Source organism: Pseudomonas chlororaphis (genome assembly GCF_001921865.1).
Lineage (GTDB): Bacteria > Pseudomonadota > Gammaproteobacteria > Pseudomonadales > Pseudomonadaceae > Aquipseudomonas > Aquipseudomonas chlororaphis_D.
On sequence record NZ_MSCT01000005.1, the window covers coordinates 461985 to 546704 of the forward strand.

Annotated in this window: 74 protein-coding genes (1 of these 74 cut by a window edge); 46 read left to right on the forward strand and 28 right to left on the reverse strand. The window is 63.4% G+C overall.

The window, feature by feature from the left end; genetic code table 11:
• Positions 1 to 509, forward strand: the 3' portion of a protein-coding gene (locus BTN82_RS05005; RefSeq protein ID WP_075118052.1) for a GNAT family N-acetyltransferase. Its footprint begins 25 nt before the window's first position; the window shows 509 of its 534 coding nt (coding positions 26-534); its start codon lies beyond the left edge, outside the window; it ends in the stop codon at positions 507 to 509.
• A gap of 101 nt (positions 510 to 610) precedes the next feature.
• On the opposite strand, the gene BTN82_RS05010 is transcribed toward BTN82_RS05005, so the two are convergent.
• Entirely contained in the window at positions 611 to 1258 is a 648-nt protein-coding gene (locus BTN82_RS05010) for a glutathione binding-like protein (protein ID WP_075118053.1), read from the reverse strand.
• Positions 1259 to 1377: 119 nt separating this feature from the next.
• On the opposite strand from BTN82_RS05010, the gene BTN82_RS05015 reads away from it, so the two are divergent.
• Positions 1378 to 2229, forward strand: coding sequence for a LysR family transcriptional regulator (locus BTN82_RS05015; protein WP_075118054.1), 852 nt, complete (start codon positions 1378 to 1380; stop codon positions 2227 to 2229).
• A gap of 77 nt (positions 2230 to 2306) precedes the next feature.
• Here the strand turns inward: BTN82_RS05015 and BTN82_RS05020 are convergent, their stop codons facing one another.
• From BTN82_RS05020 to BTN82_RS05055, 8 genes are all read right to left on the reverse strand, one after another.
• A complete protein-coding gene (locus BTN82_RS05020; protein WP_075118055.1) occupies positions 2307 to 3791 on the reverse strand; it encodes an APC family permease in 1485 nt (494 codons plus the stop codon).
• Between the two features lie 192 nt (positions 3792 to 3983).
• Positions 3984 to 5408, reverse strand: coding sequence for a gamma-aminobutyraldehyde dehydrogenase (locus tag BTN82_RS05025; protein ID WP_075118056.1), 1425 nt, complete (start codon positions 5406 to 5408; stop codon positions 3984 to 3986).
• A 135-nt stretch (positions 5409 to 5543) separates the two neighbouring features.
• The gene (locus BTN82_RS05030) at positions 5544 to 6371 is read right to left on the reverse strand and encodes an ABC transporter permease (RefSeq protein ID WP_075118057.1); all 828 of its coding nucleotides are present in this window, start codon (positions 6369 to 6371) and stop codon (positions 5544 to 5546) included.
• On the reverse strand, positions 6361 to 7308 hold the full coding sequence (locus BTN82_RS05035) for an ABC transporter permease (RefSeq protein ID WP_075118058.1): 948 nt from the start codon (positions 7306 to 7308) through the stop codon (positions 6361 to 6363). Before BTN82_RS05035 ends, BTN82_RS05030 begins: the two co-directional genes overlap by 11 nt.
• Position 7309: 1 nt before the next feature.
• The gene (locus tag BTN82_RS05040; RefSeq protein WP_075118059.1) at positions 7310 to 8347 is read right to left on the reverse strand and encodes an ABC transporter ATP-binding protein; all 1038 of its coding nucleotides are present in this window, start codon (positions 8345 to 8347) and stop codon (positions 7310 to 7312) included.
• A 151-nt stretch (positions 8348 to 8498) separates the two neighbouring features.
• Entirely contained in the window at positions 8499 to 9650 is a 1152-nt protein-coding gene (ydcS, locus tag BTN82_RS05045) for a putative ABC transporter substrate-binding protein YdcS (RefSeq protein WP_075118060.1), read from the reverse strand.
• 92 nt (positions 9651 to 9742) lie between these two features.
• Positions 9743 to 11233, reverse strand: coding sequence for a gamma-aminobutyraldehyde dehydrogenase (locus tag BTN82_RS05050; RefSeq protein WP_075118061.1), 1491 nt, complete (start codon positions 11231 to 11233; stop codon positions 9743 to 9745).
• A gap of 104 nt (positions 11234 to 11337) precedes the next feature.
• Positions 11338 to 12252: a LysR family transcriptional regulator gene (locus BTN82_RS05055; protein ID WP_075118062.1), complete on the reverse strand. Its 915-nt coding sequence runs from the start codon at positions 12250 to 12252 to the stop codon at positions 11338 to 11340.
• 189 nt (positions 12253 to 12441) lie between these two features.
• Between BTN82_RS05055 and BTN82_RS05060 the strand changes: the two genes are divergently transcribed.
• The 15 genes from BTN82_RS05060 to BTN82_RS05130 all read left to right on the forward strand — a co-directional run bounded on the left by BTN82_RS05060 (position 12442) and on the right by BTN82_RS05130 (position 28742).
• Positions 12442 to 13167, forward strand: a complete 726-nt coding sequence (locus BTN82_RS05060) for a tellurite resistance TerB family protein (protein ID WP_075118063.1) — start codon at positions 12442 to 12444, stop codon at positions 13165 to 13167.
• A gap of 231 nt (positions 13168 to 13398) precedes the next feature.
• Positions 13399 to 15021 (forward strand): methyl-accepting chemotaxis protein, encoded by a 1623-nt coding sequence (locus BTN82_RS05065; protein WP_075118064.1) that lies wholly within the window; start codon positions 13399 to 13401, stop codon positions 15019 to 15021.
• Positions 15021 to 15557, forward strand: coding sequence for a chemotaxis protein CheW (locus BTN82_RS05070; RefSeq protein ID WP_075118065.1), 537 nt, complete (start codon positions 15021 to 15023; stop codon positions 15555 to 15557). Before BTN82_RS05065 ends, BTN82_RS05070 begins: the two co-directional genes overlap by 1 nt.
• Positions 15554 to 16837, forward strand: coding sequence for a CheR family methyltransferase (locus tag BTN82_RS05075; RefSeq protein WP_075118066.1), 1284 nt, complete (start codon positions 15554 to 15556; stop codon positions 16835 to 16837). The genes BTN82_RS05070 and BTN82_RS05075 overlap by 4 nt, the downstream gene beginning before the upstream one ends.
• Complete coding sequence (locus BTN82_RS05080; protein WP_075118067.1) at positions 16834 to 17517, forward strand: chemotaxis protein CheW; 684 nt, start codon at positions 16834 to 16836, stop codon at positions 17515 to 17517. Before BTN82_RS05075 ends, BTN82_RS05080 begins: the two co-directional genes overlap by 4 nt.
• Positions 17514 to 19841 carry a hybrid sensor histidine kinase/response regulator gene (locus tag BTN82_RS05085; RefSeq protein WP_075118068.1) on the forward strand — a complete coding sequence of 776 codons (2328 nt, stop codon included), beginning with the start codon at positions 17514 to 17516 and terminating at the stop codon, positions 19839 to 19841. The genes BTN82_RS05080 and BTN82_RS05085 overlap by 4 nt, the downstream gene beginning before the upstream one ends.
• A complete protein-coding gene (locus tag BTN82_RS05090) occupies positions 19838 to 20851 on the forward strand; it encodes a chemotaxis response regulator protein-glutamate methylesterase (protein WP_075118069.1) in 1014 nt (337 codons plus the stop codon). The genes BTN82_RS05085 and BTN82_RS05090 overlap by 4 nt, the downstream gene beginning before the upstream one ends.
• A gap of 48 nt (positions 20852 to 20899) precedes the next feature.
• Entirely contained in the window at positions 20900 to 21901 is a 1002-nt protein-coding gene (locus BTN82_RS05095) for a diguanylate cyclase domain-containing protein (RefSeq protein WP_075118070.1), read from the forward strand.
• A 108-nt stretch (positions 21902 to 22009) separates the two neighbouring features.
• A protein-coding gene (prfB, locus tag BTN82_RS05100; RefSeq protein WP_148169458.1) for a peptide chain release factor 2 occupies positions 22010 to 23105 on the forward strand; the annotation gives its coding sequence in 2 pieces (ribosomal slippage) (positions 22010 to 22081 and positions 22083 to 23105; 1095 coding nt in all).
• 110 nt (positions 23106 to 23215) lie between these two features.
• Positions 23216 to 24715 carry a lysine--tRNA ligase gene (lysS, locus tag BTN82_RS05105; protein ID WP_075118071.1) on the forward strand — a complete coding sequence of 500 codons (1500 nt, stop codon included), beginning with the start codon at positions 23216 to 23218 and terminating at the stop codon, positions 24713 to 24715.
• Between the two features lie 101 nt (positions 24716 to 24816).
• Positions 24817 to 25533, forward strand: a complete 717-nt coding sequence (locus BTN82_RS05110) for a TetR/AcrR family transcriptional regulator (protein ID WP_075118072.1) — start codon at positions 24817 to 24819, stop codon at positions 25531 to 25533.
• Between the two features lie 59 nt (positions 25534 to 25592).
• Positions 25593 to 26138, forward strand: a complete 546-nt coding sequence (locus BTN82_RS05115) for a hypothetical protein (RefSeq protein ID WP_075118073.1) — start codon at positions 25593 to 25595, stop codon at positions 26136 to 26138.
• A 32-nt stretch (positions 26139 to 26170) separates the two neighbouring features.
• A complete protein-coding gene (locus BTN82_RS05120) occupies positions 26171 to 27448 on the forward strand; it encodes a flavohemoglobin expression-modulating QEGLA motif protein (protein ID WP_075118074.1) in 1278 nt (425 codons plus the stop codon).
• 53 nt (positions 27449 to 27501) lie between these two features.
• Positions 27502 to 28419 carry an alpha/beta hydrolase gene (locus BTN82_RS05125; protein WP_075118075.1) on the forward strand — a complete coding sequence of 306 codons (918 nt, stop codon included), beginning with the start codon at positions 27502 to 27504 and terminating at the stop codon, positions 28417 to 28419.
• Positions 28416 to 28742, forward strand: a complete 327-nt coding sequence (locus tag BTN82_RS05130) for a hypothetical protein (protein WP_075118076.1) — start codon at positions 28416 to 28418, stop codon at positions 28740 to 28742. The genes BTN82_RS05125 and BTN82_RS05130 overlap by 4 nt, the downstream gene beginning before the upstream one ends.
• Positions 28743 to 28813: 71 nt before the next feature.
• Here BTN82_RS05130 and BTN82_RS05135 read toward each other — a convergent pair whose 3' ends face one another.
• The 3 genes from BTN82_RS05135 to BTN82_RS05145 form a co-directional block, all read right to left on the reverse strand.
• Positions 28814 to 29602 carry an OmpA family protein gene (locus tag BTN82_RS05135; protein ID WP_075118077.1) on the reverse strand — a complete coding sequence of 263 codons (789 nt, stop codon included), beginning with the start codon at positions 29600 to 29602 and terminating at the stop codon, positions 28814 to 28816.
• 54 nt (positions 29603 to 29656) lie between these two features.
• Entirely contained in the window at positions 29657 to 30070 is a 414-nt protein-coding gene (locus BTN82_RS05140; RefSeq protein ID WP_009047182.1) for a DUF4398 domain-containing protein, read from the reverse strand.
• A 284-nt stretch (positions 30071 to 30354) separates the two neighbouring features.
• Positions 30355 to 30699 carry a pilin assembly protein gene (locus BTN82_RS05145; protein WP_075118078.1) on the reverse strand — a complete coding sequence of 115 codons (345 nt, stop codon included), beginning with the start codon at positions 30697 to 30699 and terminating at the stop codon, positions 30355 to 30357.
• Positions 30700 to 30963: 264 nt separating this feature from the next.
• On the opposite strand from BTN82_RS05145, the gene ppc reads away from it, so the two are divergent.
• The 6 genes from ppc to BTN82_RS05175 all read left to right on the forward strand — a co-directional run bounded on the left by ppc (position 30964) and on the right by BTN82_RS05175 (position 37511).
• Positions 30964 to 33594: a phosphoenolpyruvate carboxylase gene (gene ppc / locus BTN82_RS05150; protein ID WP_075118079.1), complete on the forward strand. Its 2631-nt coding sequence runs from the start codon at positions 30964 to 30966 to the stop codon at positions 33592 to 33594.
• Between the two features lie 289 nt (positions 33595 to 33883).
• On the forward strand, positions 33884 to 34531 hold the full coding sequence (gene adk, locus BTN82_RS05155) for an adenylate kinase (RefSeq protein ID WP_075118080.1): 648 nt from the start codon (positions 33884 to 33886) through the stop codon (positions 34529 to 34531).
• A 98-nt stretch (positions 34532 to 34629) separates the two neighbouring features.
• Positions 34630 to 35304, forward strand: a complete 675-nt coding sequence (gene tsaB, locus BTN82_RS05160; protein ID WP_075118081.1) for a tRNA (adenosine(37)-N6)-threonylcarbamoyltransferase complex dimerization subunit type 1 TsaB — start codon at positions 34630 to 34632, stop codon at positions 35302 to 35304.
• A 184-nt stretch (positions 35305 to 35488) separates the two neighbouring features.
• The gene (locus tag BTN82_RS05165) at positions 35489 to 35791 is read left to right on the forward strand and encodes a hypothetical protein (protein ID WP_075118082.1); all 303 of its coding nucleotides are present in this window, start codon (positions 35489 to 35491) and stop codon (positions 35789 to 35791) included.
• Positions 35791 to 36651: a DUF72 domain-containing protein gene (locus tag BTN82_RS05170; RefSeq protein ID WP_075118083.1), complete on the forward strand. Its 861-nt coding sequence runs from the start codon at positions 35791 to 35793 to the stop codon at positions 36649 to 36651. Before BTN82_RS05165 ends, BTN82_RS05170 begins: the two co-directional genes overlap by 1 nt.
• Before the next feature lie 32 nt (positions 36652 to 36683).
• Positions 36684 to 37511, forward strand: a complete 828-nt coding sequence (locus BTN82_RS05175; RefSeq protein WP_075118084.1) for an oxaloacetate decarboxylase — start codon at positions 36684 to 36686, stop codon at positions 37509 to 37511.
• Positions 37512 to 37540: 29 nt separating this feature from the next.
• Here BTN82_RS05175 and BTN82_RS05180 read toward each other — a convergent pair whose 3' ends face one another.
• On the reverse strand, positions 37541 to 38161 hold the full coding sequence (locus BTN82_RS05180) for an energy transducer TonB (RefSeq protein ID WP_075118085.1): 621 nt from the start codon (positions 38159 to 38161) through the stop codon (positions 37541 to 37543).
• A 94-nt stretch (positions 38162 to 38255) separates the two neighbouring features.
• Between BTN82_RS05180 and BTN82_RS05185 the strand changes: the two genes are divergently transcribed.
• The gene (locus tag BTN82_RS05185; protein ID WP_075118086.1) at positions 38256 to 39038 is read left to right on the forward strand and encodes a class I SAM-dependent methyltransferase; all 783 of its coding nucleotides are present in this window, start codon (positions 38256 to 38258) and stop codon (positions 39036 to 39038) included.
• A 72-nt stretch (positions 39039 to 39110) separates the two neighbouring features.
• Here BTN82_RS05185 and BTN82_RS05190 read toward each other — a convergent pair whose 3' ends face one another.
• A complete protein-coding gene (locus BTN82_RS05190; protein WP_075118087.1) occupies positions 39111 to 39746 on the reverse strand; it encodes a TetR/AcrR family transcriptional regulator in 636 nt (211 codons plus the stop codon).
• A 93-nt stretch (positions 39747 to 39839) separates the two neighbouring features.
• On the opposite strand from BTN82_RS05190, the gene BTN82_RS05195 reads away from it, so the two are divergent.
• On the forward strand, positions 39840 to 40940 hold the full coding sequence (locus BTN82_RS05195; protein ID WP_075118088.1) for an efflux RND transporter periplasmic adaptor subunit: 1101 nt from the start codon (positions 39840 to 39842) through the stop codon (positions 40938 to 40940).
• Positions 40941 to 40946: 6 nt separating this feature from the next.
• Positions 40947 to 44012 carry an efflux RND transporter permease subunit gene (locus BTN82_RS05200; protein WP_075118089.1) on the forward strand — a complete coding sequence of 1022 codons (3066 nt, stop codon included), beginning with the start codon at positions 40947 to 40949 and terminating at the stop codon, positions 44010 to 44012.
• A gap of 91 nt (positions 44013 to 44103) precedes the next feature.
• On the opposite strand, the gene BTN82_RS05205 is transcribed toward BTN82_RS05200, so the two are convergent.
• Genes BTN82_RS05205 through plsB form a run of 3 tightly spaced genes read right to left on the reverse strand, consistent with a single transcriptional unit; the run spans position 44104 to position 47776 of the window.
• Positions 44104 to 44793, reverse strand: coding sequence for a DUF4197 domain-containing protein (locus BTN82_RS05205; RefSeq protein WP_075118090.1), 690 nt, complete (start codon positions 44791 to 44793; stop codon positions 44104 to 44106).
• A gap of 27 nt (positions 44794 to 44820) precedes the next feature.
• Positions 44821 to 45219 carry a YbaY family lipoprotein gene (locus tag BTN82_RS05210; protein WP_075118091.1) on the reverse strand — a complete coding sequence of 133 codons (399 nt, stop codon included), beginning with the start codon at positions 45217 to 45219 and terminating at the stop codon, positions 44821 to 44823.
• Between the two features lie 52 nt (positions 45220 to 45271).
• Positions 45272 to 47776 (reverse strand): glycerol-3-phosphate 1-O-acyltransferase PlsB, encoded by a 2505-nt coding sequence (plsB, locus tag BTN82_RS05215; protein ID WP_075118092.1) that lies wholly within the window; start codon positions 47774 to 47776, stop codon positions 45272 to 45274.
• A gap of 244 nt (positions 47777 to 48020) precedes the next feature.
• Here plsB and BTN82_RS05220 point away from each other — a divergent pair, with 244 nt between their 5' ends.
• Positions 48021 to 48230 carry a cold-shock protein gene (locus BTN82_RS05220; RefSeq protein ID WP_007927922.1) on the forward strand — a complete coding sequence of 70 codons (210 nt, stop codon included), beginning with the start codon at positions 48021 to 48023 and terminating at the stop codon, positions 48228 to 48230.
• A 101-nt stretch (positions 48231 to 48331) separates the two neighbouring features.
• Here BTN82_RS05220 and BTN82_RS05225 read toward each other — a convergent pair whose 3' ends face one another.
• The 4 genes from BTN82_RS05225 to BTN82_RS05245 all read right to left on the reverse strand — a co-directional run bounded on the left by BTN82_RS05225 (position 48332) and on the right by BTN82_RS05245 (position 53584).
• Entirely contained in the window at positions 48332 to 48709 is a 378-nt protein-coding gene (locus BTN82_RS05225) for a hypothetical protein (RefSeq protein ID WP_075118093.1), read from the reverse strand.
• Between the two features lie 83 nt (positions 48710 to 48792).
• Positions 48793 to 49602, reverse strand: a complete 810-nt coding sequence (locus BTN82_RS05230) for a putative RNA methyltransferase (RefSeq protein WP_075118094.1) — start codon at positions 49600 to 49602, stop codon at positions 48793 to 48795.
• Positions 49602 to 50753, reverse strand: coding sequence for a succinyl-diaminopimelate desuccinylase (gene dapE / locus BTN82_RS05235; RefSeq protein ID WP_075118095.1), 1152 nt, complete (start codon positions 50751 to 50753; stop codon positions 49602 to 49604). Before dapE ends, BTN82_RS05230 begins: the two co-directional genes overlap by 1 nt.
• Positions 50754 to 50989: 236 nt before the next feature.
• On the reverse strand, positions 50990 to 53584 hold the full coding sequence (locus BTN82_RS05245; protein WP_075118097.1) for a glycosyltransferase: 2595 nt from the start codon (positions 53582 to 53584) through the stop codon (positions 50990 to 50992).
• Positions 53585 to 53848: 264 nt separating this feature from the next.
• Here BTN82_RS05245 and tcdA point away from each other — a divergent pair, with 264 nt between their 5' ends.
• Positions 53849 to 54664 carry a tRNA cyclic N6-threonylcarbamoyladenosine(37) synthase TcdA gene (gene tcdA / locus BTN82_RS05250; RefSeq protein ID WP_075118130.1) on the forward strand — a complete coding sequence of 272 codons (816 nt, stop codon included), beginning with the start codon at positions 53849 to 53851 and terminating at the stop codon, positions 54662 to 54664.
• A 121-nt stretch (positions 54665 to 54785) separates the two neighbouring features.
• On the opposite strand, the gene BTN82_RS05255 is transcribed toward tcdA, so the two are convergent.
• The 4 genes from BTN82_RS05255 to BTN82_RS05270 all read right to left on the reverse strand — a co-directional run bounded on the left by BTN82_RS05255 (position 54786) and on the right by BTN82_RS05270 (position 57987).
• Entirely contained in the window at positions 54786 to 55190 is a 405-nt protein-coding gene (locus tag BTN82_RS05255) for a SufE family protein (RefSeq protein ID WP_075118098.1), read from the reverse strand.
• A complete protein-coding gene (locus tag BTN82_RS05260; protein ID WP_075118099.1) occupies positions 55187 to 56392 on the reverse strand; it encodes an aminotransferase class V-fold PLP-dependent enzyme in 1206 nt (401 codons plus the stop codon). The genes BTN82_RS05255 and BTN82_RS05260 overlap by 4 nt, the downstream gene beginning before the upstream one ends.
• A gap of 217 nt (positions 56393 to 56609) precedes the next feature.
• Positions 56610 to 57644, reverse strand: a complete 1035-nt coding sequence (dapD, locus tag BTN82_RS05265) for a 2,3,4,5-tetrahydropyridine-2,6-dicarboxylate N-succinyltransferase (RefSeq protein ID WP_075118100.1) — start codon at positions 57642 to 57644, stop codon at positions 56610 to 56612.
• A 34-nt stretch (positions 57645 to 57678) separates the two neighbouring features.
• Positions 57679 to 57987 (reverse strand): arsenate reductase, encoded by a 309-nt coding sequence (locus BTN82_RS05270; RefSeq protein WP_230011666.1) that lies wholly within the window; start codon positions 57985 to 57987, stop codon positions 57679 to 57681.
• Between the two features lie 279 nt (positions 57988 to 58266).
• Between BTN82_RS05270 and BTN82_RS05275 the strand changes: the two genes are divergently transcribed.
• Positions 58267 to 59913, forward strand: a complete 1647-nt coding sequence (locus tag BTN82_RS05275; RefSeq protein ID WP_075118101.1) for a Na+/H+ antiporter — start codon at positions 58267 to 58269, stop codon at positions 59911 to 59913.
• Between the two features lie 108 nt (positions 59914 to 60021).
• Here the strand turns inward: BTN82_RS05275 and dapC are convergent, their stop codons facing one another.
• The 3 genes from dapC to map are packed head-to-tail and all read right to left on the reverse strand — an operon-like array spanning position 60022 to position 64788.
• The gene (dapC, locus tag BTN82_RS05280; RefSeq protein WP_075118102.1) at positions 60022 to 61221 is read right to left on the reverse strand and encodes a succinyldiaminopimelate transaminase; all 1200 of its coding nucleotides are present in this window, start codon (positions 61219 to 61221) and stop codon (positions 60022 to 60024) included.
• A gap of 40 nt (positions 61222 to 61261) precedes the next feature.
• Positions 61262 to 63958, reverse strand: a complete 2697-nt coding sequence (locus BTN82_RS05285) for a [protein-PII] uridylyltransferase (protein WP_075118103.1) — start codon at positions 63956 to 63958, stop codon at positions 61262 to 61264.
• Positions 63959 to 64005: 47 nt separating this feature from the next.
• On the reverse strand, positions 64006 to 64788 hold the full coding sequence (gene map / locus BTN82_RS05290) for a type I methionyl aminopeptidase (protein ID WP_075118104.1): 783 nt from the start codon (positions 64786 to 64788) through the stop codon (positions 64006 to 64008).
• Between the two features lie 409 nt (positions 64789 to 65197).
• On the opposite strand from map, the gene rpsB reads away from it, so the two are divergent.
• From rpsB to BTN82_RS05375, 17 genes are all read left to right on the forward strand, one after another.
• Complete coding sequence (gene rpsB / locus BTN82_RS05295; RefSeq protein ID WP_075118105.1) at positions 65198 to 65938, forward strand: 30S ribosomal protein S2; 741 nt, start codon at positions 65198 to 65200, stop codon at positions 65936 to 65938.
• 204 nt (positions 65939 to 66142) lie between these two features.
• Positions 66143 to 67009, forward strand: a complete 867-nt coding sequence (tsf, locus tag BTN82_RS05300) for a translation elongation factor Ts (RefSeq protein ID WP_075118106.1) — start codon at positions 66143 to 66145, stop codon at positions 67007 to 67009.
• Positions 67010 to 67215: 206 nt separating this feature from the next.
• Positions 67216 to 67959, forward strand: a complete 744-nt coding sequence (gene pyrH / locus BTN82_RS05305) for a UMP kinase (protein WP_011059526.1) — start codon at positions 67216 to 67218, stop codon at positions 67957 to 67959.
• Complete coding sequence (gene frr, locus BTN82_RS05310; protein ID WP_075118107.1) at positions 67956 to 68513, forward strand: ribosome recycling factor; 558 nt, start codon at positions 67956 to 67958, stop codon at positions 68511 to 68513. Before pyrH ends, frr begins: the two co-directional genes overlap by 4 nt.
• A 14-nt stretch (positions 68514 to 68527) precedes the next feature.
• Positions 68528 to 69283, forward strand: a complete 756-nt coding sequence (uppS, locus tag BTN82_RS05315) for a polyprenyl diphosphate synthase (protein ID WP_075118108.1) — start codon at positions 68528 to 68530, stop codon at positions 69281 to 69283.
• Entirely contained in the window at positions 69283 to 70089 is an 807-nt protein-coding gene (locus BTN82_RS05320; protein ID WP_075118109.1) for a phosphatidate cytidylyltransferase, read from the forward strand. The genes uppS and BTN82_RS05320 overlap by 1 nt, the downstream gene beginning before the upstream one ends.
• Complete coding sequence (gene ispC, locus BTN82_RS05325; RefSeq protein ID WP_075118110.1) at positions 70086 to 71276, forward strand: 1-deoxy-D-xylulose-5-phosphate reductoisomerase; 1191 nt, start codon at positions 70086 to 70088, stop codon at positions 71274 to 71276. Before BTN82_RS05320 ends, ispC begins: the two co-directional genes overlap by 4 nt.
• 53 nt (positions 71277 to 71329) lie before the next feature.
• Entirely contained in the window at positions 71330 to 72682 is a 1353-nt protein-coding gene (gene rseP / locus BTN82_RS05330) for a sigma E protease regulator RseP (protein ID WP_075118111.1), read from the forward strand.
• Between the two features lie 74 nt (positions 72683 to 72756).
• Positions 72757 to 75144 carry an outer membrane protein assembly factor BamA gene (bamA, locus tag BTN82_RS05335; RefSeq protein ID WP_075118112.1) on the forward strand — a complete coding sequence of 796 codons (2388 nt, stop codon included), beginning with the start codon at positions 72757 to 72759 and terminating at the stop codon, positions 75142 to 75144.
• Between the two features lie 45 nt (positions 75145 to 75189).
• Complete coding sequence (locus BTN82_RS05340) at positions 75190 to 75693, forward strand: OmpH family outer membrane protein (protein ID WP_007924063.1); 504 nt, start codon at positions 75190 to 75192, stop codon at positions 75691 to 75693.
• 3 nt (positions 75694 to 75696) lie between these two features.
• Positions 75697 to 76752, forward strand: a complete 1056-nt coding sequence (lpxD, locus tag BTN82_RS05345; protein WP_075118113.1) for a UDP-3-O-(3-hydroxymyristoyl)glucosamine N-acyltransferase — start codon at positions 75697 to 75699, stop codon at positions 76750 to 76752.
• Positions 76753 to 76861: 109 nt separating this feature from the next.
• Positions 76862 to 77302: a 3-hydroxyacyl-ACP dehydratase FabZ gene (fabZ, locus tag BTN82_RS05350; protein WP_007924058.1), complete on the forward strand. Its 441-nt coding sequence runs from the start codon at positions 76862 to 76864 to the stop codon at positions 77300 to 77302.
• Complete coding sequence (gene lpxA, locus BTN82_RS05355) at positions 77299 to 78075, forward strand: acyl-ACP--UDP-N-acetylglucosamine O-acyltransferase (RefSeq protein ID WP_075118114.1); 777 nt, start codon at positions 77299 to 77301, stop codon at positions 78073 to 78075. Before fabZ ends, lpxA begins: the two co-directional genes overlap by 4 nt.
• 2 nt (positions 78076 to 78077) lie before the next feature.
• On the forward strand, positions 78078 to 79208 hold the full coding sequence (gene lpxB / locus BTN82_RS05360) for a lipid-A-disaccharide synthase (protein WP_075118115.1): 1131 nt from the start codon (positions 78078 to 78080) through the stop codon (positions 79206 to 79208).
• Positions 79209 to 79219: 11 nt separating this feature from the next.
• Complete coding sequence (gene rnhB, locus BTN82_RS05365) at positions 79220 to 79852, forward strand: ribonuclease HII (protein WP_186828356.1); 633 nt, start codon at positions 79220 to 79222, stop codon at positions 79850 to 79852.
• A 69-nt stretch (positions 79853 to 79921) separates the two neighbouring features.
• Positions 79922 to 83443: a DNA polymerase III subunit alpha gene (gene dnaE / locus BTN82_RS05370; RefSeq protein ID WP_075118116.1), complete on the forward strand. Its 3522-nt coding sequence runs from the start codon at positions 79922 to 79924 to the stop codon at positions 83441 to 83443.
• 139 nt (positions 83444 to 83582) lie between these two features.
• Positions 83583 to 84530, forward strand: coding sequence for an acetyl-CoA carboxylase carboxyltransferase subunit alpha (locus BTN82_RS05375; protein WP_075118117.1), 948 nt, complete (start codon positions 83583 to 83585; stop codon positions 84528 to 84530).
• Positions 84531 to 84720: the final 190 nt, after the last annotated feature.

The window sequence follows — 84720 nt, forward strand, 5'->3', positions numbered from 1 at the left end:
AAAGCGACATCCCGCAGCTCAAGCTCATCGACCGCGCCGAAGTGATCCACGAGTTCTACCGCCTGCAGGACGGGCACTTGTCGCGTTACCCCCAACATGAGGTGGTGACCGGCTGGCCCGCCGGCGAAGCCGAGCATGACGCCTTGATCCTGCAACAGTGTTACCGGCGTGGCGGCTGGCTGTACGGGGTGTTCGACGAGGAACGGCCGGTGGCCGCCGCGGTGCTCGACTGCCGGGTTATCCACAACGCCGGCCTGGCGTTGCGCCAATTGAAGTTTTTGCATGTCGGCCAGGCGTATCGCGGGCGCGGCCTGGGCCAGCGGCTGTTCGGCCTTGCCGTGGAACAGGCGCGGCGCATGGGCGGGGAGGGGCTTTATGTTTCGGCCACGCCCTCGCGCAATACCGTGGATTTCTACCGTGGCCTGGGCTGCGAGCTGTTGCAGGCCCCCGATCCGGCGCTGTACCGCCTGGAGCCCGAGGATATCCATCTATACCTCAGGCTGCCCTGAGCGCTCAGCGGGTTTTGCGCCAGGATGCCCAGCGAGGCGAACCCGCGCAGGGCATCTGAAGGGCAAGGCCGATCGATTGGCGAGCCTCGCCCACCAAGGCATTAGTCAACAGGCCGTAGAGAATGTGGCGGTCCCTCGGTTTCAAGCACGTGCCGGATGGCGGGGTGTGCCGCGAGGTGGGTGAAGTACCGACTCAAGTGGCGCCAGTGCCCGAGGTCGATGGCCAGGCGTTGCGCCCAGGTCAGCAGGGTGAACAGATAAGCGTCGAGCGCCGAAAAGCCCTCGCCCAGCATATGCTCCCGGCCGTCCAGGTGGCGATCGATGAACCCCAGTCGCGGACTCACGCGTTCCCGGGTCTGTTGTTGGCCGGCCTCGGTGCGGGCCAGGAAGTTGGCGCCGACCCCGCCGTGACGTTCCGGGGTGATGAAGTTTTTCTGCACCTCCATGCCCAGGAAACTCAGCCATTGCAGCGCCTGGTAACGCGCGAAGCTGCCGACGACCGGCAGCAGCCTCTGTTCAGGCACCGCGTCGGCGATGTATTGCAGGATGACGCTGCACTCGGTCAGTCGCTGGCCGTTCTCCAATTGCAGCACCGGCACGTAGGACTTGGGATTGATCAGGTTGAAGTCGCCGCCTGCCCAGCGTTTGTGCGTGAGGTCGACCTTTTCCAGGGCAAACCCGAGCCCGCTGACCTGAAGCAGAATGTGCGGGGCGAGCGAACTGGCCCCAGGGGCATAGAACAGAATCATCGAGGTGTCTCTCCTTCTGCGGTCGCAGGCCAAGGGGGCCGCGCTCGAGGCCAGGATAGGGCGGTGCTCTCTTGGAAAAAACGCGTGCTTGCGCACGCCAAGGTTGCGAATATGCACCTATGACCGATTGGCAGGATTTACATCACTTTATCGTCGTTGCCCGGCTGGGTTCCCTGACCGCCGCCGCGAAAGCGTTGCGTGTCGACCACGCAACGGTGGGGCGGCGGGTGTCCAGCCTGGAGGCGAGCCTGGGGCTCAAGTTGCTCGAGCGCTTGCCGCGTGCGTCGCGTTTGACCGAAGCCGGCGCGGTGCTGGCGGCCATCGCCCAGCCGATGGAGCGGCTGGTCGACGAGGTCGAGCGTCATGCCCGAGGCAGCGTGGGGCTGTCCGGCACCGTCAGCGTCAGTACCCTGGCGTTGTTGGCCAGCGGGTTGCTGGTGCCCAGCCTGGCGACCCTGCGTGCAACCTGTCCGGATTTGAAAATCGTGCTGGATACGACTTCCAGCGTGGCGTCGCTGGAACGCGGCGAGGCGGACATCGCCCTCGGCTACGTACGCCCCGATGAAGCGGGGCGCATCGTGCGTCGGGTCGGACAGGTCCGCTTCGGCTTCTATGCCAGCCCGGCCTATGCGGCGCTGGCGCCGGCCGACTGGACATTCATCGGCTTTGCCGAGTCCCTGGAACATATTCCGCAGCAGCGCTGGCTGCAGGAATTCGCCGCCCAGCGCCCATTCATCCTGCGTAGCAATGACGTCAACGCCCAGCAAGCCGCTGCGCGGGCCGCCGTTGGGGTCGCGTTGTTGCCGTGTTTCATTGCCAACCCCGATCCAGGCTTGGTCCGGGTAGCCCCGCTGCGGGCGGGCGATGCGCGTGAGCTATGGCTTTCGGTGCATGCCGATGTCCGTCGTTCAGCGGCCGTGCGCCGGGTGATGGACCATCTGATCGAAGTGTTGGCGAGCCGCCTGGAGTAGGCCGGACTGATCAGCGACACGCCCTGCGAGTCTTGCCATGCAACCGATGGCAACTGTTACTGGCAGGGCGTGGGCGCTTAGCGGCCGATTGTCCAGGCATCCCCCGCTGGCGCGGTGCCGCGGTCGTAGGGTTTGCCGAGCCACATATAGAGCAGGCCCAGGCCGATGACGATGGCGGTGCTCAGGACCATGGCGTAGTTGTTGTACCAGGCTGCGTCCGGGGTGCGTGGCCAGGCCATGTTGACGATGGCGCCGACGCCGTAGACCAGGGCGCCGAGGTTCACCGGCCAGCCCCAGGCGCCGAGGTGGAATTTGCCGCTGGGTTTCCAGCCCTTGCCCCGGGCGTAGAGCGCGGCCAGCACGATCATCTGGAAGGCCAGGTAGATGCCGATGGCCGCGAAGCTGACGATGGTCGCCACCGCGTCCTGGAGGAAGAAGCCGAGGGCGATGATCAGCGCCGGCAACACGCCGGAGACGAACAGCGCCGCTACCGGCACCTGGGTATTGGGCGAAATGCGCTTGAGCAGTGCGCTGCCGATGAGCATTTCGTCCCGGGCGTAGGAGTACAGCAGGCGGCTGGCGGCGGCCTGCAGGCTGATCACGCAGGAGATGAAGGAAATCATCACCACGGCCATGACCATTTTCGAGCCGACGCTGCCGAAGGCGTTATTGAGGATGGTGCCGACCGGGTCCTTGTCGCGGCCGTCGAGCACCGCCTGCATGTCCGGCACGGCGAGGATCAGCGCCAGGCAGGCGAACATCGCGGCGATACCGCCGATGTAAATGGTCATGCGCATGGCCAGCGGAATCCGCTGGCTCGGATTCGGGGTTTCCTCGGCGACGTCGCCGCAGGCCTCGAAGCCGTAGTAGAGGAACATCCCGGCCAGGGACGCGGTCAGGAAGGCCGGCAGGTAGGAGCCGTCGACGCTGATGCCGAAGGTGTCGAACAGCACGCCGATGGACTGGTGTCGCTCGAAGAGCAGCAGGTACACGCCGACGATCACCGCGCCCACCAGCTCGCAGAGAAAGCCGAACATGGCGATGCGCGCCAGGGTCTTGGTGCCGCTGAGGTTGACCAGGGTGGCGAACAGCGTCAGGGCCAGGGCAATGACGATATTGGTGTCGTTGCTTGGCTCGAAGCCCAGCATCGCCGCCAGGTACGGGCCGGCGCCGACTGCGACGGCGGCGATGGTCACGCACAAGGCGATGGAGTAGATCCAGCCGACCATCCACGCCCAGCGTTTGCCCACCAGGCGCCGGGCCCAGGGATAGACGCCGCCGGAGATCGGGAACTGCGACACCACTTCGCCAAAGATCAGGCATACCAGCAACTGGCCGCAACCGACCAGCAGATAAGCCCAGAACATCGGCGGGCCGCCGGCGGCCAGGCACAGCCCGAACAGGGTGTAGACGCCGACCACGGGGGATAGGTAGGTGAAGCCCAGGGCGAAGTTTTCCCACAGGCTCATGCTGCGGTTGAAGTTCGAGGTGTAACCCAGTTTGCGGAGCTGCTCGGCATCGCTGTCGGCGGTGTCAGTGGAGAGATCGGGTGCTGCGCTCATGGTGGTGTGCTCCGGAAAATCGGCAGATTTCGGATGGCCGAAACCGTGACGGGGCCATGGCGGCCCAGCCCGGATCGGTGGTTATTGTTGTGGGGTCTTGCGTGAAGCCTGGTGCCGCCTTTCGCGAGCCCTCTCGCTCCTACAGGTTCTGCGCAATTCTGTAGGAGCGGCCGGGGCTCGCGATGCTCGAGGTCAGTGCTTGAACATCACATGCCGCACGACGGTGTAGTCCTCCAGCCCGTACATGGACATGTCCTTGCCGTAGCCGGAGAGCTTCTGCCCGCCGTGGGGCATTTCGCTGACCAGCATGAAGTGCGTGTTGACCCAGGTGCAGCCGTATTGCAGGCGCGCCGCGAGGCGATGGGCGCGGCCGACGTCGGCGGTCCAGACCGAGGACGCCAGGCCGTAGTCCGAGTCGTTGGCCCAGCCCAGGACCTGGGCTTCGTCGCTGAAGCGGGTGACCGAGACCACCGGCCCGAACACTTCGCGCCGGACGATCTCGTCGTCCTGCTGGGCGTCGGCCAGCACCGTCGGCTCGAAGAAGAAACCGTTGCCGTCCACCGTCTTGCCGCCCGTGACCAGGCGGATGTGCGGCTGGGCGACGGCGCGTTCGACGAAGCCGGCCACGCGGTCGCGGTGCTGGGCGCTGATCAGCGGGCCCAGTTCGGTGTCCGGGTCGCCTTGCAGGCCGTACTTGATGCTGGCGACCGCCGCGCCGAGCTTCTCGACGAACCGCTCGTAGACACCGGCCTGGGCATAGATGCGGCAGGCGGCAGTGCAGTCCTGGCCGGCGTTGTAGAAGCCGAAGGTGCGGATGCCTGCCACGGCGGCGTCGATATCGGCGTCGTCGAAGATGATCACCGGCGCCTTGCCGCCCAGTTCCATGTGCATGCGTTTGACGCTGTCGGCGGTGCTGGAAATGATGTTCGCGCCAGTGGCGATGGAGCCGGTGAGCGACACCATGCGTACTTTCGGGTGGGTCACCAGCGGCTGGCCGACGGTGGCGCCGCGGCCGAACACCAGGTTGAGCACCCCGGCGGGGAAGATCGGCGCCGCCAGCTCGGCCAGGCGCAGGGCGGTCAGCGGGGTCTGCTCCGACGGCTTGAGCACCACGGTGTTGCCGGCGGCCAGGGCCGGGGCGATTTTCCAGGCGACCATCATCAACGGGTAGTTCCACGGCGCGATGGAGGCGATCACGCCCACCGGGTCGCGGCGGATCATCGACGTGTGGCCCGGCAGGTATTCGCCGCCGGCCGAACCGTTGAGGCAGCGGCTGGCGCCGGCGAAGAAACGGAACACGTCGGCGATCGCCGGGATCTCGTCGTTCAGCGCCGCGCTCAGCGGCTTGCCGCAGTTGTCCGATTCCAGCCTGGCCAGCTCTTCGCCGTGGGCCTCGATGGCGTCGGCCAGCTTGAGCAGCAACAGCGAGCGGTCTTTCGGCACGGTGTGCGACCAGCTGTCGAAGGCGGCGTCGGCGGCGCGTACCGCGGCATCGACCTGGGCTTCGCTGGCTTCGTTGATTTCCACCAGCACCCGGCCCAGCGCCGGGTTGAATACCGGCTGGGACGGGCCTTCGCCGGCGACCAGTTGGCCGTTGATCAAGAGTCTGGTTTGCATGGTTGTTCTCCTGAAATACCTATCGGATGGGCTGATACCTGTAGCCGCTGCCCCAGGCTGCGTTCGGCTGCGAAGCAGACGCGCCCTTGGGCTGGCCCTCATCGCGAGCACGCTCGCTGCTACAGGGTCTTGGGTTTACTTACCGCCGCTGCCCGCCACGCTTTCGCCGCCGCGGGTCAGGTAATAGGCGCCGAGGATCGGCAGCATGGTCACCAGCATCACCAGCATGGCGACGACGTTGGTCACCGGCACGTCCCGTGGGCGGCTCAACTGGTTGAGCAGCCACAGCGGCAGGGTGCGTTCATGGCCGGCGGTGAAGGTGGTGACGATGATTTCGTCGAACGACAGGGCGAACGCCAGCATGCCGCCGGCCAGCAACGCCGAGCCGAGGTTCGGCAGGATGATGTAGCGGAAGGTCTGCCAGCCGTCGGCGCCCAGGTCCATCGAGGCCTCGATCAGGCTGTGGGAGGTGCGGCGCAGGCGGGCGATCACGTTGTTGTAGACGATCACCACGCAGAAGGTGGCGTGGCCGACGACGATGGTGAACATCCCCGGTTCGATCCCCAGGCTCTTGAAGGTCGCCAGCAGGGCGATGCCGGTGATGATCCCCGGCAGGGCGATGGGCAGGATCAGCATCAGCGAAATGCCTTGCTTGCCGAAGAACTCCCGCCGGTACAGCGCCGCCGAGGCCAGGGTCCCGAGGACCATGGCGATCAGGGTGGCGATGGCGGCGATCTGCAGCGACAGCTTGATGGCTTCCAGTACGTCGGGGCGGGCGAAGGCCACGCTGAACCACTTCAGGGTGAAGCCCAGGGGCGGAAAGCTGAAGGCCGCGTCCTCGGTGTTGAAGGCGTAGAGGAAGATGATCAGGATCGGGAAGTGCAGGAACACCAGCCCGCCCCAGGCCGCGATACGCAGGCCCAGGGAGGCGCGTTCTCCATGCGGTTGCGAGTCAGAGCGCATCGAAGGCCCCCAGGCGTTTGACGATGGACAGATAAACGGCGATCAGCACGATCGGCACCAGGGTGAAGGCCGCGGCCATCGGCATGTTGCCGATGGCCCCTTGCTGGGCGTAGACCATGCCGCCGACGAAGTAACCGGGCGGCCCCACCAGCTGCGGCACGATGAAGTCGCCCAGGGTCAGGGAGAAGGTGAAGATCGAGCCCGCGGCGATGCCCGGTACCGACAGCGGCAGGATCACCTGCATGAAGGTCTGGCGCGGCGTGGCGCCGAGGTCCGCCGAGGCGTGCAGCAAGGAGGGCGGCAGGCGCTCCAGGGACGCCTGGATCGGCAGGATCATGAACGGCAGCCAGATGTAGACGAACACCAGGAAACGCCCCAGGTGCGAGGTCGACAGGGTGCTGCCGCCGACCCCGGGAATCCCCAGGATCACTTGCAGCAACGGCTCCAGCCCCAGGTGCTGGACGAACCACTGGGCGACGCCGCCCTTGGCCAGCAGCAGGGTCCAGGCGTAGGCCTTGACGATGTAGCTGGCCCACATCGGCAGCATCACCGCGATATAGAAGAACGCCTTGGTCTTGCCGCTGGTGTAGCGCGCCATGTAGTAGGCGATGGGGAAGGCGACCATGGCGCTGGCGAGCGACACGACGATGGCCATGCTCAGGGTGCGCAGGATGATGTCGAAGTTCGACGGCTGGAACAGCGCGGTGAAGTTGGCCAGGGTCAGCTCCGGGGTGACCGCCATGGTGAAGTCGTCGAAGGTGTAGAACCCTTGCCAGAGCAGGGTCAGCAAGGACCCCAGGTAAATCGCGCCGAACCAGATCAGCGGCGGCACCAGCAGCAGCGACAGGTACAGGTTCGGCCGCCGGTACAGCAGGTTGGAAAAGCGCCGCAGCGGCGAGCCGCCGGTGTTGGAAGAACTGATCGCCAGGGTGTTCATCTCACACCCCGCTCGCCGCGGTGTCGCTCAGCGCGACCATCGCCTCGCGGGCCCAGCGGGCGTTGAGGCGTTGCCCCGGCTGGTGCTGGACGCCGCTGTCCAGCCATTGGTTGTTGGCCTGGCTGATGCTCAGGGTCTGGCCGTTGTCCAGGCGCAGCTCGTAGCGGGTGGCGCTGCCCTGGTACTGGATATCGTGCAGCAGGCCGCTGACTTCGATCTCGTGGCTGGGCAGCGGACCTTCGGCGAAACGCACGTGTTCCGGGCGGATCGAGAACGCCAGGGGGCTGCCGCTCAGTCGTTCGGCCAGCTCGCCGCGGATCACGTTGGAGGTGCCGACGAACTCGGCGACGAAGGTGGTGGCCGGCTTCATGTACAGGTTGCGCGGGCTGTCGACCTGCTCGATGCGGCCCTTGTTGAACACCGCCACGCGGTCGGACATCGACAGCGCCTCGGTCTGGTCGTGGGTGACGAAAATGAAGGTGATACCGAGCTGGCGTTGCAGCTTCTTCAACTCGCCCTGCATCTGTTCGCGCAGCTTCAGGTCCAGCGCGCCCAGGGGCTCGTCGAGCAGCAATACCCGCGGCCGGTTGACCAGCGCCCGGGCCAGGGCCACGCGTTGGCGCTGGCCGCCGGACAACTGCGCCGGCTTGCGTTCGCCATAACCGCCCAGGGCCACCATGGCCAGGGCCTCTTCGGCGCGCTCGAAGCGCTCGGCCTTGGCGACGCCTTTGACTTTCAGGCCGTAGGCCACGTTGTCGCGCACGTTCATGTGGGGAAACAGCGCGTAGTCCTGGAACACGGTATTGACGTCGCGCTGGTAGGGCGGCAGGCCCGCGGCCTCGGCCCCGTGGATGCGGATCGAGCCGGCGCTGGGCTGTTCGAAACCGGCGATCAGGCGCAGGCAGGTGGTCTTGCCCGAGCCGGAAGGGCCGAGCATGGAAAAGAACTCGCCGTCCTGGATATCGATGGACACCCGGTCAACGGCCTTCACCTCGCCGAACTGCCGGGAAACGTTGGTGAACTGGACTGCAAGCGTCATGGTGCGGTGCTCCGGGAAAGCGCGGGATCAGGTGGGGTGGCGAAGGTTGTGTAGCCGCTGCCGAAGGCTGCGATCGCCCCGCAGGGGCGCAGGATCTTGAGATCGCTGAAGGCCTTCGGCCTTATCGCAGCCTGCGGCAGCGGCTACAGGCTTATCTACCTCCCATGATCGCGATGTAGTCCTGGGTCCAGCGGCTATAGGGCACGAACTTGCCTCCCTCGGCCTGCGGGGTTTTCCAGAAGGCGATCTTGTCGAACTGGTCGAAACCGTTGGTCTTGCAGCCTTCGGCGCCTAGAAGCTGGCTTTCCTTGCAGGCCGCCGGTACCGCCGGCAGCGAGCCGAACCAGGCGGCGACGTCGCCCTGGACCTTGGGCTTGAGCGACCAGTCCATCCACTTGTAGGCGCAGTTGGGGTGCTTGGCTTCGGCATGCAGCATGGTGGTGTCGGCCCAGCCGGTGGCGCCTTCCTTGGGAATGGTCGAGGCAATCGGCTGTTTCTCGGCGATCAGGCCGTTGACCTGATACGGCCAGGAGCTGGCGGCCGCCACGCCTTCGTTCTTGAAGTCGCTCATCTGCACCGTCGCGTCGTGCCAGTAGCGGTGGATCAGCGGCTGCTGGGCGCGCAGCAGGTCGAGCACCGCCTTGTACTGGGCTTCGGTCAGTTCGTAGGGGTTCTGGATAGCCAGCTCCGGTTGGGTCGCCTTGAGGTACAGCGCCGCGTCGGCGATGTAGATCGGCCCGTCGTAGGCTTGTACGCGGCCCTTGTTGGGCTTGCCGTCCGGCAGGTTCTGCGCGGTGAACAGCACGCTCCAGCTGGTCGGTGGCTGCTTGAACACGTTGGTGTTGTACATCAGCACGTTCGGGCCCCACTGGTAGGGCGTGCCGTAGGTCTGCTTGCCGACCACGTACCAGGGCGCGTCCTTGAGGCGCGGGTCGATGCCGCTCCAGTTGGGGATCAGCGCGGTATTGATCGGCTGTACGCGCTTGCCGACGATCAGACGCAGGGAGGCGTCGCCGGACGCGGTGACCAGGTCGTAGCCGCCCTTGGCCATCAGGCTGACCATCTCGTCGGAGGTGGCCGCGGTCTTGACGTTGACCTTGCACCCGGTTTCCTGCTCGAAGCCGGTCACCCAGTCGTAATTCTTGTCGCTCTCGCCCCGTTCGATGTAGCCGGGCCAGGCCACGATATCCAGCTGGCCTTCGCCGGCACCGACGGCCTTGAGCGGTTCGGCGGCCTGGAGGCTGGCGCTGGCCAGCAGGGCGGTGGTGATTGCACTGAGCAATGCGGTCTTGTGCGCGAACATGGGCAAACCCTCTTCTTCAAATTATGGTCGGGGCAGTGGTGAACGAACGAGGTACCGCGCGCCCCTGAGGGCTTGTTATCAGCTTAGTGCCGTTATTCCAGGTCATTGCCGTGACGCGCCATGATGTGTCGCACCACGCTGTAGTCCTGCAGCGAATCGCTGGACAGGTCCTTGCCGTAGCCGGAGCGTTTCAGGCCGCCGTGGGGCATTTCGCTGGCCAGCATGAAATGGCTGTTGATCCAGGTGCAGCCGTATTGCAGGCGCGCCGCCACCTGCATGGCCTTGTCCAGATTCTGGGTCCAGACCGACGACGCCAGGCCGTATTCCGAGTCGTTGGCCCAGTCCACCGCTTGAGCCAGTTCGTCGAAGCGGGTGACGGTGACCACCGGCCCGAACACTTCGCGCTGGACGATTTCATCCGATTGCCGGCAGCCGGCCAGCAGGGTCGGCTGGTAATAGAAGCCGGGCCCCGAATGCACGGCCGCGCCGGTCACCCGTTCGATATGCGGCTGGCTCAGGGCGCGCTCGACGAAGCTGGACACCCGGTCGCGCTGGCGGGTGCTGATCAGCGGGCCGATCTCGTTGTCGGTATCGCGCTTGCCGGCAAAGCGCAGGCTGGCGACGGCGCTGCCGAGCTCGGCGACCAGCCGGTCGTGAATCCCGGCCTGGGCATAGACGCGGCACGCGGCGGTGCAATCCTGGCCGGCGTTGTAGTAGCCATAGTTGCGCACCCCCTCGACCACGGCCTCTAGATCGGCGTCGTCGCAGACGATCACTGGTGCCTTGCCGCCCAGTTCCAGGTGCGTGCGTTTCAGGGTTTTCGAGGCGGCCTGGAGAATTTTCTGCCCGGTGACGATATCGCCGGTCAGCGACACCATGCGCACCTTGGGATGGCTCACCAGGTGGCTGCCCACCCCTTCGCCACCGCCGCAGACAATGTTCAGCACGCCGCGCGGCAGCAGTTCGGCCAGGGTTGGCGCCAGGGCCAGGATCGACAGTGGGGTGTGTTCGGACGGCTTGAACACCAGGGTGTTGCCGGCGGCCAGGGCCGGGGCGATTTTCCAGGCGGCCATCATGATCGGGTAGTTCCAGGGCGCGATGGACGCCACCACGCCGATCGGGTCGCGGCGCACCATGCTGGTGTAGCCCGGCAGGTACTCGCCGGCGAGCTGGCCGGTCTGGCAGCGCACGGCGCCGGCAAAGAAGCGGAATACGTCGACGGTGGCGCCCAGGTCGTCCTGGCGCGCCAGGTGCAGCGGCTTGCCGCAGTTCAGCGATTCCAGGCGGGCCAGGTGGTCGGCCTGCCGTTCGATCGCCTCGGCAATCGCCAGGAGAATGTTCGAGCGCTGCTGGGGCGTGGTTCGCGACCAGCCGGCAAAGGCACGGTGAGCGGCAAGAATCGCGCTTTCCACCTGTTCGCCGCTGGCTTCGGCGATCTGGGTCAGGACCTCGCCGGTGGCCGGGTTGAGGATCGGCTCGACCAAACCCTGGCCGGCGACCAGTTCGCCGTCGATCAACAACGCGGTGGACAACGGAGTCTGCGCGCCAGCCATATTCCGAGTTCTCTTTTCTTGTGTGGCCATGGGGTCCTCCCGTGACGGAGGCCCGGCCTGCTCTGGACGGATGGGCAGAGACTAGTGGCAGGGCCTGCACTCGACAAATTCTAAATACTGAATGTGGCGTTCGATTAAATAGATGGCTTGCGCCCGCCATGGGGCTGCTCGCGGGCCACGGTGAGGAAGGGGTCCACCAGCGCCGGTCGGGCCGTGCCGCGGCGCCAGGCCAGGCCGACATCGAGGGTCTGGCTGAGGTCGGCGATGGGCCGGGCCTCGATGATGTCGCCTTCCAGCGACCAGGGGCGGTAGGTCATGTCCGGCTGGATCGACACCCCGAGCCCGGCGGCCACCAGGCTACGTACCGCTTCGGTGGAGGCAGTGCGCAAGGTGATGCGCGGTTGCAGGCCGGCGCCGGACCACAGGCGTTGGGCGTTGCGGTCCATTTCGTCGACGTTGAGCTGGATCAGCGGTTCGCGGGCGACATCCACCAGGTTGATGCTGTCGTGCTCCAGCAGCGGGTGCTGGGCCGGCAGCCACAGGCGGTGGGGGGAGTGAGTCAGGACTTCGGTCTGCAGGGCGTGGCGGTCTTCGAGGTTGGAGAGGATCAGCACCCCGATGTCGATTTCGCCGCTGACCAGCAGGTGCTCGATGTAGGGCCGCTCGTCCTCCATCACGCGGATCTCCACATTGGGGCAGGCGCGTTGGAAGCGTGTGAGCAGGTCGGCCAGGTAATAACCGGAGACCAGGCTGGTCACGCCGATGACCAATTGTCCGGCGACCTGGTCGGCGCTCTGTTGCAGGCTGCGCTTGGCGTTGTCCACCGTGGCCAGGATCAGGTGCGCCTGACGCAGGAACTGATGGCCCTGGTGGGTCAGGGTCATGCCCTTGGCATGGCGGTTGAACAGGCTGACGCCGATTTCCTGTTCGAGCTGCTGGATCGCCAGGGTCAGGGTCGACTGGGAAATGAACACGGCCTGGGCCGCGGCCGAGATCGAGCCGGTCTCGGCCACGGCGATGAAGTGTCGGATCTGGCGCAAGGTCATCATGGGTAATCACCGGGCAGGCGTTTTTTCGATTTTTTCGAGTGTATATCTTTTTAATCGAAGGGCTGTCCGGGCGCGAGAGCATGCCGGGGAAGCAACATCTGGAAGCACACTGAGGCCCAGCGGCGCGGCACTTCGATCTAGGCTGGTGGCCTTAATCGATTCGCTCAACTCAAGTTGCTGGAGGTTTGGATGAACACCCGTGGATTGCTCGATCAATTGCTCAAGTCCGGCCAGGATCTGTTGCAGAACAAGGCCGGGGCGCAGCAGAACAAGGCATCCGGCGTCGAAAAGGGCGCCTTGGGCGGGTTGCTTGGCGGTGGCTCGGGCGGCCTGGGCAGCCTGTTGTCCGGGGCCGGCGGCGGGGCGCTCGCCGCCGGGGCCATGGGCTTGCTGCTGGGCAACAAGAAAGCCCGCCAGTTCGGCGGCAAGGCCCTGACGTACGGCGGCCTGGCGGCGCTGGGCGTGATCGCCTACAAGGCCTACGGCAACTGGCAGGCCCAGCAGGCCGGTGCGCCCAAGGTCGAGCCGCAGACCCTCGACCGCCTGCCGGCGCCGCAGGTGGAGCAGCACAGCCAGGCGATTCTCAAGGCGCTGGTGGCCGCGGCCAAGGCCGACGGCCATATCGACGAGCGCGAGCGTGCCCTGATCGAAGGCGAGTTCGCCCGCCTGGACAACGACCAGGAATTGCAGCGCTGGCTGCATGCCGAACTCAACAAGCCGCTGGACCCGGCGGATGTGGCGCGGGCCGCCGGCACCCCGGAAATGGCCGCGGAAATGTACGTCGCCAGCGTGATGCTGGTGGACGAGGAAAACTTCATGGAGAAGGCTTACCTGGATGAACTGGCCCGCCAGCTCAAGCTGGAGCCGGGGTTGAAGCTGGAGCTGGAAAAACAGATTCGCCAGGCCAATCTTTGATGCGCCGCGGGCGCGCGGTGGAGAAAGTCCTGCGCGCCCTTTGCGATGGCTGAAATACCATCTGCTTCTGCCGAATCATCACTGGCGGCGCTCGGCTCATCTGACGGAAAGTAGCCCTCCAGAGCGGCTCTTCTCTTCGCTCTGAGTGAGACGTGGTGCGCAACACGCTGATTAATGATGGCACGCCCTCGGCTATACTCCCCACCATTTGAATGGCCCCGAGGACTGACTGTGAAGAACTGGACGTTGCGCCAACGCATTTTGGCGAGCTTTGCGGTGATTATCGCCATCATGCTGCTGATGGTCATAGCCTCGTACTCCCGCCTGTTGAAGATCGAGGCGGGTGAAGAGCGCATGCGTTCCGACGCCATTCCCGGGAGCTATTTCAGTTCCATGATTCGCGGTGCGTGGGTCGATAGTTACCTGCATACCCAGGAACTTATCGGCTTGAAGGAAGGCCAGGGGATCACCGCCAAGGACGAGGCGGACTTCAAGGGTTTCGAGCAGCGTCTGCAGCAATACCTGGCCAGCTATAAAGACACCATCACCACCCGGCAAGACCAGAGCGAATTCGAGGCCTTCGAGAAGTTGCACGAGCAATTCCTCAAGGTCCAGGCCGCCGTGCTCGACCTGCATGTGCGCAACAAGGAAGACGAGGCGGTGCGCTTGTTCAATGAACAACTGACACCTGCCTGGGTAACCGGGCGGATGAAGCTCAACGACATCATCGACGAAAACAAGGGCGTGGCCGACTCGGCGGCGGCGCAGATCGACGCTGCCGTGGCCGCCGCCAAGATCAGCATGGGCGTTTCCCTGCTGGTGGCTGTGCTGGTGGCCGGCCTGTGCGGCCTGTTGCTGATGCGCGCGATCATGTCGCCGATGAACCGTATCGTGCAGATCCTCGAGGTGATGCGTACGGGCGACCTGACCGGTCGCCTGAACCTGGAGCGCAAGGACGAATTCGGCGCCGTGGAAACCGGCTTCAACGACATGATGACCGAGCTCAACTCCCTGGTTTCCCAGGCGCAGCGTTCCTCGGTCCAGGTCACCACCTCGGTCACCGAGATTGCCGCCACCTCCAAGCAGCAACAGGCCACGGCCACCGAGACCGCGGCCACCACCACCGAAATCGGTGCGACTTCCCGGGAGATCGCCGCCACTTCCAAGGATCTGGTCCGCACCATGACCGAAGTCTCCAGCGCGGCCGACCAGGCCTCAGTGCTGGCCGGTTCCGGCCAGCAGGGCCTGGCGCGGATGGAAGACACCATGCATTCGGTGATGGGCGCCGCCGACCTGGTCAACGCCAAGCTGGCGATCCTCAACGAGAAGGCCGGCAACATCAATCAGGTGGTGGTGACCATCGTCAAGGTCGCCGACCAGACCAACCTGCTGTCGCTCAACGCCGCGATCGAAGCCGAGAAAGCCGGCGAATACGGTCGCGGGTTCGCCGTGGTCGCCACCGAAGTGCGGCGCCTGGCGGACCAGACCGCGGTCGCCACGTACGACATCGAGCAGATGGTGCGCGAGATCCAGTCGGCGGTATCGGCCGGGGTCATGGGCATGGACAAGTTCTCCGAAGAAGTGCGCCGCGGCATGGCCGAGGTGCAGCAGGTCGGCGAGCAGCTGTCGCAGATCATCCATCAGGTCCAGGCGCTGGCGCCGCGGGTGTTGATGGTCAACGAAGGCATGCAGGCCCAGGCCACCGGCGCCGAGCAGATCAACCATGCCCTGGTGCAGTTGGGCGATGCCAGCAGCCAGACCGTCGAGTCGCTGCGCCAGGCCAGTTTCGCCATCGATGAACTGAGCCAGGTGGCGGTGGGGCTGCGCAGCGGCGTCTCGCGTTTCAAAGTCTGATGAACGAGCTCGCAGCCAAACGCGGCGCGGCGACGGCGACGAAAGACGCGCTGTTCCTGGTGTTCCGCATCGGCACCGAACGTTATGCCTTGCAGGCCGTCGAGGTGGCCGAGGTATTGCCGCGCCTGCAACTCAAGCCGATTCCCCGGGCGCCGAGCTGGGTCGCCGGGATCTTCGCCCATCGCGGCGCGGTGGTGCCGGTGCTCGACCTGAGCGCCCTGACCTTTGGCGAACCGGCCCAGGAGCGCACCAGCACACGGCTGGTGCTGGTGCATTACCGCCAGCCGGCCGAACACCCTGCGCGGTTGCTGGGGCTGATCCTCGAACAGGCCACCGATACCCTGCGGTGCAACCCGCAGGCCTTCAAGGCTTACGGTCTGGATAACCGCAATGCGCCCTACCTGGGCCCGGTCTACGAAGATGCCCAGGGACTGCTGCAGTGGGTGCGGGTCGATGATCTGCTGGATGCCGAGGTCCGTGCGCTGCTGTTTCCCTCGCCGCCGCTCGAGCCTTCGTCGCTCGGGGAGTCGTCATGAGCAGCGACCAGCGATTTTTCGATTTCCTCAAGGAGCGCATCGGCCTGGACGTGGCCTCGGTGGGCCCGGCGATCATCGAGCGCGCGGTGCGCCAGCGCAGCATTGCCCAGAAGGCGCTCAGCGCCGACCACTACTGGCAGACCCTGCAAGGTTCGCGGGACGAGCAGCAGGCCCTGATCGAGGCGGTGATCGTTCCGGAAACCTGGTTTTTCCGCTACCCGGAGTCGTTCGCGACCCTGGCCCGGCTGGCGCTTTCGCGGCTTGCCGAACTCAAGGGCATGCGCGCGCTGCGTATCCTCAGCCTGCCGTGTTCCACCGGCGAGGAGCCGTACTCCATTGCCATGGCCCTGCTCGATGCCGGGCTGGCGCCTCATCAGTTCAAGGTCGAGGGCTTCGATGTCAGCCCACTGTCGGTCGAGCGGGCCAGGCACGCGGTGTACGGCAAGAACTCCTTTCGTGGCCAGCACACCGATTTTCGCGAGCGGCATTTCACCGCCGAAGACGAGCGCTACAGCCTCGGCGAGCGGGTGCGCGAACAGGTCCGGTTGCAGGTCGGCAACCTCCTGGACCCGGCCCTGCTGGCCAATGAACCACCCTACGATTTTGTCTTCTGTCGCAACCTGCTGATCTATTTCGACCAGCCGACCCAGCGCCAGGTGTTCGAGGTGCTCAAGCGCCTGACGCATGTGGACGGCGTGCTGTTCATCGGCCCGGCCGAAGGCAGCCTGCTGGGGCGCCTGGGCATGCGTTCGATCGGCGTGCCCCAGTCTTTCGCGTTCAGCCGGCATACCGAACCCGAGCCGGTACCGATGCCGGCCTTCGTCCCCAGTCCGTTGCCGGTGCGCCAGCCGGTGCGCAGCATTACGCCGCCTCCGCGCAGCCGGCCGTTTGCCAGCGCCTTGTCGAGCCCGGAAGCGAGCCCTAGCCCCGCGCCGGCCCAGCCGGCCAGCGATGCCGCGACCTTGTTGGCAAGCATCGCGGCGCTGGCCAACGAAGGCAAAAGCGCTGAGGCCCGGGCGGCCTGCGAGCATTACCTGCAGACCCATGAACCGGTGGCGCAGGTGTTCTATTGGCTGGGACTGCTCAGCGACGTGGCTGGCAGTGCCCTGGAAGCCCAGGGGTTCTATCGCAAGGCCCTGTACCTGGATCCGCAGCACGCCGAGGCGCTGGCGCACCTGGGGGCCTTGCTGGCGTCCCAGGGCGACGCTGCTGGCGCCCGCCGATTGCAGGAGCGTGCGGCCCGCAGCGGACGCGCAGCAGACAGTGAGCGTAAATCATGAGCGGTTCTGTTTCGTTGAACGTGACCCACGAGGATGCGCAAGCCATCGACGATTGCTGGAACCGTATCGGTATCCACGGCGACAAGAGTTGCCCGTTGCTGGTCGAGCATGTGCATTGCCGCAACTGCTCGGTGTATTCCGCTGCGGCCACCCGCCTGCTCGACCGTTATGCGTTGCAGCAAGAGCACCATGAGCAAGCGGTGGCCGAGGTCGACACGGATGTTGCCACCCGTTCGCTGTTGATGTTTCGCCTGGGTGAAGAGTGGCTGGGCATCGCCACCCGCTGCCTGGTGGAAGTGGCGCCGTTGCAGGCGATCCATTCCTTGCCGCACCAGCGCTCGCGGGCCCTGCTGGGCGTGGCGAATGTGCGCGGCGCGCTGGTGGCGTGCCTGTCGCTGGTGGAACTGCTGGGGCTGGACACCTCTGGCGCGGCGGCTTCGGGGACGCGGGTCATGCCGCGCATGCTGATCATCGCCGCCCAGGGCGGCCCGGTGGTGGTGCCGGTGGACGAGGTGGAGGGTATCCACGGCATCGACGAGCGGACCCTGCACGCCGCCACGGTTTCCGGCCAGCAGGCCAGCGCCAAGTACACCCGTGGCGTCCTGCAGTGGCGGGGTCGCAGCCTGCGTTGGCTGGACGAAGAACAGCTGTTGTCCGCCGTGACCCGGAGCCTGACATGACCCCCGATCAAATGCGCGACGCATCGCTGCTGGAGCTTTTCAGCCTGGAGGCCGAAGCCCAGACCCAAGTGCTCAGTGCCGGCCTGCTGGCGCTGGAGCGCGACCCGACCCTGGCCGACCAGCTGGAAGCCTGCATGCGCGCCGCCCACTCGCTCAAGGGTGCGGCGCGGATCGTCGGGGTCGACGCCGGCGTCAGCGTCGCCCACGTGATGGAAGATTGCCTGGTCAGTGCCCAGGAAGGGCGATTGCTGCTGCGTCCCGAGCATATCGATGCGCTGTTGCAAGGTACTGACTTTCTGATGCGTATCGCCACGCCGGGCAATACGGTGGGCCAGCACGACATCGACGCCTACGTGGCGCTCATGGAGCAGTTGAGCAACGGTACGGGCGTGGCGCCGGATATTGCCTTGCCCAGGATCGAGCCGGACCTGCCGCCGATGGTCGAGCCGCAGTTGGAGGCGGCGCCGCTCGAGCCGGTTGGCGACGTGCAGCCCTCGTCGTTCGAGATGCCGCAGGAATTGCCGCTGGAGGCGCCGACGGCGGCTCTGGCCCGGGGCAAGAAGCTGGCCGAAGGCGGCGAGCGGGTCCTGCGGGTCACGGCCGAGCGTTTGAACAGCCTGCTCGACTTGTCGAGCAAGTCGCTGGTGGAGACCCAGCGCCTGAAACCCTACCTGGCCACTTTGCAGCGCCTTAAGCGCATGCAGAGCAACGGCCTGCGTGCCCTGGAAAACCTCAACGCCCATCTCAAGGAACAGGTATTAGGCCTGGAAGCCCTGGAAGCCCTGGAAGACGCGCGGCGCCTGTTGGCGGAATCCCAGCAGTTGCTGACCGAGAAAACCGCCGAGCTCGACGAGTTCGGCTGGCAGGCCAGCCAGCGCGCCCAGGTGCTCTACGACACTGCGCTGGCTTGTCGCATGCGGCCGTTCGCCGATGTGCTGGTGGGCCAGGTACGGATGGTCCGCGACCTGGGCCGCAGCTTGGGCAAGCAGGTGCGCCTGGAGGTCGAGGGCGAGAAGACCCAGGTCGATCGCGACGTGCTGGAAAAGCTCGAAGCGCCGCTGACCCACCTGTTGCGCAATGCCGTCGACCATGGCATCGAAATGCCCGAGCAGCGGCTGTTGGCGGGCAAGCCGGCCGAGGGCCTGATCCGCCTGCGGGCGTCGCACCAGGCCGGTTTGCTGGTGCTGGAACTGATCGACGATGGCAACGGCGTCGACCTGGAGCGGGTGCGCCAGAGCATCGTCGAGCGTCAGTTGTCTCCGGCCGAGACCGCTGCCCAGTTGAGCGAGGAAGAATTGCTGACGTTCCTGTTCCTGCCGGGCTTCAGCCTGCGGGACAAGGTGACCGAGGTGTCCGGGCGCGGAGTCGGCCTGGACGCGGTGCAGCACATGGTGCGCCAGCTGCGCGGCGCGGTGCAGTTGGAGCAGGTGGCGGGGCGTGGCAGCCGTTTCCACCTGGAAGTGCCCTTGACCCTGTCGGTGGTGCGCAGCCTGGTGGTGGAAGTCGGTGAGGAGGCCTATGCCTTCCCGCTGGCGCATATTGAACGCATGTGCGACCTGGAGCCCGACGACATCGTCCAGCTCGAAGGTCGCCAGCACTTCTGGCACGAGGGCCGGCATGTCGGCCTGGTTGCGGCCAGCCAGTTATTGAACCGCCCGGCGGCGCAGAGCAATGACTCGACGCTCAAGGTCGTGGTGATTCGCGAGCGCGATACGGTCTATGGCGTGGCGGTCGAGCGCTTTATCGGCGAGCGGACCCTGGTGGTGCTGCCGCTGGACGATCGCCTGGGCAAGGTCCAGGACATTTCCGCCGGGGCCTTGCTCGACGATGGCTCGGTGGTGCTGATCGTCGATGTCGAGGACATGCTGCGTTCGGTGGACAAGCTGCTCAATACCGGCCGCCTGGAGCGCATCGCGCGCCGCGACCGCCAGCAGGCCGAAACCGTGCGCAAGCGCATCCTGGTGGTCGACGACTCGCTGACGGTACGCGAGTTGCAACGCAAGCTTTTACTCAACCGTGGTTATGACGTAGCGGTCGCCGTCGATGGCATGGATGGCTGGAACGCTCTGCGTTCGGAAGACTTCGACCTGCTGATCACCGATATCGATATGCCCCGAATGGATGGGATTGAATTGGTTACACTTCTGCGTCGTGACAGTCGCCTGCAGTCGTTGCCGGTGATGGTAGTTTCCTACAAGGATCGCGAAGAGGACCGGCGCCGTGGACTGGATGCCGGAGCCGACTATTATCTAGCCAAAGCCAGTTTCCATGATGACGCCCTGCTGGATGCGGTGGTGGAGCTGATTGGGGGAGCGCGGGCATGAAAATCGCGATCGTCAATGACATGCCCATGGCTGTGGAAGCCCTGCGCAGGGCGCTGGCCTTCGAGCCCACGCATGAAGTGGTGTGGGTCGCGACCAATGGCGCCGAGGCGGTCGAGTACTGCGCGCAGTTGACGCCCGACCTGATCCTGATGGACCTGATCATGCCGGTGATGGACGGCGTCGAGGCGACTCGCAGGATCATGGCGGAAACCCCCTGCGCCATTGTGATCGTCACGGTGGACCGCCAGCAGAACGTGCATCGGGTATTCGAAGCGATGGGACATGGCGCGCTGGATGTGGTCGATACACCGGCCCTGGGGGCCGGCAATGCGCAGGAAGCGGCGGCGCCCCTGCTGCGCAAGATTCTCAATATCGGCTGGCTGATCGGCCAGCAGCGTGGCAACCGGGTGCGTTCGGTGCCGGTGCCGTTACGCACCATGGCGCAACGCCAGGGCCTGGTGGCGATCGGTTCGTCCGCCGGTGGGCCGGCGGCGCTGGAGGTGCTGCTCAAAGGCTTGCCGGCGCAGTTCCCAGCCGCCATCGTGCTGGTGCAGCACGTCGACCAAGTGTTCGCCGCGGGCATGGCCGAATGGCTCAGCAGTGCCTCCGGGCTGAAGGTGCGCCTGGCCCGCGAAGGCGAGCCGCCGCAGAGCGGGACGGTGCTGCTGGCTGGGACCAACCACCATATCCGTCTCTTGAAGAACGGCACCCTGGCGTACACCGCCGAGCCGGTAAACGAGATCTATCGGCCGTCGATCGATGTATTTTTTGAAAGCGTCGCCAGCTACTGGAATGGCGACGCGGTTGGCGTACTGCTGACCGGTATGGGGCGCGACGGCGCCCAGGGCCTGAAACTGATGCGCGATCAAGGTTATCTGACCATCGCCCAGGACCAGAATAGTAGTGCGGTGTATGGCATGCCCAAGGCGGCCGCTGCCATCAATGCCGCTGTAGAGATTCGCCCACTGGACAAGATCGCTCCACGATTGCTGGAGATATTTGCCAAATGACCGACAAACGCAGCTGTCCTGGCCAGGTAGCAACTCAGGTGACAACCCATGAATGATTTACAGCTCGACGATTTCAAGACCGATGAAAATGCTGCGATGGTGCTACTGGTCGACGACCAGGCAATGATCGGCGAGGCTGTGCGGCGTGGGTTGGCGAATGAAGAAAACATCGACTTCCATTTTTGCGCCGACCCTCACCAGGCCATTGCCCAGGCGATCCGCATCAAGCCGACGGTGATCCTACAAGACCTGGTGATGCCGGGGCTGGACGGGTTGACGCTGGTGCGTGAGTACCGCAACCACCCGGCGACCCAGAACATCCCGATCATCGTGCTTTCGACCAAGGAAGACCCGCTGATCAAGAGCGCGGCCTTTGCCGCCGGGGCCAACGACTATCTGGTCAAGCTACCGGACAACATCGAGCTGGTGGCGCGTATCCGCTACCACTCGCGTTCCTATATGACCCTGTTGCAGCGGGATGCGGCCTACCGCGCGCTACGCGTCAGCCAGCAGCAATTGCTCGACACCAACCTGGTGCTGCAACGCCTGATGAACTCCGATGGCCTGACCGGATTGTCCAACCGCCGGCACTTCGACGAGTACCTGGAGCTGGAGTGGCGCCGGGCAATGCGCGACCAGACCCAGCTGTCGCTGTTGATGATCGATGTCGACTACTTCAAGTCGTACAACGACAACTTCGGCCACCTGGAGGGCGATGAAGCCTTGCGCAAGGTGGCGACGGCGATCCGCGATGCCAGCAGCCGACCGTCGGACTTGCCAGCACGGTATGGCGGGGAGGAGTTCGCCCTGGTATTACCGAACACCTCGCCTGGCGGCGCGCGGCTGGTGGCCGAGAAACTGCGCCAGACCGTCGCCGCGCTGAAAATCCCGCACATTGCGCCGACCGAAGACGCCAGCCTGACCATCAGCATCGGTCTCTCGACCATGACGCCGCAGCCGAGCACCAGCTACCGGCAATTGATCTCGGCGGCCGACAAGGGCCTGTATCTGGCCAAGCACAATGGCCGCAACCAGGTGGGAATAGAGTGAAAAAAACCGCTGTCGCAGGGGCCTAAAGCCGCCAGGCGGGCTGCCGCGCCAGCGTGATTACGTTATACTCGCCGGCTTTCAAAAGTTCGCCAACGAGTGCTGCCTGCCATGGAAATCAACCCGATCCTTAACACTATCAAGGACCTGTCCGAGCGCTCCGAAACTATTCGGGGGTATCTTTGACTACGATCAAAAGCATGAGCGTCTGACTGAAGTCAATCGCGAGCTTGAAGATCCGAACGTCTGGAACAAACCCGAATACGCCCAGGAACTGGGCCGCGAGCGGTCTGCGCTGGCGCAGATCGTCGAGACCCTGGACGAGCTGTCCGGTGGCCTGGCCGATTGCCGCGACCTGCTGGAGATGGCCGTCGAAGAAAACGACGAAGGCGCGGTAGGCGACGTGGTCGCCGAGCTGGCCCGTCTCGACGAGGCCCTGGCCAAGCTGGAATTCCGTCGCATGTTCAGCGGCGAGATGGACATGAACAACGCTTACCTGGACATCCAGGCCGGCTCCGGCGGCACCGAAGCCCAGGACTGGGCCAACATCCTGCTGCGCATGTACCTGCGCTGGGCCAGCAAGCGCGGCTTCGACGCCACCATCATGGAACTGTCCGAAGGCGAGGTCGCCGGCATCAAGGGCGCCACCGTGCACATCAAGGGCGAGTACGCCTTTGGCTGGCTGCGTACCGAGATCGGCGTGCACCGCCTGGTGCGCAAGAGCCCGTTCGACTCCGGCGCCCGTCGCCACACCTCGTTCTCCGCGGTATTCGTTTCGCCGGAAATCGACGACAAGGTGGAAATCGAAATCAACCCGGCAGACTTGCGGATCGACACCTATCGTTCCTCGGGTGCCGGCGGTCAGCACGTAAACACCACCGACTCGGCCGTACGTATCACCCACGTACCGACCAACACTGTGGTCAGCTGCCAGAACGAACGTTCCCAGCACGCCAACAAGGACACCGCCATGAAAATGCTGCGGGCCAAGTTGTACGAGCAGGAGATGCAGAAACGCAACGCTGCTTCCCAGGCGCTGGAAGACACCAAGTCCGACATCGGCTGGGGTCACCAGATCCGTTCGTACGTGCTCGATGCTTCGCGGATCAAGGATCTGCGTACCAACATCGAACGCAGCGACTGTGACAAGGTGCTCGACGGCGATATCGACGAATACCTGGTGGCCAGCCTGAAGTCCGGGCTCTAAGCCGCGACACCCATGCCGCGGGCGCGGCGCGCTTCTGTAGGAGCGAGGCTGGCCCGCGATCCCCGGCCCAAGGCCGGGGGCAACGAACCTGTGATGGAAATTTTAAAGACATGAGCGACCTACAACTCGACCAGGCCCTGCAACAGGAAGAAAACACCCTGATCGCCCTGCGCAAGGAAAAGCTTGCCGCCGAGCGCGCCAAGGGCAATGCCTTCCCCAACGACTTCCGCCGCGACAACTACTGCAATGACCTGCAGAAGCAGTACGCGGACAAGACCAAGGAAGAGCTGGCCGAGGCTGCAATCCCGGTCAAGGTTGCCGGTCGCATCATGCTCAACCGTGGTTCGTTCATGGTGATCCAGGACATGACCGGGCGCATCCAGGTCTACGTCAACCGCAAGACCCTGTCCGAAGAAACCCTGGCCGCGGTGAAAACCTGGGACATGGGCGACATCATCGCCGCGGAAGGTACCCTGGCCCGTTCCGGCAAGGGCGACCTGTACGTCGAGATGACCCAGGTGCGCCTGCTGACCAAGTCGCTGCGCCCGCTGCCGGACAAGCACCACGGCCTGACCGACACCGAGCAGCGCTATCGCCAGCGCTATGTCGACCTGATCGTCAACGAAGACGTGCGCCAGACTTTCCGCGTGCGTTCGCAAGTCATCGCCCACATCCGCAGCTTCCTGATGCAACGCGACTTCCTGGAAGTGGAAACGCCGATGCTGCAGACCATTCCCGGCGGCGCGGCGGCCAAACCGTTCGAGACTCACCACAACGCCCTGGACATGGAAATGTTCCTGCGCATCGCGCCGGAGCTGTACCTCAAGCGCCTGGTGGTCGGTGGTTTCGAGAAAGTCTTCGAAATCAACCGCAACTTCCGGAACGAAGGCGTTTCGACCCGCCACAACCCTGAATTCACCATGTTGGAGTTCTACCAGGCCTACGCCGACTACGAAGACAACATGGACCTGACCGAAGAACTGTTCCGCGAGCTGGCGCAGTTGGTCCTGGGCAGCACCGACGTGCCGTACGGCGACAAGGTGTTCCACTTCGGCGAGCCGTTCGCCCGCCTGTCAGTGTTCGACTCGATCCTCAAGTACAACCCCGAGCTGACTGCCGATGATCTGAACGACATCGATAAGGCCCGCGCCATCGCCAAGAAGGCCGGGGCCAAAGTGCTCGGTTTCGAAGGCCTGGGCAAACTGCAGGTGATGATTTTCGAGGAACTGGTCGAGCACAAGCTGGAACAGCCGCACTTCATTACCCAGTACCCGTTCGAGGTGTCGCCGCTGGCCCGTCGCAACGACGAGAACCCTAACGTGACCGACCGTTTCGAGCTGTTCATCGGCGGCCGCGAAATCGCCAACGCCTACTCCGAGTTGAATGACGCGGAAGACCAGGCCGAGCGTTTCATGGCCCAGGTGGCCGACAAGGACGCCGGTGACGACGAAGCCATGCATTACGATGCCGACTTCGTTCGCGCCCTGGAGTACGGCATGCCGCCGACGGCTGGCGAAGGTATCGGTATCGACCGTCTGGTGATGCTGCTGACCAACTCCCCGTCGATCCGCGACGTGATCCTGTTCCCGCACATGCGGCCGCAAGCGTAACGCTGTTGAACAAGAAGCCGCCGCTAACAGGCGGCTTTTTATTGTCTGTGTGGCACTGACGTACTGCTTTTTTCATTTTTTATGTGAGAGGAATACCTGTCGTGAACCGTGCAATTGCTCAAGAAGGTGCAGCTGGCATCGCCACTGCGGTCGCTGAAAGTGTTCAGTACCAGGGCCGCAAGGCCAGCCGACAGGGCAGTGAGCAACGTCGCCAGGATATTCTCGACGCGGCCATGCGTATTGTCGTGCGCGACGGCGTGCGTGCCGTGCGCCATCGTGCGGTAGCCGCCGAGGCCGGGGTGCCGCTGTCGGCCACCACCTACTACTTCAAGGATATCGATGACCTGCTCACCGATACCTTCGCCCAATACGTGGAGCGCAGCGCCGCTTTCATGGCCAAGCTCTGGGCCAACAACGAAGGCCTGCTGCGGGAAATGGTCGCCTATGGCGACGGCAGCCCGGACTCCCGCGCGCAACTGGCCGATGACATCGCCCGCCTGACCGCCGACTACGTGCAACGGCAATTGCATAACCGCCGCGAGCACCTGATGGCTGAACAGGCGTTTCGCCAGGAAGCCCTGCTCAATCCGCGCCTGGCGCTGCTGGTGCGTTCCCACCAGCAGATCTTGCTGCACGGCACTTGCCAGTTTTTCCAGGTCCTGGGTTCGCGCGAGCCGCAACAGGATGCCAAAGTGTTGACGGCTATAATCGGACGGATGGAATATCAGGGCCTGCTCAACGGCGCAGAGCCCCAGGCCGAGGAAGACATGCTGGGAATCCTCACCCGGTACATGCACCTGGTACTGGATTCGGTGTGATGCGGTCCCTGTAGCAGGCCGGTGTGGCCTGCCATCGATTGGCGCGAAGGGAGTGTCGAATGAAAGCCTGGCGTGTCGTGATCGCCTTGTCGTTCCTGCTGCTCAGCGGTTGCCTGGTGTCCTTCAAGGACCCTTTGCCGGCCGATCAGGCGGCGCCCGCGGCGTTGCTGGGCAAATGGACCAGCAAGGATGCCTGGGGCGAACCGTTGACCTTGCAGTTGAGCCGTATCGGCGACAACCGCTACAAGGCCGTCACGTCCGCCAAGGGCAAACCGCAGCAGCACGACACCTACGAGTTCACCGTGTCCCGTCATGGCAGCCGCTGGTACCTCTCGGCGGCGGTGCCGCAGGCGCTTGGCGGGCACTTCACCATCGCCGGTTTCGAGTTGACCGACAAGCACGAACTGGTGCTCTACCAGCTCGATCTCGAGCAGATCAATCAGGCCCGCGGACAGAACGTCCTGCAGGGCCAGCTGTTCGATACCAAGGACGGCGAAGGCGTGCTGATCGACAGCCCGCTGCCACAGGTCTTTGCCTATCTGGACGATCCCGCCAACTCCGACGTGTTCGTCGAGGCGGCGCGCTTCCAGCGCTCAGGCAAGTAAACGCGGTACAGACGTTTTAACAGGAGTTTGGGGTGGACGATTACCAGCAGACGATACGCACCTTGTCCGATCGCATTGTGCTGGCGCAAACGCCGATCCGGGTACTGGATGCGGTGAAGTGGGATGAGAACATCCGCAAAGGTTTCCTCAAGGCCAAGGGCAAGGAAATGCCGGCGGTGGACCGTGCTTACTATGCCGGCCGGCCGCTGTCTTTCGACTCCAGCGCGGTGAAGCTGGAGTTCCAGAACATCGAGCGCGACATCACCCGGCAACTGGGCCAGTTCAATCCGGTCGGGCAGATCATGCGCCGCATGTGCAAGGAATACCGCATGGTGGTGCGGATGCTCGAGGCTCGGGGCACCGAGGATTTCGGGCTGATTTCCCAGGAACTCTACGGCGCCGCCTCCGACGCTTTCCATGCCGGCGACCCGACCCTGGCCGACCTCGGTCTGATGCTTTCCGATTACCTGAACAACATCGACGGCCGCGGCGACCTCAAGGACGAACCCAAGACCCTGAGCGCCAAGGACGCCGTCAACCTGCTGCAAAGCCGGCTGAACAAGGTCTTCGGCGAAGCCGAGGAAACCATCCGGGTCTTCGAGTCCGACGGTATCGTCGCCGACGCTGCGGCCGGCGCCGACTACATCAAGATCCGCGCCGACGCGCTGTTCAACGATCGCGATGTGCGCGCCCTGGAAGTCCACGAGGGCCTGGTGCACGTGGGCACCACGCTGAACGGCCTGAACCAGCCGATCTGCACCTTCCTGTCCAAGGGCCCGCCCTCGTCGACCGTGACCCAGGAAGGCCTGGCGATCCTGATGGAAATCATCACCTTCGCCTCCTACCCGAGCCGCCTGCGCAAACTGACCAACCGCACCCGCGCCATTCACATGGTGGAGGAGGGCGCGGATTTCCTGCAGGTGTTCGAGTTCTTCCGCGAGCAGGGTTTCGAAATGGCTGAAAGCTACGGCAACGCCAGCCGGGTGTTCCGCGGTTCGGTGCCGACCGGCCTGCCATTCACCAAAGACTTGTCCTACCTCAAGGGCTTCATCATGGTTTACAACTACATTCAGTTGGCCGTGCGCAAGGGCAAGCTCGAACAGGTGCCGTTGCTGTTCTGCGGCAAGACCACCCTGGAAGACATGCGTACCCTGCGCCAGCTGGTGGACGAAGGCCTGGTGGTGCCGCCCAAGTACCTGCCCGACCAGTTCCGCGACATGAATGCGCTGTCGGCCTGGATGTGTTTCTCCAACTTCCTCAACCACCTGAGCCTGGACCGGATCGAGGCGGATTACTCGAACATCCTGTAATCACCTCCATAAATGGGGTCGTTTTTTCACCCTCTGCATAAGGCTTCGAACGGATGAGACTCCTCGGCATTGCCTGCCTGCTACTGACCCTGAGCGGTTGCAGCTCGCTGCTGTTCTATCCGGAGCGCGGCTTGCCGTTCACCCCGGACAAGGCCGGGCTCGACTATCGCGACGTTACCTTGAGCGCCGCCGACGGCACCCGCTTGCACGCCTGGTGGCTGCCGGCGAAGGCCGGGGTGGCGGTCAAGGGCACGGTGCTGCACCTGCACGGCAACGGCGGCAACCTGTCGGGGCATCTGGGTGGTAGTTGGTGGTTGCCGGAGCAGGGCTACCAGGTGCTGCTGGTGGATTACCGCGGTTACGGGGTGTCACAGGGCGAACCGAGCCTGCCGGCGATCTACCAGGATCTCGACGCGGCGTTCCAGTGGCTGGACCGCGCGCCCGAGGTCCAGGGCAAGCCGCTGATCGTCCTCGGCCAGAGCCTGGGTGGTGCCCTGGCCATCCACTATCTGGTGGAGCAGCATCCGGAGCGCCAGCGCCAGCTCAAGGCCATTGTCTTCGACGGAGTGCCGGCCAGTTACCGCGACGTGGGCCGTTTCGCCCTGAGCACGTCCTGGCTGACCTGGCCGTTCCAGGTGCCGCTGTCCTGGCTGGTGCCGGACGGCGACAGTGCGATCAACGCCATGGCGCGCCTCGACGGCGTGCCCAAGCTGATCTACCACAGCATCGACGATTCGCTCGTGCCGCTTTCCAACGGCATCCGCCTGTATCAAGCTGCGCCGCCGCCCAGGGTCCTGCAATTGACCCGCGGCGGGCATGTGCAGACCTTCGCCGACCCGGTCTGGCGCCAGGTCATGCTGCGTTATCTTGACGACCCACAGCATTTCAACGGATTGCGCCGCCTGGGCGAAATCCCGAATTACCCCGCACCCTCGAACCCAGAGATTGAACCTCCAGAGAGTCCGCAATGAGTGAAGAACGTAACGCCATCCCCCTGATCCTCACCGGTATCGGCAGCATCATCGGCACCGTGGCGTGCCTGTGGTACTACGGCTACCTGCATTTCGCCAAGCCGGAAGATGCGTTGTTGCTCAGCGACTTCACCATGCTCAAGACCGTGCCCGGCGAAGACTACAAGGTCTCGCTGGAGCCGGCGGCGCAAGTGGCGCAGTGCGTCGATGGCGTGCTGGTGCTGTTCGACACCGAGCAGAAAGGGCTGACTGGCGTGTTGGTCAACAACAAGAAGCGCGCCGTGCGCTGCATGGGCCAGGAAACCCCGCAGCTGGAGCAGTGACCCACGGCGATCCGCCGGCCGGATAAAAAAAGCCCCGCCGATAATGGCGGGGCTTTTTTATTGCGCCGGGCTTAGTTGGCGCTGATCGCCGAACGTGGCGCGACCGGCTGGTTGTCGTTAGAAATGGTGACTTCCACGCGACGGTTCATGGCGCGACCGGACACGCTGCCGTTGTCGGCAACCGGGTATTCCTTGCCGTAGCCCTGGGCGACGATGCGGGCCGGATCGACCCCCATCTTGATCAGGGCGACTTGCACCGACGTGGCGCGACGCTCCGACAGCGACTGGTTATAGGCCGCGGCGCCGGTGCTGTCGGTGTAGCCCTCGACTATCACCTTGCGATCGGGGTTGTCGCGCAGGAACTGCGCCAGCTTGTTGATGTTGACCAGGCCGCTGGATTTCAGGTCGGCCTTGTTGGTGGCGAACAGCACATCGCCGAAGGTCACCAGCGTGCCGCGGTCGGTCTGCTTGGCGTTGAGGCTCGATTGCAGTTGCTTGATCTGCGCGTCGCGAGCGTCGAGGAGCGCCTTGGCGCGCTGGTCGCCGGCGTCCTTGAGCTGGGTTTCGGCGGTGCGCAGGGCAATGGTCTGCTTGGCCACTTCAATCCGCTGGTTGGTCAGGTAGGCCAGCTGGTCGACCTTTTTCTCGTTGTCCTTGTTCAGGTAGGCCTTGTCGGCCTTGTCCAGCCATTCGCTGGCGTCCTTGGTTTCCAGCGCCGCCACCTTGGTGGCTTGCGGGTTGGCCTGCAGCGCGGAGAAGTTGGTCCGGGCATTTTCCAGGTTCGCGTTCGGCGGGGTGGAGCATGCCGCCAGCGCCACGCTCATGGCCAACAGGGCAGGGATCATCAGTTGTTTACGCATAATGGTTTCGTCCTTTCAATCGATTGCGGATACGTGGGAATCGGCGCCAGCGGCTCATTGCACGCTGCGCATGCCTTCCTGACGTAGTTCCTGGACCCCTTTCTGAGAGTCTTTCAGGGCCTGCTCGGCCTTGGCGGCCTGGGCCTTGCGCTCGGCGACGCGGGCGTCCCATTCGGCCTGTTCGGCCAGGCGCCGGGCTTCGTCGTAGTTCTTGTCGTGCATGGCCAGTTCGGCTTGCTTGAGTTTGTCCTGCGCCGATTTCATCTCCACGGCGGCGAACTCGGTACCGCCGGCACTGACTGCGCTGTTGACCGCAGATTGCGTCACCGCGTATTGCTCGCTTGGCGGATTGCCGGCGCAGCCGGCCAGCACCAGGCTGCTACCGAGTGCCAACGCGGCCAGTTTCAGCCCGCGCAGAGGGGTGGACGAGGATTTGGCAGTGCTGATCTTCATGGTCTTCAACTCCATTGGATAACTCCTGAAAACATCAAAATCCATCCTGGTTCCGCTGCCGTAACGCTGAGTGACGACAGTGTGGAGAACGCTGAATTGAAACGGCCGTTCCAGTGATGGTTACTGGCTGTGACCTGAAGCTTTTTTGAATAGTTCAGAAAAGATGGCCTATCGCCCGATCATTTTTCGACTGTGCGGCGAAGGCTCTAAACCGGGAACTTTCGCCGCGCGCAGGGGTATTCCCGACCCATTTCGGAGTCGGGAATAACGGTTTTATCGACGCTGGCGGCGGGAGTGGATCAGTGTTTCTGCTCGTCTGCCTGAGCCGAAAGATCGTGCAGATAACGCCGCGAAAGGGCGAGGAAACGCGGGGTAGGGCCGATGTCTTCGTAGAGCGGGTCGCCTTCTTCGTCGGTGGCGACCACATGCTGGCCCTGGATGTAAGGGAAGCTGGTCTCGAGTTCTTCCAGGGCGGCCCCGATCAGTTCGCCGAGCAGTTCTTCGGCATGGCGCTTGGGGTACATCTCGGCAATCGCCGCCAGGCGCGCGGCGGCTTCGACATCCAGATGAATCGTGTAGCCGGTCTTGGTCAGGCGACCCTTGGCGTTTTCTTCCCAGTGTTGCGCGAGCTCACGGATTTTCATGGCGACCTCAATGAACACCTGCTCGTGGCAGGGCGTGGTGAGTGACCGGCGCGTGCCGGCGCTAAGCCGTTGTGCGGCTTACCCTTGAGACTAGCTCCATCGCCCGGGGTTTACAGGCGCTTCGTCGTGCCTCGAGCCGTCCAGGAAAAGCCCGCGGCGCTCTGGCCTGACGCTTGCCGCGAACACCGCGCTTGCTAAGCGTTGGGCGCTGGCGGCACTCTTGGGGCTTGCTGGAAGCCCTCGAGTCCGCTGGAGAACAGGTAGATGACCGATATTGATGCGCGCTTGCGCGAAGATGTTCACCTGCTGGGTGAGCTGTTGGGCAACACCATTCGTGAACAGTATGGCGAGGGTTTCCTCGACAAGATCGAACAGATCCGCAAGGGCGCCAAGGCCGATCGGCGCGGCTCGCTGGATGCCGAACTGAGCGCCAGCCTCAACCAGCTCAGCGAGGACGAACTGCTGCCGGTGGCGCGGGCGTTCAACCAGTTCCTCAACCTGGCCAACATCGCCGAGCAATACCAGCTGATCCATCGTCGCGAGGCGTCGCAGCCGGCGCCGTTCGAGTCGCGGGTGCTGCCGGAACTGCTGGCGCGCCTGCGGGCCGAAGGCCATGGCGCCGAAGCCTTGGCCCGGCAGCTGGGGCGGTTGGAGATCGAGCTGGTACTGACCGCGCACCCCACGGAAGTCGCGCGCCGCACGCTGATCCAGAAATACGACGCCATCGCCGCGCAACTGGCCGCCCAGGACCATCGCGACCTGACCCCGGCCGAGCGCGCGCAGATCCACGCACGCTTGCAGCGCCTGATCGCCGAAGCCTGGCACACCGAAGAGATCCGTCGCACCCGTCCGACGCCGGTGGACGAAGCCAAGTGGGGCTTCGCGGTGATCGAACACTCGCTGTGGCAAGCCATTCCCAACTACCTGCGCAAGGCCGACCAGGCGTTGCATGCGGCCACCGGCATGCATTTGCCCCTGGAGGCGGCGCCGATCCGCTTCGCTTCGTGGATGGGCGGCGACCGCGACGGCAACCCTAATGTCACTGCGGCCGTGACCCGCGAGGTGCTGTTGCTGGCGCGCTGGATGGCGGCCGACCTGTACCTGCGCGACGTCGATCAGCTGGCGGCCGATCTGTCCATGCAACAGGCCAGCGCCGCGCTGCGGGAATTGGCGGGCGACAGCGCCGAGCCCTATCGCGCGGTCCTCAAGCAACTGCGCGAACGCTTGCGCGCTACCCGCAACTGGGCCCAGGCCTCCTTGAATGGCACCTTGCCGGCGCCGGCGCTGGTGTTGCAGAACAACCGCGAGCTGCTGGAACCGCTGGAACTCTGCTATCAGTCCCTGCACGAGTGCGGCATGGGCGTGATCGCCGATGGCCCGCTGCTCGACTGCCTGCGCCGCGCGGTGACCTTCGGCTTGTTCCTGGTGCGTCTGGACGTGCGTCAGGACTCCACGCGGCATACCGCGGCCATGACCGAAATCACCGACTACCTGGGCCTGGGCCGTTATGGCGACTGGAGCGAGAAAGAGCGCATCGACTTCCTGATGCGCGAACTGGGCAGCCGCCGTCCGCTGCTGCCGGGCCATTTCAAACCGTCGGCCGATACCGCCGAAGTCCTGGCGACCTGCCGGGAAGTCGCCGCGGCCCCGGCGGCTTCGCTGGGTTCCTATGTGATCTCCATGGCCGGTGCGGCTTCCGATGTGCTGGCCGTGCAGCTGCTGCTCAAGGAAGCGGGCGTACTGCGGCCGATGCGTGTGGTGCCGCTGTTCGAGACCCTCGCCGACCTGGACAACGCCGGCCCGGTGATCGAGCAATTGCTGCTCCTGCCGGGGTATCGCTCGCGCTTGCAGGGCCCGCAGGAAGTGATGATCGGCTATTCCGACTCGGCCAAGGATGCCGGCACCACCGCCGCCGCCTGGGCCCAGTACCGGGCCCAGGAACGGCTGGTGGAGATCTGCCGCGAGCAGCAGGTCGAGCTGCTGTTGTTCCACGGTCGCGGCGGTACCGTGGGGCGCGGCGGCGGTCCGGCCCATGCGGCGATCCTGTCGCAGCCGCCAGGGTCGGTGGCGGGGCGCTTCCGTACCACCGAGCAAGGGGAAATGATTCGATTCAAATTCGGCCTGCCGGACATCGCCGAGCAGAACCTCAACCTCTATCTGGCCGCGGTGCTGGAAGCCACCCTGTTGCCGCCGCCCCTGCCGCAGCCGGCCTGGCGCGACCTGATGGACGAGTTGGCCGACGACGGGGTGAAGGCTTATCGCGCGGTGGTGCGGGAGAATCCGCAGTTCGTCGAGTACTTCCGCCAGTCCACTCCGGAGCAGGAGCTGGGACGCCTGCCCCTGGGCAGCCGCCCGGCCAAGCGCCGCGCGGGCGGTATCGAAAGCCTGCGGGCCATTCCGTGGATCTTCGGCTGGACCCAGACGCGGCTGATGCTGCCGGCCTGGCTGGGATGGGAGACCGCGTTGAGCCGGGCGCTGGAGCGCGGGGAGGGTGAGTTGCTGGGGCAGATGCGCGAACAGTGGCCGTTTTTCCGCACGCGCATCGACATGCTGGAGATGGTGTTGGCCAAGGCCGACGCGGACATCGCCCGCTCCTACGACGAGCGCCTGGTCGAGCCGGCGCTGCTGCCATTGGGCGCGCATTTACGCGACTTATTGTCGCAGGCGTGTTCGGTGGTCCTGGGGCTGACCGGGCAGTCGCAGTTGCTGGCACATAGCCCAGACACCCTGGAGTTCATTCGCCTGCGCAATACCTACCTGGACCCGCTGCATCTATTGCAGGCCGAATTGCTGGCCCGCTCGCGACGCCAGGAGGCGGCCCAGGACAGCCCGGTGGAGCAGGCGCTGCTGGTGTCTGTGGCGGGGATCGCCGCCGGATTGCGCAATACCGGCTGAGGTATTCGCCGGGGTTTTCAGCGGCTTGGCGCGGTGCGGGGAGCGTCGGCCCGAAAGGGCTGGCGACCGTCGCCAGGCGACACTTTGTTACGGGGTTGCGACGAGCGATACCCGCTCACCAGGGCATAAAGGTGGCGGGTTCCTCCGACTTTCGGCTGCTTGTGTGCGCTGTGTCGGCTGTGTATCTTGATCAGCCTTTGGCCGTTTGGGCGGCCACTTTCCCATTTCCGAGATTGGCCCCACGAGGCGAATCCGAGCGTTTCTAAATAAAAAATTGAGGAGCACATCGATGCGCGTAATTCTGCTGGGAGCTCCCGGGGCCGGTAAAGGTACTCAGGCAAAGTTCATCACCGAAAAATTCGGCATTCCGCAAATCTCCACTGGCGACATGCTGCGCGCAGCGGTCAAGGCTGGCACCGAGCTGGGCCTGAAAGCCAAGAGCGTGATGGACGCCGGTGGCCTGGTCTCCGATGACCTGATCATCAACCTGGTCAAGGAACGCATCAGCCAGGCCGATTGCGCCAAGGGTTTCCTGTTCGACGGTTTCCCGCGCACCATTCCTCAGGCCGAAGCGCTGGTCAAAGCCGGCGTCGAGCTGGACCACGTGGTCGAGATCGCCGTCGACGACGAAGAAATCGTCCAGCGTATCGCCGGTCGCCGTGTGCATGAGGCCTCCGGCCGCATTTACCACACCGTTTACAACCCACCGAAAATCGCCGGTAAAGACGACATCACCGGCGAAGACCTGATCCAGCGTAAAGACGACACCGAAGAAACCGTGCGTCATCGCCTGTCGGTCTACCACTCCCAGACCAAGCCGCTGGTGGCGTTCTACCAGAACCTGGCCACCAGCCAGGGCAAGCCGAAGTACAGCCATATCGCAGGCGTCGGCTCGGTCGAGTCGATCACCGGCAAGGTGCTCGAAGCACTGAGCTGATCAGTCGCCTCGGCTTCATCTTCAACGGCCCGCTTGCGGGCCGTTGCTGTTTATAATGCGTCACTTTTTTCAACTCCCTCTGCCTTATGGAAACCTCGATGAGCACCTTGCTGGCCCTGGACACCGCGACTGAAGCCTGCTCCGTTGCCTTGCTGCACGACGGCAAGGTGACGAGCCATTACGAGGTGATTCCGCGCCTGCATGCGCAGAAACTGTTGCCGATGATCCAGCAACTGCTGGCCGATGCCGGCACCAGCCTGCAGGCTGTCGATGCCATCGCCTTCGGTCGCGGCCCAGGAGCCTTTACCGGCGTGCGGATCGCCATTGGCGTGGTGCAGGGCCTGGCCTTTGCCCTGGAGCGGCCGGTGCTGCCAGTGTCGAACCTGGCCGTGCTGGCCCAGCGGGCATTGCGCGAGCAGGGCGCGACCCAGGTGGCGGCCGCCATCGACGCGCGGATGGATGAGGTGTATTGGGGCTGCTACCGCGAAGTGGCAGGCGAGATGCGCCTGGCGGGAGCCGAGGCGGTGTTGCCGCCGGAGGCTGCCGCGTTGCCGGCCGACGCCAGCGGCGACTGGTTCGGCGCGGGCACCGGTTGGGGCTACGCCGAGCGTATCGGCGTCCAGCCCTGCGGCCAGGACGCGGGCATGCTGCCCCACGCCGAAGACTTGCTGGCCCTGGCGCGCTTCGCCTGGGAGCGCGGCGAGGCGATCCCGGCGGACGAGGCGCAACCGGTGTACCTGCGGGACAAGGTCGCGACGCCCAAGGCCCGCTGACCGCCCGTCAAAAAGTTGTCTGCCCGGCGGAGTGGGGTCGTCAGCGTGCCAATCGTCAGGTTTTCATGGCAGTTTCCGGGCATTTCTAAACCTTATGCGTATTCTGTGTTCTAGTTATCACTCGGCATTTGCTTAGTCGGTCAGGTGCCGCTAAATTGCCATCATTGATACCAGGCATATATGTATGCGTATAGACGGCGTTTCCTCACAGTCTTATCCCATCAAGCGCAAGCCTCGCAAAGGCAACGTGCTGCTGGACGACTCCGTCGAGGACATGGACGCCGTCGAAGTCCAACCCGAGCCCCCTGCCCAGACGCGTTCCCAGGCCTCTGCCGGACGCACTGGCAATCTCCCCGCCCGTCCGCAGGACATGATCTTCCAGCGCGCCATGAAGCGCAGCGTGGCCAATGCCCTGGCCAGCTACCTGACCACCGCCGGCTTCGTCGATTGGGATATGGAAGTGGTGGGTCTCGACCTGCACATCTGATGCTGCTGCCTTATTACCTCGGTTGTCCTTCCTGGAGCGAAAACGCCTGGCGCGAGTACCTGTACCCGGAAAGCGCGCGGCCGACGGATTTTCTCGGCCTGTACTGCCAGGTCTTCAACGCCGTGGAAGGCAATACCACCTTCTACGCGCGCCCCGCGCAAGCGACCGTGGAGCGTTGGGCACACACCATGCCCGAGCACTTTCGCTTCACGGCCAAGTTTCCCGGCGACATCAGCCATGGCGGCGACCTGCGCGAGCAACTGGGCGCGGCCGAGAGCTTCCTGCAACTGCTCAGCCCGCTGGGCGAACGGGTTTCGCCGCTGTGGTTGCAACTGCCCGCGTCCTTCACCCCACAACGTCTGGCCGAGCTGGCGGGTTTTATCAATGCCCTGGAGCGGCCCTTGGCGGTGGAAGTCCGGCATCGGGACTTCTTCGCCAAGGGCGATGCCGAGCGCATGCTCAATCGCCTGCTGCTGGACCGCGGCGTGGAACGTATCTGCCTCGATCCGCGCGCCTTGTTCAGTTGCGTTTCCAGCGAGCCCCCGGTGCTCCATGCGCAATCGAAGAAACCCAAGGTGCCACCGCGCCCGGCCGCGTTCACCCAGTTTCCCCAGGTGCGTTTTATCGGCCATCCCGAACTTGAGGCCAACGACCCGTTCCTGGTGCCCTGGATCGACAAGATCGCCGGCTGGATCGAGGAAGGGCGCACCCCCTATATCTTCCTGCATACCGCCGACAACCGCCTGGCCGCCGAGCTGGCGCGGCGTTTTCATGCGCGCCTGATGCAGCGCCTGCCTGGATTGCCGGCCCTGCCTGAGCTATACAGAGAGCCCGCGGCGGAGCAGCTCGGCTTGCTCTGAGGCGCGACACTTTCCCTGCCCAGGAGTCGCCAATGGATGCGCAAACCCTTCGTGCCCACACCTTCAAGGCCCTGCATGAGCGTGATCGGGCGTTCGTGATTCCCAACCCCTGGGATGCGGGTTCCGCCAAGATGCTCGCGAGCCTGGGCTTCGAGGCCCTGGCCACCACCAGCGCCGGTTTCGCCTTTTCCCTGGGACGCCCCGACGCCGAGGGTGCCTTGTCGCTGGACGACACCCTGGGCAACGTGCGCGCCATAGTCGGCGCCAGCCGCTTGCCGGTGGCCGTGGACCTGGAGAACGGTTTCTCCGACAGCCCCGAAGGCTGCGCCAGGACCCTGCGGCAAGCGGCGGCCTGCGGAGCGGTGGGCGGTTCGATCGAGGACGCCAGCGGTCGGGCCGACGATCCGATCTATGATTTCGCCCTGGCGGTCGAGCGGATCGAGGCGTCGGTCGCCGCGGTGCGGCAATTGCCTTTTCCCTTTGTCCTCACGGCGCGGGCGGAGAACCTGCTGCATGGTCGCCAGGACCTGGCCGATACCATTCGCCGCCTGCAGGCCTATGCCGAGGCCGGTGCCGATGTGCTGTATGCGCCTGGGCTGCGTTCGGCCGAGGAAATCGCCGCGGTGGTTCGTGCGGTGGCGCCCAAACCGGTCAATGTGCTGATGTCGGGCGGCCTGGATTTGACGCTGGCGCAACTGAGCCAGCTGGGCGTGAAGCGCATCAGCGTTGGATCGGCCCTGGCGCGGGCGGCCTACGGCGCCTTCTATCGGGCGGCGGAAGAGATTCGCGACCACGGCAGCTTCGGCTTCGCCGAGCATGCCTTGCCGTTCGGGCAGATCAATCGGATGTTCAAGGATTGAGCGGTGCAGGAAGCTGACGGCTGCTGGGCTTAAGCGGCGATTCGCAGGTTCTGCAGGATCAGCGGGCGGGCCCAGCCGGTATCGAAGTCGAACTGTTTCTGTTGCTCGGCGAGTTCTTCCGGCGGGAAGGGCGGGAAGGGTTTGTCCAGCAACTCGGTCTCGAATTCGGCGATTGGCAGGTGCAGCGGTCGCGGCTGTGGCGCCGGGCCTGGCTCAGGTACCGGCTGGCCGGCATTGAGGACGATAGGACGGACCCAGCCGCTTTCGAAGTCTTGCTGGCGTTGCTGGGTGACGATTTCTTCCGGCGGGAAGGGCGGGAATGGTTTGTCCAGCAGCTCGGTCTCGAACTCGGCGATTGGCAGGAACAGCGGCTCCGGCGGGCGGATCTCGGTGTCCTGGACATCGCAATGGCGCTGGCTGACGATTTGCGCCAGCAAGTCACTACCGCCATGGGGTTCGGTCGGGCCGTCCACGGCCACGGCGGCGGTCTGATCCGAGAGAGAGTCGCCATCGCCGCGTTGCTCGGCCAGCGCCTGGGCAAAAAAATCCTGCCACAGGTGGCTAACGCCGCTCAGTGCCTGGGAGTTTTTGAGGCCGTAATCGCCGTGGGGCGATATGACGCCAATGGATAGGCTTTGAATGTCTGACATTTCTCTCGGGTCGACGCTCGGCTCTGGCAAAATGCCGGATAGTTCTTTTATCGGCCGTTTTTGCCGATCATTAATTTTTCGAGCGTGTTTTCAGATGAGTGAGCAACCAGCGGCCTGCCGCATCAAAGTCGAGGCCTTGGCCGAGGCGTTCCAGGCACAGGCCGTGCACTGGGCGGAGCGTCTCGGGCTGCCGCTGCAGATCGACGAAGCAGAGTTCGCCTTGCAGGTCGGCGAGCAGGGTCTGCAGTTGCAGCAACTGGGGGCGGATGCACCTGGGCCGGTGCGCGTGGATTTCGTCGAAGGCGGCGCGGCGCACCGGCGGCTGTATGGCGGCGGCAACGGGCAGATGATCGCCAAGGCGGTCGGCATCGCCCAGGGCGTGCGTCCGCGGGTGCTGGATGCCACGGCGGGGCTGGGCAAGGATGGGTTCGTCCTGGCCAGCCTCGGCTGCGAGATGAGCCTGGTCGAGCGCCAGCCCTTGATCGCGGCTTTGCTCGAAGACGGCCTGGCCCGGGCGGGCGAGGATTTCGAGGTGGCGCCGATCGTGGCGCGCATGCATCTGCTCAAGGGCAATTCGATCGAGGTGATGCGTCATTGGGAAGGCGAGCCGCCCCAGGTGATCTACCTGGACCCGATGTTCCCGCACCGGGAAAAGACCGCGCTGGTGAAGAAGGAGATGCGCCTGTTCCGGCCGCTGGTCGGTGACGATCCGGATGCACCGGCGCTGCTGGCGGCGGCCCTGGCCCTGGCCAGCCACCGGGTGGTGGTCAAGCGCCCGCGCAAGGCGCCGTGCATCGACGGGCCCAAGCCCAGCCATGCGCTGGACGGCAAGTCCAGCCGTTACGACATCTACCCGAAGAAGGCGCTCAAGGCCTGATGTGATCGCGAGCCAGCTCGCTCCTGCAGACGCCACAAACCTGTAGGCGCGAGCTGGCTCGCGATAGGGCCTTCAGGCCCGATACGCCCGCATGAACAACCCCACCACTTCCTGTACATGGGCCTCGGCGGCTTCGTCGCTCAGCGGCACGCCACAGCCGTAGAGCAGGCGAAAGTTCGCCGCGCCCTTGAGCAGGCAGAAGAAATGCTCGGCGGCGTTGCGCGGTTTGTCGATACACAGGGCGCCGCTCTGGTCGATCCGGGCCAACAGCCGCTCCATGCCTTGCAGCATGCGTTGGGGGCCGGCCTCGAAGAAAATCTGCGAGAGCTTCGGGTCCTGGCTGCCCAGGGCCATGATCAACCGGTGCAGGTTCAACGACTCCTCGCTGTTGATCAGCAGATGAAAGCCCCGGGCGATATTCAGCAACACGCTTTCGATCGACATGCCGGGCGGCAGCTCGAAGAACAGCGTCGGCAACTGCTCCTCGCACTTGGCCATTACGGCGGCGGAGAACAGCGTCTCCTTGTCATTGAAATGGCTGTACACCGTCAGCTTGGAAACACCTGCTTCGCCCGCCACCGCGTCCATGCTGGTGTTGGCGTAGCCGTTGCTCAGGAACAGGGTTTTCGCGGCTTCGAGGATGGCCTGGCGTTTTGCCAGGTCCTTGGGCCGGCCGGGGCCGTTCGAGGGGGAAATATTGTCGGACATTCTGCGCTTTTAATACTGGACTGGTGAGTTTGCTATTAATAACATACCCGCCAGTATAAATATTCGAAGCACCCTTAGCGAAAGGTCCTCGCCATGTTCCGCTATGTCTTACCCCTCGCGTTGCCTATCAGCCTGGCTGTCCTGTTGTCCGCGTGCGGGCACGAAGAGGCGGCGCAAACCAGCGTCCGCCCGGCCATGGTGGTGCAGCCAGAGCCCGCGGCGCAGGCCATGGACAGCTACCCCGGCGAGGTCCACGCACGTTACGAGCCGGACCTGGCGTTCCGGATTGGGGGCAAGGTCAGCCGACGACTGGTCGAGGAGGGGCAACGGGTGAAGGCCGACCAGCCGTTGGCCGAACTCGATCCGCAGGACGTGCGGCTGCAACTGGAGGCCACTCGGGCCCAGGTGGCGGCGGCCGAGGCCAACCTCAACCTGGTGCGTTCCGAGCGCGACCGCTACAAGACCCTGATGGACCGGCAGATGGTCAGCCGTTCCCAGTACGACAACGCCGAGAACCTGTACCGCTCGGGCCTGGCCCGGCTCAAGCAGATCAAGGCCGAATTCGATGTGGCCAGCAACCAGGCGGATTACGCCGTGTTGCGCGCGCCCAAGGACGGCGTGGTGGCCCGGCGCACGGTCGAGGTCGGCCAGGTGGTTGCCGCCGGCCAGACCGTCTTCACCCTGGCCACCGATGGCGAGCGGGAAGTGCTGATCAGCCTGCCGGAGCAGGGCTTTGGCCGCTTCCACATTGGCCAGCCGGTGTTGGTGGAACTGTGGAGCCAGCCGGACCAGCGCTTTGCCGGGCAGATCCGCGAGTTGTCGCCGGCCGCCGATCCGCGTTCCCGGACCTTCGCCGCGCGTATCGCCTTCACCGCCGGCAAGGTGCCGGCCGAGCTGGGGCAGAGCGCCCGAGTGTTCATTCAGGGCGCGGCCAGTGTGCCGCTGTCGGTGCCGCTGTCGGCGGTGACCGCGGAAAATGGCGCGGCCTATGTCTGGCGGGTCGATGCCAACAACACCCTGAAAAAGACCCCGGTGCGCCTCGGTGCCTTCGGCGAGAAGAGCGTGCCGGTGCTCGAGGGCCTCGGCGCCAGCGACTGGGTGGTGGCGGCCGGTGTGCATGTGCTCCAGGAGGGGCAGCAGGTGCGCCCGGTGGATCGCTCCAACCGCGTGGTCAATCTGGCGGCCAAGGAGTAATCCCCGATGGGTTTCAATCTTTCCGAATGGGCGTTGCGCAACCGCCAGATCGTGCTGTTCCTGATGCTGTTGCTGGCCATTGTCGGGGCGTTGTCCTACACCAAGCTGGGCCAGAGCGAAGACCCACCCTTTACCTTCAAGGCCATGGTGATCCGCACCAACTGGCCGGGTGCCACGGCGCAGGAGGTTTCCCGGCAGGTCACCGAGCGTATCGAAAAGAAACTGATGGAAACCGGCGAATACGAGCGGATCGTCTCGTTCTCCCGCCCGGGCGAATCCCAGGTGACCTTCGTGGCGCGCGACTCGATGCACTCGGCGCAGATCCCCGACCTCTGGTACCAGGTGCGCAAGAAGATCAGCGATATCCGGCACACCTTGCCGCCGGGTATCCAGGGCCCGTTCTTCAACGACGAGTTCGGCACCACCTTCGGCAATATCTATGCGTTGACCGGTGACGGTTTCGACTACGCGGTGCTCAAGGACTATGCCGACCGCATCCAGATCCAGCTGCAACGGGTCAAGGACGTGGGCAAGGTCGAGCTGCTGGGCTTGCAGGACGAGAAAATCTGGATCGAGCTGTCGAACGTCAAGCTGGCGACCCTCGGCTTGCCGCTGGCGGCGGTGCAGCAGGCCCTGGAAGAACAGAACGCGGTGTCCACCGCCGGTTTCTTCGAGACCAGCAGCGAACGCCTGCAACTGCGCGTGTCCGGTAATTTCCAGAGCGTCGAGCAGATCCGCAACTTTCCGATCCGCGTGGCCGACCGCACCTTCCGCATCGGTGATGTGGCGGACGTGCGCCGCGGCTTCAACGATCCGCCGGCACCGCGCATGCGCTTCATGGGCGATGACGCGATCGGCCTGGCGGTGGCGATGAAGGACGGCGGCGACATCCTGGTGCTGGGCAAGGCCCTGGAACTGGAGTTCGCCCGATTGCAGAAAACCCTGCCGGCCGGCATGGAACTGCGCAAGGTGTCCGACCAGCCGGCTGCGGTGAAAACCGGGGTCGGCGAGTTCGTCCAGGTGCTGGTGGAGGCCCTGGCGATCGTGCTGCTGGTGAGTTTCTTTTCCCTGGGCGTGCGTACTGGCATGGTGGTCGCCTTGGCGATTCCGTTGGTGTTGGCGATGACCTTCGCCACCATGTATTACCTGGGGATCGGCCTGCACAAGATCTCGCTGGGCGCGCTGGTGCTGGCCCTGGGGCTGTTGGTGGACGATGCGATCATCGCGGTGGAGATGATGGCGATCAAGATGGAGCAGGGCTACGACCGGCTCAAGGCCGCCAGCTACGCCTGGACCAGCACCGCGTTCCCGATGCTCACCGGCACCCTGATCACCGCGGCCGGTTTCCTGCCGATCGCCACCGCGCAGTCCGGTACCGGCGAATACACCCGTTCGATCTTCCAGGTGGTGACTATCGCCCTGCTGGCGTCATGGATCGCCGCGGTGGTGTTCGTGCCTTATCTGGGCGAGAAACTGCTGCCGGACCTGGCCAAGCTGCATGCGGCCAAGCACGGCACCGCCAACGGCCAACCCGATCCTTACGGCACGCCGTTCTATCAGCGGGTGCGACGGACGGTAGAGTGGTGCGTGCGCCGGCGTAAAACCGTGATCGCCCTGACCGTGCTGCTGTTCATCGCCTCGGTGATGCTGTTCCGCTTCGTGCCGCAGCAGTTCTTCCCGGCCTCCGGGCGCCTGGAGCTGATGGTCGACCTGAAGCTGGCGGAAGGTGCGTCCCTGAGCAATACCGCCGAGCAGGTCAAACGCCTGGAAGCGCTGCTCAAGGAACATGCGGGCATCGATAACTATGTGGCCTACGTTGGCACCGGTTCGCCGCGTTTCTACCTGCCCCTGGACCAGCAATTGCCGGCGGCGAGCTTTGCCCAGTTCGTGGTGCTGGCCAAGACCATCGAGGAGCGTGAAAGCCTGCGCAGCTGGTTGATCGAGACCCTCAACGAACAGTTCCCGACCCTGCGCTCGCGGGTCACCCGCCTGGAAAACGGCCCGCCCGTGGGGTATCCGGTGCAGTTCCGCGTCACCGGCGAGCACATCGAAGAAGTGCGGGCCCTGGCGCGCAAGGTGGCGGCCAAGGTGCGCGAGAACCCCCATGTGGTCAACGTGCACCTGGATTGGGAAGAGCCGAGCAAGGTGGTCTACCTCAATATCGACCAGGACCGGGCCCGGGCCCTGGGCGTGAGCACGGCCAACCTGGCGAAGTTCCTGCAAAGCTCGCTGACCGGCTCCAGCGTCAGCCAGTACCGCGAAGACAACGAGTTGATCGAGATCCTGCTGCGCGGGACCTTGCATGAGCGCACCGAACTGTCGCTGCTGCCGAGCCTGGCGGTGCCTACCGACAACGGCAAGAGCGTGGCGCTGTCGCAGGTCGCGACCCTGGAGTACGGCTTCGAGGAAGGCATTATCTGGCACCGCAACCGCCTGCCGAACGTGACCATCCGCGCCGACATCTACGGCAAGGAACAGCCGGCGACCCTGGTACAGCAGATCCTGCCGACCCTGGAGCCGGTCCGCGCCGAACTGCCGGATGGCTACCTGCTGGAAGTGGGCGGCACGGTGGAAGACTCGGCGCGCGGGCAGAACTCGGTGAAGGCCGGCGTGCCGCTGTTCATCGTCGTGGTCCTGACCCTGCTGATGCTGCAACTGCGCAGTTTCTCGCGCACGGCGATGGTGTTTCTCACCGCGCCGCTGGGGCTGATCGGCGTGACCCTGTTCCTGATGGTGTTCCGCCAGCCGTTCGGCTTTGTGGCCATGCTCGGCACCATCGCGCTGTCGGGGATGATCATGCGCAACTCGGTGATCCTGGTGGACCAGATCGAGCAGGACATCAAGGCGGGGCTGCAGCCCTGGAAGGCGATTATCGAGGCAACGGTCCGGCGTTTCCGGCCGATCGTGCTGACTGCGCTGGCGGCGGTGCTGGCAATGATCCCGTTGTCGCGCAGCGTGTTCTTCGGGCCGATGGCGGTGGCGATCATGGGCGGGCTGATTGTGGCGACGGCGCTGACCCTGCTGTTCTTGCCGGCGTTGTATGCGGCGTGGTTCCGGGTCAAGAAAACCTGATTCATTCCTGTAGGAGCGAGGCTTGCCCGCGATAGCGTTCTAGCTGACTGAACGCCATCGCGGGCAAGCCTCGCTCCTACAAGGGGATGGGTTACAGGGTACCGAAGACCTTTTTCGCCAGGCCGGTGGCCGCCGCCGCCGGGTTCTGGCGAATGGTTTGTTCCTGCTTGCCGATCATCTCGAACAGGCCGTTGAGCGCCTGCTCGGTCACGTAGCCTTCGATATTCGCGTTCTTCGCGTCCAGCACGCCCAGGGTCGCGGCCTGGCCGGCGAACGAGTTGTACTGCTGGGCCAGGCCGACCTTGTCGGTGGCTTGCTTGACGATTGGCAGGAACTTCACGCGGATCTGTTCGCGGCTGGTCTTGCTCAGGTACTGGGTGGCGGACTCGTTGCCGCCGCTGAGAATGCCCTTGGCGTCTTCCACGCTCATCTTCTTCACCGCGTCCACCAGCAGCGCCTGGGCTTGCGGCACAGCGGCCTCGGCGGCCTTGTTCATGCTGGTCTCGAGCTCCTCGACCTGGGCGCCCATGCCGAACTGTTTCATTTTCTTCGCCACTTTGCCGAGGTTGCCCGGCAGTTCGATGCGTACGTCCGGGTTGTTGCTGAACCCGCCCGCGGTGCCCAGTTGCTTGACCGCCACCTGGGCGCCCTGGGTCAGAGCGTCCTTGAGACCGCCGGTGGCGTCTTGTTGCGACAGGTCGCCAAGGGACAGTGCCAGGGCGCTGGCGGAAATCAGCAGGCCTGCGCACAGGCTGGTGACACGAAGGGAAGAACGGAGCATGGCAGCTTCCTTGTTCAAGAAAGGGGGTTACCGAACGGCGTCGACGCGGATTTTCAGCGGCTGCGGATCGCTGCCGTCGAGCTTCACGCCGTTATGTTCGGTGGTGATGAACAGCAACTGGCCGGCCACTTCGATCCGTGCGCTGACCGAATAACGGTGCCCGGGCTTGACCTGGGCCGGGTCGTAGCTGAGGTGGAACGGCAGCGGCACCTGGCCTTTGACCGGGCCTTTCTGTTCGGCCAGGACCACGGCCGGGGCATCGGCCAGGGAGACGTCCTGCAGGCTCACGCTCAGGGTCGCGGCCGGCGGCAGGGCGATACGTTGCAGGTAGAAGACTTCGCCGTCGAGGCTGGCGTTGCTGGCAGGTTGCATGCTGTGACAAGCCCCGAGCAGGGTGGTGAGGACGAGCAGGGTGAATTTTTTCATTACGGATCTCCGTATCGGTGGGCGCCAGAAACCGCCTGGCGCCGATAAGAATCTAGTCGTTTTGCGGCGTTGCGGCGACCTGGTCGGCGGCATCTTCGCTGCGATGCAGGGCCACCTGGCGGATCGACAGGCGGATCTCCGCCGGCAACACGCGCTTGGCCGCGCCCTCGGCCAGTTCGCCGAGCAGTTCGTGGTGGCTCAGCTTGCCGGCCTCGTCGCGGCGCAGCACGTCCTGCTCCAACAGCGTCTGGATGAAGTGGCGGAACAGGCTCTTGTCGAAGAACTCCGGGGCATTCAAGCCGTGCAGGATCGACAGGCGCTGGGCCATGACCGTGCACAGGTCTTCCAGTTCTTCGGCGCTGATGCTGTTCTGGCCGCTGTTGAGCAGCAGCGAGATGGCCATGTAAAAGCGTTGTAGGGTCTGGGCGATGCTCTTGGACAGCAGGGTCAGCAGCACGAAGTGCCGCGAGCTTGGGGCCGGCCGCAGGTACAGGTCTTTCTCGAAACGCAGCAGACCTTGCTCGACGAACGCTTCCAGCCATTGGTCGACCACCCCGTCCAGTTCGTCCAGGGACCAGCGGATAAACAGCTCCGATTGCAGGTAGGGGTACAGCGCCCGGGTGTAGCGCAGGATCTGCTCGCGGCTCATGCGCGACGAGCTCTGGAAGAAGCTCGCCAGCAACGCCGGCAGTGCGAAGATGTGCAGCACGTTGTTGCGGTAGTAGGTCATCAGGACGGCGTTCTGCTCGTCCAGATAAAGAATCTTGCCCAGGGCATCGCTCTGCTCGGCCAGCAGGTCCATGTCCTTCACATGTTCGATCAGCGCCCGGCCATCACCTTCCGGCAGGGTGGTGTGGGGCGAGTAGGGGACTTTGCGCAACAGCGCCAGGTACAGGTCCAGGACCCGGGCCATGGCGCGGTCGTCCAGCGCCAGGCGGCTGGTGGACAGCAGCGCCAGGGCCACCAGGTTGACCGGGTTGATCGCCGCCGCCTCGTTCAGGTGCCGGGCGACTTTTTCCCCCAGGCGGTTGGTGGTTTCGTTGAGCCACGCCGGCTTGAACTGCGGGCCCAGTTCCTGGGCGCGCCAGCCTGGTTGCTGCTGGTCGAGGAACTCGGCCAGCTTGATCGGCTCGCCGAAGTTCACCGCGACCTGGCCGAAGCGCTGCTTGAGGGCGCCGATGACCTTGAAGATGTCGAAGATCGACTCTTTCTTCTTGCTCGCGCCGCGCAGCTCGCCCAGGTAGGTACGCCCCTCCAGCACGCGTTCGTAGCCGATGTACACCGGCACGAAGACGATCGGCATGCGCGAGGAACGCAGGAAGCTGCGCAGGGTGATGGCCAGCATCCCGGTTTTCGGTTGCAGCATGCGCCCGGTGCGCGAGCGCCCGCCCTCGACGAAGTACTCCACCGGGAAACCCTTGGTGAACAGGGTGTGCAGGTATTCGTTGAACACCGAGGTGTAGAGCGGGTTGCCCTTGAAGGTGCGGCGCATGAAGAAGGCTCCGCCCCTGCGCAGCAGGCTGCCGATCACCGGCATGTTGAGGTTGATCCCGGCGGCGATGTGCGGCGGGGTCAGACCGTTGCGGAACAGCAGGTAGGACAGCAGCAGGTAATCGATATGGCTGCGGTGGCAGGGTACGTAGATCACTTCGTGGCCCGGGGCGACCTTCTGCACGCTCTCGATGTGGTTGACCTTGATCCCGTCGTAGATCTTGTTCCAGAACCAGCTCAGTACCACTTCGAGGAAGCGGATCGCGGTGTAGGTGTAGTCCGAGGCGATCTCGTTGCCGTAGCGCAGGGCCTGGGCCTTGGCTTTCTCCGGAGAGATCTTCTCGCGCTCGGCTTCGTCGAGGATCGCCTGCCTGACCAGCGGCTGGTTCAGCAGGCCCTTGACCAGGTTGCGCCGGTGGGAAATGTCCGGGCCGATCACCGCGGCCTTCAGGTTGCGGAAATGCACCCGCAGGATGCGCTGGGCCATGCGCACGGTGCGCTCGTGGCCCTTGTTGTGGTCGATCAATTCGCGCAGGTGGATCGGCGCGGAGAATTGCACCCGGGTCTTGCGGCCCAGGATCATGATGCTCAACAGCCGGCGCAGGCGGCCGGTGACTGCCCAGCTGTCGGCGAACAGCAGTTTCCACGGGCTCGACTCGCTGTCCGGTGACTGGCCCCAGAACACGCTGACCGGAATGATCTGCGCGTCTTCGGCGGCGTTCTGGCTCAGGGCGCTGACCAGCCGGGTCAGGGTCGGCGGCGCGCCGCGCTTGTCTTGGCGGCCGAGCCAGTCCGGGGCTGGGGTCAGGTAGAAGAAGGCGGCCGGTTCCAGCAGGTTACCCACCGATACCGGCAGCACCGGGCGCGGCAGGCCGGCCTTGGTGCACTCGGTGTCGACCACGGCCAGGTCGGTCAGCGATGGGTTTTGCAGGACGTAGAACACCGGGCGACTGCGGTCGAGGTTGAGGGTGAACGACGACTGATTGATCGTCTCCGAGCGAACCCAGAGGTACAGCAGTCGGCGCAAGGCGCCAAACACAAGACGGCGGAACGGGGAGCGGGTCATACGGCTTCTGCTTTAGTGGAAAAAACCGAGCAGTTGCTCGGGGCGGCTAGTGTGACGGATTCGTCGAAAATCGGCAAAAAAGCGCTGAACAAGATTGAGTTGAGAGTTTTGCCACCTGTCATATACTCGGCCGGCTGACGCGTGGGCATGCCGAACCCCTCAATAGAGAACGCGGCCCAGGCGAAAGTTCTCACGGCTTCGTTTCAGTAAGCCGACTGATAATAAAAAGACGGAGGATGGATTGATGGCAACTCGCGAGACCGGCAGCGTGAAGTGGTTCAACGACGCCAAGGGCTACGGCTTCATTCAGCGTGAAGGTGGTGCCGATGTATTTGTCCACTACCGTGCTATTCGTGGCGAAGGCCACCGCTCGCTGACCGAAGGCCAGCAGGTTGAATACGCCGTGGTAGAGGGGCAGAAAGGTTTGCAGGCAGAGGATGTCGTCGGCTTGTAAGCGTTGTGCCCTTGTGGGCGCGAAGCTTGCTCGCGATGGCGTGGTGTCAGGCAAAACGCTATCGCGAGCAAGCTCGCACCTAAAGGTTCGATCCAGGCAACTCAGGCGGTACGCCAGGTAATCTCTTCTTCCCCGTCGGCGCTGATGCGAATCCAGCGGTCGGCCGACTCCTCGCCTTCTTCCTCGACCCAACTGCCCGGTGCGCAGCGCACCTCGACGTTCAGCGCGGCGAAGGCGGCGCGGGCGCAGGCAATGTCGTCGTCCCACGGCGTCTGGTCGCTTTCCAGGTACAGGCTGTTCCATTTGCCCACGGCCTTGGGCAGCCAGGTCACTGGCACCTTGCCGGCCGTGCATTTGTAGGTCTGGCCTTTCTGTACCCAGTCGCTGCACGGGCCCAGGGCCGCGCCGAGCCAGGCGGCGATGGCCTTGTGGTCGACGTCGGCGTCTTTCAGGTAAATCTCGATATCCGGTTGGCGCATGGATGTCCTCACTGTGGGTCTGAAAAATCCATTCGCGGATTTCTTCGGCCTCCCGTCGCTGTGGGAGGCCGTGGATTGATGGGTTATTGCAGAACGAAGTAATCGTAGCGCATCGACACACTGACCTCGAAGGGCGTGGCCTGCTCGATCACGTCGGCCCGGCGTTCGGCGCTGGCGCGCCAGCCGTGGGGCGTCATGGCCAGCAGGTTGGCGCGGTCCCGGGGATTGTCCAGGGTCAGCTTGAAGTCCAGGGTCTCGCTGTGCGCCAGGGCCATGCCTGCGGGGACCAGCGCCAGATGCTTGTCGTCGGTGTACTCGCGGACCTCGTCGTAGAGGCGCTCGCGCAGCTCCATCAGGTGGCCGCTGGTGGGGCCGACTTTCATCAGGCCGCCGCCCGGGCTGAGCAGGCGTTTGGCTTCCTGCCAGTCCAGCGGGCTGAACACGCTGGCGAGGAACTGGCAGCTGGCGTCGGCCAGCGGTATGCGCGCCATGCTGGCGATCAACCAGGTCAGTTGCGGGGCCCGGCGACAGGCGCGCTTGACCGCTTCCCGGGAGATGTCCAGGGCATAACCGTCGGCCCGGGGCAGGGCGTCGGCGAGTTGCGCGGTGTAGTAACCCTCGCCGCAACCGATATCGACCCAACGCTCGGGCGCGCGCTCGGCGGCCAGTTCGGCCAGGCGCTTGGCCACCGGCGCGTAATGGCCGGCGTTGAGGAAGTCGCGGCGGGCTTCGACCATGGCCTGGTTGTCGCCCGGGTCGCGGCTGTTCTTGTGCTGCACCGGCAACAGGTTCAGGTAGCCCTGGCGGGCACGGTCGAAGCGGTGCCCGGCGGGGCACGCGACACCGTTGTCGACGGCGCTCAGGGGCGCCGCGCAGAGAGGGCAGGCAAGCATCAGGCGAGCAACTTGATCAGGGTCTGGTAGTAGATTTCGGTCAGCACGTCGAGGTCGCTGGCCAGCACGCGCTCGTTGACCTGGTGGATGGTGGCGTTGACCGGGCCCAGCTCGACCACCTGGGTGCCGAGGGTGGCGATGAAGCGCCCGTCGGAGGTGCCGCCGCTGGTGGACGCCTGGGTCTCGCGGCCGGTGATGGCCTTGATGCTGGCCGACACCGCGTCGAGCAGGGCGCCCGGTTCAGTGAGGAACGGCAGGCCCGACAGCGCCCATTCCACGTGCCAGTCCAGGCCGTGTTTGTCGAGGATGGCGGCGACCCGCTGCTGCAGGCCTTCGACCGTGGACTCGGTGGAGAAACGGAAGTTGAACAGCGCCACCAGGTCGCCGGGGATCACGTTGGTCGCGCCGGTGCCGGAGTTCAGGTTGGAAATCTGGAAGCTGGTCGGCGGGAAGAACGCATTGCCGTCGTCCCAATGCTCGGCGGCCAGTTCGGCGAGGGCTGCGGCGGCCAGGTGGATCGGGTTCTTGGCCAGGTGCGGGTAAGCCACGTGGCCCTGTACGCCGCGTACGGTGAGCTTGGCGCCGAGGGAGCCGCGGCGGCCGTTCTTGACCACGTCGCCGACCAGGCTGGTGCTCGACGGTTCGCCGACGATGCACCAGTCCAGGCGCTCCTGGCGCGCGGCCAGGCGCTCGACCACGGCCTTGGTGCCGTGGTGGGCCGGGCCTTCTTCGTCACTGGTGATCAGGAACGCCACCGAACCCTTGTGGTCGGGGTAGTCGGCGACGAAACGCTCGGCAGCGACCAGCATGGCCGCCAGGCTGCCTTTCATGTCCGCTGCGCCACGCCCGCAGAGCATGCCGTGTTCGTCGATCAGCGCGTCGAACGGGTCGTTCTGCCAGGCCTGGACCGGGCCGGTCGGCACCACATCGGTATGGCCGGCGAAGCACAGTACCGGACCCTCATGCTTGCCGTGGGTGGCCCAGAAGTTATCCACATCCTCGATACGCATTGGCTCCAGCGTGAAGCCGGCTTCGCCCAGGCGCTGCATCATCAGCTTCTGGCAGTCGGCGTCGACCGGCGTCACCGACGGACGGCGGATCAGGTCACAGGCGAGTTGCAGGGTCGGCGAAAGGTCGGCATGGGCCGTCATGGAAAACTCCGGGTGCAGGGGCAAGGTCAGGCGCGGCTCTTTCTCTGTGTAGGAGCGAGCTGGCTCACGATGGCTATCAAGGACGACGCGGGGTACCAGGCGCACTGTGGTGTTCTTGAGTCCATCGCGAGCCAGCTCGCTCCTACAAGGGAGGGCGGCGGGCAAGGCGCGCAAAATGGCGGATATCTTAAAGCAAAACGGCGGCCAGAGGCCGCCGTTTAGTGCTTTGCCGCGATTTAGGCGGCGGTGGCCGGTTCGGCTTCGCCAGCCGGTTTTGGCAACGAAGACAGGAACGCCATGATCAGCGCGGCCACGTACGGCAACGACTGCACCAGCAACATGGTCACCCAGAAGCGCATGTCGTTGCTCGGCAGGCCGCCCTGCACCAGGTAGATGCCCAGCGCCGCACCCCACAACAGCAGCATGATGAACAGCTCTTCCCGGGCCTCCGAAATCGCCACCCAGAAGCCGTGGTTGTCGGCGTTCTTCGGCGTGCGGAAGAACGGAATGCTGCTGGTGAAGAAACCGTACAGCACCGCCTTGGCAATGGTGTGGGACAACGCCAGGCCGGCCAGGGCCGCGCAGAACGCATCCTTGAGGTTGACCCCGACCGCGCGGCGGTAGAGGAAGATGATCTTGCCGACCTTGAACACGAACAGCGCCAACGGCGGGATCGCGAAGATCAGCAACGGCGGATCGACGCGTTGCGGCACGATGATCATCGCCGCCGACCAGAGCAGGGCGCCCAGGGTGAAGAAGATGTTCATGCCATCCGCCACCCACGGCAGCCAGCCCGCGAGGAAGTGGTAGCGCTGGCCGCGGGTCAGCTCGGTGTCCTTGCCGCGCAGCAGGCTGGCGGTGTGCCGCTTGATGATCTGGATTGCCCCGTAGGCCCAGCGGAAACGCTGTTTCTTGAAGTCGATGAAGGTGTCCGGCATCAGGCCCTTGCCGTAGCTGTCGTGGTAATACGCCGCCGACAGGCCTTTCTCGAACACCCGCAGGCCCAGCTCGGCGTCTTCGCAGATGCACCAGTCGGCCCAGCCCAGCTCTTCCAGGACCGAACGGCGGGTCATGGTCATGGTGCCGTGCTGGATGATCGCGTCGCGGTCGTTGCGGGTGACCATGCCGATATGGAAGAACCCCTTGTATTCGGCGTAGCAGAGCTTCTTGAAGGTGCTTTCGTTCTGGTCGCGATAGTCCTGCGGCGATTGCACCACGGCGATTTTCGGGTCGGCGAAGTGCGGCACCATGTGCTTGAGCCAGTTCGGGTGCACGCAGTAGTCCGAGTCGATCACCGCGATCACTTCGGCGTCCTTGGCGGTATGCGGGATCAGGTAGTTCAGCGCGCCACCCTTGAAACCGGCCAGGGGCGCGACGTGGAAGAACTTGAAACGCGGGCCGAGGGTCTCGCAATAGGCCTGCACCGGTTCCCAGACCGCGGGGTCCTTGGTGTTGTTGTCGATGATCAGGACTTCGAAGTCCGGATAGTCGAGGTTGGCCAGGGCGTCGAGGGTCTGTTTGACCATCTCCGGCGGCTCGTTGTAGCACGGCACATGGATCGAGACTTTCGGTCGGTAGCTGGAGTCGCCTTCGACCGGCAGGAACTCGCGCCGACGTTTTTTCACCCAGACCGCTTCGGCCAGTTCATGGGCCTCGGTCAGCAGCACGATGAACACCCCGAGCGCGCCCAGGGCGAGCAGGAAGCCCACCGTCAGGCTGAACCAGGTGCTGTATTGCTGGCTGTAGTCATAGCCGATCCATACCAGCACCGAACCGCAGAGGAAGGCGATAAAGGTCAGGAAGGTCCGCCCGCGCTGGCGCAAGGCCGAGCCGTCGATCATCAGCAGGGTCAACGAAAGCAGCGCCAGGACCACCGAGCCGATGGCCAGCACGCGCCATTGGGGGATCGCCACCACCGGACCTTCGAAGTTGAATTTCTGCTGGCGCGCGGCGTTGAACACGCCCCAGTAGGCGCCGACCGAACCTTCGTCGCTGGCCTTCCACGGCTGGTCGAAGGCTTCGATCACGAAGTAGTTGTAGCCCTGGCGATTGAGTTTGTTGACCAGGGTGCGCAGGTAGATCGCCTGGTCCGCCGGGCTGGCGTCGGCGCCGCCGCGCATGCGGCCGTTGCTTGGCCAGCCGACTTCGGACAGCAGCAGCGGCTTTTTCGGGAACAGCTTTTTCAGGTCGCGGGCGCGGTCGAGGACGAACTGCCCGGCCTTGTCCATCGGGATGAATTCCCAGTACGGCAGGATGTGCGCGGCGATCAGGTCGACGTGCTTGGCCAGTTCCGGGTGTTCTTCCCAGACGTGCCACTGCTCGGACGTGGTGACCGGCACCTTGACCGCGGCCCGCACCCGGTCGAGCAGCACGCTCAATTGGTCGGCGGTGATTTCCTTGCGGAAGATCGCTTCGTTACCGACCACCACGCGCACGACGCTGCGCGAATTGTTGGCGATGTCGATGGCGCGGGTGATTTCGCGCTCGTTGCGCTCCAGGTCCGGGCTGATCCAGATCCCCAGGGTCACGCGCAGGCCGAACTCCTCCGCCAACTTGGGAATGTTCTCCAGCGTGCCGTCGACCGAATAGATCCGGATGTTGTCGGTCAGCTTGCTCATGATTTCCAGGTCGCGACGCATTTCGTCGTCGGTCGGGAACTGGTCTTTCTGTGGGAATTGGCCCAGCTGGAAAGGCGAGTAGGAAAAGCCGGAGATCTGAGCAGGCCAGTTGGGGGCGGAGACCGGGCGATTGATCAAGGCCCAGAAGCCGGTGAACAAGGCGGCGATGGCCAGAACCACCACCAGGTTGAGTCCAAATTTACGCGATGACATAGCTATTTCGGGTTCCAAAGGGTGTGGAACGAGGGAACGGTCGGCAGGCGCCAAGCGGCGCGCATCCTACACTGGCCTTCGACCGAGCGTACAGCGCCCGGGGGAAAGCCGCAGGTTGGGCAATTCAAGTCGATTTAAGTTCTCGGCGGCGGTTTTTTCAGATTGTTCCGCTTATTAAAGCAGCCCAAGCCGCCATTCATAGGGCAAAGATGCTCTTGGCGGGCATCGGCCCTATAATGCGCGCCGGTTTTTGGGGTAATGGTCATGAGTACAGAAGATCCGCGGTTTGCTGGCGTCGCCCGTTTGTATGGCATCGAAGGGCTGGAGCGCCTGCGCGCCGCCCATGTGGCGATCGTCGGGGTCGGCGGCGTCGGCTCCTGGGCGGCCGAAGCCATTGCCCGCTGCGGCGTGGGCGAGATCTCGCTGTTCGACTTGGACGACGTCTGCGTCAGCAACAGCAACCGGCAGTTGCACGCCCTGGACAGCACGGTCGGCAAGCCCAAGGTCGAGGTCATGGCCGAGCGCCTGCGCGGCATCAACCCGGACTGCCGGGTGCATGCGGTGGCCGATTTCGTCACCCGCGACACCATGGCCGAATACATCACCCCGGACATCGATTGCGTGATCGACTGCATCGACAGCGTCAACGCCAAGGCGGCGCTGATCGCCTGGTGCAAGCGGCGCAAGATCCAGATCATCACCACTGGCGGCGCGGGCGGGCAGATCGACCCGACGCTGATCCAGGTCTGCGACCTGAACCGCACCTTCAACGATCCGCTGGCCTCGAAAGTGCGCTCGACCCTGCGTCGCGACTACGGTTTTTCCCGCACCGTGACCCGTCACTACAGCGTGCCCTGCGTGTTTTCCACCGAGCAGCTGCGCTACCCGAAACCCGATGGCAGCATCTGCCTGCAGAAGAGCTTTGTCGGCGATGGGGTGAAGCTCGACTGCGCCGGCGGTTTTGGCGCGGTGATGATGGTGACCGCGACCTTCGGCATGGTCGCGGCGACCAAGGCGGTGGACAAACTGGTGGCGGGCGTGCGGCGTCCGGCGGATAGAATCAAGCCTGCTCAGGCTTAGGCCGGACTCTGTAGCCGCTGCCGCAGGCTGCGATAAGGCCGAAGGCCTTCGGCGATTTCCAGAATCCCGCGCCTGCTTCGCAGGCGAACGCAGCCTGCGGCAGCGGCTACAGGGATAGCGATCAGGTGGCGAGTTCGCGCATGCGCTGCAAGACCGCGTTCAGCCCATTGCTGCGCGAGGGCGACAGCTGGCGCGACAGGCCCAGCTGATTGAACCAGTCAGGCAAGTCCACCCGTTGCAACTCCTCGACGGGCAAACCGTTGACCCGTGCCAGCAGCAGGGCCACCAGGCCACGAATCAACCGAGCATCGCTGCTGGCGGCGAACTGCCAATGGCCGTCCTGCACGCTGCCCACCAGCCAGACCTGGCTTTCGCAACCGTGGACCCGGTTGGCTTCGACTTTCTCGGCGTCGCTCAAGGGCGGCAGGCGTTCGCCCCACTGCATCAGCAAACGGGCGCGCTGCTCCCAGGCAGGCGCGCCCTGGAAACTGTCCAGGGCGGCCAGGGCGTCGGCGGGCAGGTTCATCGCAACAACTCCAGGGCCTGGTCGAGGGCCTCGAAAAAGCGCTCCAGGTCCTCGGAGTTGTTGTACAGCGCCAGCGACACCCGGATCGCACCGGACAGGCCCAGGCCTTTCAGCAGCGGCATGGCGCAGTGATGCCCGGCGCGTACCGCGATGCCCTGTTCGGTCAGCAGGTGGGCCAGGTCGGCGTTGTGTACGTCGTCGACCACGAAGCTGACCAGCGCCAGCTGTGGCTTGCCCAGCAGGTGTACGCCTTTGCGGGCCAGCAGGCCGTGCAGCAGGTAGTCGTGTAGCGCGGCCTCGTGGGCGTTGACCGCGTCGAGGTCGAGGCCGCCGAGGTAATCGAGGGTCGCGCCCAGGCCGATCACGCTGGCGATCGGCGGCGTACCGGCTTCGAAACCCAGTGGAGCGGAGCGGAAGCTGGCGTGCTGGTAGTCGGCCTGCTGGACCATTTCGCCACCGAATTGCCAGTGGCGCAGGCCGTGCAGCGCTTCGTTGCGGCCGTACAGCACACCCAGGCCGTCGGGGCCGTAGAGTTTGTGGCTGGAGAAGACGTAGAAGTCGCAGCCCAGGGCCTGCACGTCGTGGCGGCCGTGGACCACGCCCTGGGCACCGTCGATCACGGTCAGGGCGTTGTGCGCCCTGGCCAGGGCCAGCAACTGCGGCAACGGCTGCCAGGCCCCGAGCACATTGGACAGCTGGCTGACGGCCAGCAACCGGCAGCGCGGGCCGATCAGGCGTTGCGCAGCCGCAAGGTCGATCAGGCCGTCGTCGTCCAGCGGCAGCACGATGAGTTCCAGGCCGCGGCGTTGTGCCAGTTGCTGCCAGGGCAGCAGGTTGGCGTGATGTTCCAGGGCGCTGATGACAATCTCGTCGCCCGGGTTGAAGTGGTGTTCCAGGCCATAGGCCAGGAGGTTCAGCGCGGAGGTGGCGCCGTGGGTAAAGATGATCTGCCCGTCGTCGCCGGCGTTCAGCCATTGCGCGACCTTGTGCCGGCTGTCTTCGAACGCCTGGGTGGCGTGCGCACCCGGCAGGTGCTGCGCGCGATGCACATTGGCCGCGCCGTTGGCGTAGTAGTGCGCCAGGGCGTCCAGCAAGGCTTGGGGTTTTTGCGTGGTGGCGGCGTTGTCCAGGTAGGTCTGGTCCTGCCGTTGCAGGGCGGCGATGGCCGGGAAGTCGGCGCGCCAGGGGGAGGGTACAAGCATGGTGGCAAAACTCGTTTGAACAGGCCGGGCGCCGATGATAAACGCCCGGACTGTTCCGGTGAAACCGAGTCGCCGCTCAGGCTCTGACGAAAACTGCCTGAGCGTCATTCATGCTGGGTTAAAAACAGACTCGGAATGCTCATGCAGGGCCCTGCACTGCGCTTGCTCGTCTGTTTTGCCTTGCCTGAACGTCGCTTGGCTACTTTTCGTGCAGATCCTAGTTGTGAGCGTGCAGCGCTTCGTTCAGCTCGATGGCCGACTTGTGGGTCTTGCACTCCACGGCGCCGGTTTCCGAATTGCGACGGAACAGCAGGTCCGGCTGGCCGGCCAGTTCGCGGGCCTTGAGCACCTTCACCAGTTGGTTGTTCTCGTCCAGCAGCGCCACTTTGGTCCCGGCGGTCACGTACAGGCCCGATTCCACGGTGTTGCGGTCGCCCAGCGGGATGCCGATACCGGCGTTGGCGCCGATCAGGCAGCCTTCGCCGACCTTGATCACGATGTTGCCACCGCCCGACAGGGTGCCCATGGTCGAGCAGCCGCCGCCGAGGTCCGAACCCTTGCCGACGAATACGCCCGCGGAAACCCGGCCTTCGATCATGCCCGGGCCTTCGGTGCCGGCGTTGAAGTTGACGAAACCTTCGTGCATCACGGTGGTGCCTTCGCCGATGTAGGCGCCCAGGCGGATCCGCGCGCTGTCAGCGATACGCACACCGCTCGGCACCACGTAGTCGGTCATTTTCGGGAACTTGTCCACCGAGAACACTTCCAGCAGCTCGCCGCGCAGGCGGGCTTCCAGTTGACGCTCGGCCAGCTCGCCGAGGTCGATCGCACCCTGGCTGGTCCAGGCCACGTTCGGCAACAGCGGGAAGATCCCGGCCAGGTTCAGGCCGTGCGGCTTGACCAGGCGATGGGACAGCAGGTGCAGCTTCAGGTAGGCCTCGGGCGTCGAGCTCAGTTGTGCGTCTTCGGCCAGCAGGGTGGCGACCAGCGGCTTGTGGCTTTCGGCCAGGCGGGTCAGCAGCGCGGCTTGAACGGCGTCGATGCCTTTCAGGGCGTCGGCCAGTTCCGCGGCCTGGGCGTTGGTGAAGGCGATGGCCTGGTTGCCTTCGCTGTAGCCCAGTACCGGGGCGACGGCGGCCACGATTTCGGCCGAAGGGTTAAGCAGCGGCGCGGCGTAGAACACTTCCAGCCAGGCGCCCTGACGGTTTTGAGTGCCGACACCGAAGGCCAGGCTGAACAGGGTAGTGGACATGCTGTTACCTCTTACAAAATTGAGCAGGCAGGCGTTACTTGATTTCTGCCGCGTAGATATCCGGCTTGAAGCCAATCAGGGTTCGGTCACCGAGATCGAGTACCGGGCGCTTGATCATCGAAGGTTGCGCGAGCATCAGTTCGATCGCTTTCGCCTGGTCGAGATCGGCTTTGCGTTCGTCGTCGAGTTTGCGAAAGGTCGTGCCCGCGCGGTTCAACACCACCTGCCAGCCATGCTCGTCGCACCACTGGGTGAGGTGTTCGCGGTCGATTCCGGCCGTCTTGTAGTCGTGGAAGTCATAGCTGACAGCGTGTTCATCGAGCCAGGTGCGCGCCTTTTTCATGGTGTCGCAGGCTTTGATGCCGAAAAGGTGCAACGTTTTGCTTGAAGCGGTCAAGGAATTGCCCCCTTTTGAGATGCTGGAGTCAAAGGTTCGGATTATGCCATGCCCGCGCGGGTTCGGCGTCGGCCTCGGCTCGGCTTTGTCGCTTTGTGTAACAGGCGCCTGGGTCGCTTGCGACGTTTGTGCAGCGGCGAGGCGCCAGCTTAAGCGGCTAATATGGCACTTCGACGGTAACCTGTTGCCTGAAGTCTGCTGCTGAACGATTGGGAAAACCGCTTTATGCAAACCGCTTATACCGTCCTTATCCTGCTGATGCTGGTGAGTCTCTCGCGTCTGGTCGGACGGGTGATCCCGCTGCCGCTGCCGCTGGTGCAGATCGCCGCGGGGGCTTTGCTGGCCTGGCCCACGCTGGGGCTGCACGTGGCCCTGGACCCGGAATTGTTTCTGTTTCTGTTCCTGCCGCCGCTGCTGTTCTCCGATGGTTGGCGCATGCCCAAGCGGGAGCTCTGGCGCCTGCGCGGCCCGATCCTGACCCTGGCCGTCGGCCTGGTGCTGTTCACCGTGGTGGGGGCTGGTTACTTCATTCACTGGCTGCTGCCGACCATTCCCTTGCCGGTGGCCTTCGCCCTGGCGGCGGTGCTGTCGCCGACCGACGCCGTGGCGGTGTCGGCGATTTCCCAGAACCGCCTGCCGACGCCTTTGATGCACATGCTGCAGGGCGAGGCGCTGATGAACGACGCGTCGGGCCTGGTGACCTTCAAGTTCGCCCTGGTGGCAGCCGTCACCGGGGTGTTTTCCCTGGCCAATGCCAGCCTGACCTTTGTCCTGGTGGCCGTGGGCGGCCTGGCGGTCGGCGTGGCCCTGAGCTGGCTGGTGGGCCGCCTGCGCGCCTGGATGATCGCCCGCGGCTGGGACGACCCGGCGACCCATGTGGTGTTCATGCTGTTGCTGCCGTTCGCCGCCTATGTGTTGGCCGAGCGCCTGGGAGCCTCGGGCATCCTTTCGGCGGTGGCGGCGGGGATGATGCAGAGCTGGCTCGACCTGTTGCCGCGCCAGACCAGTACCCGGCTGCTCAACCGCAGCGTCTGGTCGCTGCTGGAGTTCGCCTTCAACGGGCTGATCTTCCTGCTGCTGGGCCTGCAACTGCCGGACATCATCAAGGCCGTGGTCAGCCATGAAACCACGCTGTGGCCGACCCTGTTCTACCGCTGCCTGGACGTGGTGGCGATCTTCCTGGTGCTGCTGGTGTTGCGTTTTATCTGGGTGCAGAGCATCTGGCGCCTGTCCGGCCTGCTACGACGCTGGCGCGGCAAGGGCGAACTGACCCTGGTGCCGACCGCGCGCTCCTGCTGGTTGCTGACCGTGGGCGGGGTGCGCGGGGCGGTGACCCTGGCGGGCGTCATGTCGGTGCCGCTGTTGCTCGGTGGGGGCGAGTCGTTCCCTGAGCGCGACCTGCTGATTTTCATCGCCGCCGGAGTGATTCTGTTGTCGCTGGTGGCCGCCTGTATCGCCTTGCCGCTGCTGTTGCGGGGCATCCAGAAAAGTCCTGACGCCAAGCGCCACGCCGAAGTCCGCGATGCCTGGCGCAAGACCGCCGAGGCGGCGATTCATGCCCTGGAAGCCGAGGAAGTGGCCGACGCGGCCAATGCCCCGGATGCCGCCCAGGCGGCGTTGGCCACCGAGCTCAAGGGGCGCTTGATGTCGGAATATCGCCATCAGTTGGAGGTGTTCAACGATTCCGCCGAAGCCCAGGCGCTGGCGTTCCAGATGGATTTGCTGGAGCGCAAATTGCGCTTGAAGGCGCTGCGGGCGCAGCGGCTGGAGTTGTATCGGTTGAGTCGCCAGCACCAGATCGGCGACGACGTATTACGCGAGGTGCTGGGCGAGTTGGACCTTAGCGAGGCCAACCTGGGGCAGGTCAAGTGAGGGTGTTGACAGGTTCGCGAGCCAGCTCGCTCCTACAGGGACGAACGAGGCTGTAGGAGCGAGCTGGCTCGCGAAAGGCCGCAAAGCGGCCGTCAGGCCAGTCGCCGCTTATTGGCGGCGCAAGACGAAATCGCGAATCCGCTCGGCCGCTTCCACGCATTCGGCCAATGGCGCCACCAGGGCCATGCGCACGCGCCCGGCGCCGGGGTTGTCGCCGTCGACATCGCGCGACAGGTAGGAGCCCGGCACCACGGTCACGTGCTCCTGCTCGAACAGGTCGCGGCAGAACGCGGTGTCGTCGCCCGCTACGTTCGGCCACAGATAGAAGCTGCCGTCCGGGCGCTGGATGTCGAGCACTGGCGCGAGAATCTCCAGCACCGCATCGAACTTCTCGCGATACAGCGCACGGTTGGCGCGCACATGCACTTCGTCGTTCCAGGCAGCGATGCTGGCCAGCTGGGTTTGCACCGGCATGGCGCAGCCGTGGTAGGTGCGATACAGCAGGAAGCCCTTGAGGATCTGCGCGTCGCCAGCGACGAAACCCGAGCGCAGGCCCGGCAGGTTGGAACGCTTGGACAGGCTGTGGAACACCACGCAACGCTTGAAATCCTGGCGGCCCAGTTCGGCACAGGCGCTGAGCAGGCCGGGCGGCGGAGTCTGTTCGTCGAAGTACAGCTCGCTGTAGCACTCGTCAGCGGCAATCACGAAGTCATGTTCGTCGGCCAGGGCGATCAGCTTCTTCAGGGTTTGGATCGGGATCAGCGCCCCGGTCGGGTTGCCCGGCGAGCACAGGAACAGGATCTGGCAGCGCTGCCAGATCTCTGCCGGTACCGCGTCGAAATCCGGGTTGAAGCCGTTTTCATCGAGGCACGGCAGGTAGTGCGGCTTGGCTCCGGCGAGGAACGCTGCGCCTTCGTAGATCTGATAGAAGGGGTTCGGGCTGACGACCAGGGCATCATCGCCGCGGTTGACCACGGTCTGGGTGAAGGCGAACAGCGCTTCGCGGGTGCCGTTGACCGGCAACACGTTGCGCGCCGGGTCGAGCCAGCCGTCCGGCACGCCGAAGCGCCGTTCGCACCAGCCGGCAATGGCTTCGCGCAGGGCTGGAAGGCCCAGGGTCGTCGGGTACACCGCCATCTGGTCGAGGTTGTTGGCCAGGGCCTCGGCGACAAAACTCGGCGAACGATGCTTGGGTTCGCCGATAGACAGCGCGATAGGTCGCTTGGCCGGGTTCGGCTGGACGCTGCCAAGCAGGGCGCGGAGTTTCTCGAACGGGTAGGGCTGCAACTGGTTCAGAGCGTTGTTCATGGGGGATTGGGTCTCACTCAAAGCGGGTCGTGGCGCGTGGTCAGATGCTCAGGCGCGTCAATTCGGGTTCGTGGCCGACGCTCAGCTGCTCGACGATGGCGTCCTGCAGGCGGCTGCACAGCTGCGGATCGGACAACTGCTGGTTGTGCGCGTCGGTAATGAAGAACACGTCTTCCACGCGCTCGCCCAGGGTGGCGATCTTGGCGTTTTGCAGCGACAGGTCGAACTCCAGGAAGATCTTGCCGATGCGCGCCAGCAGGCCGGGGCGATCGGGAGCGCTCAGTTCGAGCACGGTCACCGGGCGCTGGGCGTCGTTGTGGATGGTCACTTGCGGGGCGAAGGCGAAGTGCTTGAGCTGACGCGGCACCCGACGCTGGATGATGGTCGGGTAATCGTCAGGGTTGCGCAGGGCCTCGGTAAGGCCGTTGCGAATTTGCGTGACGCGTTGCGGGTTGTTGCCGATCGAGCCGCCGTCGTTGTCGAGCACGATGTAGGTGTCGAGGGTGAACTGGCTGCTGGAGGTGATGATCCGCGCGTCGTGGATGTTCAGGTTCAACTGGTCCATCGCCGCCACGGTCACGGCGAAGAAATCGTGCTGGTCCGGGGCGTAGATGAAGATCTGCGTGCCACCCTCGAATTCGCGCTGGGTGGTTTCCTTGATCAGTACTAGCGGGCCGCCGTCGGCCGGCTGCTGGAGGATCGCATCGCTGTGCCAGGCCACGTCGCCGGCGGTGTGGCGCAGGAAGTAATCGTCGCCCAGTTGCGCCCAGAGCTGCTCGACGTCGTCGGGGTCGGTGCCGGCGCGGACCAGGATGTCCAGGGCCGCGCTCTGGGTCTGGCGGATCTGCTCTTCGCGGTCCACCGGGTTTTCCAGGCCGCGACGCAGGGCGCGCTTGGTCTCGGTGTAGAGCTGGCGCAACAGGCTGGCGCGCCAGGAGTTCCACAGCGTCGGGTTGGTCGCGTTGATGTCGGATACCGTCAGCACGTACAGGTAGTCCAGGCGGGTCTGGTCGACCACGATCTGGGCGAAGTCGTGGATCACCTGCGGGTCGGACAGGTCCTTGCGCTGGGCGGTCGTCGACATGACGAGGTGGTTCTGCACCAGCCAAACGATCAGGCGGGTGTCCCACAGCGGCAGTTGGTGGCGGATGCAGAAAGCTTCGGCATCCACCGCGCCGATGTCCGAGTGGTCGCCATGGCGGCCCTTGCCGATGTCGTGGTACAGCCCGGCCAGGTAGATCAGCTCGGGTTTGGGCAGCTTGGCCATGAGCTTGCTGGCCAGCGGGAATTTCTCCGAAACCTGGGTGTACTGCAGTTTACGCAGGTGCTTGATCAGGTTCAGGGTGTGGAAGTCGACCGTATAGATGTGGAACAGGTCGTGTTGCATCTGCCCGACGATATGGCCGAACTCCGGCAGATAACGCCCGAGGATGCCGTAGCGGTTCATCCGCCGCAGATTGCGGTGGACGCCGATCTCGCACTTGAACAGCTCGATGAACAAGCTGGTATTGCGGATGTCGTGGCGGAAATCGTCGTCGATCAGATGGCGATTCTCGCGCAGCAGGCGAATGGTATCGGCGCGTACGCCCTTGATCTCCGGGTGCTGGGCCATGAGCACGAAGATTTCCAGCATGGCGAACGGCGTGCGGCGGAACACGTTGGCGTTGATCGCCTCGATGTAGCCGTCATGCAGCTGGAACCGCGAGTTGATCGGCTGCGGCGGCGCTTCGTCTTCGGGGGCGAGGATGACTTCCTCGAAGTGCTGGATGATCAGGTCGCTGAGCTGGGCGATGCTCATCACCACCCGGTAATACTGCTGCATGAAGCTTTCGATGGACTGCTTGGCGTCGTTGCCCTCGAACCCCAGCAACTTGGCGATCGAGCGCTGGTGGTCGAACAGCAAGCGGTCCTCGGCGCGACCGGCGAGCATGTGCAGTGCGTAGCGTACTTTCCACAGGAACTCCTGGGACGAGGCCAGCAGCGCGTTCTCGCTTTCCACCAGGAAGCCTTCGCCGGCCAGGGCCCGCAGGTTCAGCGTGCCGTACTGGCGCCGGGCGACCCAGAGGATGGTCTGGATGTCCCGCAGGCCGCCGGGCGAGCCTTTGACGTTGGGTTCCAGGTTGTATTCGGTGTCGTTGTACTTGTGGTGCCGTGCTTTCTGTTCGGCGCGCTTGGCCAGGAAGAATTCCTTGCTGGGCCACATGTGCGCCGTGCTGGTGACGTCGAGCATGCGCTGGCGCAGGCGTTCGGGGCCGCAGATAGTGCGGCTTTCCATCAGGTTGGTGACCACTGTCAGGTCGGCGCGGGCCTCTTCGGCGCATTCTTCCACCGAACGCACGCTTTGCCCGACTTCCAGGCCGATGTCCCAGAGCAGGGTCAAAAAGCGTTCGATGGAGTCGCGGAAGATTTCGTGGTCGGCGCTGTCCAGCAGAATCAGCAGGTCGATATCCGAGTAGGGGTGCAGCTCGCCGCGACCGTAGCCGCCGACCGCCACCAGGGCAATGTCGGCGTCCTCGCTCCAGTCGAACTGGTCCCAGGCCTTTTGCAGGATGTTGTCGACGAACCAGGCGCGGTCCTCGATGAGCCGGCGGATATCCCGTCCGTTGCGAAAGCGTGCGTCGAGCACTTCTCGTGCCTGACGGATAGCTTTCTTGAAGGCCGCGATAGGGCTTGCCTTCAGGGCCAGTTCCGCCTGGAACTGGCCGCGGTCGAACAATTCGGGATCCACCTGCGGCATCGATTGGCTTTCCTTTCTATCTATAGGTCGGGGCGCGGCGGGGTGGATCAGGCCGAAACGCGCGCGATGGTGTCGTCGCTGCGCAGGGTGAAGATCTCGTAGCCGGTCTCGGTCACCAGCAGGGTGTGTTCCCACTGTGCGGAGAGCTTGCGATCCTTGGTGATGGCGGTCCAGCCGTCGCCCAGCACCTTGGTGTCGGCCTTGCCCTGGTTGATCATCGGCTCGATGGTGAAGGTCATGCCGGCTTTCAGTTCCATGCCGGTGCCGGCGCGGCCGTAGTGCAGGATCTGTGGCTCTTCGTGGAACACCTTGCCGATACCGTGGCCGCAGAACTCGCGAACCACCGAGAAACCGTTCTTTTCGGCATGCTTCTGGATGACTTCGCCGATGTCGCCCAAGCGGCAGCCCGGCTTGACCAGTTCGATGGCCTTGTACATGCATTCCTGGGTGATCTGCGACAGGCGCTCAGCCCAGACCGGCACGCTGCCGACGTGGAACATGCGGCTGGTGTCGCCGTGGTAGCCGTCCTTGATGACGGTGATGTCGATGTTCAGGGTGTCGCCATCCTTCAGCGGCTTCTCGTTCGGAATGCCGTGGCACACCACGTGATTGATCGAGGTGCAGATGGACTTGGGGAAACCCTTGTAATTCAGGGGCGCGGGAATCGCCTGCTGCACATTGACGATGTAGTCGTGGCAGATGCGGTCCAGCTCTTCGGTGGTCACGCCGGGTTTGACATGCTCGGCAATCATTTCCAGCACATCGGCGGCCAGTTTGCCGGCGACACGCATTTTGGCGATGTCCTCGGGAGTTTTGAGGGTGACGGTCATACAGGCTCTCTTGACGCTCAGTGGCGCGGCTAAACACGAAATGGCTTGAAAACGACGAATCGAAGGCTGAACCCGCTGTGGGGTGGCCACGCTTTCAAAAGCCTCAAAGGTGCGATTCTAACAGAGCCCCGGAGCAAATCTGAGGCTCTGTGCATCGCTTCTTTCTATAACAGTGGTGCATTCTGGCCCGATTCCAAGGGGGGAGTAAAAAAGCCCTCGGCGGGAAATGAGAATCCGGGTTCCGTTTTTACCCTTCTTATGGTATAAAATGCGCCGCTTTCCGGGGATGCCCCGAAAAGCCTAAACCCACACACGTGTCGACACGATGACCTGGGTGCCTTCGATCTTCGGATCGCGGGTTGGTCATTGGGATACGTGGAGGCCCAACCCGACTTATCAAGGAACTATCATGTCCCAAGTCAACATGCGCGATATGCTGAAGGCCGGTGTGCACTTCGGTCACCAAACCCGTTACTGGAATCCGAAAATGGGCAAGTACATTTTCGGCGCGCGTAACAAGATTCACATCATCAACCTTGAAAAAACCCTGCCAATGTTCAACGAAGCTCTGACTTTCGTAGAGCGTCTGGCCCAGGGCAAAAACAAGATTCTGTTCGTCGGCACCAAGCGTTCCGCTGGCAAGATCGTTGCTGAAGAAGCAGCACGTTGCGGTTCGCCGTACGTCGATCACCGCTGGTTGGGCGGCATGCTGACCAACTACAAAACCATCCGTGCTTCCATCAAGCGTCTGCGTGACCTGGAAGTTCAGTCGGAAGACGGCACCTTCGCCAAGCTGACCAAGAAAGAAGCGCTGATGCGCTCCCGCGACCTGGAAAAGCTGGATCGTAGCCTGGGTGGTATCAAGGACATGGGCGGTCTGCCTGACGCACTGTTCGTGATCGACGTTGACCACGAGCGCATCGCGATCACCGAAGCCAACAAGCTGGGCATCCCGGTCATCGGCGTTGTCGATACCAACAGCAGCCCGGAAGGCGTTGACTACATCATCCCAGGCAACGATGACGCCATTCGCGCCATCCAGCTGTACATGGGTTCGATGGCTGACGCCGTGATCCGTGGCCGCAACAACGTTGCTGGCGGCACTGAAGTATTCGCTGAAGACGCTCCTGCGCCGGCAGCTGAAGCCTGAGTAACTGACGCTTAGCGTTTACTCAGTACGCAAAAAGGGGGCTAGGCCCCCTTTTTGCCACCTTGAAAACCGTTTATCGATGGCGCCCCTGCAGTTCTTGTCATGTGTGGCGGCTATCAAGGGTTTTCGAGAGCGCGGCTCAAGAATTGATCGCCCGTTCAGTCGGGTGGAATGGTTGAAAACCTATCCAAGAGGAATTTGAAAATGGCAGAGATTACTGCAGCGTTGGTTAAAGAACTGCGCGAGCGTACCGGCGAAGGCATGATGGACTGCAAGAAAGCCTTGACCAAGGCTGGCGGCGACATCGAGAAAGCCATTGATGACATGCGTGCTTCCGGCGCCATCAAAGCTGCCAAGAAAGCAGGCAACATCGCTGCTGAAGGCGCCATCGCCATCAAGGACGACGGTAAAGCCGCCGTTCTGCTGGAAGTCAACTCGCAGACCGACTTCCTGGCTCTGCAGGACGACTTCAAGGCATTCGTTGCTGCCAGCGTTGAAAAAGCATTCGCTGACAAGCTGACCGACGCCGCTCCGCTGATCGAAGCTCAAGAAGCTGCTCGTCTGGTCCTGGTTGGCAAGACTGGCGAGAACGTCAACATCCGTCGTCTGGTTCGCGTTGAAGGTGACGTGGTCGGTACTTACCTGCACGGTAACAAGATTGGTGTTGCGGTTGTCCTGAAAGGCGGTTCCGTAGAACTGGCCAAAGACATCGCCATGCACGTAGCTGCAAGCAACCCGGAGTTCCTGCTGCCGTCGCAAGTTTCCGCTGACGCCATCGAGCGTGAGAAAGCTGTGTTCCTGCAGCTGAACGAAGACAAGATGAAAGGCAAGCCAGCCGAAATCGTTGAGAAAATGATCGCTGGCCGTATCAGCAAGTTCCTGGCCGAAGCCAGCCTGGTTGAGCAAGCGTTCGTCAAGGATCCAGAAGTCACCGTAGGTGCCCTGGCCAAGAAAGGCGGCGCTGAAATCGTTTCGTTCACCCGCTTCGCGGTAGGTGAAGGCATCGAGAAGAAAGAAGACAACTTCGCTGAAGAAGTTGCCGCACAACTGGCTGCTGCCAAGCAACAGTAAGACGGTTTTTCAACTGTCGCCGAAAGAGGCTGCCCGCTCACGCGCGCAGCCTCTTTTCAAATGGGGTAACCAATTTAGTTGGTTGCCTTCGGAACCGGTTTACAAAGTCGTGTTCTGATGGCGCTGTGACAGCGTCAAGCTAGAGTGAACGCAGGCTGCAAACAGCTTGCAAAGAATTTTAAAATACGCCGCAGGAGAGATTCGCAATGGCTCAGCAGGGCAGTGGTTATCAAGCTCGCTATAAACGCATTCTACTCAAGCTTAGCGGCGAAGCCCTGATGGGCTCGGAAGAGTTCGGGATCGACCCTAAGGTGCTGGACCGCATGGCGCTGGAAGTTGGCCAGTTGGTGGGTATCGGTGTTCAGGTCGGTCTGGTCATCGGCGGTGGCAACCTGTTCCGCGGCGCGGCGCTCAGTGCGGCCGGCATGGATCGGGTGACAGGCGACCACATGGGCATGCTGGCCACTGTGATGAACGCCCTGGCCATGCGCGACGCGCTGGAACGTGCGAATATCTCGGCCATCGTCATGTCGGCCATCTCCATGGTGGGTGTGACCGATCACTATGATCGTCGCAAGGCGATGCGTCATCTGAACTCCAAGGAAGTGGTGATCTTCGCTGCCGGTACTGGCAACCCGTTCTTCACGACCGACTCCGCGGCATGCCTGCGGGCCATCGAGATCGATGCCGACGTCGTGCTCAAGGCAACCAAGGTTGATGGTGTGTACACCGCCGATCCATTCAAAGACCCGCATGCCGAGAAGTTCGATCATCTGACTTACGATGAAGTGCTGGATCGCAAGCTGGGTGTCATGGATCTGACGGCGATCTGCCTGTGCCGCGACCATAAGATGCCGCTGCGCGTATTTAACATGAACAAGCCCGGCGCCCTGCTGAACATCGTTCACGGCGGCGCTGAAGGAACCCTGATCGAGGAAGGCGAACAATGATCAACGACATCAAGAAAGACGCTCAAGAGCGCATGAAGAAGAGCCTGGAATCCCTGGCGCACGCGTTCGGCCAGATCCGCACTGGCAAGGCCCACCCCAGCATCCTGGGCAGTGTGATGGTGCCGTACTACGGTACCGATACTCCGTTGAGCGGTGTCGCCAACGTTACCGTGAAAGACTCCCAGACCCTGCAAGTCGTGCCGTTCGAGCGCAACATGCTGGCGGCAATCGACAAGGCTATCGGCAGTGCCGGCTTGAACCTCAACCCGACCAACCTGGGCGAGTTGCTGCTGATCAAGATGGCGCCGCTGACCGAAGAAACCCGCAAGGGCTTCACCAAGCAGGCGCGCGCCGCCGCTGAAGACGCCCGTGTTGCCGTGCGCAACATTCGCCGCGATGCCCTGGGCGAGCTGAAGAAGCTGTCCAAGGACAAGGCCATCAGCGAGGACGAAGAGCGCCGTGGCGGTGCTGAAATCGACAAGCTGATCAAAGAGTTCGAGGCTCAGATCGCCAAGGCGACCGAAGACAAAGAAAAGGACCTGATGGCCGTATAAGGGTCAGGACGTTCATGGACAAGACCAAGCAGCCTGTACCGTCTTCGGTGCCGCGCCATGTCGCGATCATCATGGATGGCAACAATCGCTGGGCCAAAAAACGCTTTATGCCGGGTGTCGCCGGGCATAAAGCGGGTGTCGATGCTGTTCGTGCGGTGATCGAGGTGTGTGCCGAGGCCAGGGTCGAGGTGCTGACCTTGTTCGCCTTTTCCAGTGAAAACTGGCAGCGGCCGGCCGATGAGGTCAGTGCCTTGATGGACCTGTTCTTCAAGGCATTGCGCCGTGAGGCCAAGCGCCTCAACGAAAACAACATCAGCCTTCGCATCATCGGCGACCGTTCGCGTTTTCATCCCGAGTTGCAGGCGGCGATGCGCGAGGCGGAAGCGATGACATCGGGCAGCGACCGCTTCATCTTGCAGATCGCCGCCAATTATGGCGGTCAATGGGATATCGCCCAGGCCGCCCAGCGCCTGGCGCGGGAGGTTCAGGCGGGGCACTTGCGTCCTGAGGACATCACCCCCGATCTGTTGCAAACCTGCCTGGCGACCGGCGACCTGCCGCTGCCGGACCTGTGCATCCGCACGGGGGGCGAGCACCGCATCAGCAACTTCCTGCTTTGGCAGCTGGCTTATGCCGAGTTGTATTTCTCCGACCTGTTCTGGCCGGACTTCAAACACGATGCCATGCGCGCCGCGCTGGCCGATTACGCTTCTCGCCAGCGCCGCTTCGGTAAAACGAGCGAGCAGGTCGAGGCTGGAGCCCGGGTTTAATGCTTAAACAACGAATCATTACTGCGCTGATCCTGCTGCCGATCGCCTTGTGCGGTTTTTTCCTGCTCGAAGGTTCCGCCTTTGCCTTGTTCATCGGGTTGGTGGTGACTCTCGGGGCCTGGGAGTGGGCGCGTCTGTCGGGGTTCGAGGCTCAGCCGACCCGCATTGCCTATGCAGTAGTGGTCGCTGCGTTGTTGTTCTTGATGCACTTGCTGCCGGGTGTCGCGCCTTGGGTGCTCGGTGCCGCGGTGCTTTGGTGGGGGCTGGCGACTTTCCTGGTGCTGACCTATCCACGCACCAGCGATCATTGGGCCGGTGTCGCGGCCAAACTGCTGATCGGCTTGCTGATTCTGCTGCCAGCCTGGCAGGGCCTGGTCTTCATCAAGCAGCAACCTCATGGCAACTGGCTGATCATGGCGGTAATGGTGCTGGTCTGGGGGGCGGATATCGGCGCCTACTTTTCCGGCAAGGCTTTCGGCAAGCGCAAGCTGGCGCCTCAGGTCAGTCCGGGCAAGAGCTGGGAAGGGGTGTATGGCGGCCTGCTGCTGAGCCTGGCAATCACGATGGCGGTTGGTCTGGTTGACCATTGGTCGCTCGGACGAATCATTCTTGGCCTGTTCGGCGCGGCTGTCGTGGTGTTCATCTCGGTGGTGGGCGACCTGACCGAAAGCATGTTCAAGCGTCAGGCCGGCATCAAGGACAGCAGTAATCTGCTGCCTGGCCATGGCGGCGTGCTCGATCGTATCGACAGCCTGACGGCCGCCATTCCGGTATTTGCCGTGCTGTTGTGGATGGCTGCATTGTGAGTCGCCCACAGCAGATCACGGTTCTCGGGGCGACTGGCTCCATCGGTCTCAGCACTCTGGATGTGATTGCCCGTCATCCCGAGCGTTATCAGGTTTTTGCCTTGAGCGGCTTCAGCCGCCTGGCCGAGTTGCTGGCGCTGTGCATTCGCCATGCTCCCCGTTTTGCCGTTGTCCCGCACAGTGCGGCCGCGCGCAGCTTGCAGGAAGACCTGCGCAATGCTGGTTCGCACACCCGTGTTCTGGTGGGCGAGGAGGGGCTATGCGAGGTAGCGTCCGATCCGGAAGTCGACGCGGTCATGGCGGCCATTGTTGGCGCCGCGGGCCTGCGTCCAACCCTGGCTGCGGTCGAGGCGGGCAAGAAAATCCTTCTGGCCAATAAAGAAGCCTTGGTCATGTCCGGCGCCCTGTTCATGCAGGCAGTGGGCAAGAGCGGGTCGGTACTGCTGCCCATCGACAGCGAGCACAACGCCATATTCCAGTGCATGCCGGCGGACTTTTCCCGCGGGTTGAGCCGTGTAGGGGTACGGCGAATCTTGCTGACCGCTTCCGGCGGCCCATTCCGGCAAACCCCGCTGTCCGAGTTGGAGCAAGTGACGCCCGAGCAGGCGTGCGCTCATCCCAATTGGTCCATGGGGCGCAAGATCTCCGTCGATTCGGCCAGCATGATGAATAAAGGTCTCGAGCTGATCGAGGCCTGCTGGCTGTTCGATGCGAAGCCGTCCCAGGTCGAGGTGGTGATTCATCCGCAGAGCGTGATTCACTCGCTGGTCGATTACGTGGACGGTTCGGTGCTGGCCCAGTTGGGTAATCCGGATATGCGCACGCCGATCGCCAACGCCTTGGCCTGGCCGGAGCGGATCGACTCCGGCGTGCCGCCCCTGGACCTGTTCGCGGTGGCGCGCCTGGACTTCCAGGCACCCGACGAAGAACGTTTCCCTTGTCTGCGCCTGGCGCGCCAGGCCGCCGAGGCAGGCAACAGTGCCCCGGCCATGCTGAACGCCGCCAATGAGGTGGCAGTGGCAGCGTTTCTCGAACGGCGCATCCGCTACCCCGAGATCGCGAGTATCATCGAGGAAGTTTTAAGCCTCGAACCGGTGGTTGCGGTCGATGAGTTGAGTGCCGTGTTCGCGGCAGACGCCAAAGCCCGTGCCCTGGCTGAGCAGTGGCTGGGCCGCAACGGACGGTAGGGTTGCGACAAACCTGAGCGTATCGGTACTGGATAGGATTGCGGAGAAAGTAGATGAGCGCGCTCTATATGATTGTCGGCACCCTGATCGCCCTGGGCGTGCTGGTCACCTTCCACGAATTCGGTCACTTCTGGGTGGCGCGCCGTTGCGGCGTCAAGGTCCTGCGTTTTTCTGTGGGCTTCGGTATGCCGCTGCTGCGCTGGCATGACCGCCAAGGCACCGAGTTCGTGATTGCCGCCATTCCGCTGGGTGGCTACGTGAAGATGCTTGACGAGCGTGAAGGCGAAGTTCCGGTCGATCAGCTCGATCAATCGTTCAACCGCAAGTCGGTTCGCCAGCGTATTGCCATTGTCGCTGCGGGGCCTGTCGCCAACTTCCTGCTGGCGCTGGTGTTTTTCTGGGTGTTGGCAATGCTCGGTACCGAGCAAGTGCGTCCGGTCATCGGCAGTGTCGAGGCGGGTAGCCTGGCCGCCAAGGCCGGCCTGAGTTCCGGTCAGGAAATTGTTGCAATCGATGGTGAGCCTACCTTGGGCTGGTCGGCGGTCAACTTGCAGCTGGTTCGTCGTCTGGGCGAAAGCGGCACCATGCAGTTGCTGGTGCGTGAGCAGGGCTCGACTGCCGATTCGCCGCGCGAACTGGTGCTCGACAACTGGCTCAAGGGCGCCGATGAGCCTGACCCCATTCGCTCCCTGGGCATTCGCCCCTGGCGCCCGGCGCTCGCTCCGATCCTGGCCGAGCTCGATCCGAAAGGCCCTGCCCAGGCTGCTGGCCTGAAAACCGGTGATCGTCTGCTGGCGCTGGATGGCCAGGCGCTGACCGATTGGCAGCAGGTTGTCGACTGGGTGCGTGTACGTCCTGATACCAAAATTGTGCTGCGCATTGAGCGTGACGGTGCTCAAATCGACGTCCCGGTCATCCTTGCCGCGCGCGGTAAGGAGAAAGTTGCCAGTGGCTATCTGGGGGCAGGGGTGAAGGCGGTCGATTGGCCACCGGAAATGCTTCGTGAAGTCAGTTATGGTCCGCTGGCAGCCATTGGCGAGGGTGCCCGGCGCACTTGGACCATGAGCGTGCTGACCCTCGATTCGCTGAAGAAAATGTTGTTCGGCGAGCTCTCGGTAAAAAACTTGAGTGGACCGATAACCATTGCTAAAGTGGCGGGCGCTTCTGCCCAGTCGGGCGTTGCTGATTTCTTGAATTTCCTTGCTTATCTGAGTATTAGCCTGGGGGTTCTGAATTTGCTGCCCATTCCTGTACTGGATGGGGGGCATTTGTTGTTTTATCTGATCGAGTGGGTGCGTGGTCGCCCCTTGTCGGATCGGGTGCAAGGTTGGGGGATACAGATCGGTATCAGTTTGGTGGTCGGGGTGATGTTGCTTGCCTTGGTCAACGATCTGGGTCGTCTGTAACGCTTCGCTGAATTGCGAATCTGCCGCATTTTGCGGCAGTTTGTTTATTGCCAGTTGGAATAAGAAAGGACTTCATGAAACGTCTGCTGCTAACTGCGGTTCTCACCGTATTGATGATCGCCGAAGTTCACGCCGAGTCCTTCACCATCTCCGATATTCGCGTTAACGGCCTCCAGCGGGTCTCCGCGGGTAGCGTCTTTGGGGCCTTGCCGTTGAACGTCGGTGAGCAGGCGGACGATCGTCGCCTGGTGGAATCCACTCGTGCGCTGTTCAAAACCGGTTTCTTTCAAGATATCCAGCTGGGCCGCGATGGCAATGTCCTGGTCATCACGGTAGTTGAGCGTCCGTCCGTTGCCAGTATCGAAATCGAAGGTAACAAGGCGATTTCCACCGAGGACCTGATGAAAGGCCTCAAGCAGTCCGGCCTTGCCGAGGGCGAAATCTTCCAGCGTGCGACCCTCGAAGGTGTGCGTAACGAACTGCAGCGCCAATATGTCGCTCAGGGCCGCTACTCGGCCACCGTTGACACCGAAGTGGTCCCGCAGCCGCGTAACCGTGTCGCGTTGAAGGTCAATATCAACGAAGGCACCGTAGCCGCTATCCAGCACATCAACGTCGTGGGCAATACCGTATTCCCGGACGAGGATCTGATCGAGCTGTTCGAACTCAAGACCACCAACTGGCTGTCGTTCTTCAAGAACGACGACAAGTATGCGCGCGAGAAGCTGTCCGGTGACCTGGAGCGCCTGCGTTCCTACTATCTGGACCGTGGCTATATCAACATGGATATTGCCTCGACCCAGGTGTCCATCACCCCGGACAAGAAGCACGTCTATATCACTGTGAACGTCAACGAAGGCGAGAAGTACAGCGTTCGTGACGTGAAGCTCAGCGGTGACCTGAAAGTGCCTGAAGACCAGGTCAAGTCGCTGCTGCTGGTCGAGAAGGGCCAGGTGTTCTCGCGCAAGCTGATGACCACCACTTCCGAACTGATCACCCGCCGCCTGGGTAACGAAGGCTATACCTTCGCCAACGTCAACGGCGTGCCGCAGCCTCACGACGACGATCACACCGTCGATATCACTTTTGTGGTCGACCCAGGCAAGCGTGCCTACGTGAACCGCATCAACTTCCGCGGCAACACCAAGTCCGAAGACGAAGTGCTGCGCCGTGAAATGCGCCAGATGGAAGGCGGCTGGGCTTCGACCTACCTGATCGACCAGTCCAAGACCCGTCTGGAACGCCTGGGCTTCTTCAAGGAAGTCAACGTCGAAACCCCGGCCGTGCCAGGTGTCGACGACCAGGTGGACGTCAACTACGCGGTTGAAGAGCAGGCTTCCGGTTCGATTACCGCCAGCGTCGGTTTCGCCCAGAGCGCCGGTCTGATCCTGGGTGGTTCGATTACCCAGAACAACTTCCTGGGTACCGGTAACAAGGTCACCATCGGCCTGACCCGCAGTGAATACCAGAGCCGCTACAACTTCGGCTATGTCGACCCCTACTGGACCGCCGACGGCGTGAGCCTGGGTTACAACGCCTTCTATCGCACTACCGACTACGACGACCTCGATGTCGATGTAGCGAGCTATGCGGTGGACAGCCTGGGTGCTGGCGTCAGCGTTGGCTACCCGATCAGCGAGACTTCGCGTCTGACCTTCGGTCTGACTGCGCAGCAGGACAAGATCAAGACTGGTCGTTATACCGTCGATGAGATCTTCGACTTCGTTAACCGCGAAGGCGACAACTACCTGAACTTCAAGGCTTCGGCCGGCTGGTCCGAGTCGACCCTGAACAAAGGCGTGCTGGCAACCCGTGGCCACTCTCAGAGCCTGGTCCTGGAAGCCACTACTCCAGGTAGCGACTTGTCGTTCTTCAAGCTCGACTACCGTGGCCAGTTGTTCCAGCCGCTGACCGACACCTACACCATGCGCTTGCACACCGAGTTGGGTTATGGCGATGGTTACGGTTCGACCGATGGCTTGCCGTTCTATGAAAACTACTATGCTGGTGGTTTCAACTCGGTTCGTGGTTTCAAGGACAGCACCTTGGGTCCTCGTAGTACTCCAAGTCGTGGTGTCGGTGCGACGGGTAACTCCGGCACAGTACTTGACCCGGATCAGGATGCGCTGCCATTCGGTGGCAACGTGCTGATCCAGGGCGGTGTCGAGGTGCTGTTCCCAATGCCATTTGTCAAGGATCAACGTTCGCTGCGGACTTCGGTGTTCTGGGATGTGGGTAACGTATTCGACTCTAAGTGTGAGAAGACCACTAACACCAATGGTTCGTCGTCCAACACTCAATGTAACGACATCAGCCTGAGCAATCTGGCCAGCTCCGTGGGTGTCGGCGTGACCTGGGTAACCGCCCTGGGACCGCTGAGTTTTGCTCTGGCGATGCCGATCAAGAAACCTGACGACGCTGATACCCAGGTGTTCCAATTCTCCCTCGGTCAGACTTTCTAATAGCCTGACCCAAGATAACGACAACGGATTTTGTAGGAGTGCATCGTGCGTAAGTTGACTCAATTGGTTCTCCTGGCGACGGTCCTGGTAGCAGGCCCGGCCTTCGCCGACATGAAAATCGCCGTACTGAACTACCAGATGGCTCTGCTGGAGTCCGATGCTGCGAAGAAATACGCAGTGGATGCAGAGAAGAAGTTCGGCCCGCAACTGAACAAGCTGAAAACCCTGGAAAGCAGTGCCAAGGGTATTCAGGATCGCCTGGTGGCCGGTGGCGACAAGATGCAGCAGGGCGAGCGTGAACGCCTGGAACTCGAATTCAAGCAAAAAGCCCGTGACTTCCAGTTCCAGTCCAAGGAACTGAACGAAGCCAAGGCCGTTGCCGATCGTGAAATGCTCAAGCAACTGAAGCCGAAACTCGACAGCGCCGTGGAAGAAGTCATCAAGAAAGGTGGTTTTGACCTGGTGTTCGAGCGTGGTGCAGTGATTGATGTCAAACCGCAGTACGACATCACTCGCCAGGTTATCGAGCGCATGAATCAGCTGAAGTAATCCATGACAGCGACTATAAAGCTCGGCCAGTTGGCCGAGTTCCTCGGAGCCACCCTGCGTGGTTCGGCGGAGAAAGAAATCACTGGGCTAGCCACCTTGCAGGAGGCTGGCCCAGCTCAGTTGAGCTTTTTGGCAAATCCCCAATACCGTAAATACCTGGCTGACAGTCAGGCTGGAGCCGTGCTGCTGAAGGCGGCGGATGCCGAGAGTTACGCCGGTGATGCCTTGGTCGTGGCCGATCCCTACCTGTCGTATGCGCGGATTTCCCACCTGTTCGACCCCAAGCCCAAAGCGCCAGCCGGTATTCATCCGACTGCGGTGATTGCCGAGGATGCGTCGGTCGACGCGACTGCCAGCATCGGTCCGTTTGCGGTCATCGAGAGCGGCGCGCAAATCGACGCGGGTGTCTCGATCGGTGCCCATTGTGTGGTCGGCGCGCGTTGCCAGATCGGCGAAGGCGGCTGGCTGGCACCGCGGGTGACGCTGTATCACGATGTGCGTATCGGCAAGCGGGTGGTTATCCAATCCGGTGCGGTACTCGGCGGCGAAGGTTTCGGTTTTGCCAACGAGAAGGGCATCTGGCGGAAAATCGCCCAGGTCGGCGGTGTCGTCATTGGCGATGATGTCGAGATCGGGGTGAATACCGCTATCGATCGCGGGGCGCTGGCCGATACCGTGATCGGCAACGGGGTGAAGCTGGATAACCAGATTCAGATCGCCCACAACGTCCAGGTCGGCGATCACACGGCAATGGCCGCTTGCGTCGGTATTTCCGGCAGCACCAAGATCGGTAAGCACTGCATGCTCGCCGGCGGTGTCGGGCTGGTCGGCCACATCGATATTTGCGACAACGTTTTCCTGACCGGGATGACCATGGTGACTCACTCGATTACCGAGCCGGGTTCCTATTCTTCCGGTACAGCCATGCAACCTGCTGCCGAGTGGCGCAAAAGCGCGGCGCGCATCCGTCAGCTCGATGATCTCGCGCGGCGTCTGCGACAGCTGGAAAAGCGCGTAGGGGACGTGACCCCCGACGGTAAAGCTTCATCAGATGGCTGATACCATTTCCATATCAAGTGTGCACAGCCGCTAGACTGCCTCCTTGATTTGCTAGAGGAGCGCGTGCCAGTCGCGCGCTCCCAATCTTTACTACAGGCTTCCCCCCGAAATGATGGACATCAACGAGATTCGCGAATACCTGCCTCACCGTTACCCGTTCCTGTTGGTGGACCGGGTGGTGGACCTGGATGTTGAGGGCAAGTGCATTCGTGCCTACAAGAATGTCAGCATCAACGAACCTTTCTTCAATGGTCACTTCCCTGCGCATCCGATCATGCCGGGCGTGCTGATCATCGAAGCCATGGCTCAGGCTGCGGGCATCCTGGGTTTCAAGATGCTGGACGTGAAGCCGGCCGATGGCACCCTCTATTACTTCGTAGGCTCCGACAAGCTGCGCTTCCGCCAGCCGGTACTGCCGGGCGACCAATTGATCCTGGAAGCCAAGTTCATCAGTTGCAAGCGCCAGATCTGGAAGTTCGAATGCCAGGCCTCGGTCGATGGCAAGCCAGTCTGCTCCGCTGAGATCATCTGCGCGGAACGCAAACTATGAGTTTGATTGACCCTCGCGCAATCATCGATCCGACAGCCGTCCTGGCTGACGGCGTTGAGGTTGGCCCGTGGTCGATCGTTGGCGCCGGCGTGGAGATCGGCGAGGGTACGGTGATCGGGCCGCATGTGATTCTCAAGGGCCCGACCCGGATCGGTAAGCACAACCGCATCTACCAGTTTTCCTCGGTAGGCGAAGACACTCCCGATCTGAAATACAAGGGCGAGGAAACTCGCCTGGTGATTGGCGACCACAACGTCATCCGCGAAGGCGTGACCATTCATCGTGGCACTGTCCAGGATCGCTCCGAGACCACCCTTGGTGATCACAACCTGGTCATGGCGTACGCCCATATCGGTCACGACAGCGTGATCGGCAACCATTGCATTCTGGTCAATAACACCGCGTTGGCCGGCCATGTGCATGTGGACGACTGGGCCATCCTGTCCGGCTTTACCCTGGTTCACCAGTACTGCCATATCGGCGCCCACAGCTTTTCCGGCATGGGAACGGCGATCGGCAAGGATGTTCCGGCTTTTGTCACTGTCTTCGGCAACCCGGCCGAAGCACGCAGCATGAACTTCGAGGGCATGCGCCGTCGCGGTTTCAGCGAAGACGCGATTCACGCCCTGCGTCGAGCCTACAAAGTGGTTTATCGCCAGGGGCTGACCGTCGATCAGGCGCTCGCCGAATTGGCAGAGGCTGCTGAACAGTTTCCCGAAGTCGCGGTGTTTCGCGATTCGATCCAGTCTTCGACCCGCGGCATTACCCGTTAATCATGAGCACATTGCGTATTGCGCTGGTGGCTGGCGAAGCCTCCGGCGACATTCTTGGCGCCGGTTTGATGCGCGCGCTCAAGGCCCAGCATCCGGCTGTTGAGTTTATCGGTGTCGGTGGCCCGCTGATGCAGGCCGAAGGCCTGACTTCCTATTTCCCGATGGAGCGCCTGGCGGTCATGGGGCTGGTGGAGGTCCTGGGACGCTTGCGCGAACTGCTGGCCCGCCGCAAAAAGCTGATTCAGACCCTGATTGCCGAAAAACCGGATGTGTTTATCGGCATCGACGCGCCCGATTTCAACCTGAATATCGAACTCAAATTGCGCCAGGCCGGGATCAAGACTGTGCATTACGTCAGCCCTTCGGTCTGGGCCTGGCGGCAGAAACGCGTGCTGAAGATTCGCGAAGGCTGCGACCTGATGCTGACGCTGTTTCCGTTCGAGGCCAGGTTCTATGAAGAAAAGGGCGTGCCGGTGCGATTCGTCGGGCACTCCCTGGCCGATGCCATTCCATTGGAGGCCGACCGGGCTGCGGCGCGTGCCGAGCTGGGCTTGCCCGATGGGCCGCTGGTTGCGCTGATGCCGGGCAGCCGGGGCGGCGAAGTCGGGCGCCTGGGCGCCTTGTTCCTCGATGCGGCGCAGCGCCTGCGCGCGTTGCGCCCCGGGGTGCGGTTTGTCATGCCTTGCGCGAGCCCCGAGCGCCGCGCTCAGCTGGAAGAGTTGCTGGCCGGGCGGGATTTACCGCTGACCCTGCTCAACGGCCAGTCGCACCAGGCGCTGGCGGCGTGCGATGCGGTCCTGATCGCGTCCGGCACTGCGACCCTTGAGGCGCTGCTGTATAAGCGCCCGATGGTCGTTGCCTACCGCCTGGCGCCGCTGACCTTCTGGATTCTCAAGCGCATGGTCAAGAGTCCTTATATTTCCCTGCCGAACCTGTTGGCCCAGCGTCTGCTGGTGCCTGAGTTGCTGCAGGACGATGCGACTGCGCAAGCCCTGGCCCAGACTCTGTCGCCCTTGATCGAAGACGGACAAGAGCAGACCCGAGGGTTTGACGAGATTCATCGCACGTTGCGCCGGGACGCCTCCAACCAGGCGGCTGAAGCGGTGCTGAACCTGATTGGCAAGCCGGCATGAGTAAAGAAAAGATGCAGATGGGCCTGGATTTCTCCCTGGTGGCCGATGCCGAAGACCTGGTGGCCGGTGTCGACGAAGTCGGGCGCGGCCCGTTGTGCGGCGCGGTGGTCACGGCTGCGGTTATTCTGGATCCGAATCGGCCGATTCTCGGTCTGAACGACTCGAAGAAACTCACCGAGGCCCGTCGCGAAAAACTCTATGACGAGATTTGTGAAAAGGCCCTGAGCTGGTGTGTCGCCCGCGCCGAAGTCGAGGAAATCGACGAGCTGAACATCTTGCATGCCACGATGCTGGCCATGCAGCGTGCGGTGGAAGGGCTGAGCGTGACCCCGAAACTGGCGATGATCGACGGCAATCGTTGTCCGAAACTGTCGATGCCCGCCGAGGCCGTGGTCCAGGGCGACAGCAAGGTCCCGGCGATTGCCGCGGCGTCGATTCTGGCCAAGGTCAGTCGGGATCGCGAGATGGCGGCGTTCGAGCTGATCTATCCCGGTTATGGCATTGGCGGGCACAAGGGCTATCCGACTCCCGTTCATCTGGAAGCGCTGGCGCGTCTGGGGCCGACGCCGATTCACCGGCGCTCGTTCGCACCGGTACGCCAAGCCTACGAAGCCCGTGAGAGTGCGGGCGAGATTCAGTCCTGAGGCTGATGTTTTAGCCAAGGCCCGGTACAATCCGGGCCTTGTTGTTTTCGCGCTATTTACAGGATCACTATGCCGGCTTCATTCGTTCATCTACGCCTGCACACTGAATACTCCCTGGTTGACGGCCTGGTGCGGATCAAGCCGTTGGTCAAGACGTTGGCCGGCATGGGCATGCCCGCGGTGGCGGTCACCGACCAGAACAACATGTGCTCCCTGGTCAAGTTCTACAAGGCAGCCATGGGCGCCGGGATCAAGCCGATCTGCGGTGCCGACCTGTGGATGCCGAACAAGGACCCCGAAGGCCCCCTGAGCCGTATCAGCCTGTTGGTGATGAACCCCTTGGGTTATCGCAACCTGACCGAGCTGATTTCCCGCGGCTTCATCGAAGGCCAGCGCAATGGCCAGATCATTATTGAGCGCGAATGGGTGGTCGAGGCCGCCGAAGGCCTGATCATGCTCTCGGCAGCCAAAGAGGGCGAGGTGGGCATGGCCCTGATCGCCGGCGACTTGCAGGAAGCAGAAAACCTGGCCAGCGATTGGATGGCGGTGTTCCAGGATCGGTTCTACCTGGAAGTGCAGCGCACCAGCCGCCCCAACGACGAAGAGCACTTGCACGCCGCCGTGGCCCTGGCGGATAAGCTGGGTGCGCCGCTGGTGGCGTCCAACGACGTGCGTTTCATCAAGCCGGAAGACTTCGAAGCTCACGAAACCCGGGTGTGCATCGGCGAGGGCCGCGCCCTCGACGACCCGCGCCGTTCGAAGAACTACAGCGATCAGCAGTACCTGAAAAGCGCCGAGGAAATGGCCGAGCTGTTCAGCGACCTGCCCGAGGCGCTGGAAAACACCGTCGAGATCGCCAAGCGCTGCAATATCGAAGTGAAGCTGGGCAAGCACTTCCTGCCCAACTTCCCAATTCCCGATGGCATGACCATCGACGAGTATTTCCGCAAGGTGTCCTTCGACGGCCTGGACGAGCGCCTGGCGGTACTGCTGCCCAAGGACACCACCGAAGACTACGACGCCAAGCGCCAGGTGTATGTCGACCGTTTGAATTTCGAGCTGGATATCATCATCCAGATGGGGTTCCCCGGTTACTTCCTGATCGTTATGGACTTTATCCAGTGGGCCAAGAGCAACGGCGTGCCGGTCGGCCCCGGCCGTGGATCGGGTGCCGGGTCGCTGGTGGCCTATGTGCAGAAGATCACCGACCTCGACCCGCTGGAATATGACCTGCTGTTCGAACGTTTCCTCAACCCGGAACGGGTTTCCATGCCCGACTTCGACGTCGACTTCTGCATGGATGGCCGCGACCGGGTCATCGACTATGTGGCCGAGAAATACGGCCGCAACGCGGTAAGCCAGATCATCACCTTCGGTTCCATGGCCGCCAAGGCCGTGGTACGCGACGTGGCGCGGGTGCAGGGCAAGTCCTACGGCTTGGCCGACCGTCTGTCGAAGATGATCCCCTTCGAGGTCGGCATGACCCTGGAGAAGGCCTACGAGCAGGAAGAAATCCTGCGGGACTTCATCAAGGTCGATGAAGAGGCGGCGGAAATCTGGGATATGGCCCTCAAGCTCGAGGGTGTTACCCGGGGCACCGGCAAGCACGCCGGGGGCGTGGTGATCGCGCCTACCAAGCTCACCGACTTTTCGCCGATCTCCTGCGACGAGGAAGGCGGCGGCCTGGTGACTCAGTTCGACAAGGACGACGTCGAGGCGGCCGGCCTGGTGAAGTTCGACTTCCTCGGTCTGCGGACCCTGACGATCATCGACTGGGCGCTCGGCACCATCAACCGGGATCGGGCCAAGACCGGCGAGGCTCCGCTGGACATCGCCTTCATTCCGCTCGACGACAAGCCGACCTACAGCCTGCTGCAAAAAGCTGAAACCACCGCGGTGTTCCAGCTTGAATCCCGCGGCATGAAAGAGCTGATCAAGAAGCTCAAGCCCGACTGCCTGGAAGACTTGATCGCACTGGTGGCCCTGTTCCGCCCGGGGCCGCTGCAATCGGGCATGGTGGATGACTTCATCAACCGCAAGCACGGGCGCGCCGAGCTGGCGTACCCGCACCCGGACTATCAGTACGAAGGCCTGCAGCCAGTATTGGCGCCGACCTACGGCATCATCCTGTACCAGGAACAGGTGATGCAGATCGCCCAGGTCATGGCCGGCTACACCCTTGGCGGCGCGGACATGCTGCGTCGCGCCATGGGTAAAAAGAAGCCCGAGGAGATGGCCAAGCAGCGCGGCGGCTTTATCGAAGGCTGTGCCAGCAACGGTATCGATGCCGACCTGGCGGGCAACATTTTCGACCTGGTGGAAAAGTTCGCCGGCTACGGCTTCAACAAGTCCCACTCCGCCGCCTACGGCCTGGTGTCCTACCAGACCGCCTGGCTCAAGGCGCATTATCCGGCGCCTTTCATGGCCGCCGTACTCTCGGCGGATATGCACAACACCGACAAGGTCGTGACCTTGATCGAGGAAGTGCGGACCATGAAGCTGCGCCTGGATGCCCCGGACGTGAACACTTCCGAGTTCAAGTTCACGGTGAACGACGAAGGCCGCATCGTGTACGGCCTTGGCGCGATCAAGGGCGTCGGCGAGGGGCCGGTGGAAGCAATCACCGAGGCGCGCGCGGACGGCCCGTTCAAGGACCTGTTCGATTTCTGTGCCCGAGTCGACCTCAAGCGCATTAACAAGCGCACCCTGGATGGCCTGATTCGCAGCGGTGCCCTGGATCGCCTGGGCCCGTATTTCCATGACGAGCCGAAAGCCTATCAGGCCAGCATCGACCAGAACCGCGCGGTACTGCTGGCGGCGATGGAAGAGGCGATCAAGTCCGCGGAACAGACCGCCCGGACCCATGACAGTGGGCATGCGGACCTGTTCGGCGGCCTGTTCGTCGAAGAGGACGCAGACGTCTACGCCAGCCATCGCAAAGCCAAGGAACTGACCCTCAAGGAACGTCTGAAAGGCGAGAAGGACACGCTGGGCCTGTACCTGACCGGTCACCCGATCGATGAGTACGAAGGGGAAATCCGCCGTTTCGCCCGCCAGCGCATCGTCGACCTGAAACCGGCGCGCGATACCCAGACCGTCGCGGGCATGATCATTGCCCTGCGGGTGATGAAGAACAAGAAGGGCGACAAGATGGGCTTCATTACCCTGGACGACCGTTCGGGGCGGATCGAGGCTTCGCTGTTCGCCGATGCTTTCCATTCGGCGCAGTCGCTGCTGCAGACCGACGCAATGGTGGTGGTCGAGGGCGAGGTCAGCAACGACGACTTTTCCGGCGGCCTGCGCCTGCGGGTCAAGCGGGTGATGAGCATGGAGGACGCTCGAACCAGCCTGGCGGAAAGCCTGCGCTTGAAGGTGCGTACCGAAGCGCTCAAGGGCGATCAGCTACGCTGGCTGGGGGAGCTGTGCAAGCGTCATCGCGGTGCTTGCCCGATCTCCATGGAGTACACCAAGGAGGACGCCAAGGCCTTGCTGCAGTTCGGCGAAGCCTGGCGAATCGATCCGGCGGATGCCTTGATTCAAGCCCTGCGTGACCAGTTCGGGCGAGACAACGTCTTCCTCCAATACCGTTGACGGTCAGGCGCATAAAAGGGCGCCGATCTCGACCCGAATTTTTAATCTCGACCTGAACGCGCCTCTCCCTTAAGGTAGGGCGCGAATAGACAACCGGCCGGCCCAAGCTCTCTTGGACGTCGACCCAAGACGGACGCCTATGAACCCGAATTTTCTTGATTTCGAACAGCCGATCGCCGACCTGCAAGCCAAGATCGAAGAGTTGCGCTTGGTCGGTAATGACAATTCGCTGAATATCGGCGATGAGATCTCCCGCCTGCAAGAGAAGAGCAGCACCTTGACCGAAGACATCTTCGGCAAGCTGACCAGCTGGCAGATCGCACGTCTGGCGCGTCACCCGCGTCGTCCGTACACCCTGGACTACATCGAACACATCTTCACCGAATTCGACGAGCTGCATGGCGACCGTCACTTCTCCGACGACGCCGCGATCGTTGGCGGTGTTGCGCGCCTGGACGACCAGCCGGTCATGATCATCGGCCACCAGAAAGGCCGCGAAGTGCGCGAGAAAGTCCGTCGCAACTTCGGCATGCCGCGTCCTGAAGGCTATCGCAAGGCTTGCCGCCTGATGGAAATGGCCGAGCGCTTCAAGATGCCAATCCTGACCTTCATCGATACCCCGGGCGCCTACCCGGGCATCGACGCCGAAGAGCGCAACCAGAGCGAGGCGATTGCCTGGAATCTGCGAGTCATGGCCCGCCTGAAAACCCCGATCATCGCTACCGTGATCGGCGAAGGCGGCTCCGGCGGCGCGCTGGCCATCGGCGTCTGCGACCAGTTGAACATGCTGCAGTACTCCACTTACGCGGTGATCTCGCCGGAAGGCTGTGCCTCGATCCTGTGGAAAACCGCCGAGAAAGCGCCGGACGCTGCCGAAGCCATGGGCATCACCGCCGAGCGCCTGAAAAGCCTGAACATTGTCGACAAGGTCATCGGCGAGCCATTGGGTGGTGCGCACCGTGATCCGGCCGCTGCTTCTGCCTCGATCCGCGCCGAGCTGATCTCCCAGCTGGCGATGCTCAAGAAAATGGATAACGACACCTTGCTGGCTCGTCGTTACGAGCGCTTGATGAGCTACGGTCTCTGATCGACCGACGTTCCTTGTAGGAGCGAGCTTGCTCGCGAAAGCCCCGAATCGCGATTCGGGGCTTTTCAATCAGCGCGAACAGGCTTGCTTTCTATTCGGGGGCCGCTCGTCCATGAGCTCATTCGATTCGCGTCTTGCGCAACAATTGTTGCAGCGCCTCACGCCCTGGCTGGATAGATCAGCCTGGCGC

Bases quoted from the DNA above. Each gene is read 5' to 3' on its own strand.
- BTN82_RS05010 (WP_075118053.1), bottom strand. From the start codon at position 1,258: ATGATTCTGTTCTATGCCCCTGGGGCCAGTTCGCTCGCCCCGCACATT.
- BTN82_RS05015 (WP_075118054.1), top strand. From the start codon at position 1,378: ATGACCGATTGGCAGGATTTACATCACTTTATCGTCGTTGCCCGGCTG.
- BTN82_RS05020 (WP_075118055.1), bottom strand. From the start codon at position 3,791: ATGAGCGCAGCACCCGATCTCTCCACTGACACCGCCGACAGCGATGCC.
- BTN82_RS05025 (WP_075118056.1), bottom strand. From the start codon at position 5,408: ATGCAAACCAGACTCTTGATCAACGGCCAACTGGTCGCCGGCGAAGGC.
- BTN82_RS05030 (WP_075118057.1), bottom strand. From the start codon at position 6,371: ATGCGCTCTGACTCGCAACCGCATGGAGAACGCGCCTCCCTGGGCCTG.
- BTN82_RS05035 (WP_075118058.1), bottom strand. From the start codon at position 7,308: ATGAACACCCTGGCGATCAGTTCTTCCAACACCGGCGGCTCGCCGCTG.
- BTN82_RS05040 (WP_075118059.1), bottom strand. From the start codon at position 8,347: ATGACGCTTGCAGTCCAGTTCACCAACGTTTCCCGGCAGTTCGGCGAG.
- ydcS (WP_075118060.1), bottom strand. From the start codon at position 9,650: ATGTTCGCGCACAAGACCGCATTGCTCAGTGCAATCACCACCGCCCTG.
- BTN82_RS05050 (WP_075118061.1), bottom strand. From the start codon at position 11,233: ATGGCCACACAAGAAAAGAGAACTCGGAATATGGCTGGCGCGCAGACT.
- BTN82_RS05055 (WP_075118062.1), bottom strand. From the start codon at position 12,252: ATGATGACCTTGCGCCAGATCCGACACTTCATCGCCGTGGCCGAGACC.
- BTN82_RS05060 (WP_075118063.1), top strand. From the start codon at position 12,442: ATGAACACCCGTGGATTGCTCGATCAATTGCTCAAGTCCGGCCAGGAT.
- BTN82_RS05070 (WP_075118065.1), top strand. From the start codon at position 15,021: ATGAACGAGCTCGCAGCCAAACGCGGCGCGGCGACGGCGACGAAAGAC.
- BTN82_RS05075 (WP_075118066.1), top strand. From the start codon at position 15,554: ATGAGCAGCGACCAGCGATTTTTCGATTTCCTCAAGGAGCGCATCGGC.
- BTN82_RS05080 (WP_075118067.1), top strand. From the start codon at position 16,834: ATGAGCGGTTCTGTTTCGTTGAACGTGACCCACGAGGATGCGCAAGCC.
- BTN82_RS05085 (WP_075118068.1), top strand. From the start codon at position 17,514: ATGACCCCCGATCAAATGCGCGACGCATCGCTGCTGGAGCTTTTCAGC.
- BTN82_RS05090 (WP_075118069.1), top strand. From the start codon at position 19,838: ATGAAAATCGCGATCGTCAATGACATGCCCATGGCTGTGGAAGCCCTG.
- BTN82_RS05095 (WP_075118070.1), top strand. From the start codon at position 20,900: ATGAATGATTTACAGCTCGACGATTTCAAGACCGATGAAAATGCTGCG.
- lysS (WP_075118071.1), top strand. From the start codon at position 23,216: ATGAGCGACCTACAACTCGACCAGGCCCTGCAACAGGAAGAAAACACC.
- BTN82_RS05115 (WP_075118073.1), top strand. From the start codon at position 25,593: ATGAAAGCCTGGCGTGTCGTGATCGCCTTGTCGTTCCTGCTGCTCAGC.
- BTN82_RS05125 (WP_075118075.1), top strand. From the start codon at position 27,502: ATGAGACTCCTCGGCATTGCCTGCCTGCTACTGACCCTGAGCGGTTGC.
- BTN82_RS05130 (WP_075118076.1), top strand. From the start codon at position 28,416: ATGAGTGAAGAACGTAACGCCATCCCCCTGATCCTCACCGGTATCGGC.
- BTN82_RS05135 (WP_075118077.1), bottom strand. From the start codon at position 29,602: ATGCGTAAACAACTGATGATCCCTGCCCTGTTGGCCATGAGCGTGGCG.
- BTN82_RS05140 (WP_009047182.1), bottom strand. From the start codon at position 30,070: ATGGAGTTGAAGACCATGAAGATCAGCACTGCCAAATCCTCGTCCACC.
- BTN82_RS05145 (WP_075118078.1), bottom strand. From the start codon at position 30,699: ATGAAAATCCGTGAGCTCGCGCAACACTGGGAAGAAAACGCCAAGGGT.
- ppc (WP_075118079.1), top strand. From the start codon at position 30,964: ATGACCGATATTGATGCGCGCTTGCGCGAAGATGTTCACCTGCTGGGT.
- adk (WP_075118080.1), top strand. From the start codon at position 33,884: ATGCGCGTAATTCTGCTGGGAGCTCCCGGGGCCGGTAAAGGTACTCAG.
- tsaB (WP_075118081.1), top strand. From the start codon at position 34,630: ATGAGCACCTTGCTGGCCCTGGACACCGCGACTGAAGCCTGCTCCGTT.
- BTN82_RS05165 (WP_075118082.1), top strand. From the start codon at position 35,489: ATGCGTATAGACGGCGTTTCCTCACAGTCTTATCCCATCAAGCGCAAG.
- BTN82_RS05170 (WP_075118083.1), top strand. From the start codon at position 35,791: ATGCTGCTGCCTTATTACCTCGGTTGTCCTTCCTGGAGCGAAAACGCC.
- BTN82_RS05175 (WP_075118084.1), top strand. From the start codon at position 36,684: ATGGATGCGCAAACCCTTCGTGCCCACACCTTCAAGGCCCTGCATGAG.
- BTN82_RS05180 (WP_075118085.1), bottom strand. From the start codon at position 38,161: ATGTCAGACATTCAAAGCCTATCCATTGGCGTCATATCGCCCCACGGC.
- BTN82_RS05185 (WP_075118086.1), top strand. From the start codon at position 38,256: ATGAGTGAGCAACCAGCGGCCTGCCGCATCAAAGTCGAGGCCTTGGCC.
- BTN82_RS05190 (WP_075118087.1), bottom strand. From the start codon at position 39,746: ATGTCCGACAATATTTCCCCCTCGAACGGCCCCGGCCGGCCCAAGGAC.
- BTN82_RS05195 (WP_075118088.1), top strand. From the start codon at position 39,840: ATGTTCCGCTATGTCTTACCCCTCGCGTTGCCTATCAGCCTGGCTGTC.
- BTN82_RS05200 (WP_075118089.1), top strand. From the start codon at position 40,947: ATGGGTTTCAATCTTTCCGAATGGGCGTTGCGCAACCGCCAGATCGTG.
- BTN82_RS05205 (WP_075118090.1), bottom strand. From the start codon at position 44,793: ATGCTCCGTTCTTCCCTTCGTGTCACCAGCCTGTGCGCAGGCCTGCTG.
- BTN82_RS05210 (WP_075118091.1), bottom strand. From the start codon at position 45,219: ATGAAAAAATTCACCCTGCTCGTCCTCACCACCCTGCTCGGGGCTTGT.
- plsB (WP_075118092.1), bottom strand. From the start codon at position 47,776: ATGACCCGCTCCCCGTTCCGCCGTCTTGTGTTTGGCGCCTTGCGCCGA.
- BTN82_RS05220 (WP_007927922.1), top strand. From the start codon at position 48,021: ATGGCAACTCGCGAGACCGGCAGCGTGAAGTGGTTCAACGACGCCAAG.
- BTN82_RS05225 (WP_075118093.1), bottom strand. From the start codon at position 48,709: ATGCGCCAACCGGATATCGAGATTTACCTGAAAGACGCCGACGTCGAC.
- BTN82_RS05230 (WP_075118094.1), bottom strand. From the start codon at position 49,602: ATGCTTGCCTGCCCTCTCTGCGCGGCGCCCCTGAGCGCCGTCGACAAC.
- dapE (WP_075118095.1), bottom strand. From the start codon at position 50,753: ATGACGGCCCATGCCGACCTTTCGCCGACCCTGCAACTCGCCTGTGAC.
- BTN82_RS05245 (WP_075118097.1), bottom strand. From the start codon at position 53,584: ATGTCATCGCGTAAATTTGGACTCAACCTGGTGGTGGTTCTGGCCATC.
- tcdA (WP_075118130.1), top strand. From the start codon at position 53,849: ATGAGTACAGAAGATCCGCGGTTTGCTGGCGTCGCCCGTTTGTATGGC.
- BTN82_RS05255 (WP_075118098.1), bottom strand. From the start codon at position 55,190: ATGAACCTGCCCGCCGACGCCCTGGCCGCCCTGGACAGTTTCCAGGGC.
- BTN82_RS05260 (WP_075118099.1), bottom strand. From the start codon at position 56,392: ATGCTTGTACCCTCCCCCTGGCGCGCCGACTTCCCGGCCATCGCCGCC.
- dapD (WP_075118100.1), bottom strand. From the start codon at position 57,644: ATGTCCACTACCCTGTTCAGCCTGGCCTTCGGTGTCGGCACTCAAAAC.
- BTN82_RS05270 (WP_230011666.1), bottom strand. From the start codon at position 57,987: ATGAAAAAGGCGCGCACCTGGCTCGATGAACACGCTGTCAGCTATGAC.
- BTN82_RS05275 (WP_075118101.1), top strand. From the start codon at position 58,267: ATGCAAACCGCTTATACCGTCCTTATCCTGCTGATGCTGGTGAGTCTC.
- dapC (WP_075118102.1), bottom strand. From the start codon at position 61,221: ATGAACAACGCTCTGAACCAGTTGCAGCCCTACCCGTTCGAGAAACTC.
- BTN82_RS05285 (WP_075118103.1), bottom strand. From the start codon at position 63,958: ATGCCGCAGGTGGATCCCGAATTGTTCGACCGCGGCCAGTTCCAGGCG.
- map (WP_075118104.1), bottom strand. From the start codon at position 64,788: ATGACCGTCACCCTCAAAACTCCCGAGGACATCGCCAAAATGCGTGTC.
- rpsB (WP_075118105.1), top strand. From the start codon at position 65,198: ATGTCCCAAGTCAACATGCGCGATATGCTGAAGGCCGGTGTGCACTTC.
- tsf (WP_075118106.1), top strand. From the start codon at position 66,143: ATGGCAGAGATTACTGCAGCGTTGGTTAAAGAACTGCGCGAGCGTACC.
- pyrH (WP_011059526.1), top strand. From the start codon at position 67,216: ATGGCTCAGCAGGGCAGTGGTTATCAAGCTCGCTATAAACGCATTCTA.
- frr (WP_075118107.1), top strand. From the start codon at position 67,956: ATGATCAACGACATCAAGAAAGACGCTCAAGAGCGCATGAAGAAGAGC.
- uppS (WP_075118108.1), top strand. From the start codon at position 68,528: ATGGACAAGACCAAGCAGCCTGTACCGTCTTCGGTGCCGCGCCATGTC.
- BTN82_RS05320 (WP_075118109.1), top strand. From the start codon at position 69,283: ATGCTTAAACAACGAATCATTACTGCGCTGATCCTGCTGCCGATCGCC.
- rseP (WP_075118111.1), top strand. From the start codon at position 71,330: ATGAGCGCGCTCTATATGATTGTCGGCACCCTGATCGCCCTGGGCGTG.
- bamA (WP_075118112.1), top strand. From the start codon at position 72,757: ATGAAACGTCTGCTGCTAACTGCGGTTCTCACCGTATTGATGATCGCC.
- lpxD (WP_075118113.1), top strand. From the start codon at position 75,697: ATGACAGCGACTATAAAGCTCGGCCAGTTGGCCGAGTTCCTCGGAGCC.
- fabZ (WP_007924058.1), top strand. From the start codon at position 76,862: ATGATGGACATCAACGAGATTCGCGAATACCTGCCTCACCGTTACCCG.
- lpxA (WP_075118114.1), top strand. From the start codon at position 77,299: ATGAGTTTGATTGACCCTCGCGCAATCATCGATCCGACAGCCGTCCTG.
- lpxB (WP_075118115.1), top strand. From the start codon at position 78,078: ATGAGCACATTGCGTATTGCGCTGGTGGCTGGCGAAGCCTCCGGCGAC.
- rnhB (WP_186828356.1), top strand. From the start codon at position 79,220: ATGCAGATGGGCCTGGATTTCTCCCTGGTGGCCGATGCCGAAGACCTG.
- dnaE (WP_075118116.1), top strand. From the start codon at position 79,922: ATGCCGGCTTCATTCGTTCATCTACGCCTGCACACTGAATACTCCCTG.
- BTN82_RS05375 (WP_075118117.1), top strand. From the start codon at position 83,583: ATGAACCCGAATTTTCTTGATTTCGAACAGCCGATCGCCGACCTGCAA.